The following is a 100,820-nucleotide window of genomic DNA, read 5'->3' as shown; positions in this document are numbered from 1 at the left end:
ATACTTTTGCTTTAATAGTTAATTTCAGTTTCATAATCAACCCTCTAATATTTTTATTTAAATAAAATATATGGACATAAATTAATTATAAAATAAATAATAAAATGCATCAATATTTTTCTACTTTTTTAATTATGAGAGAAGTAATTTTAAAGCGAAAATTATTATACATACTAATACAACTTTTTGAATAAAGTTATGCCCTTTTTCAACAGTAACTTTTGTACCAAGAAGAGCACCTATAATATTACCAATACCAAGAATTATTCCTAAGATGAAGTCAACTTTGTTGTTTAGTATAAATATTACCAGTGCAAAAACTGTGAATACCATAATAACAAAGGTTTTTATTGCGTTTCCTTCTACAAGATTAAAACCAGTAAGTGATATGCCAGCAAGAATAAGAAAACCAACTCCTGCTTGAACAAAACCACCATAAATACCTATGAGTGTAAAAACAATGAATATAACAATTTTTCTAGAGAGAGAGTATTCAATATTTCTTGATTGTAAATTTCTTACAGGGCTTAGTATAGAGATGAATGTTATAACTATCATAATTATGGCGAGGTATTTTTTAAAAGCAGTATCACTAATAATTGTGGCAAGATAAGCTCCAAAAATAGCTCCAATAGTGGCAGGAATAGATACTGCAAGGGCAAAATTTAGATTAAAAACCTTGTATTGATTAAACTTTTTGACAGCAAATAAGGATTGTAGAAAAACGCCGAGCCTGTTAGTACCGTTTGCCACAGTAGGTGGTAAACCCATAAATATAAGCAAAGGAATAGTAAGAAATGAACCTCCTCCAGCCATAACGTTGATAAATCCAGAAACTATGCCAACTATAAATAGTAAAATTTCTAACATAGATTAAAAATACAAAAAAATAGAAATTATTGCAAATGAATTAATGATATGATAACAATTAAATATGCATGAGGCAAGTATTGCTCAGAATATTTTAGATATTGTGATAGATGTGGCTCTTAAAAATAGAGCTAAAAAAGTTAATAAGGTATTTGTAAAAATAGGGAAACTTGCAGCTGTTGATTATAATTCGCTTTTGTTTGCCTACAATGCTCTAAAAGAGGATACCATTGCTGTTGATAGTGAACTGCTAATTGAGGAGGTTGAAATTAGGGGAGAGTGTCAAGAATGTGGTTGGTTGGATGCGTATGAAAATTATTTTTTTAGTTGTAAAAAATGTGGGTCTATGAATGTGAAAATTATTTCTGGTGAAGAGTTAAATATTACAGAAATAGAGGTTGATTAATGAACAAAATTAAAGTTGAGACAAAAATTCTTACAAAAAATGAGCAAAAGGCTAAATTTTTAAGAGGAGTTTTTAAACAAAAAGGCGTTCTAGTGTTAAATTTTTTATCATCTCCAGGTAGTGGTAAAACAAGCTTGTTAGAACAAATATTACCAAAATTGGTTAAATGTTATAGAGTTGCAGTCATTGAAGGTGACTTAGCTACAGAAAATGATGCTGAGAGGATTAGAAAATTAGGAGTATTGGCTTATCAGATTAACACGCATGGTGCCTGTCATTTGGAATCAAGCGGTATTGAAAAAGCTCTTGGTGAATTCGATTTGGATAAAATCGATATATTAATAATTGAAAATGTTGGCAACCTTGTTTGTCCAGCGTCGTTTGATTTGGGAGAGGATTACAAGATAGTTTTGATTAGTACAACAGAAGGAGAAGATAAGCCTGTTAAATATCCTACTGTTATAAAGGTTAGTAGTGCTATGATTATAAATAAAATAGATTTATTGCCTTTGCTTGATTTTGATGTTGAAAAGTGCGCAAATTATGCTAAGGGAATAAATCCTAGAATTGATACCTTTTTTATATCCTGCAAAACAGGTGCTGGTATTGATAAAGTTGTGAAATGGATTGAAGATAAGTTTCATGAAAAAAGAAATCTATGTGGGTGTTGATGAAGTAGGTAGAGGGGCCTTTGCTGGTCCAGTTGTGGTTTGTGCTGTTGTTTTACCTGCTGGTTTTTATGATGAAAGGATAATTGACTCAAAAAAAATTAGCGAGAGAAATAGGGAAAAACTTGCAAGATATATACAAGAAATTGCTATTGATTATTCATTTGGTGTTGTTTGTAATAATTTGATTGATAAGATAAATATTCTTCAAGCAACAAGGCAAGCTATGCACATAGCATTAAGTAAGATTAAATTAAATTATAAATTTATTGCAGTTGATTCGGTAAAGCTGAATAGTATTTATAGTTGTAAGATTATTTCTATTGAAAAAGGCGAAAGTGTTTTTCAAAATATTGCTGCAGCGTCTATTTTAGCTAAGGTATATAGAGATTCTTTAATGAAAAGATTGCATATGTATTTTCCAAATTACAACTGGTATAAAAATAAAGGTTATGGTACTAAAGAGCATATAAATGCTATTAAGAAATTTGGTATTACTTATTTGCATCGCAGATCTTTTTTAAAGAATTATGTTTAAGCTTGGTAAAGTTGGAGAGAAAAAAGCAGTAAAATATCTTATTTCTAAAGGGTATGAGATTATTGAGAAAAATTATAGATGCAAGTTTGGTGAGATTGATATTATAGCTAGGAAAGATGATGTCATCGTTTTTGTGGAAGTGAAAACTCGTAAAGATAATAAGTTTGGTTATGGTTTTGAGGCAGTCGATAGAAAAAAAATTAACAAAATTATAAAGGTTGCAAAAAGATTTTTGATTTCGAGAAATATTGAAAATCCATGTAGGTTTGATGTTATTTCAATAGATGCTGATACTATAACCCATATAGAAAATGCATTTTTGGTGTAATACATTTGAGTTATTAAATAATATAAAATGAACACTTTCTTTGTTAGTTGTCGCTTTATAGATAGTAACTAATTAGTTGCCACTGAAAAAGTGAGAACTCCTACGTTTTTATGTTGTATAAGGGAATTATGTTATGTAATGAATTAAGAATTGGGATAGAGGACTAATTAAGTAATATTAAAATTAGAAATTTTTATAATAAGGTTTTAAATACTGCTTCTTTAAGATAAGTTGGTGATGGCAAATTTAAGTTTTTTATTGTGTAGCAATATGTTAGCTTGCGGTATGGGTAAAATCTTTTTATTTGATAATTTGTAATTAAAAACATGTTGACAATTTGTGATTAATTAATATTTTACAAAGCGTCAATTACGGACATCCTCCCATAGTAATAGATAACTCCCCCACAAAAAGGAGGCCAAGCGGCCTCCTTTTTTATTATCTTTTTTTATGTTAAAAATTGTTGCCAAGTTAGCTAAATTTATTAAGATTAGGATTATTTATCTTGTGAGGTGATTCATGATTAACTATGTTTTTGATACAAATGTGTTATTGTATGATCCAATGGCTATTTTTTCTTTTGAGAATAGTGTCATTAATATACCTATCACAGTTATTGAAGAGATCGATATTTTTAAAAAACATTTGGATCAAACAGGGTATAATGCAAGGTTTGTGGCAAGAAAGCTGGATGAACTCAGGAAACTAGGAGATTTGAGTAAAGGGGTCAAAATTAAAAATGGTTCAATTGTGAGAGTTAACGTATGTAATCATGAGTTGAGCAAATATATATCGGATGAGCTTATTAGAGATAAATCTGATAATTTGATACTTTCTGTAGCAAAATATTTAAAAGATAATGAAAATAAAGAAGTGGTTTTCGTAACGAAAGATGCAAACTTGAGGATTAAAGCTGATGTTTTAGGTATAAAAGCTATCGATTTTGAAAAAGACAAAGTAGAAGTTGAAAATTTCTTTGACGGAGCAAAGGAGATTTTATTGGACGAGAGCAATGTTAATATTCTTTACAGTATTGGAGAACTTGAAATTGAACTCGATTTGAAAGAAAATGAATATGTGGTTGTAAAGTCAGAAAACAATGAGAAACATTCTGCTCTTGCAAGGTATTATAATAAAAAGAAAAAGTTAAGAAGGGTGGAAGAATTTAAGTCTGGTATATGGGGAATTTTTGCGAGAAATGCAGAACAGCGTTTTGCCTTTGATGCTTTGATGGATGATAATATAAAACTTGTATGTTTAATGGGAATTGCTGGGACTGGTAAGACTCTTTTAGCGTTGGCTGCAGGTTTAAAAAAAGTTGCAGATGACAACTGTTACAGAAAGTTGTTGGTAGCAAGACCTATTCTTCCAATGGGTAAAGATTTGGGGTATTTACCTGGAGAGTTACATGAAAAACTACATCCTTGGATGCAGCCGATTTATGACAATCTTCAGCTAATACTATCTGGAGAGAATTCTCGTGGTAATGGAGGGTATTCTTATAAGGCGTTGCTTGAACAAAATATTATTGAGGTTGAAGCTCTTACATATATTCGAGGAAGAAGTATGCCAAATCAATTTTTTATAGTAGATGAAGCTCAAAATTTGACACCGCATGAAATAAAAACAATTCTTACCCGTGCAGGGGAGAACACTAAAGTGGTATTGACTGGTGACCCTTATCAGATAGATAATCCTTATATAGATTATCATTCAAATGGGCTGACTTATGTGGTTGATAGGTTTAGTGGTGATGAAATAGCAGCAACTGTTACCCTTATTAAAGGTGAGCGTTCTGAGTTAGCTACAAAAGCTGCAAATAAGTTGTGAGGTATGGGATGGAAAGTTTTGTTGATAGTATTTTTGATGAGATGAAAGATGTGCTTAGTAAATTTGTTGCTGAGAGTAGACATTTTCTAATTGCTGCTGCCCATGAAATTGCAAACTGTTTTATGGAAGAAGGCAAAATTTTAATTTTTGGAAATGGAGGAAGTGCTGCTGATGCCCAACATATTGCTGCAGAGTTTATCAATAGATTTAAAATTGAAAGACCCTCTTTGCCTGCTATAGCTCTAACTACCGATACCTCTGTAATTACTTCTATAAGCAATGATTATGACTTCGATCAGGTATTTCTGAAGCAGGTTATGGCGTTGGCTGATGAAAAGGATGTGGTGTGGGGTATTTCTACAAGTGGGAATTCTCCTAATGTGATAAATGCTCTTAGATTTGCAGCAAATAATGGGATTAAGACTATTGGTTTTTCAGGAAAAGATGGAGGCATGATGAAAGGGTTGTGTGATTTATTCCTTGTGATAGATTCAGATAATACTCCAAGAATTCAGGAAATGCATATTGCTGCTGGACATATTATTTGTGAGCTTGTGGATGAGATTATGTTTGGTAGATTTTCTGATATGCTGGAAGTGTAGGTTTTATATATGGCTCAAAATATTTTTTACGATGTAGAAAAGTTGGTTGATGAGTTGAGGGCCCTGAATAAGAAAATTGTTTTTACAAATGGTTGTTTTGATATTCTTCATGTTGGGCATGTATCATATCTGTTTAAGGCTAAAGAGCTTGGAGATATTTTGGTTGTGGCTTTAAATAGTGATGCGTCTGTTAAAAGATTGAAAGGAGATAAAAGACCTATTAATTCGTTAAAAGATAGAATGATTATGATGGCTTCTTTAAAACCGGTAGACTATGTAACTTATTTCGATGAAGATACACCATATGAAATTATTAAAAAAATTCAACCTGATATCCTTGTAAAAGGAGGTGACTGGAAAGAGGATGAGATTGTGGGAGCAGATATTGTGAAGAAGAAAGGCGGAAAAGTTTTTTCCTTAAATTATGAGAAAGGGTTTGCAACAACAAACATTATTGATAAAATTTTGAATATTTATTGTGAAAAATGAATAAGAATTTATTTACAGGTCTTTGGGGTTCATCAAAAACATACTTTCTGAGAAAGTATTTAGGAGCAGATGATTCTGCAGTTGTTATCTGTGAAAATAGATTTGACATGGAAAAAATTGTAAATGAATTAAGCTTTTTTTTTCCTGAGAAAAGAGTCTTAACGTTTCCTGAGCTTACTCATGACCCGTTTGATGAAGTTAAGATTGAAAAAGAAATCTACTCTAAAAGGGTTAAAACACTATATTCTATGTTAATGGATAAGAGCCCATTTATACTCATTGGGACAATTTATTCAGCATGTAAGAAGATATTATCAAGAAATGAGTTTTTAGATTCGATAATAACTTTTTCTGTGGGTGATACTGTATCTTTGGATGAGATAAGATATTTTTTTGATTGTCTTGGGTATGTAGAGGTAGAGGTGGTATCTGCGGAAGGTGAATTTCTTATTAGAGGAGATTTAGTAGAAATTTATCCTTTTGGTGAAGAATATCCTGTAAGAATAGAATTATTCGGTGATGAGATAGAAAAAATATATTTATTTAATTATGAAGAACTTAGGAAAGTAGCTGAAATGACTACCGTTACAATTTTGCCTGCAGATGAAATAGTTTCAGATAATGATAAGTTGATTGAAAAAATTGATGATGAGAGAAAAAGACAAAAAATTATAGAGTTTGGTAAGTTTGCTGGGGTACATTGGTATGCTCCATATGTGAATGAGATGTCTTCAATTTTTGATTATATCGACAATAAATATAAAGTGATTATTTTTGGCGACAATTTTGATGATAAATTGGATAGTTTTGAAAAGTTTATTTATCATAACTATTTAGAATCTAAACACAAATATTCTATTGAATCGGTTTTTTTGACTAAATCTGATTTTTTAAAAAAAATAGCAAATAACGAAATATTTTATTTAAACGAAATCGTTGAAAGTGGTAAGATTAATGTGGAGTTTACTGCTGCTAGTTCTTTTTATTTAGCAAGAAATTCAAATATTTATGAAAATGCTGAAAATTTTATTGTAAAGTTAGAGGATCTTATAAAGAATGAATATTCGTTGGTAGTTACTTTTAATAATAGCAAGATAAAAGAAATTTTCATTAACTTTGCCACTGAACATGAGCTGACTGTAAAAGAAGTAAAAACATTTTTTGATTTAAAACCTAAGATTGTTGGTATAGTGGATGGGGGGTTTTCTGGTGGTTTTATTGATGAAACAAGTAAGTTTGCACTTTTTGTAGATAGCGAAATATTCGGTTTTATTAAAAAAATGCGGCAAAATAAGAAAAAGCAGCTTTTTAAAACCAATATAGCTGATTTAGAAGTGGGTGACTTTGTTGTACATATTGATTATGGTATTGGTAAATATTATGGTATTGAAACCAAAGAGATAGGTGGAATAAAAGGGGATTATATAAAAGTTCAGTTTGAACATGATGAAGTTTTGTATATTCCTATTTCAAATATTGGCTTGATTCAAAAGTACGTAGGAACAAAAGGGTATCAACCCAGGCTTAGCAGTTTGAAATCTAATAGATGGAAAAAACTAAAAGATCAAGCTTATAAAAGTGCTAAGAAGTTAGCTGTAGACATACTTAAGATTTATGCAGAAAGGAAAAAAAGAAAAGGGTTTGCTTTTGTAAATGAAGGAGAAATTTTAAGAACCGTCGAAGCTGGGTTCCCTTATGAGGAAACAGAAGACCAACTTTTAGTTTTAAATGAAGTGTTTAGGGATATGGAAAGTGAAAAACCCATGGAGAGGCTTGTTTGTGGAGATGTGGGATTTGGAAAAACTGAGGTCGCAATTAGGGCTGCAGCAAAAGCTGTGGAGAGTGGAAAACAGGTGGCTTTTCTTGCCCCAACTACTGTTCTTGTAAGGCAGCATTTTAAAAACTTTACAGAAAGGTTTATGGGTTTGCCGGTAAATATTGATTATGTTTCTAGGTTAAAGAGTAATAATGAAATTAAGAAAACCTTAAAGAAGGTAAAAAATGGGGAAATTGATATTATTGTTGGGACGCATAGGTTGTTGTCAAATGATGTAGAATTTAAGGATTTGGGTCTTTTAATCGTGGATGAAGAGCAGCGTTTTGGGGTAAATCATAAAGAAAAGATAAAGGCAATTAAAAGTGATGTGGATGTTTTAATTTTGACTGCTACACCTATTCCTAGAACGTTGCAATTATCTTTAAGCGGTTTAAGGGATATGAGTATCATAGAAACACCTCCAAATGACAGGGAACCTGTTGCTATTAAAGTAATAAAGAATGATGAAGAGGTTCAAGAAGCTATTTTAAAAGAGCTAAAGAGAGGTGGGCAGGTTTATTTCTTGCATAATAGCGTGGAAAATATTGAAAAAGTGGCTGCTTATGTAAAAGAGATGGCCCCTATGTCTAAGGTGAGGATAGCTCACGGAAAGATGAGTTCTAATACTTTAGATAAGGTATTTGATGAATTTTATCAAGGAGACATTGATATCCTCGTTTGTACTACTATTGTGGAAAATGGACTTGATATCCCTAATGCTAATACCATTATAGTAAACAATGCTCATAAGTTTGGTTTAGCTCAGCTTTATCAACTGAAGGGACGAGTAGGAAGAGGTAGAAGAAGAGGGTATTGTTATTTGAGAATTCCTGTCGGGGTAAGCCTTAGTGAAATAGCAAGAAAAAGGCTGAAAATAATACAGCAATTATCTGATTTGGGTAGTGGTTTTAAAATTTCTACATATGATTTACAGTTACGGGGGGCAGGAGATATTTTGGGGGCAGAACAATCTGGTTTTGTAGTTAATGTGGGTTATGAATTGTATATTCAGATGGTTAATGACGCTATTCAAGAGTTACGAGGGGTAGAAAAAGCTGTTTTTGAAACTGAAATAATCTCTAGCGTACCACATTATATCCCAGCTTCGTTTATACCATCTCATAGGGAAAGAATTAATTATTATAGAACAATTTCAGATTTGCAAGATTTTGAAACCATTAAAGATATGATGGATGAACTTAATATTCTTTATGGAGATCTACCTAAAGAGGTTTATAATTTAATTTACATTATGTATTTGAAAAATGTTTTTTCTTTTCTTAAAGTTAAGAAAATGTTTGTTTTGAAAGGTAGTATTAACTTAGTTATGAATAAAGATACAAATTTTGATATTAATAGTTTTCTTGTTTTGGTGAAAGATAGTGATAAAATAGTTGCAAATTTTAAAGATGAAAATACACTGTGCATGATTTGTAAAGAAAACAATGATTATTTGAAGGAATTTGCTTTGTTTTTTAAACAATATTTGGATGTATTGAATCAAGAAAAAGAGTTGGTATGATAAGAACAATTATTATTTTTATAATAATTACAATGTTTGTTATATCTTGTCAAAAACAGGAGTCAAAAGAGTTTGTAGGTAAGCAGGATAACAAGACATCAGAGGAAAGAATTAATCTTTTTAAAGATGCTGCTATTATGATTAATGGTATTCCATATTATAAAGAGGATATTTTAAATTTTGTGTATTTTAATTTTCCTGAAACTTCTGATATGGATTTAAGCAACGATAATTTAACTAGTTTATATTTAGATGAATTTATTAATTTTAAGGTGCTTTTGGAAGAGGCTGTGAAAAATAATATAAAGATAGATGACGTGAGATTTGAGGAAATAGTAAAAAATATTAAAAATCTTAGTGATGAGTCCTATGTGATTAGTTTACCGATTAGTTTTGAAAAGTACAAGAAGTTATTTAAGGAAAATTTAATAGTAAAAGAATGGGTAAATAGACTGATTGAAAAAAATATAGTTGTGACAGAAGATGAAGTAAAAAGTAAATACAATGAATTTATCACAAGATATAAATCATCTGTAAGATATCATGTGCTTCATATTGTGACCTTAAATTATAAAGATGCTAAGAAAGCAAGGCTAGAACTTTTGAGAGGTAAGAAATTTTCTGAAGTGGCAAAAAAATATTCTGTGGGTCCAGAGAAGGATGATGGAGGAGATCTTGGAAACATAGTGCTTGATGATATGCCAAAAGTGTTTCAATTCATAAAGAAACTAAAAGTAAACAGGATTAGTCCCATTTACAAATCAGATTATGGTTATCATATTTTTAAAGTAGTCGGCAAAGTAAGAAAGGAAAATAAAAGTTATGATGTACTTAAACCTAGAATTTATCAAGAATTGTTTACAAGTAAAGTGGATAAATTTTTAAATAATCATCTGAAGGAGTTGAGGAAAAATGCAGATATTAAAATTTACGATTTTAACCTTAATATTACTAACAGCGACAATTCAAGCGAAAATAATTGATAAAGTTGTTGCCATAGTTGGTGATAAAATTATTACGCAGTATGATATAGAGTCATTTAACCCTAAAAAAGTTAAACAGATTTATTCTGTAAAAGATGAGACAAGGAGAGAAGTTTTGCTAAAAAAATATTATAAGGAAGTGTTAGATTTTTTGGTGAATCAATATACTTATGAAATTGCTGCCGAAAGAGAAGGAATAAAAGTGACCGATGATGAAGTGGAGAGAGCTCTTAATGATGTTCTAAAACAAAATAATATTACTTTGGAACAGCTTGGACATGTTTTGGAGCAAAATAATCTAACTTTGGAAAAATATAAGTATCAGCTTAAAAATGAAATACTAAATGCAAGGATAAGATCTGCAATAATTATGCCAAAACTTGTTGTTACAGATGTAGATATTAAACACTATATAGATGAACATCAAGAAGAACTGAATCTTGCAGATAAGTATGAATTAAGAATTATACGAGTTGGTAGTGAGGATGAAGTGAAGAAAGTTAAAGAATATATCAAAAAGAGATCTTTTGCGGATGCAGCTATAAAATTTTCAAAGGACAAGAGTTCTAAAAAAGGTGGGTATGTAGGATGGTTAAAGATTTCTGATTTACCTGAGAGATATAAAAAAATTGTAGTAGAACATAAAAAAGGTGATGTCTTTGAAATGAAAGATGGAGAGAATTTTGTGATTTTTTACATTGAGGATTTTAAAAGTAAATACGATGTGGATGATAACTTACGAGAGGAAATAACCAGAAAAATAAAAGAGAAGATGTATCCAGAAGTGGTGAAATCATGGTTAGAAAAACATAAAGCAACTATTTTTATTAAGTACATGTAATAAAGAGGCAACTGATTTGTGGAGATTTTTATGAGACTCGATAAATTCCTAAAAGTGACTATGCTTATTAGACGTAGAAGTGTGGCAAATGAAGCTGCTGATGAAGGTTTTGTTTATGTTAATGGACGAAAGGCGAAACCTTCTACGAAGATTAAAGAAGGGGATTTGGTTACTCTCGATATGTGGAATTATAAGAAAGAAATAAAGGTATTGAAGGTACCTGTGACTAAAGGGAGTATTCCTAAAAAAGATATTGATGAATATATAGAAGTTTTATCCTATGAAGTAAAAAATGTGGATGATTTTTAAATAGTTGATTTAGTGAGCCATCGTTTTTCTATATAAGGTTTTATCCCTTTCATGCCGGCGCCTTTTGATATGGCATCGAGGATGTTATCATCTTTCACGAAACTTCCTGCAATATTTGAAAACTTACCCAATTCATTGGAAAGGGGTGTGGATGGTCCCATTATTATTTTTACACTGTTATCAGAGCAGTAACAAAGGAAATCTTCCGTTGTTTTATTAATCAATGTTGTGCCTGAGATTATTACAATATCACAATTTGGAAGATAAAATTTTGCAAGATTGGGTGGTAAAATATTAGGAAAAGTTTTTAGTTCAAAAATATATAGATTTTTGACAATATCTTTAATTTTTTCAATGACTGGTTTGAAATATCCTACAATAGCTACATTTTTATTTTTAAAATCAAACCGTTCAGTAATTTCACAGATATCTTTTTGCCCATTGTTCAAAACCGAGTTTATTGTCGCAAGACCTATTGAGGATTCAAGGAGATTATCACTAAAAAAAAGCTTGGCAAGGTCAAGGGCTTTTAGCCCTTTAAGATTTTTATTGAGTATATTACAACCAGATGAAATATTTGTTCTGAAGGTGTAGGCTATCCCTATTCCAGCTTCCGTTTTTACAGCTATGTAACTTAATCCTAAGACGTAATCAATTACAGATAGATTTGATAATTTTTCTTCCGCTTCTTCGAAAATTATATGTGAGAGCAATTTCATTTGTGTCTGCTCTCCAATTCTTTTAAAACATTTGCAAAGTCTATATCTTTATATTCGAAAGCAACAAGGAAATGGTAAAATAAATCAGCAAATTCAGAAACAACTCTTTTTTCAGGTTCTGTTAAATAGGCTTTTAAAAATTCGGCAAATTCTTCACCTAATTTTTTTATAATTTTGTTTTCTCCTGCGGATAATAATGTGTTGGTATACGAGCTTTCTTTTGGGTTAGTTTTTCTATCTTTAATAATGTTTATTAATTTTTCGATAATTTCAAAGTTCATTTTTTGCAATCCTCCTTTTACAATCTAACAGTTATACCATTGTCTTTTAAAAACTGCTTTACCTCTTTTATGCTGTATTCTTTATAATGAAATATTGATGCAGCAAGAGCTGCATCAGCTTTACCCTTTGTCACCCCTTCAAGAATATGTTCTGGGCATCCAACACCACCTGAAGCTATAACAGGTATTTCTACAGCTTCTGCAATTGCCTTTGTTAGCTCAATGTCATAACCGTCTTTTGTACCATCTTTATCCATACTTGTTAAAAGTATTTCACCCGCACCATAAAGTTCCATTCTTTTTGCCCATTCAATGGCATCCTTGCCTGTAGGATTTCTCCCACCATGGGTATAGACTTCCCACCCGAAGCTGTCCGTTTTCCTTTTGGCATCTATAGCCACAACAATGCATTGAGAACCAAATTTGGCAGAAGCTTCTTTTACGAATTCTGGATTTTTAACTGCTGCAGTATTAATTGATACTTTATCAGCACCTGCATTTAATAAGTTTCTAATATCTTCAACTGTTCTGATCCCTCCACCAACTGTAAGTGGAATAAAAACCTGTTCAGCTGTTTTGGCTACAACGTCAAGAATGATACTACGGTTTTCTGCGCTAGCTGTTATATCAAGAAAAGTTATTTCATCAGCACCCTCGTCATTGTAAAGTTTTGCAACCTCAACAGGATCTCCTGCATCTTTGAGATTTAAAAATTTTGTTCCTTTTACAACTCTGCCGTCTTTTACATCAAGGCAAGGGATGATTCTTTTTGCAAGCATAACTCACCTTCTACATTATTTATCTTAATCTATTAATAACAAGTGATGATTTAAATATCAACGTAAATGTAGATTCTTTTCATTTTTTGGGTGGCATATATTTTTTTTTAATGCTAATTTTATCTTATGAAAATGAAAGCTTGTTTTTTATTTATGTTTGCTAGCTTATTTATTTCCTGTGTGCATGAGAAAAGTACAATACATTTACTTAATGATAAGTCTATAAATACTTTTTTTATTGGAGACATTAAAGAGGACTCACCTACCTTGTTTGAGAAAACATTTCCAAAGTCATCTCTTTTAAAGAAATCAGTTGTTGTGTTTAAAAAAACTTATCCTGAAAAACTGCTTGCTGTTGGTGTAATAGATTTTGATAGGGGGATTATTTTAACAGATAAATTTTTGATTAATTTAGATAACATTAATAGTTGCGGAATCTTCAGTTTACCTAATGATCAGATAGACCAAATCTATTCGGGAAATCGAATTATCATGTTAAAGGGTAAAAAGAATTTTTATTTTTTAGATTTATATAAATGTGGGCAGATTTTAGAAATGAGGGCTCAGCAAGTTGTGGGTTTTGATGGAAACAATATTTTTTTTCAGAAAGGTTCTACTCTTTTAGAAAAAAATATTTTTACAAAGATAGTCGTGAAACTATTTGATTTTAATGAAGCAGTTTCAAGAGTTGAATTGATTGATAATTATTTTTTTATATTAACAAAAAATGATAATTTAATTGTAAAAAAGAAAATCGAAAAGGACTATGTAGATGTTGCCAATTTTGTTGGCGTTAAGGATTTTGGCTTTCAAAAAAGAAAGAATGTAACGCAACTTTATTTCAAAAAAAATAATAAATTTTTTACGTTTAATATAGATAGTAATGGGCTAACTAAGAAAGCTGAAAAAGTTGTGGATGAAATTTTTTATTTGGTAGAAGGTAAAGTAGGTTATTTTAGTACTGAGTTTCTTTATGTAAATAGTGAGAAACTATTATTAAATAATAATTATGAAAGATTAATTTTTTATGGTAATAAACTTTATGGTATTGTAAATGGTGCGATTTATCAAATCGATATCTCAAAAAAAATTTATAGAAAATCTTTAATATTGAAACCAATAAAAATAAAAGGATGTATAGAAAACAATAGAATTTATGTGAAAGACTTAGATGATAAAATTAGAGAACTAGATTTGGTAACAGAATCTTTTAGGGTAGTTAAAAAAATTCCTGCAGATTGTAGAAGCTTACCTTATTTGCATGGAAAGTTTATTTTAGATGCTAAAGAGATAGTTTATGCTAAAGTGGTAAATAATGACAAAAATTATCTCATGTTTAAGCGGAAAATAAATAATAATATTTACTATTTTTTTGAGAAATACTAAAAGAGCACCATTTTAGTTAAAGCTTGTTTTATATATAATAATTTAATACGTTTTTATGGTGGGTTGAAGCAGCTAGATTGTTACTTTACTATCAACGCATTAATAGTAAGCTATGTCAATGTTTTCTATGGGATGACGCCAGTGTTTTCTAAATGTTGACAGGGTATTTAGTTTTAATTACTATCTAAAACTTATAGATGGTCGTATATGGCGCTTTGGGAGGTATATATGGATATTAAAGTAGTTATTCTTGCAGCGGGAAAAGGGACTAGAATGAAGAGTGAGAAATCTAAGGTGATGTTTAATGTGGCTGGAAAACCAATGATTGATTATGTGCTGGTTGCCGCAAAAAGGATAAGTAATGATGTTGTGGTTGTAGTTAATAAAACACAAAATGATTTGTTAATTTACCTTAATGAGAAGAAAATAGATTATGTTTTTCAAGAAGAGCAGCTTGGTACTGGTGATGCGGTTAAATCTGCCATTAAAAATATTGAGGATTTTGACGGCAAGGTTTTAATTTTATGCGGGGATATGCCCCTTGTAAAAGCTCAAACACTAAAACAATTTGTTGAGGAAGCAAAAAACAGTGATGTAGCGTTAATCACTACGTTGATGGATGATCCTACAGGTTATGGAAGAATTATAAGAGATGGGAAAAAACAGGTTTTAAAAATTGTGGAAGAAAAGGATGCAAACGATTATGAAAAGAGGGTAAACGAAGTTAATACTGGTATTTATTTGGTTGATTTTGCCTATTTGAAACCTGCCCTTGAGAACCTAAAGAATGATAATGCTCAGGGAGAATATTATCTAACTGATATCGTAAAAAGTGGCAGTTTTGCATATTTGGTTGAAGATTCTGATCAGTTTTTAGGTGTTAATGATAGGGTCGCCCTTTACAGTGCTTCAAAGAGTATCTGGAGACAGAGAGCTTACAACTTTATGAGAGAAGGTGTTACCATAATGGATTTGGAAACCTTTTATTGTGATGAGAGTGTTAAAATAGAAAACGATGTAATAATATATCCTAATGTGTATTTGGGGGGAGAGACAGTTATTAAAAAAGGGTGTATAATCTATCCTGGGGTTAGAATTGTAAACAGTGTTATTGAAGAAGATTGTGAAATCAAAGATAATACTCTCATTGAAGATTCAAAGGTTGGCAAAAAATGCAGTGTGGGGCCAATGGCTCATTTGAGACCTGATACAATATTAGAAGGGGAAAATAAAATAGGTAATTTTGTGGAAACTAAGAAAATGTTTTTTGGTAAAGGTTCTAAAGCTAGTCATTTGACTTATCTTGGAGATGCAGAAATAGGAAAGAATGTAAATGTGGGATGTGGGACTATTACCTGTAACTATGATGGCTTTTCAAAGCATAAGACTGTAATTGGTGATGATGTATTTGTGGGGAGTGATGTGCAATTTGTTGCACCTGTTAAAATTGGAAAAGGTGCCCTGATAGCAGCTGGTTCTACAATTACAAAGGATGTGCCGGATGATGCTCTTGCCATTACAAGAGCTGAGCAGAGAAACATTGAAGGGTGGGTTCCACGCTGGAGAGCAAAAAAGATGAGTAAGGAGAAGTAATATGTGTGGCATTGTAGCATTTATAGGGGATAGAAGTGCAAAGGATGTTCTTATTGAGGGGCTTACAAGGTTGGAATATAGGGGTTATGATTCTGCTGGTATTGCAATCATAGAGAAAGATAAAATAGAGGTTTTTAGAGCTAAAGGTAAGCTTTCTATATTGAAAGAGCTAGTAGCAGATAAGGAATTGACAGCATCTATTGGCATAGGGCACACAAGGTGGGCCACGCATGGTAAGCCTTCTTATGAAAATGCACATCCACATTTTTCAAATCACATTGCAGTTGTGCACAATGGTATTATAGAAAATTATCTTCAGTTAAAAGAAGAATTAATACAAAAGGGTTATGATTTTAAGTCTGAAACAGATACAGAGGTGATAGCTCATCTTATTGATAGCTTGTATGAAGGAGACCTTTTTGATGCAGTGAGAAAAGGGATTAAGAGATTAAAAGGTTCTTATGCCATAGCAGCTATTAGTGAAAAAGAGCCTGACAGGATAGTTGTGGCCAGATATGATAGCCCTTTGGTGATAGGGATTTCAGAGGACGATGTTTTTGCAGCCAGCGATATTCCAGCGGTATTAAATTATACTAGAGAGTTTATTTTTCTGGAAGAAGGTGATGTGGCGTTACTTAGAAAGGGAAGTATCAAGATATTCAATGGCGAAGAAGAGGTGACAAGGGAGTCCAAGCACATTGATTGGAATCCAGTTATGGCTGAGAAATCAGGGTACAAGCATTTTATGCTCAAGGAGATTTATGAGCAGCCTAGGGGGATAATAGATACAATACGTGGGAAATATTCTTTGGAAGATGGAAAGATATATTTTGGGGAGATAGATTTTGAGAGAATTAATAATATAAAGAAGATTGTTATTGTGGCCTGTGGTACAAGTTGGCATGCAGGATTAATTGGTAAGTTTTATATAGAAAATTTGGCTAGAATATCAGTAGAGGTGGATATAGCATCAGAGTTTAGATATAGAAATCCAATAATTGATGAAGAAACCTTACTTTTACCTATTTCGCAATCAGGAGAGACGGCGGATACAATAGCAGCGTTGAGGCTTTCAAAAAAGAGTGGAGCAAAGGTTGTATCCATATGTAATGTAGTAGGTTCTACCATAGCGAGAGAATCTGATGGTGTGATTTATACCCATGCTGGGCCAGAGATTGGTGTGGCTTCTACAAAAGCGTTTACCACACAGCTTGTGTCTCTCTTTCTTTTTGCACTTTTTTTAGCTCAAAAGAGAGAAAAATTATCAAGAGATGAGATAAAGTGGTATTTGGGTGAACTGATTAAACTACCAGAGAAGATAGAGTTGGTATTGAAGCATGACAAATATATTGAGAGAATAGCGAGAGATTTTATAAATTTCAAGAATTTTTTATATTTAGGAAGACATTATAATTATCCAATTGCTCTTGAGGGGGCATTGAAATTAAAAGAGATATCATATATTCATGCAGAGGGGTATCCAGCAGGAGAGATGAAACATGGTCCAATAGCTTTGATTGATAAAGATATGCCTGTTTTTGTGCTTGGTACAAAATCTGAAATATATGATAAGATACTTTCCAATGTTGAGGAGGTAAAGGCTAGGAGTGGTATAGTGATATCAACAGTTACTGAAGGGGATGAAGATATTAGAGGTAAATCAGATTATGTAATAGAGGTGCCTAGCTGTATCGATGAGTTGACACCATTTTTAAATTCTGTTGTTATTCAGCTTTTTGCTTATCACTGTGCAAATTTGTTAGGGCTTGATGTCGACCAACCAAGAAATTTAGCTAAAAGTGTGACGGTTGAGTGAAAATGCGTGAAAGAATTTCTAAATTTTTAAGCGAACATGAAGACTTATACCTAATCCTGATTTCTACATTAATTGGTGTTTTAGCTGGTTATGGTAACTACATATTCAGGTATTTAATTGGTTTTATTCAGAGGATTTTTTATGGCTCTGATTCTGAGTATTTTTTAGAAGTGCTTCAGAAGGTATCTTTGTTAAAGATTGTTTTTGTCCCTGCCATTGGTGGTTTAATTGTAGGAATAATTGCACTTATTTTTAAATCTGCTAAAGGGCATGGTGTTCCAGATGTAATGAAGGTAATTGCTTTAAATCGTTCTATTTCACCGTTTGTTGCGGTGGTAAAAACAGTGTCATCTGCCATTACTTTAGGGACAGGAGGTTCAGCTGGTAGAGAAGGACCTATTGTTCAAATAGGTGCAGCTCTTGGGTCTGGAATAGGTAAAATTTTTAAGTTTTCATCAGCTCGTATGAAGAGTGCTATTGCTGCAGGAGCAGCTGGAGGGCTTGCAGCAACGTTCAATGCTCCCATAGGTGGCGCAATGTTTGCAGCAGAGGTGTTGTTGGGTGAGTTTGGTATTAAAACTTTTTCGCCAATAATTATTTCATCTGTCATTGCCACTGTGATTTCAAGGGCGCTATTGGGGAATGATGTTACATTTTTTGCTCCTCCATATGAACTTAAAAATCCTGTAGAATTGCTATTTTATATAATTCTTGGTGTGTGGTGTGCATTTGTGGGAGTTATTTTTATTAAAACTTTTTATTATTTTGAAGAAAAGTTTGAGAATATCAGTATCCCAAAGTTTTTAAAACCAGCATTAGGTGGGTTACTTTTGGGAATAATAGGACTTTTTGTTAAAGAAGTTATGGGTGTGGGTTATGACACCATTGATGATATACTTTATGGTAAAGCACCATTTTTACTTGTTTTTTTGCTGATTTTTTTGAAAATGATAGCAACATCTTTTACTCTTGCCTCAGGAGGTTCAGGAGGTCTTTTTGTCCCATCCCTTTTTATAGGAGCTGCAAGTGGTGGTTTTATAGGTACAGTATTTAATTACTTGTTTCCTTCAGTGACTGCAGGAAGTGGGGCTTATGGTCTTGTGGCTATGAGTGCAATGCTTGCTGCAACCATGAGAGCTCCGCTTACAGCTATTTTAATTATTTTTGAAATTACAGGTAATTATCAGATAATTTTACCGTTGATGCTTTCAACTATTATTGCAAATATTGCTGCAAATGCTTTGGAAAAAGAGTCCATATTTACATGGATACTTACTAAGCAAGGGATTAAGATAAATAAAGGTGCTGAAGAACAAATTATGAGCTCAATCAAAGTGAAAGATGTTATGCTTACAGATATTACCTTTTTTAATGAGGATACACATTTTAAAGAGATTCTTGAAGGGATCAAGAATGCAAAGCATATTTATTATCCTGTTTTAAATAGAGAAGGATATCTTGTTGGTATGCTTTCATTGGACGATATTAAAGGGGTGTTATTTGAAGAAGGGCTTGAGGATATTGTGGTGGCTGGTGAAATATGTACTAAAAAGGGGTTGATTTATGTTAGTCCAGAGGATACCCTTTCTACTGCTTTGAAAAAGTTAGGAATAAAAGATCTTGGAGCTGTTCCTGTAGTAGAAGAAGAAAATGGGAATCTCAAACTTAAGGGGTTGTTGAGAAGAAGTGATATCATTTTGGCATACAATAAAGCTGTTATGCAGTTCATGGAGAATAAATGATCGATTTTGAAAAAGAGCTAAATAACGAACAGTTAGAAGCTGTAACTTATGTAGATTCTCCTTTACTCGTTTTATCAGGGGCTGGGACAGGGAAAACACGTGTAATTACTTATAAAATAGCATATCTTATTGAAAAACAAAAAATGGAATCACATAGAATAATGGCAGTTACTTTTACAAATAAAGCAGCTGATGAAATGAAAAAAAGAGTATACTCTATTGTGGGGGATGAAGCATTCAATCTTTGGATAGGAACATTCCATTCTAATACGTTGAGAATTTTAAGGAGAGAAGGGTATCTTGTTGGTTTACCAAACAATTTTACCATAATTGATCAGGATGACCGTTTAAGTCTTATAAAAAACATTATAAAAAGGCTTAATATAGACCATAAAAAGTTTTCGCCAAAGATGTATTTGCATTTTATTAGTAATTATAAAAATAGCTTAGATTTTGTTTATGGGAAAGAGCCTGAAGAATTGGTTCATCGTTTTGATGATGTGTTTAGATATTATCAATTAGAATTAAAGCAATCTGCACAGATAGATTTTGATGATATGTTGGCTTTGACGTTGAAAATATTTCTTGAAAATAGAGAAATTCTGCATTTTTACATTAATCTTTTTGATTATATACTAGTAGATGAGTTTCAAGATACAAATTCAATTCAGTTTGATTTTTTAAAAATTTTGGCAGAACAAAAAGGAAATATTTGCGTTGTTGGAGATGATGATCAATCAATTTATGGATGGCGTGGAGCTGAAATAGGAAATATTGTTAATTTTGACAAATACTTTAGCGATGTCAAAATTGTGAAGCTTGAGAGGAATTATAGAAGTGCACCAGCCATTTTATATGTAGCAAATAATTTAATCAGGAATAATTGTTTTAGGAAGGATAAAAGTCTTAAACCTTATCATAATTTTGATGCAAAAATTGATCTAAGGCGTTGTTATGATGAGTGTGATGAAGCTGAGTTTGTGGTAAAACAGCTTGATAAAATTGTAGAAGAAGGTGTACCCCTTTCAGATATTGCAATACTTTATAGGACAAATGCTCAATCAAGGAATTTTGAGGTAGCTCTTAATAGTAGGGGAATACCTTATCAAGTTATTGGAGGGATAAGCTTTTATCAAAGAAAAGAAATAAAAGATATTTTAAGTTATTTAAGGTTTTTCAATAATTATTATGATGTACCATCTTTTATTAGATGTGTGAAAACTCCTCCGAGAGGAATTGGTGATAAAACTATTGAAAAAATAATAAGTGTGGTGAATGGAGAAAGAGTTTCAGTATTTGATGCTGTAAAAATTGTTGCTGAAGAATCATCTGGAAAGCTTGCAAAAAAGCTTTTAGATTTTATCAATCTTATTGATGGGTTAAATCAATTTGATAAGGTATCGGAAATGATTTCTTATATTGTAAATAAGACAAAATATGAAGAGTATATAAAACAATTTGAAGAAATATACGTGGCGGATAAACGAATAAATAATATAAATGAGCTTATTAATTCGGCTGTGGCCTATGAAGAGACGGTTAAAGAGGTTAATTTAGGTGATTTCCTTTCTACAACTACTTTGCAAACTTCAGTAGATGAAATAGATGGTGGCTCTGTAAAGTTGATGACTATTCACTCTGCAAAAGGGTTAGAGTTTGATACAGTTTTTCTTGTGGGGCTAGAAAATGGATTATTTCCTCTTTTTAGCAGTATGGATGAACAACGTGAACTTGAGGAAGAGAGAAGGCTCTGTTATGTGGGGATTACAAGAGCAAAAAAGAGGTTGATTGTAACATATGCGGATACTAGGATTGTATATGGTAGAAGACAAGAAATGGAACCCTCCATTTTTATAGATGAAATGAGAATTGTTAAAGGATTAGAGGAAGAATTTAAGGATGGAAAGAAAGTGTTTCATTCAAAATTTGGCAAAGGTATGATAATTTCAATTAAAGGTAGTGGTGAGGATGCAAAAGCTGATGTATTTTTTGAAAAATTTGGTATAAAGAAAATGTCACTAAGGTTTTTAAAATTAATTTAGTTTGTGTTAACTAAATGTTTGGACGGAAGTTTTAATAAAGAAAACTTATATAAATCTACTAAAGAGGTGGAAAATGTCACAGATTATTTCGACTAAGGATGTGAAGCACATTGCAAAGCTAGCAAGGTTGAAGTTTGAAGAAAATGAATTGGAAAGATTTACTACAGAGTTGAATAAAATACTTGATTATATTCACAAATTAAATGAGCTTAATACTGAAGGGGTAGAGCCTACTTCTCATGTTTTGGATATAATAAATGTGTTTAGAGAAGATGATGTTAGAGATTCTCTTAGCAATGAAGAGGCTCTACAAAATGCTCCAGATAAGGATTATGGACATTTTAAAGTACCAAGGGTAATTGAAGGGTAAGGAGGAAGAAAGGATGGATTTACTTAATAAGTCTATTTTAGAGTTAAAAACTCTTCTAGATAATGAAGAAATTACTGCTTATGAGCTGAACAAATTTTATCTTGAGAGGATAAAATTACTAGATGAAAAAATAGAGTCATTTTTATATATAAATGAAAATGTGCTTGAAGAGGCAAAGCTGATTGATGAGAAAAGAAAAAATGGAGAGGAGCTGCCTGAATTTGCTGGCATACCATTAGCTATAAAGGATAATTTAGTTACAAAAGAGATGCCTACTACTTGTGCATCAAAAATTCTTGAAAATTTTAATTCTCCATATAATGCTACAGTTGTAAGTTTGCTAAAGGAAAAAGGTTTTTTGATAATTGGTAAGTTAAATATGGATGAGTTTGCCATGGGATCATCCTGTGAAAACTCTTTTTATAAAAAAACTAAAAATCCTTGGGATTTGGGAAGGGTTCCTGGTGGATCATCTGGCGGTTCTGCTGCTTCTGTAGCTGCAAGGCTAGTTCCTGCTTCATTAGGGAGTGATACAGGTGGATCAATTAGACAACCTGCATCTCTTTGTGGTGTTTGTGGCTTAAAACCCACCTATGGTAGGGTGTCAAGGTATGGTTTAGTGGCTTTTGCTTCAAGTTTGGATCAAATTGGACCTATTACCACCTCAGCTGAAGATGCTGCACTACTTTTAAGTATAATTGGAAAACATGATATTCATGATTCAACCTCTGCGGATTATCCAGAAAAGGATTATATGAGCGCATTAACCGTGGATGTAAAAGGTATGAAAGTAGGGATTCCGAAAGAGTTTTTTGGTGAAGGATTGCAGGAAGATGTTAAAAAAAGAGTTGAGGATGCTATAGATGTTATTAAAGGGTTAGGGTGTGAGATTATTGAGATTAGTTTACCTCATACAGAATATGGTATTGCAGTTTATTATATTATTGCGACAGCAGAGGCATCAAGTAATCTAGCAAGGTATGATGGAGTGAGATATGGATTTAGGGCTGAAGCAGATGGGCTTATTGGAATGTATGAGAAAACAAGGTCAATTGGTTTTGGTGATGAAGTAAAGAGAAGAATTATGCTAGGGACATATGTGTTGAGTGCTGGTTATTATGATGCATATTATCTTAAGGCGCAAAAGGTAAGAACTCTCATTAAAAATGATTTTTTAAATGCTTTTAAACAGGTGGATGTTATTTTAACGCCTACTTCACCTACCACAGCTTTTAGATTAGGGGAGAAGAGTGGTGATCCTCTTCAAATGTATTTGAGTGATATATTTACTATTTCACTGAATCTCTATGGTGGTTGTGGGATATCAATCCCATGTGGTTTTGATAGTAATCATCTTCCTATTGGTTTGCAGCTTATGGGAAACTATTTTGAAGAAGAAAAGATATTAAAGCTTGCATATAAGTATCAGGAGGTTACAGATTACCATAAAAAGATTCCTCAGTTATAATTAAAAAAAGTTAAAGTTTTTTTTTGTGATAGTCGATTAATTAAAAGAAGACTATTAAGGTGAAAATTGATGACTGTTGAGTCAGGTAACATTTATAATATACTAAGGACTTATAACAAACAAGTTAAATTTGGTAAAGCAAGTGATGCACTGAGCTCGAAGAAGACTTCTTCGGGCTCAGTGGATAAGGTATCTTTGTCTCCTGAGGCTAAAAAACTGATATTTATTACTGATATTCTTGGTGAGTTAAGTAGAGATGATGTAAGAAAAGAGGATATTGAACAGTTTCTTCAAGATGTTGATTTTGATAATATAAATAGTGATGATCTGGAAAAATTAAAAAAAGATATTCTTGAAGATTTTGCTTGATTTTTTTATTAATAGATAATTTTATAGTAAAAACATGTTGATTATTATCTCCAAATAACATATTTTCCAGATACAATGGAAGTTATTAGAGATCTATCTAAATGGATTAATAGAGCTCCTACGGTTGTTACTATTGGTAATTTTGATGGAGTTCATTTAGGACATCAAACTATCGTTAACAAAGTTAAAGAGTTATCAAGAGAATATAATCTAAAAAGTGGGGTTATAACCTTTAATCCTCACCCAATAAAATTTTTTAATAATGATATAAAATTAATTATGACCGAAAGAAAGAAGAAAAAAATATTTGAGGAGCTTGAGATAGATTATTTTTTTAATTTGGAGTTTAACGAAAGTATAGCGAATATGAATCCTGAAATTTTTGTAAGAGAATTGTTGGTAAAAACGCTGAAAGCAAAATTTATAGTAATTGGCTATGATTACAGATTTGGCAAGAAAAAGAAAGGTGATTTTGAACTTTTGAAATTGTTAGAACCTAGATATGGGTACACAGCTTTTAAAATACCGCCTGTAAAAGTGGGTGACTTGATTGTATCAAGTACGAATATAAGAAAACTTTTAACTGAAGGGAATGTAGATTTTGCTAACAGAATGCTTGGGAGAGCCTTTTCTTTAGAAGGGGAAGTGGTAAAAGGGGATGGCTATGGCAAGCTTTTGGGGTATCCCACTGCAAATCTTAAGGTACACAATGAGCTTATTCCTGCTTATGGTATATATGCTACCAAGACGTTAATAGATGGAAAATATTATAAAAGTGTAACAAATATAGGAATCAGGCCTACTATAGTAAATAGAGAAGAAATAAGGGTAGAAACTCACATTTTTGATTTTGATAAAGAGATATATGGCAAATTTATAGAAGTTGAGTTTTATAGATATTTAAGGAAAGAGAAAAAGTTTAATAAAATAACAGATTTAATCTCTCAGATTGAAAAAGATTGTAAATTGGCTAAAGAGGTTTTGAAATAATATGAAGATTGCTGCGGTTAGTCTTGGTTGCCCAAAAAATCAGGTAGATTTAGAAGTACTATTAGGTAAGATGGTGGAAGAAAACTTTGAAATATCTAATAACCCTGAAGATGCAGATGTGATAATAATAAATACCTGCGGTTTTATTGAGCCAGCTGTTATGGAAGCTGTGGAAACAATTCTAGAGTTTGAACCTTATAAAGAAAAAGGGAAAAAGCTTGTTGTTACAGGGTGTATGGTTGAGCGATATAAAGATGAATTTGAAAAGGAATTTCCTTTTGTAGATTACTATGCTGGAGTAGGTGAATTAAAATCTGTACTTCTGTTTCTAAAAAATGGAATAGATACCGAGAAGGAAAAGAACCTATATTTTGCCAAGAATAGATTGATACTAAATCCGAAAAGCTATGCATATTTAAAAGTAGCAGATGGGTGTATTAATAAATGTTCATACTGTACAATACCAAGTATAAGGGGACCACAGAGAAGTAGGAAAATAGAAGATATAGTAGATGAGGCTGAGAAGCTTATAAGGTCAGGGATAAAAGAGTTAATTTTAATCTCACAGGATACCACTAAATATGGATTAGATATTTATAAAGAAGGTAAACTAAAAGAGCTTATTACTAAACTCCATGATATAAAAGGTGATTTTTATATTAGGTTACTTTATCTAAATCCTGATGGTATAGATGAAGAACTTATAGACATAGTTTTAGGATTAGATAAAGTAATAAAGTATTTTGAGGTTCCTGTACAACATATTAATGATAGAATATTAAAACTTATGAATAGAAAGTCAGATTCAAAAAAGATTAGATCTATTTTTTCAAATATCAGGAAGAAATCATCTGATGCTTTTATAAGAACAACATTTATTGTAGGTTTTCCATCAGAAACTGAAGAAGAATGGAGTGAAATAAAGGATTTTTTGAAGGAATATAAACCTGATTTTGCTGGTTTTTTCCCTTTTTATAGAGAGAATGGAGTAAAAGCTTCTTTGCTTGAGCCTCAAATAGGTAAACGGGAGAAGAATAGAAGGGTGAGAGAACTTCAAAAAATACAAAAGAAAATTACAATGGAAAAGTTAAAGTCTCTTAAAAAAAAGGAAATTGTTTGCTTTGCTGAAAAAGTAAATGAAGATTTTGATTTTATTCTTGAAGGAAGAGCACTATTTCAAACACCAGATATTGATGGTAAAGTATATTTTATAGATGGTGAAGCAAGAGATGGCGTAGGACCTTATCTTTGTAAAATAAAAAGGGTTGTGTATCCTGACCTATATTGTAAAATAGAATCTAAATTATAGCTTTTACGAGGTACCATTATGAGAAAACTTTTAATATTATTGATAGCAGTATTTCTTGTAATTTCATGTGCAGGTAAACAAGAGCAAGAAAAGAATGCAGCAACACTTTTTAAGGAAGGTTTACATTTTTTTCAAAAACAAAAATATGAAGATTCGGCTGTTTTGTTTGAAGAAGCATTGAAAAAAGCAAATAATCCTGAGCTTGCTGCAAAGTCACAACTTTTTTTAGCAGATTCTTATTATCTAGATGAAAAATTTGATGAGGCTATTGCTGCGTATAAAGCATTTTTGGAACTGTATGAAAATAATGAAGATGCGAAACGTGCATTGTTAAGGCTTGGACTGTCATACTATGCGATGTTACAACCTATTGACAGAGACCAATCATATACGAGGGATGCTTATAATACTTTTTTGAAATTGAGGGAAAAATATCCTGAATATGCAAAACGGTATGATATTGATAAAAAAATAAGACATTTAAGAAATCTTTTGGCAGAGAAAAATTTCTATGTGGCAAAGTTTTATGTCAGAATTGGGGAGAAAAAAGCATCACTATTAAGACTGGAAAAAATTATTAAAGAGTATAAAGATACAAAAATATATCCAGAAGCAGCGCTGCTTTATGCGAAAGTTTTGGTGGAGTTAAATAAACCTTCTGAAGCTGTATCTGTTTTGACAGATTTACTGAAAACGAGAAAAGATCCACGTCTTTTGCAAGGGGTTGATGAATTGTTGAGATTTATTAAAAAGAAAATTGGATAAACACAATGGATGATAGAAAAATTTTTTATTATTATGAACAAGGGAAAGAAAAATATAATTCAAAAGATTATGTTGGAGCGAGACAGTTTTTTGAAGAATTTTTAAAGTTTAAAGATAATTTTGCAGATGTACATAATTATCTTGGATATATTTATTATATCTCAAACGATTTAAATAGGGCAATTGAACATTATAAAAAGGCTGTGGAGCTAAATCCTTATTACACTGAGGCATTAATAAATTTGGTGGTGATATTACATAGCATAGGGGAATTTGATCAGGCAGAAATGTATTTGTCTAACCTAAAGAAATCAGAAAAGGTAAAAGGGTTAGCAGATAAATATTGTATTGGTAAATTAGCAAACATGCATGCAGAGGTTGCAAATCTTTATAAATCTCTTTTCCTTTATGAAGAAGCTGTTAATGAATATGAAAAAGCTTTGAATCTTGCCCCGGATTTTCCAGATATAAGACTTGAGTATGCTAATTTATTAAGAGATATAGGTAAGCTAGAAGAAGCGATCATTCATTATAATGAAATATTAATTAAAAAACCTAACTATGTAGAAGCACTGATTAATATGGCTGTAGCTTACTATAAGCTTGGATACTTAGGATTTTGTATTAATACGTTAAGTAAAGCTAAAGCTTTGGATCCAAATAATAGGATGTTGGGGATATTTCTTTATCTTTTAGAAAATGCAAAGGAGGTATATTAAGTGTTGGATTTGAGATTTATTGTAGCAAATATAGAGTTGGTTAAAGAGAAAACTCATGCACGAGGGTATAACGATGTCGATTTTGATTTGATTTTAGAGCTTGACAAGAAAAGAAGAAAGATAATTCAAACAGTGGAGAAGTATAAAAATGAACGTAATGAAATTTCGAAACAAATAGGGGTGTTGAAGAAAAAAGGGGAAAATACAAAGGATATTGAGGAAAAAGTAAAGAGCATTAAGGTTGAGATTGAGAAACTTGATGAAGATTTAAAAAATGTAGAAGCTGAAATCAAAGGTATTTTATTAAGAATTCCAAATCTTATTGATGATACAATTCCAATTGGCGATGATGAAAATGATAATGTATTATACAAAGAATGGGGCAAGAAGAGAGATTTTGATTTTGAACCAAAGCCTCATTGGGATATTGCAGAAGCTCTTGATATTGTTGATTTTGAAAGAGGTGTGAAGTTATCTAAGTCTAGGTTTTCTCTTTATAAAGGGCTTGGAGCAAAACTAGAAAGGGCTTTAATAAATTTTATGTTGGATATTCAGACGAAAAAAGGTTATCTCGAATTGATGCCACCCTACCTTGTAAATGAGCAGACAATGATAGGAACGGGACAGTTACCAAAGTTTGAAGAGGAACTTTTTAAATGTGAGAGAGATAATCTTTATCTCATACCTACTGCAGAGGTGCCTGTGACAAATATTTATGCCAATGAAATTCTTTCTGAAGAGGAGATGCCTATTTATATGACAGCTTATACTCCTTGTTTTAGAAGAGAAGCTGGTAGTCATGGTAAAGATGTAAGAGGGTTAATCAGGCAACATCAATTTAATAAGGTAGAATTAGTAAAAATTGTAAAACCTGAAGATTCTGCTGATGAGCTTGAAAAACTTTTACAAGATGCGGAAGAGATATTACAACTTTTAAATATTCCATACAGAGTAGTAACTCTTTGCAGTGGTGATATTGGTTTTTCTGCGGCTAAAACTTATGACATTGAAGTATGGTTACCAGGATTAGGAACATATAAAGAAATTTCTTCATGTAGTAATTTTAAAGATTTTCAGTCTAGAAGGGCAAATATTAAGTTTAGAAGAAAAGGAACTAAAAAAGTGGAGTATCCACATACTTTGAATGGTTCGGGGCTTGCTGTTGGTAGAACTTTTCTTGCTATTTTAGAAAATTATCAGCAAAAAGATGGGTCAGTTATAATACCTGAAGTTCTTAGAAAATATATGGATGGTATAGAGGTGATAGAGCTTTCTTAAGAGTTAGTGTTTGATCTTAAAAATTTTTAAAAGGTGTTTTTGTGTGTAAATTATATGTCTTAGCGACACCATTATCTCAGAATTATTCTGAAATTCCAGAACATTACGTTGCCATTTTAAAAAAAGTGGATTTATTTATTGGAGAAGAGAAAAAATTTACTTTGAGGCTTCTTGCCTATTTGAAAATGAGAAATAAACCATATTTATTAATAAATGAGCACTCTGTTGAAGATGATTATATATTAGCCTTGAAAAAGATAAAAGAGGTAAAAAGTTCGGTTTTATTTTCTGATTGCGGGACACCTACAGTAGCTGATCCGGGGTATAGACTTATAGATATGGCATATAAGTGCGATGTTCAGGTTGTATCATTGCCAGGGCCGTCTTCAATTATGGCTGCTTTATCTGTTTCTGGTTTTTATGCTGAAAAGTTTTATTTTGCTGGTTTTCCTCCTAAAAAAGGGGATAACAGAAAAAATTTTTTCAAAAGACTTGAAAATGTTAGAGAAACAGTGGTTTTGATGGAACGACCTTATGCATGTAAAAATATTTTAGATGATTTGAAATATTTGAAAAGAAGGATATCAATATCTTTTAATCTTGGTATGCCAAATGAGAAGACGTTTAGAGGGTTTCCTAGAGATGTAAGTAAGATGCTAGCTGATGTTAAGAAAGCTCCCTTTGTTATTGTTGTGGAAGGAGTAAAAAGATGAGAGAATTTTTGCTGAATGCTGTTAATGAGACGATAAATTTTGTAAAACCTGATAATTTGCTTATCAATTATGTAGACTTACAAGGAGATGTTCTTCGAATTGGTGAGGAAGAGTTTGATATCTATGGAAGAAAGATTCATGTTGTGGGGAGTGGAAAGGGTTCTGTGTTGATGGCAAGAGCATTGGAAAAAATTTTAAAGGATAGAATTACTGGTGGTATAATAATTTCTAACTTTTATGATAAACTTGATACATTAACTGTTGTTGTAGGATCACATCCTTATCCTGATTTTAATAGTGTAAATGCCACTAAAATGATGTTGGATTATTTGAGCAAAACGTCTGACAAAGATTTAATAATTTATTTGTTAAGTGGCGGTACATCAGCTCTTCTGGAGTTGCCGGAAGATACTATAGATATTGATGATATTCGCTTAATAACGAAAAAATTAATGGATTTGGGTTTGGATATAAAGGAGTTGAACAGTATTAGAAAAAAACTATCTAAAGTAAAAGGTGGTAAATTACTAAAATATATTAAAGGGGATGTTGTTACTCTTGTTCTTTCCGATGTGGTCGGAGATGATTTAGCTTTTATAGGTTCGGCGCCATTATATCCGATGAAGGATGATGTAAGTAAAATTATAAAAAAGTATGATCTTTATAAATTGTTCGATAATCAGATACTGAACTTGATTTTAAAAGAAGATTATATTGTTAGTAAAAATGTTAAACATATTATTATTGGTAGCAACAAGGTTGCCTTAAGTGCTTTATCAGACATGTTGGCAAATTGTGGTTTTGCTGTTATAAAGCTTACATCAAATTATCAGGGGAATGCTGAAACCATTGGTCAGATGTTTGCAGGAATATATAAAAATATTGTTGAAGATGGCTTCCCAATGAAACGTCCTGTTGCTATAATTGCTGGTGGAGAATCTACTGTGGAGGTTACAGGGAGTGGGATTGGTGGTAGGAATCAGCATATGGTTTTAGCATTTTTGCATGCGGTTAATTTTTTTGATGAACATTCTATTTTTGCAAGTGTAGGGACAGATGGTATAGATGGTCCTACTGATGCTGCGGGAGCTTTAATTGACTTTCATGTTTGGCAGAAAGTTATAGATAGTGGGATGGATGTAGAAGGTTTTTTGAATAGGTGTGATTCGTATCATTTTTTTGACAAAATGGGTGGGCTAATCAAAACAGGGCCTACAGGAACAAATGTATGTGATTTGACAGTTTTGATTGTAAAGTAAGATAGTTACAGAGAGGAATACTTGTAAGATGAATAAGTATCTTGTGATGTTTTTGTTGTTTATTGCGGGGACATTCGTTTCGTTGCAGGCTTCGGTAAATGCAAGACTTGCCAAGTATACAGGATTTCTAGAAAGTACTTTTATCTCATTTTTTGTGGGGACGATAACCTTATTTTTAATTCTTATTTTTAGAGGATTTGGTAATCTGAAAAATATTTTTGAAGTTCCAATATTGTACTTGAGTGGTGGAATAATGGGAGCCTTTTTTGTTTTTATTATTACATATTCTGTACCAAAAATAGGTGTAAGTGCGGCACTTAGTATCACAATTGGTGTTCAATTAATAATTGGCTTACTTATTGATAAATACAATCCATTTAATATTTCAGTTTTTCATGTATCATATTTAAATGTTCTTGGGGTTATATTTATTTTACTTGGTGTAATTTTTTTAACGTATAACAGGTGAGATATGATAGGTATAGGATATTTGATTTTATTTGTGATTGTAGTACTAGAAGGTTTTGAAATATTTCTTGAGATAATAAATATTAAATATGCAATAAGGATAATTTATAATAGTAAGGGAGATATTCCTGATTTTTTGAATTTTGAAGAATTAAAGAGAAGTATTGATTATCAATGGGATAAAGTTAAAGTAGGTGTTGGAGAGTCTATAACTAATCTTTTCTTTTTTTTAATGATATTTATTACAGGTTTTATACAATGGTATGCGAATCAAATTATAAATTTGACTGAAAATGGATTTTTAAGAGCATTTTTATTTTTAGGAAGTTTGCAACTTATAACTGGATTAATAAACGTACCTTTTTCATTATATAGGCAATTTGTCGTGGAGGAAAAATATGGTTTTAATAGAATGTCGTATGTGCTTTTCTTTAAAGACTTGCTAATAGAAACAATATTAGGAGGAATTATTTTTTCAGTTTTACTTTTTATAATAATAAACACTATTGAAACTTTTCAGCAAAACTGGTGGTTGGTGGCATCCCTGTTTGTTTTTATTTTCATGCTATTTTTAAATTATATATATCCTGTATTAATTGCTCCTTTATTTAACAAATTTGAACCAATAGATGATGAAAAGCTAGTGAGTGAAATAAAAAGCTTATCTGAAAAAGTTGGATTTAATATACGTGAAGTTGTTAAAATGGATGCTTCTAAAAGGAGCACTCACAGCAATGCTTATTTTACGGGTTTTGGAAAAAGGAAAAGAGTAGTTATATTTGATACTTTGATTAATAAATTATCTGTAGATGAGTTGTTGGCAGTTATTGCTCATGAGCTGGGTCATTTTAAAATGAAGCATATTATAAAAAATTTATTAATTTTATTGGTTTTAATCTTATTATCGTTTTTAATTACTTATTTTGCGGTAGATAAGGATTATATATATTTGTGGTTTGGTTTTAAGAAGTCGATTTTTGTTGGATTATTTCTTGTGACGCTACTTTTTGCACCATTCAAATTTATTGTTTCGCCTATATTTATGAGTATTTCAAGAAAGCATGAATTTGAAGCTGATAATTTTGCTGCTAGACTATTGAAAAGTGGGGCTCCATTAAAAAATGCTTTGATAAAATTGTATAAAGAAAATCTTTCAAATCCGTTTTCACATCCGTTGTATGTTTTCTTTAATTATTCACATCCGCCTTTATTGGATAGAATAGAAAGGTTAGAATTATATGGGGATTAAAAAGCATTTTGGTAAGGTTGTAAAAATAGAAAATCAAAAGATGATTATAAAGTTTGAAAAACTGCTTGGTTGCCATGCTTGTGAATATAAAGAAGGGTGTGGGATTACAGAAGAATCTAATGTGTTTGATTTCGACTTAATTGATGGGATAAAGGTTGGAGATAAAGTAAAGGTTTATATAGAAGATAGAGTAGTGTTGAAGTCAGCTTTGTTGGTATACGTTTTTCCTATAATAGTTTTGATTTTTTTTGCAATAATAGGTCATTTTATTATGAGAATTTTTGATTTTTCTGAGATTTTTATCCCTTTTTTTTCACTTTTTGGAGTAATAGGCTATTTTATAGTATTGAATAAAATTTATGGAAAAAACAAAATAGATATAAAAGTTGAGAAGGTATAATGAAAGAAGTATTTATTTTATATTTTAAATCAATAACAACTCTTTTTTTAGTGATAGATCCTATTGGGCTTGTTCCAGTTTATATGGCTCTTACAAGTGGTATGACGATTTCTGACAGGAAAAGTCTTTTAAATAAATCAATATTAGTTGGATTTATATTGCTAGGTATTTTTACTATTGCAGGAAGCAGTATTTTATGGCTTTTTGGTATAGATGTTCATGATTTTCGAGTGGCTGGAGGTTTACTTTTTTTGTTGATTTCTATTCAGATTATTTTTGGTAATGATGATAAACAATATAATAATGCTGGAACTGGGGTTGTGCCATTTGCTACTCCGCTAATGGTTGGACCTGGAGTAGTTACTGCTACAATTGTTTTAACAGGGACTGTAGGCGTGGTTACTACGTTAATTTCAGGTATTGTTTCTTTTGTATTTACTTATTTTATATTGTATTTTGGAAGAGAAATTCTTGATCTTTTAGGGAAAAATGTAACAGATGTAATTACAAAAGTTATTGGTTTGATTCTTGCTGCAATTTCAGTTCATTATATAAGAGAAGGGATTATTGGAGTAATAAAGTCATATTAAAGTATTATCTTGCAAAAAAATAAAGTTTTTATTGATTTGTTTTTTTTTATTTATATACTTGTATATTCATATATTGGGGGTTTCGATGGATAAGAAATGGTTGGAAACTTACGCTGAAAAATTCAAAATACTTGGTCATCCAGTGAGGCTACAAATTGTAATTGGATTGTTGAACAATGAATGTAATGTTTCTAAGATTTGTGAAGGTCTGAATATTCCTCAAGCTACCACAAGTCAACATCTAATAGCTTTGAAGAATAAAGGTATACTTGATTGCAAAAGAGAAGGGACAACCGTTTGTTATTATGTTGTAGATGAAGATGTTAAGGCTATCGTTGAGAAATTGATTGAAACGACAGGAATTGATCCTACTTGTAAATAAAAAATTCTGGAGACACCCGATTTTTTTATTGTTAGTTTGATCTATGTATATATAATAAATAGTTGCATGTTATTGTTTGTGGAAAAACATTTTCTTCATTTTTGCGAAATATCCGGTTTTGCTCCGAGGCAAGTTCCTCTAAAACCGCCATTTATGGAGGTATTATGGGAACTTGAACCCAGAAAATATTTTTCCATAAGCAAGTTCAAGCAAGGTTTTACAAAAAATGGGGTGACTCCATTAAAAAAATTTGGTTGACAACGTTACCATGTTTTGCTATTGATATCAGTCCAAAAAGTAATGCGCCCATAGCTCAACAGGATAGAGCAACGGACTTCTAATCCGTAGGTTGGAGGTTCGAGTCCTCCTGGGCGCGCTTTTTATGGTGGGTGTAGCTCAGTTGGTAGAGCACTGGGTTGTGGCCCCAGCGGTCGCGGGTTCAAGTCCCGTCACTCACCCTTAATTCTTTTGCGAGTGTGGCGGAACTGGTAGACGCGCTAGACTTAGGATCTAGTGCCATCCGGCGTGGGGGTTCGAGTCCCTCCACTCGCATAAGTGGACGAATAAAGCGGGTGTAGCTCAGCTGGTAGAGCGTGACCTTGCCAAGGTTGAGGTCGCGGGTTCGAGTCCCGTCACCCGCTTTTTTTTATATAAAAATCCTGTTTAAAAGGGGAGATTATGAAAGTTGAAGTAAAAAACGCTGAAAAATCACAAAAAGAATTATCAATTGAAATTCCCGTGGAAAAATATAACGAGGCTTTTGAAGCTGAATATAGAAAAATTGCTCCTACGGTGAATATCCCTGGGTTTAGAAAAGGTAAGGCGCCAAAAAGTGTAGTGTTGAAACAGTTTAAACATCGTATTAGTGTAAATGCTCTTGAAAAAGTTATAAATGAATCGATAATCCAGGCTTTAAGTGAGCATAAAATAAACCCGCTTAATACACCTGATGTAAGAGATGTAAACTTTGAAGAAGGTGAGCCTATAACTTTTAAGGTTTATGTGGATGTTTTTCCTGAGTATGATGTAATAAAATATGAAGGGTATGAATTTGTTAAGGAAAAAGATGAAGTTATAGAAGAAGACGTAGATAAGGTTTTAGAGAAGTTAAGAATGCAGAATATATCTTATGAGCCTGCGGATGATGCCGAAGTGCAAGATGGTGATATGGTTGTTATAGATTTTGAGGGTTTTATTGATGAAGAGCCTTTTGAGGGAGGAAACGCTAAAGATTATAGTTTTATTATAGGCTCAAAGACATTGTTGGAAGAATTTGAGAAGGGGATTATTGGTCATAAAAAAGGTGACGAATTTGAGATAGAGGTTACATTCCCTGAAAATTACTTTGAAAAAAGCCTAGCTGGGAAAAAAGCAGTGTTTAAAATTAATATTAAAGAAGTAAAAAAGAAAATTGAGCCTGAGCTTAACGATGATTTTGCTAAAGATGTTGATGAAGAATGTAATACTATTGAAGATTTAAGAGTAAAAGTGCGGAGGGATCTTGAAGAAGAAGTTGAACAAATTGCAAAGGAAAATCTTTATGATAAAGTAATTGAAAAGCTTATTGAAGAAAACCCTTTTGATGTCCCTGATACATTAATTAAAGAGCAAGCGGAGAGGCTTGCTACGCAAACAATGCAGCAATATCAGTATATGTATGGGGTAAATCCTGATCAGTTGGGCTTGAATAAAGAAAAGCTTGTTGAGGAATACTGGAATCTTGCTGAAAAGCAGATCAAAAGTGCGCTTATTTTAAATAAAATTGCTGAGAAAGAAAAAATAGAAGTAACAGATGAAGAAGTAGATAAGAAAATTGAAGAATTAGCTAGTAAACTGAAAAAGAATGTTGATGAGTACAAAAAAGAGCTTGAAAGGTTTGGGGGTATAAACAATTTAAAAAACAATATTTTAACGGATAAAATATTCGATTTTATTTTTAGTAAAAATAAAATCGAAGAAAAGATCGTTACTAAGGAAGAAAGAGATAAAATAAATAAAGAAAAAAATGAAAATACTTTAGCAGAAAGTAAGGGTGAGTAATTATGAGTTTTTTTATCCCTTATGTTATTGAGCAAACAGGTAGAGGCGAAAGAGCCTATGATATTTACTCACGATTATTAAAAGATAGAATTATATTTTTAGGAACTTCTATTGATGATAATGTTGCTAATGTTATTATAGCTCAAATGCTGTTTTTAGAGGCTGATGACCCTGATAAAGATATTTATCTTTATATAAATAGTCCTGGTGGAGTTATTACTAGTGGTTTGGCAATTTATGATACGATGAATTATATTAAGCCTGATGTCACTACAATTTGCATTGGACAAGCGGCGAGTATGGCTGCTGTACTTCTATCAAGTGGAGCAAAAGGTAAAAGATTTGCGCTACCACATGCTAGAATAATGATACATCAGCCACTTGGCGGGTTTCAAGGGCAAGCAAAAGATATTGAAATTCATGCTCAGGAGATTTTGAGGATGAAGAAAATTATAAACAAGATTTTGGCTGAGAATACAGGTAGAAGTGAAAAACAGATAGACAAAGATTCTGACAGAGATTTTTTTATGAGTGCAATTGAAGCTAAAGAATATGGTCTCATTGACGAATGTATAGAAAAAAGGGGTTGATATTATAACTTTTTTCTCTATTTTCTATTTAGAGTGTTTCGAATCAGTTCAGACTTATGGGGTGTAATCAATGAAAAACAAGGAAAATTTGTATTGTTCATTCTGTGGTAAACATCAGGATGAAGTTAAAAAGTTAATTGCTGGTCCAAATGTATATATATGTGATGAGTGTGTAGAGTTATGTTCTGAGATTTTACAGGAAGATATATCAAAAGAAGATAAAGATAAAGAAATAAAACTTTTAAGACCAGAAGAGATTAAGGCTAAACTTGATAAATATGTGATTGGACAAGAAGATGCTAAAAAGATTTTAAGTGTTGCTGTGTATAATCATTACAAAAGAGTGCTTTTTGGTGTAAAATCAGATGTTGAGATTGAGAAATCAAATATTTTATTAATGGGACCTACAGGAACAGGTAAAACTCTACTTGCCAGGACGCTTGCTAAGATCTTAAATGTCCCTTTTGCTATTGCTGACGCAACTACACTTACTGAAGCAGGGTATGTGGGTGAAGATGTCGAAAATGTGGTTTTAAAATTAATTCAGGCTGCAGACTATGATGTGGAAAGAGCATCAAAGGGGATAATCTTTATTGATGAGATTGATAAAATATCCAGGAAAACCGATAGTCCTTCAATTACCAGAGATGTGAGCGGCGAAGGGGTTCAACAAGCGTTGTTGAAAATTATAGAGGGAACAGTAGCAAATATTCCACCTCAGGGAGGAAGAAAGCATCCTCATCAAGAGTATATTCAGATAGATACCACTAATATACTTTTTATATGTGGAGGAGCATTTGCTGGACTTGAAGATGTGATTAAGAGAAGAATTGGTAAAAAAACACTTGGTTTTGGTACAGATATTAAAAGTACAAACGATATGACAAGAGATGAAATTTTAAAAGAGGTACAGCCTGAAGATTTGATTAAATATGGTTTGATACCAGAATTTGTGGGTAGATTGCCAGTAATTGCTACGTTACAAGATCTTGATGAAGATGCTTTGATTAAGATACTTGTGGAGCCTAAAAATTCGCTTGTAAAGCAGTTTCAGGAAATATTTAAGTTTGACAATGTAAAACTAACATTTACTCAAGGAGCATTAAGAGCTATTGCTAAAAAAGCTATTTCAAGAAAGACAGGTGCTCGCGGTTTGAGGTCTATTATAGAAGAAGCTATGCTTGATTTGATGTATAGAATTCCGTCTATTAAAGGGTTGCAAGAATGTATTATAACAGAAGATGTTATTAATAAGCAGGCAGAACCGGTTTTAATGTTTGAAAATAAACAGGAAACAGCTTAAAACTGGTTTGTGCCAGTTTTAAGCTGTTTTAATTTTGTTAATCAAATAAAAATCAAACAAAATCAGTTATTGTATCAATTCGAAAAAATCTAAAGAGGTAAAATATGGCACAGATTGAACAGTATCCGTTGATTCCTTTGAGAGATTTGGTTGTTTTTCCATATATGATTGTTCCTGTGTTTGTGGGGAGACCAAAATCAGTGTCTGCTGTAAAAGTAGCAGATGAAACAGATAAAAGAATATTTTTGACATTACAAAAAGACTCTCAGATAGACAAACCTAAAAAAGAGGATATTTATGAAGTAGGAGTAGTTGCGGAAATATTGCAGATTCTAAAACTTCCTGATAATACAATAAAAATATTGGTCGAAGGGGTTAAAAGAGCAAAAATTATAAATTTTGTGGATGACGATGAAACAACTTTTGTGGAAGTTGAAGAGTTGCCAGATGAAGTTTTGAATGAATCAGTTATAAGTCCATTAAAAGAAACGCTTCTAAAATCGTTTGAAGAATATATGAAAATTTCAAAAAAAATACCTGCTGATATTTATGATACTTTAAAAGATATTAGTGACTTAAATAAACTTGTATATCTTATTGCTTCAAACTTGCAGTTTAGACTTGATGAACTACAAACTATTTTGAGTAGAGATGTAGTGGAAGAGAGAGCTGAAAAATTAATTGAATTATTACAGACGGAATTGGAAATTGCAAAAATTGATGAGAGAATAAAGCATAGAGTAAAAGCTCAAATGTCAAAAGCTCAAAGAGAATATTATCTCAATGAACAGATAAAAGCTATACAAAAGGAACTTGGTAAAGATGACGATTTAAAGGCAGATTTAGAAGAGATTGAATCTAAAATTAAAAGTTTAAACATGCCTGAAGAAGTTCGTGAAAAGGCTGAACGTGAGTTAAAAAAATTAAAAATTATGTCCCCAATGAGTGCAGAATCAACAGTTGTCAGGAATTATCTTGATTGGCTTACAAGTTTGCCATGGGGTATTTACACTGAAGATAAAATAGATATTAAAAAAGCTGAAGAGATTTTAGATAGAGACCATTATGGATTGGAAAAGGTTAAAGAAAGGATACTGGAGTTTCTTGCTGTTAGAAAAGTATCACCAGATATTAAAGGGCCTATTCTGTGCTTTGTTGGACCTCCGGGAGTAGGGAAGACATCTCTTGCTAAATCTATAGCAGAATCTTTGGGTCGTAAATTTATTCGCATAAGCTTAGGTGGTGTAAGAGATGAAGCAGAGATAAGGGGGCATAGAAGGACGTATATAGGTGCTCTTCCTGGTAAGCTAATACAGTCAATGAGGAAAGCAAAGAGTATGAATCCTGTTTTTTTATTAGATGAAATAGATAAACTTGGTTCAGATTTTAGAGGAGATCCAGCTTCCGCTTTACTAGAAGCTCTTGATCCTGAACAGAATAATGCATTTATGGATCATTATCTTGAAGTTGAATTTGATTTATCAAAGGTATTTTTTATTACTACAGCAAATACCACAGAAACGATACCATCTGCGCTTCTTGATAGAATGGAAATTATAGAAATTTCAGGATACACAGAGAGTGAAAAATTTAATATAGCAAAAAAGTTCTTGATTCCTAAACAACTTAAAGAGCATTCTATTGAAGGGGATAAAATAAAAATAACTGATTCTGCTATTTACAATGTAATATGGTATTATACCAGAGAAGCTGGTGTTAGAAACTTGGAGAGAGAGATTGCTGCTCTTGTTAGAAAAGGTGTTAAGAAGCTAGTTAGTAATGAAAAATTAAAGCAAGTTGTTATAAGTGCAAAGAATATTGAGAAATATTTGGGAGTGAAGAAATTTAGAGTTGAAGAAGTGGAAGAAGATTTTGAAGTGGGAGTGGCTACAGGACTTGCGTGGACACCTTACGGTGGAGAAATTTTGCAGACAGAAGTAGCCATTTTTGATGGGAATGGTAAAATGACTATTACGGGTCAAATTGGAGAAGTTATGCAAGAATCAGCTCAGGCTGCTCTTACTGTTGTAAAAAGTAGGGCCGGTGTTTATAAAATTCCTGATTTTAAGTTTAAAGAATTTGATTTACATATACATGTGCCAGAGGGCGCAGTTCCAAAAGATGGCCCTTCAGCAGGTATTACAATTGCTACTGCTATTATGTCTGCATTAACAGACAGACCTGTAAATTGTAGAATTGCTATGACAGGAGAAATTACATTAAGAGGTAAAGTGCTACCCGTGGGTGGGATTAAAGAAAAAGTATTAGCGGCACACAGAGCTAAATTAAAAGATGTAATTTTACCAGAAGAAAACAAGAAAGACTTGACAGATATACCATCCGATGTTAAAAAAAGTGTCCACTTCCACTTTGTTAAAAGTATTGATGAAGTGTTTGAATTAGTTTTGAAAAAATAAAAAGAAAAGGGGTGATTTAGTTGGCTGTTAACGCAATTGTTAAAGTTGATGGTGATAATATCGATTCAGCATTGAAGCTTCTTAAAAAGAAGGTTGAGAGAGAAGGGCTTATTCGTGAGATTAAGCGTCATACTTATTATGAAAAACCAACTGAAGTAAGAAGAAAGAAGCTTCTTAAAGCAAGAAGAAAGCAACAAAAGTTAATCAGAAAGCTCAAAGAAAAATATAAGTATTATTAGAAAAAGCCCTTTTTAAGGGCTTTTTTTTGTGTCTTGGTTTCGATAAAGATGATAAGCAGTATCAACACCAACGAGTTTTTTTGCATTTTCTATTGAAATATTTTTTATTTTCCTTTTCAGTATAAGTTCCTTATATAGATATTTTTTTCTTAATATTTCTGCTTTAGTTTTTTTATACATTAGTAACAGTCCCTTGGAATAGCTGTACAATTTTCTAGTATCATTTGCAGTTTTGTTTCTGCAACGCATATATACGTGTCGGCTGCACCATAATAAATCAATACCTTATTGTTTTTTACTATCCAACCACATGGAAAAACAACGTTTGGTACATCTCCAATTCTTTCATATAGTTCTCTCGGAGCAAAAATAAAATGGGGAGTATACCTAATAACCTTCCAAGGTTTTTCTAAATCTAAAAGGATTGCTCCAACCCTATAAAGATTTCCTCCTGCGGTTTTTCTTACACCATGGTAAAGTAAGAGCCATCCTTCATCGGTTTTAATTGGAGGAGTTGAAGCACCTAGTTTATAGTTTCCCCAACCTGGTTCAGGTGAAAGTAAAACTTTGGCATTTCCCCAGTGGATTAAGTCGAAAGATTCTGTAATCCATAAAGATCCTCCAGTGCCAGCCATTCCACCAGGTCTATCTATAAGATAATATTTCCCATTTATTTTCTCAGGAAATAGTACTCCATCTTTGTTATCTGTTTCAGAACTAAATCCAATTCTTGTAAAAGTTGTAAAATCCTTGGTAAAACCTAGGCCGATGCGAGGGCCATAAGGACCAAAGGCAACATAAGTAATATAATAAGTATCTCCAATTTTTGTTATTCTAGGGTCTTCAACTCCATATTTTTCATATATAGCGTAAGGTTCTTCATTGCTTGGCATTATCCATGGTTTTTTTTCTATTTTAAAATTGTATCCATCATCGGAGTAGGCTAAAGTAAGATGGCTATGACCGCTCACATCTTCTACTCTGAGCAATAAAACAATTTTGCCGTTAAATTCACATGCTGCAGCATTAAACACAGTATTACATCTGTAAGGAATGTGATCCCTTGTGATTATGGGGTTATTTTCATATCTTTTGAAAATGTCAAATTTACCCATGATATACCTCCTAATCAAGTGTAATGATATGAGGATGGTGAGTAGGTATGCTGGTAAGCGATTCATAAAGTTCTAAATGGAGTTTTGCTATAATATCCCATGAGATATAATTTTTTACATACTGTTTTGCGTTTTTTGCCATATCTCTTCTTATTTGTTCATTACTTATTAATATAGAAGTTTTTTCAAGGTATTCTTCAATACTATTACAAGTAAAACCTGATTTTGACTTTTCTATTGTTTGAACCATTGAAGGTGTTTTACTTGTGATAACAGGCTTTCCAAAGGCTAAACAGTGTGCAAGTATTCCACTTTGAGAGTTTATTTTGTAAGGCAGTATTACTATATCAGATGCTGATAATACAGTATCAAAAGCTTTTTGAGAGAGCTGACCTCTAATGAGATAAATTCTATCCTTAAAAGGTGATTGTTCTATGAGATTAAAAAGTCTATCTCTATAGTTTTTATGTTCTATACCACGAATTTTCCCAGCAATTATCAAGATAATATTTTTGTTTTTGGAAGCTAGATTATTGAATATCTCAATTGTTGTTTCGAAATTTTTTGATGGTCGAAAATATCCTATTTGTAATAGTGCTATTTTATTTTCTGGAAGCTGCAATTCTTTTTTAGCATTAGCAACAGTATTAATATCTCTTGCTCCATGAGGTATGACAACAACCTTTTTGGTTAGATCTATATTAAAAAGCTGTTCTAAGGTTTTTTGTTGATATTTTTCATGGACAATAACTTTGTCAGAACTATATAATATAGCTTCTGTAATTATTTTGTGTTCTTTTGGCATATCTGAATAAACTGTATGCATTGTTGTAATAATTGGGATTTCTGATAATCTAAAATTTAAAATTAGCGGAATTACATTTATACCAAATTGACCACTATATAAAGCAAATTCGTGTTGAATATGTACGATGTCAGGAGTGAATCTTACCATCATGGAGTAGGTTTTGGTTGCAAAATCTGGATCATTGTAGTCAAAGGTTGGAAACACATTTTTACCGCTTGCTCCATAATGGGATATGATATAAATATCGGTATGTAACTTTTTTAAAGAGTCGGTTAGGTACTTTGTGTAGGTAGCTATTCCACATTCTATAGGAGGGTAGGAAGATATAAATCCTATTCTCATTTATCATCCTCCCAACATGGTGCTTTAAGTAAAATATTAAAAAATCAGTAAAATTCAACAAAATTTTTAGTTGCCACTTTTTTAGTGATAACTACCATATTTTATAATTCACAAATTTCAATTTTAGTATATAATTATTTGAAAAGGAGTAGGGATATGTTTGATATACCAACAGTGGATGATATTTTAAAAGGGCTTACCACCGATGTATATTTTTTGAGAACAGAAGAGATTTTAAAAAAATGTAACATTAATAAGAAAATTACAATGGAAGTGGCACAAAAAGGGATGCCAAAAGGGTATCCTTTTGGCTTGTTTACAGGACTTTATAATGTGTTAAAATTGTTAGAAGATAAACCAGTGGACGTATATGCTATTCCTGAAGGGAATGTTTTTTTTGAAAATATTCCTGTTATGACAATTGTGGGGAATTATCTTAATTTTGGAATTTATGAGACTGCTATATTAGGATTTATCTGTCATTCATCAGGTATTACAACAAAAGCAGCAATGTGTAAGATTGCTGCAGAGGATAAGATTGTTTTGAGTTTTGGTGCTAGAAGGGTTCATCCAGCTATTTCTGGTATGGTAGATAAATATGCATATATTGGTGGCTGTGATGGGTTTTCAGTTGTATTTGCAGAAAAACTTATAGGTAAAGAGGCGTCAGGGACAGTTCCTCATGCTTTGATTATACAGGTGGGAGATGGTTTAGAAACCATGAAGCTTTTTGATGCTTATATTGATCAGAATGTTAAAAGAATAGCTCTTGTAGATACATTTGGCGATGAGAGATTTGAGGCAATAAGGGTGGCTGAATATTTGAGAGACAGGCTATATGGGATACGTTTGGATACACCAAGTTCAAGAAGAGGTAATTTAAAGAAAATTGCAGAAGAAATAAGGTGGGAGTTGGATATTAGAGGATTTAATCATGTGAAAATATTTGCAAGTGGTGGATTGGATGAAGAAAGTATTAAAGATTTGAAATCTGTGATAGATGGTTTTGGAGTTGGAACGAGCATTTCGAATGCTAAAGTTATGGATTATTCTATGGATATTGTTGAAATCGATGGTAAACCATTAAGTAAGAAAGGTAAAATGTCCGGTTTTAAGTACGTATATCAATGTGACAAGTGTTTATGTCAAACCTACTCAATAGAAAAAGAGGCTGTACTGTTTTGTAATTGCGGAGAAAAAATGAAAATGATAACAAGAAAAGTGATGGAAAATGGTAAAATTTTAATTAATGAAGATATTGATAAAATTAGAGAAAGAGTAATATCACAATTTGAGGGGCTGAAAAGGTTTTTAACGTGACAGTCGATTTTATAAAGTTACGTCAAAAAATGGTTGAAATGCAGTTGGCTGGCAGAGATATAAGGGATGAGAATGTTATTGAAGCTTTTTTGCAGGTACCAAGAGAACTCTTTGTTATTGAAAAATATAGATATAATGCTTATGATGATTCGCCTTTACCTATAGGTTATGGACAAACTATTTCTCAACCATATATTGTAGCTAAAATGACTGAGCTACTTAATCTTTGCAAAAATGATATTTTATTAGAAATTGGAAGTGGTTCAGGTTATCAGGCTGCAATTGCTTCAAAATTATGTAAATTCATTTACTCTATTGAATTAATACCAGAACTTGCTAAGTTTGCAAAAGATAACTTAAAAAAAGCAGGGATAGATAATGTGAAAGTAGTTTGTGGAGATGGTGGCTTTGGATTGAAAGAGTTTGCTCCTTTTGATAAAATTATAATTACAGCTGCTGTGGAAAAAGTGCCTTTAGAGTTGTTTAATCAATTAAATGATGATGGATGTATTGTAGTGCCTGAAGGACCAATGCATACACAACAACTTGTAAAATATAAAAAATTAAAAAATAAAATTGACAAAGAAATATATTTTAATTGTATTTTTGTACCTTTGAGAGGGGATAAAGGATTTAAAGAATGAAGGGAGGAAACAGTGAAATTACTTAGATTTAAGACTGGAGATGTAGAGAAAAAAGGTGTTTATATTGATGGGAAAGTCAGACGCGTTTTAGGTTCTTTTTTTGATAGTTTTGCAGTTATTGATGAAGTTTATGAGTATGATGAGATACACTTTTTACCCCCAGTAATTCCATCAAAAATTGTATGTATTGGTAGGAATTATGTTGATCATGCAAAAGAATTGGGAAATGATGTGCCAGAAGAACCTCTTATATTCCTAAAGCCAAATTCTGCTCTCAATTATCATGAAGGAATTATAATATATCCTGATCAATCAAAACGAGTAGATTATGAGGCTGAATTAGCCGTTGTTATTAAAAAAAGATGTAAAGATGTGAGTGAAGAGGAAGCTCTTGATTATATTTTGGGTTATACTTGCTTTAATGATGTAACAGCAAGAGATATTCAGAAAAAAGAAAATAAGTTCACAAGAGGAAAATCGTTTGATACCTTTGCCCCTTTAGGTCCTTTTATAGAGACAGAATTTGGAAATTTCGATAGTTTATTTGTTAAAAGCTATGTAAACGGTGAGTTAAGGCAAAATGGAAATACAAAAGATATGATTTTTAAAGTTCCATACTTAATTTCTTTTATATCTAAAGTTATGACACTATATCCTGGGGATGTAATAGCTACTGGGACACCTGAAGGTGTGGGTGAGCTTAAGCCAGGAGATGTGGTTGAGGTTGAAGTAGAAGGTATTGGTAAACTAAGAAATTATGTCAGTAAAGAATAATATTGACTGTTTGCAGTGTGGGATTTGTTGTTACTTTTTTGATATTTCCACATTGAAAAAGCCGTCGCTTTCATCTTGTAAGCACCTTTCAAAAGATGGTAAGTGTAAAAATTATAAAAATCGACCTGCTGTTTGTAGAGATTTCCAGCCAGATGAAATATGTGTACTCATTTCTAGTTTGTCTTTTGAAGATAAAATAAAAGTGATGAAAAAAATTTATGGTGTGGAATGAGTTTGTACTTAGGTCTTACTGGTAATATAGCTTCAGGCAAATCAACAGTGGCAAAAATGTTTGAGTCTTTAGGGTGTTATACTATTGATGCAGATGTAATAAGTAGGATTGTAATGAAAAAAGGAGAAAGTACGTATTTTAATATTTTAAATGTTTTTAGTGAAAAAATACTTGATGAAAATGGTGAGATTGATAGAAGAAAGTTAAAAGAAATTGTTTTTAATGATGATTCAAAAAGGATTAAATTGGAGCAAATTGTACATCCTGCAATTAGGGACTACGAAAAAAAACTGATATCAGAAATAAAAGGGAGAGATTCGCAGGCTATAATTTTAACTCAAGCCGCATTGATTATTGAAAAAAATAGTTTTAATAGATTTGATGGGATTATTTTAGTTTATGTTGATAAAAGAAGTCAGTTAGAAAGGCTATTAAAAAGGGATGGTATAGATGTGAGACTAGCCGAAAAGATTATTGCATCTCAGATGCCATACGAAGAAAAAGTTGTTTATGCTAATTTTATTATTGATAATTCAAAGGATTTAAAACATCTTAAATCAGAAGTGAATAGGGTATACAATGTCTTAAAAATGCATCTGTATACAAAGAAACAGCTGAAGAAACTTGAAAGAAATATTGTTTATAAATTTGTTACTAAGTAAAAGGGTAAGAGTATTTTGATTTACAATTTTGTTTTATGCAAAACACATTTATAGTAAACAGATTATTTTACTACTTGTTGTTTGATTTTCGTATGAAGATGTGTTTTGAGTTTTGAGAAATAATTACTTGCGTATCATGAAGTATTACTTCTAAGCATTTTTATTATATAATAATTAAAATTTTACTTTTTAATAAAATAAATTTACACTTTTAAACTGTATAGCCCTTCTTTTTTTAAAACATATTGTGAATAAGTAACTTCTTTAACAAATTCTAGATTATGAGAAACGATAAGTAATGTTTTATCTAATGATTTTAATATATTACAAATTTTATTTATGGCATTCTCATCAAGTGCTGTTGTTGGTTCATCTAAAAGTAAAATTTCTGGTTCACACACAAGTATACCAGCAAGAGCAACTAATTTTTTTTCCCCACCTGATAGTTTAAAAGTGGATTTGTCAGCGAGATGACTTATTTCTAGTTTGTACATAATGTATTCGACTTTTTTTTCTACTTCCTCTTTATGAAAACCTAGGTTAAAAAGACCAAAGGCAATATCATCTTTCACTATAGGGAAAATAAATTGGTCATCAGAGTTTTGAAAAAGAAATCCTATCTTTTTGCGTACATCGTCAAAATCCTCATCATTTTTAATTTTGTTATCAAAAATATAGATTTCACCTGTTTTTGGTTTTTTAAGTCCACTAATTATTTTTAAAAGGGTTGTTTTACCTGCTCCGTTTGGTCCAACAATAGCTATTTTATCTCTATGTTTAATATGGAGGTTTACATCTTTAAAAATAAGTGTTTTATCTTCTGTCGTGTAAGATATGTTTTTTAACTGAAGAGAGCAACTCATATTTTATAACCAAATATATTATAAATGAATATTGTAAATGTTGCAATGAGTAAAAGATAATCACTTAAGTTGGTGGAAGATTTTGAAAGAGAGTAAAACTTACCGTTAAAATTTTTTATAATAAGTGCATCTTGCAATGTTTGAGCTTTAAGAAATGCTCTGTGAATCAATGCTCCTATAATTGATGCCATTGTTTTATATGTTAATAAGTTTGTTTTTGCTTTAAAATTTCTTATTTTTAACGTTTCTAATAACTTGTCTTTTTCTGAAGAAAATATGTCAATGTATTTGAAAGAAAATATCAATAATGCTTTAAGTTTCCATGGGATTTTTAAATGAACCATAGAGCAAAAAATCTCATGTTTTTGGTGAGAGAGGATTATAAATAGATTGAAGATGGTTATTAAATTCACTCTTATGAATATTAATTTAATAAAACTAGTGTCACGATGGAAAATGTATACAGTTATCATAAGAAAAAAAATGAATATGTTTAGCTTCATAAGATAAATTAAAAATTTAAAAAGTTTTATTTTCCTGATATTCAAAAAAGCTAATATAAAAATTGGTAAAATATCAATGATAAAAAAGTTAATTTTAAAAGCAATGGTAAATGTGTAAAAAATTATAGATAAAAAAAGAAAATTAAAATTCATTTTATTTCTTTTTAAATAATCTAAGAATTCCGAAAACCCCTAAAAGGGTAGCTATTCCAATATAAATTTTTATGTATTTAAGCTTTTTATCTAATTCTTCATCAATTAGTTTTTGCAACATTTCTTTATTATATGATTCTGTAGTTTTTATCGAAGTTGATTCTTTACTATCAGCGGGTGTATCCCCTTCCAATACAAATTCTCCCTTGTGACCAAGAGTTTCTTCAACTACTATTTTGATAGGTTCTTTCCATTTCATATCAGTAGAAAATTCACCATTGTTGTCTGTTTTGGCGTTTAAGATTTTATTGTTATCTTTATACAATGCTATTGTACAGTTTTTGCAAGGAGTACCGTCTACAAAATATGTGCTGATAAAAATTTTACCATTTTCAGTATAAGCAAAAATGTTTAATTTGTGTGCGAAAGAATTTGATATAAGAATTGATAAAAAGGATAAAATTATAAAAAATCTTTTCATTTAATGTGCCCCCATAACTTTTTTAAATATTCAACGATAAACATTGTAACAATACCTTCTATAATCATTAGTGGGAAATGAGCAATGAATGAGGCGTAAGCAACTTCTAAAAATTTTTTACCACTCAATGCGAGTGATAATGATAGAAAAGTAGCAGAAACAAATACAGCCAAAAAACCTGATAGAAAAGCACTCAATTTTGTCCCTCTATAAATGTAATATGCTGCTACTGCTCCAGCAAACATGTTTAAGGTATTTAATCCAAGAGTTGTTAAACCACCATAACCAAAAAGTAGAAATTGTAGTAGCAAAGCCACAAAAATTGCAGATATTGAATGAATTCCTAAAATAATACCTAAAATACCATTAAGAACTAAATGAATAGATGTAGGGCCTAATGGAACATGGATGAATGATGCTACAAAGAAAAGCGTAGACATAAGTGCAGTTTTAGGTAGTTCTTTATAAGTGATTTTATATACTGAGTAAATAAGAGGAGCCGCAGCTATTAGATCGGCTCCTATAACTACTTTTGCATTTAAAATACCATCAGCAATATGCATGGGAACGACTCTTATTTTGTATCGTAAACTTTAAGCCAGAAAACTGCACCAAGTTCAACAGGGTATTTTTTTCCATCTTTTTCAATCATTTTATCTCCTTCCATCAATGCAGCAAAACCCCACCAGCCTGCGAATGGAAAGCTGTATGTAAATATACCGTTTGCATCAGTTTTGATTACTTGAGTTATAAATGTGTCATTTGGTGCTTTTATCCCTTTATCATTAAAGATTTCTACTTCAACTTCAGCAAAAGGAACAGGTTTACCATCTTTTAATACCATTCCTCTAAAAGTATTCCCTTTCCACAAACCATATGGTCTAGTAAGAGGTACTATTTCTGCTTTTAAACCTATTTTTTTATCCCAACCATTTTCTAAATAGAAAGAATTGACTACAACTTTTGTTATGTGTTGTATAAAAATTTCTTCTGCAGGCTCAAAATAAGGTTTTGGTATAACATAAAAGATGTAATCGCCAGGTCTTTTGACTTTATAAGCTGATTTCCATGCCAACTTGTCGTTTATTTTATAAGATGTCAGTGATTTTGTAAAAATATGTTTTTTACCATTGAAATACACTCCTGCTTCAATGGGAGCCACCATATTCAAATAACTTTGTTCAAATGGATGCATGAAAATATAATTTAGTTTCAGATTTAAGTATTTGCTTGATGTGATTACATCAGTATTTGGTATAATCATTTGAAAGTGAGCAAAAGCATTTCCCACTGAAAAAAATACAATTGCTAAAGTAATAATAAAAAATTTTTTCATCTTAAACCTCCATTATAGTGTTACGAATTTTGATAGCAGTAACACTGTGATGTGTCAATAATTTATTGAGAAAATTTCTGGAATGATTTTCTAAAGTACAAATTATATAGGTAGTTCCTATAGATTATAATGTTTTTGTTTTTTTTGATAAATAAAAACAAGCTAGATAATTTATAATTAAAAAAACCGCAAGACTAGCTTGCGGTTTATGCTTTATTTATTATTTAATCTACTTAAAACTTTTAATGAAACTTCTAAAGGGCAATAATCTAGGCCCCTTTCACTTGTTTCATCACCTCTTCTACGAAATTTTCCTGCTTTTTTTCGATACCCTCACCGAGTTGATATCTTACAAATCTTCTAACTTTTATGTTTTCACCAATTTTTGCGATTTTTTCAGCAATATGTTGAGATACTGTTACATCAGGGTTTTTTACAAAAGGCTGATCAAGAAGACATATGCTTTCTAAATATTTTTTAATTTGTCCTTCTACTATTTTTTCAATTATATGGTCAGGTTTACCTTGTTCTTTTGCTTTAGCAGTATAAATTTCTTTTTCTTTTTCGATTACTTCTTGTGGTACTTCATCTTTGGAAACATAGAGAGGATTTGAAGCACAAATATGCATAGCGATATCATGACACAATTCTTTAAATTCGTCAGTTCTAGCAACAAAATCAGTCTCACAATTTACTTCAACCAGTACTCCTATTTTGCCACCACCGTGAATATATGATACTACTAGCCCTTCTGCTGCAATTCTACTTGATTTTTTAGCAGCATCAGCAAGCCCTTTCTTTCTTAAGAATTCCACAGCTTTTTCAATATCTCCGTTTGTTTCTTGTAGAGCCTTTTTGCAGTCCATCATCCCTGCGCCAGTTTTTTCTCTAAGCTCTTTTACCATTGCTGCAGTAATTTGTGCCATTATTTTTCCTCCTTAACTTCTTCTTTTTCTTCTACGTTTGTTTCTTCGCTTTCTACTATTTCATCAACAGGGATATCTTCATCGTCATCTTTTTGTTCGTTAGCAGATCTAATTTCTTCTAATAGTTCTTCTTCTCTTAGTTGTTTTCCTTCAAGAACTGCATCAGCAATTTTCCCAGAAATAAGCTGACATGCTCTAATAGCATCATCGTTACCAGGAATTGGAAAATCTACTAAATCTGGATCACAATTTGTATCAACAATTGCTACAATTGGTATTCCAAGTTTTTTAGCTTCTAATACAGCGTTCATTTCTCTTTTTATATCAATTATAAAAAGTATGTCAGGTATATCTTCCATATCTTTAATACCGTAAAGATTTTTTTTGAGTTTTTCGTATTCTTTTTTCAACCTAGCAGCTTCTTTTTTTGAATAATTTTTTATATATCCTGAATTGAACATTTCTTCTAATTCTTTGAGTCTTTGTATTCTAGTTTTAATAGTTTGAAAATTAGTTAATGTACCACCAAGCCATCTGTTATTAACATAAAAACTTTGGCACTTTTCAGCTGCTTCTTTAATTGCTTCTTGAGCCTGTTTTTTGGTCCCGACAAAAAGTATTGTAGAACCATTTTTGACCATATCTCTGATAAACTCATAAGCCTGATTGAAACATTGCACCGTCTTTTGAAGATCGATAATGTAAATACCGTTTTTCTTCCCAAAGACATACTTTTCCATCTTTGGGTTCCATCTTTTTGTTTGATGACCAAAATGCACTCCGGCTTCCAAAAGATTTTTGATTGATATGTAAGACATAGTTCCTCCTTATTTGTTATTCCTCCGCCCAAGACACAGGCATCAGTAAAAACTGACACATGCCTAATGTCTTAATTTACACGGGCGTGTGTTTTAGGGTGTTCCTAATAACACATAGTTATCGATAAATCAATAAAAAGTTTTGAAAGAATATTGTAGAAGTCATTATCTATAGTTAAGTTGATGTAATGTTTTGGAAAAACTAATAAAAGGCAATATTATTATTGACAAATATAAATATACATATATTTATAGGTATATATATTCTTGGGGGTGTTATAATGAGTAACTACGACATATATGCAGAAAAATTAAAAATTTTAGGTCATCCAATTAGGTTACAGCTTGTACATGGTTTGTCAAAAAAGGAATGTAATGTAACAAAGATTTCTGAAATGATGAGTATTCCTCAAGCAATTATAAGTAGACATTTGAGTCTTTTGAAAAATGCTGGAATTGTAGAAGGAGAAAGAGATAAAAATATTATTTGTTACAAAGTGATAGATGGAAAAATAAAAAAAATTGTTGATATACTTATGGAGGGAGAAGAATGAGAATATTAAGAGTTGTGGGACTTTTGTTCCTTTATAGTAGTGTAGCTTTTGCTAAGCCTCTTACCTTTACTGAAGCAAAAAAGATGGTTTTAAAGAACAATAGTGTAATTAAGGCTTATGAAGAGGAAGCCAAAGCAGCAAAATATCAGTTGTATCAGGCAAAAGGAGCTTACCTTCCGAAACTAACTATTTCTGAAACATATATGAGAACAGATGAGCCTGCAACGGCAGCGTTTTTTAAAATGGCTCAGGGTAAATTTGATATGCCGTATTTTTTGACACAAATGAGTAATCCTGAAAATGTATCGAATTTTGAGAGTAAAATTGAAATTATTCAGCCTGTTTTTATGAATGGTAAGATTCTTTTTGGAATAAAACAGGCTAAAGCAATGGAGCAAGCTGCAAATTTAAAATTATCAAGGATTAAAGAAACTTTAATATACAATACCTACAGGTCTTTTTTTGCAGTGGGATTATCAGAAAAAGCTTTAGATGTAACAAAGAAATCATATGAAAGAACTAAAAGATATTATGAAATGGCAAAAAATTTCTATGAGAATGGGATGATTGTTAAAAGTGACTTACTTGTTGCTGAAAATTATTTATTGATGAATGAAGTGGCTGTTAAAGATGCGGAAAAACAGGTGGAAGTTTCTAAGAGCTTTTTACAACGACTCTTAAACTCTGATGATAATATTGAAATTGTCTGGAGTGATGTGGATCTAAATGTAAATAAAAAGCTGAATGATTATTTAGCGTTAGCTATGAATAATAGGGAAGATTTAAAAGCGTATGAAAAATATTTAAAAGTTAATGATTATGAAATTAAAAAAGCAAAAAGCTTATTTTTGCCTGAAGTGGCACTTTTTGCTAATTATAAACAAAATGATAATAAGTTTTTAGGTGATGAAGGAAATGGTTTTACAATAGGTGCATATGTAAAATTAAATCTATTTAACGGCTTTTCTGATTATAACAAAGTAAGAGAGTCAAGAAGTAAATATTTTTCACTTATTAATAAGATAACTGATTTAAAGTATCAAATTAAAAGTGAAGTTAAAGAAGCATATTATTCAATTTTTGCTAGTGAGAAGAAGGTGGAGACTGCAAAGATTCAGGTAGAAAAAGCTTATGAGGCTTTAAAAATTACTGAAAACCGATTTAAAGAAGGCATTGTAAAGGTGACTGAGCTTCTTGATAGGGAAGTTGAAGTCAAAGAAGCTGAGTTAAAACTGTATATGGCAGAATATGAACTGATAGTTAATAAGGCAAGGTTAATGTTTGCTGTAGGATTGTTAAAATAAAACAAATTAGGAGGATAGATTTATGAAAAAATGGTTAGCTATTTTGTCATTATTCTTTTTTATAGCTTGTTCGTCAGGCGAAAAAAAGAAAATGACCGAACAACTTGAGTCTCCAAAGAAAGTAAAAGTAAAAACAGAAATTTTGAAAAAAGAAACAGTAAGTACAGGATTCAGTTACAGTGGTACAGTATTTAGTAATACTACCACGTATCTTATGCCTAAAGTGGTTGGGTATATTGAAAAAATTTATGTAAAAGAGGGTGAGAGATTTAAAAAAGGTGAGTTGCTTATAAAAATTAAAAGTAAGGAACTTGAAGATAAGAGAGAATTTGCAAAAGCAGCAGTTAAAGAGGCTGAAAATGGATTGAAGCAGGCAGAGCTTGGTATAGAAATGGCAAGACAACAATACCAGCAGGCTAAGGCAGCTTATGAACTTGCTGAAAAAACATATAAAAGATTTAAAAATCTCATTGCTAATGAAAGTGTTAGTAAACAGGAATTTGATGAAGTTGAAGCTAAGTATAAAATGGCAAAAGCGGCTTATGAAATTGCTGAAAGAAATGTGAAACTTGCAGAGGAAAAATTAAATCAGGTTAAAATTAAGAGAGAACAAGCATTAGCTGCGTTATCAGAAGTAAATACATATTTATCCTATACAAAAGTTCTTGCACCTTTTGATGGAATAGTTTTAGAAAAAAAGTCAGATGTGGGTAATTTAGCTGCTCCAGGTCAACCTATTTTGAAAATAGGAAGTCTTGATAATGTGGTTTATGCTTATGTTAACGAAAGTGTTACTGGTAAATTTAAGGTGGGTAAAAAAGTGGATGTGGAAATTCCATCTATTGGAGTACAGTATATTGCAAAAGTTTTAGAAATAAGTCCTGATGTAGATCCTGCCACGAGGAATTTTAAAATAAAATTGACAGGGAATAGTGATGCCACTCCAGGTATGTATGCCAAAATTAAAATAACAGGGACAAAGGAAAATATTTTACTTGTACCAAAACAGGCGGTAGTGATTAGAGGGCAGCTTGAGATAGTGTTTGTAGATAAAAATGGAAAAGCTGAATTGCGTATAGTCAAAACTGGTAGAAGATTTCAAGATAAAGTTGAAATTCTTAGTGGTTTGAGTGAAGGAGAGAAGATTGTGATTGAGAATGCTGATAAACTAAACGCTGGAGATATCCTGGAGGGGTAATATGGAAAAAAAGGATAAAGAAATAAAAAAGAACAGTGAAGTTGAAAACTGTGAAATAGAAGTAGAAGAGGAACTTGAAGAGTTAAAATATGGAATAGCAGAAAGGGTGGCAAAGGCGTTTTTACGCTCGAAAATCACTCCATTACTTGTGATTGCTTCTATTTTTATAGGAATTGTTTCTGTTATTTTTACTCCTAAAGAGGAAGAACCACAAATTGTTGTTCCAATGGTTGATATTTTTGTACCATACCCAGGAGCCAACGCAAAGGATGTGGAAAAGGTTGTGGTAGAACCTCTTGAGAAATTAATGTGGGAAATACCAGGTGTTGAATATGTTTATGGAACAGCAATGAATGATGTTGGCATGGTAGTTGTTAGGTTTAAAGTGGGTGAAGATGAAGAAAAAAGTATAACAAAATTAAAAACAAAAATAGATTATAATATGGATAGAATGCCACATGGGGTATTACCTCCTATTATTAAAAAACGTTCTATTGATGATGTGCCTCAAGTGGCACTAACTTTATGGTCTAAAAAATATGACTCATACACGTTAAGGAGAATTGCTGTAGAGGTTGAGCAGCAATTGAAAGAAATTCCTGATGTGTCTGAAACGTCTATCATAGGTGGATATAAAAGAGTTATAAAGGTTGAACCTGATATAGTTGCACTCAAATCATACAATATTGATCTTTTTAGATTGTATGGCGCAATTAATATGTCCAATCAGTCTTTAAATACAGGTGAAATAACTTACAATAACAAAACATTTTATATCAAAGCGGGTGGTTTTTTCAAAGATGTGCAAGATGTTAAGAATTTAGTTGTTGGTGTTTATCAAGGGAAACCGGTTTATCTTAAAGATGTAGCTAAGGTGATGGATGCTCCAGAAGTTCCAAAGAATTATGTATTGATAGGGTTTAATGAAAAAATATCTCCTAACCTTTATAATGCAGTAACTATTTCGATTTCAAAAAGAAAGGGGAGTGATTCGGTTGTAGTAGCTGAGCATATATTGAAAAAACTTAATAGTCTAAAAAAGACAATTATACCTGAAAGTGTAAATGTAACTATTACAAGAAATTATGGTGAGACAGCTTATGATAAGGTGAAAACTCTTATTGAGCACTTACTTGGAGCTATTTTAGCAGTTATAATTGTAATGACATTTACAATGGGATGGCGTGCAGGATTGGTAGTTTTTGTGGCATTACCAGTAACTTTTGCCTTAACATTATTCGTATATTATATGTTTGATTATACCTTAAATAGAGTAACTCTTTTTGCTCTTATATTTGTAGCCGGTTTGGTGGTGGATGATGCTATTATTGTTGTAGAGAACATGGAGCGGCATTTTAAGATTTCAAAGACCAATTTATTAAAACGAGCTATAATGGCTGTTGGTGAGGTGGGTAACCCTACAATCCTCGCGACAATCACAGTTATTGTGGCCATTTATCCAATGGCTTTTGTTAGAGGGCTGATGGGGCCTTATATGAAACCAATGCCAATTGGTGCATCACTTGCGATGATTTTTTCGCTACTTGTGGCCCTTATTATTACTCCGTGGTTATCATACAAACTTCTTGCAGGTCATACCAAAGTAGAAAAGGATGTGGATGAAGAAGACTACATTAAAACTACAAAACTTTATAAAATGTATAGTAGTATTCTTGTACCTTTAATGGACAAACTTTCTTTAAGAATTTTGTTGGGTGTTGTGATGATTGGGCTATTCATAGGTGCATTTATGTTTATTCCGACAAAGCTTGTAGTAATGAAAATGCTCCCATTTGATAATAAAAATGAATTACAAGTAATTATCGATATGCCTGAAGGAACATCACTTGAGGAAACGACAAGGGTAGCGTCGGAAATTGGTAGTTATTTGGCCACCGTAAAAGAAGTGAAAAATTATCAGATTTATGCTGGTATTGCTGCACCTTATAATTTTAATGGCCTTGTAAGGCATTATTTTTTAAGAAAGGGTAGCAATGTAGCTGATATTCAGGTAAATTTTGTGGATAAAACTGCAAGGAAATTAAAAAGCCATGCTTTAGCAAAGTTGATAAGAGAGCCGATTCAAAGGATTGCTAAAAAATACAATGCAAATGTGAAAATTGCTGAAGTTCCACCTGGTCCACCAGTGTTGTCTACTTTAGTAGCAGAAGTTTATGGACCAAATGAAAAGGCAAGACTTGAGGTAGCTAAAAAAGTAAAGGAGATTTTCGAGAATACTGAAGGGGTGGTAGATGTGGACTGGTATGTGGAAGATGATATGAAGGAGTATGTCTTTGAAGTGGATAAAGAAAAGGCTGCTTTAACAGGTATATCTACTGAAATGATTGCGAAGACAATGTATATGGCTTTAAATGGTATGAAAGTTGGAAGAGTACATACCGGATTTGATAGAGAGGGAGTGGATATTATATTGAAATTACCTGAGAACGAGAAAAATATCTTAGACAGTATTAAAAATATTAATTTGATATCAATGGCAGGTAAACCTGTGCCTTTGATTGAACTTGTTCATTTGAAAGAAAGAGTTAAAGATAAGGCCATATATCATAAGAATCTTCAGCCTGTGGTTTATGTCACAGGGGATGTGGCAGGAAAAGAAGAAAGTCCTGTTTATGCAATTTTAAAAATGAATAAGAATATTAAAAACATCACTTACAATGGCAAGCCTGTTGAATTACTTTGGACACATCAGCCTGAAACTACAGACCATGTAAGTATCAAGTGGGATGGAGAATGGCAAATTACTTATGAAGTGTTTAGAGATCTTGGACTTGCCTTTGCTGCTGTATTGATAATTATGTATTTTGTTCTTGTGGCTTGGTTTAAATCGTTTGCTACTCCAATTATTATGATGATACCTATTCCTTTGAGTTTACTTGGTATAATTCCAGGACATTATCTTTTTGGAAAATTTTTTACAGCCACAAGTATGATAGGGTTTATTGCTCTTGCAGGTATTATGGTGAGAAATGCAGTTTTGCTTATTGACTTTACCGAAGCTGCATTGGAAAAAGGGAAAAGTATAAAAGAGGCGGTGGTGCAGGCTGGAGCCATTAGGACGAGACCGGTGGTTCTTACTACGGTGGCAGTTATTACTGGGGCATTGTTTATGTTGCCTGATCCTATTTTTGCTGGACTTGGAGTTTCTCTGATTACAGGAGCTGTGGTATCTACTATATTAACACTTGTGATTATACCACTGACCTATTACATTTACTATAGAATGTTTGGAAAATTTATAAAGAAAGTGGAGGTATAAAACATGACAGTTAAGAGACTTATGAGAATTATTCCAGGATTATTTGTGACTATTAGTGTGATTTTGGGTTTAACAGTAAATAAGTGGTGGTTTGCCTTTACTTTATTTGTTGGTTTGAATCTGTTTCAATCTGGATTTACAAATTTCTGTCCATTGGAAAAAATTCTTATTAAACTTGGTATTCCGGAGGAATAAAAGGAGCCCTTTAGAGGGCTCGCTTTTTGATTTCTATGTTAACTTTTCCACCACACATATTATGCTTTTTACAAGTAATTGTTTTTAATGTATTTTATTGCTTCTTTTTTACTTTTTAAAACACCTATGACTAATTTTTCATGAACATCATTTAGTATAGTTGAAAACATTTTTTTATCTTTTATAGGTAGTTGTATCAAATCGTGTCCTGTAATTAGGTTTTTCTTTTCCCAGTGCATCAGTTTTGCAAGTTCTCTAATTCTGATAATTGTTTGATAAATATGCTCCATTGATTTTCCTTTGGTAAGGTTATCAGCCAAGGTAAAAAGAATTAGTTCTTCAAGATATGGATTATGTTTATAAATGAACTTTTTTAAAGTGTTATTTTTTGCAGTTTCAGTGGCATAAACTCTTATTTTTGTATGATATTTAATCAGAAGTAGGATTTTGTTAATATGATTTTTGTGTATAGGGTATTTGGTTAAATACTTTTTTGCTATTTTAACACTTTCCTTTTCATGTCCAATAAAGTTTTTATAATTGTTTTTTTCTCCGGTATACCCTTTTCCTACGTCATGAAACAAGGCAGTAAGTAGGAGAATATTCTTTGTTTGGTCAGAAAGATTCAATTTTTCAGCCATATATTGCATTAATTCTACTACTTTAAATGTATGTGTAAGAGCACAATCTTTATGGTATTTCCCCTGTGGTAAACCTTCTATTTTCTTAAATTCCGGGTAAAGGACAAACAGAACTTCGCTCTGTTGTAGCATTTTCAAGGCGTTGAAATTATGATTTCTTTTTAATAGTTTAATTATTTCGTCATAAATTCGTTCATTCGGTGCATTTTTAAGAAGCTCTTTTTCATGATATATTTTGTTCAAAGTTTCTGTATCAATTTGAAAACCGAGCTGTGAGGCAAACCTGTAAGCCCTTAGAATTCTTATGGGATCATCTTGAAAAACTTCTTCATACACATGTTTAATTAATTTTTTATTAATATCTGTTATATCTCCGATGATTTTGCCATTTTTATCCATTGCCAGGTTGTTAATGGTGAAATCTCTTTTTTGCAAATCATCTGATATTGTTTTACCTCTTGGCTTTGATACATCAATAACAATATTATTAACATAAAGTCTAACATTATCTTTGAAAGGGATAGCGGTAGCATTTAGTTTTTTCTTCAAAATTTTTGAAAATTCTCTGTAATCGATACCAAAAGGGACGATATCGATATCATGCGATTTGATGCCTAAAATCGCATCTCTGACACACCCTCCCACAAAATAAAAATCTATATCAAAATTTTTTGACAGTGAAATTATTTTTAAGGTTAAATTATTATTGAGGAAGTCCTTTAATCTCATTTTAGTTTTTTAAACTAAAAAGCGATTGATTTCAATGGTTGAGTATATATAATGATTTTTATGAAAATTGTGGTGATTTCGGATACGCACACAGATGATATTGATAAACTGCCATCGGCGTTGATTACGGAGTTTAACGATGCTGATGCCATTTTGCATGCTGGAGATATTGTGGGCTATAAGCTTATACATCAGATTGAGCATATAAATCCAAATGTATACGCGGTAAAAGGAAATATGGACCCGTTTTTTGATGAAAAATTATTGCCTAAAAAAAGAATATTAAAGTTTGATGAAGTTAGGGTGGGACTTATACATGGGTATGGAGCTTCTTTTGGGCTAGAAAATAGACTTTTATATGAATATGATGATGTAGATATTATAGTATATGGTCATGCACATAAACCTTTTTGGGGAGTTTTAGGGGATGTACATTTTTTAAATCCAGGTAGTCCAACAAATAATCGTTATACACCGTTTAATTCTTATGCTCTTCTTTTTATAAAAGGCAGGAATTTTAATGCAAAAATTATTCAGATTTAGGGGGTAATTAATGAGAGTAGCTGTCATTGGTGCTGGAAGTGCTGGAATGTTTGCGGCCTACAAATTGATGCAAAATAAACATATAACAATAGATATTTATGAAAAGGGTAAAAGTATAAAAGAAAGAACAAGAAAAGATGTGATGAGTGGTTTTGGTGGTGCTGGAGCTTTTTCTGATGGTAAATTAACACTTACTACAGAATTTGGTGGTTGGCTTACGGATTACATAAGTGAAACTGAGCTTGAAAAACTTATTGATGAGGCAGATGATATTTGGGTTAAGTTTAGTGGTGTTACTGAGCTTGATACAAAAAAAGATTATGAGAAGATAAAAGATCTTGAATATCAATGTAATAGAAATAAACTCAGACTTTATGCTGCTAAAATAAGACATCTTGGTACAGATAATTGTCTTTTGGCAATTAACAAAATTTTTGAACTTTTTAAAAAGTCCGAAAACGTGAATTTGTATTGTGAATCTCCTGTGATAGATCTGATTGTAGAAAAAGATGAAGCAGTAGGACTTGTTACTAAAAATGGTGAAAAAAAGTTTTACGATAAGATTATTATTGCAGTAGGTAGAAGTGGTAATGCATGGATGCAGCAAATTGCAGAAAAATACGGTATTGACTCTGATATTAATCCTGTAGATATAGGTGTAAGAGTTGAAGTGCCAAAGGCAATAACTGATCATTTTACTAACTATCTGTATGAGTTTAAAATTAAATATTACACTTCTGAATTTGAGGATGAAGTAAGGACATTTTGTGTAAATCCTGGAGGATTTGTTGCTGTAGAGCATAATGATGGAAATATTTTGACAGTGAATGGACATTCTTACAAGAACAAGAAGAGCAATAATACAAATTTTGCTCTTCTTGTTTCTACAAAGTTTACAGAACCTTTCAGAGAGCCTGTAAAGTATGGACGTTATATTGCAAATTTGGCTAATATGCTAAGTGGTGGGAGTGTTATTGTGCAGCGCTTTGGTGATCTTATAAGAGGGAGAAGGTCAACATATAAACGGATTGAGAAAAATTTTGTAATACCTACATTAAAAAATGCCATGCCTGGAGATTTGTCTTTTGTTTTACCATATAGGTATATTACTGATTTGAAAGAAACTATCTTACAGCTCGATAAAGTTATGCCAGGAATGGCTGATCCAAATACGCTGATGTATGGTGTAGAAGTAAAATTTTATTCTTTGAGAATTAAAGTTGATAATAATATGAGATCACTTAATATTAAAAACTTATATTGTGTGGGGGATGGGGCAGGCATTACAAGAGGTATTATTCAAGCTAATGCATCAGGTATCATTGCAGCTAATGATATTTTGAAAAACTAGTTTGTTTGCCACAGAAAAGTGGCAATTAAATATATTTGCTGTAAATCCTATAGGTTTTATAAACTGATGCTCCCATTTTTTGTAGAGCCAGATTCATAGGTTTGTTATCTTCTAATATCCATGATAACTCACCTTTATAAAAACCGTGTTTAAAACCGTTCTCGAATGTTTTGTAATAAAGTAGGTAATCAAGTCCTCGGTTTCTAAATTCTTTTACGATTCCAAGAGTTATCACCCTTGCGAAATCGATCTTTTTAAAGCCTGTAATAAATTTAAATATACCGAAAGGGAATAGTTTACCGTTAAGTTTTATAAGTATTTGATTGATATCTGGAAGAGCAAGAGAGAATCCTACTGGTTTATTATTATATTCAGCAATGATACATAAATCTGGTATAATGATATTTTTTAGATTTTTAGCCATAAAATCAAACTCTTCATCAGTCATTGGTACAAAACCCCAATTTTTTTCCCATGCATTATTGTATATTTCTTTTATCAGTTCTAATTCTTCGTAAAATTTTTTAATGTTTACTGAACGGAGTGTTATATTCAATCTGTTTTTTAATAAGTTGTAAGCTTTTTTTGCTCTTTCTGGGAAATCTTCCACTTCCATTTTATAAGCAAGAACATCTTTTTCTTTTTTAAAACCGCATGATTCTATTAGGTGAGGGTAATATTCATAATTATATGTCATCATTATTACAGGTGGTAAATTAAAGGAGTCTAAAAGAATACCAATTTCATGATTTGTAGAGAAATTGAAGGGACCAATAACTTTTTTTATATTTTTACTTTTTAAATAATTAAGTGTATTTTCAAAAAGCTTTCTTATTACTTCTATGTCATTGACAAAATCGATAAAACCGAAATATCCGGTTTGTTCTCCATGAAATTGTATAAAATTATGGTCAATTATAGCTGCAATACGCCCAACAATTTTTTTATTTTTGTAAGCTAAAAAAAAAGCGGTTTCTGCATGGTTAAAGAAAGGATTTTTTCTGGGATTGAAAAATTCTTTTCTTTCGATAGTCAAATGGGGCACATAATAAGGACAGCTTTTGTAAAGCTCTATTGGAAACTTAATAAATTTTAATAAATCACTTTTGTTTTTAACTTCTTTAATAATTATATCTGGCAATTTTTAAACCAGTACTCCAAGTTGTTTTGTAACTTTTTCAATCTTTTCAAGGGCAAAATCAATTTGTTCAAAGGTATGTGTAGCCATAACACTTAATCTTATAATTGCTTTACCAGGTTCAACAGCAGGGGTGACTACAGGATTTACGAACACTCCTTCGTTTAGAAGCATCATACAAACCTTAAAAACATCTAGGTCTGTGCCTATTTGTACTGGTATTATTGGGCTAACACTTTTTCCCGTATCAAGTCCCAACTCTTGTAACCCTTTGCGTAATCTATGTGTATTTGCCCAAAGTCTTTCGATTCTTTCAGGTTCGCTTTTCAATATTTCAAGAGAAGCTTTTACAGCTGCTGCATTTGCTGGGGTCATAGAAGCTGAAAAAATTAGAGCTCTCGAGCTGTGCTTTAAATAATCAATTATTTCTTTTGTTGAAGCAATGAATCCTCCTAACGATGCGAATGATTTAGAAAAGGTGCCCATAATGAGTGCTACTTCATCTGTCAATCCAAAATGATCACATGTGCCTCTTCCGTTTGTACCAAAAACTCCAATGCCATGTGCGTCATCAACCATTACTTCAGCATTATATTTTTTTGCAATTTTTATAATATTTGGCAGATCAGCAAGGTCACCTTCCATACTATATACACCATCTACAACTATGAGTTTACCTCGTTCAAATTCAACAGATGATAATTTGTTTTCAAGGGACATTATGTCATTGTGATTAAACCTTAGCATTTTCCCAAGCGTTAAACGGCACCCTTCAATTATAGAAGCATGAACTAGTTTATCAATAATTACGTATTCATTTCTTCCTACAAGAGGAGCTATTGCCCCTTGATTTGCTTGAAAACCTGTAGAATAAAGTATTGCTGCTTCTTTTCCAACAAAATTGGCTAATTCTTCTTCTAGTTCTATATGTATATCTAATGTCCCATTTAAAAATCTTGAACCAGCACATCCTGTACCATATTTTTTTATTGCATTTATAGCAGCTTCTTTAACTTTAGGATGATTTGTAAGCCCAAGATAGGAATTGGAACCTAGCATTAGAACTTTTTTACCATTGATAATTACTTCTGTATTTTGCTCTGACTCTATTACCCTAAAATAAGGGTATAACCCTAACTGTCTAACTTGCTCAGCATCCTTGAAATTGTAAACTTTATTGAATAAACTCAAAAATTCCTCCTAAATATTGGGATATATAACAAAATTATTTTTTATTGTAAAGGGGAGACATCTTTCTTAATTTATTTACACTATCTTTTATGATTTCTACTGCTTTGTCAACTTCTTCTAGAGTATTAAATCTTCCAAAGCTGAACCTCAACGCTCCATGAGCATCAACTGGATCAACATTTATGGCATAAAGTACATGAGATGCATCGACACTATCTGATGTACATGCACTTCCTGTAGAGCAACATACCTCGTTTGCATAAACTATTAAAGCTTCCCCTTCAATATATTTAAAACTTATATTTGATATGCTACATACTCTTTTTTCTCTGTCTCCATTCAAGATTGTATCAGGAATTTCACTTAAGATTCTTCTTTCAAATGTATCGCGTAATGTTTTGATGTGTTTTATATCTTTTTCTAATTCTTTTTCTATTATTTCACATGCTTTTGCTATTCCAATAATGTATGGCACATTTTCTGTGCCAGCTCTTAATCCGAATTCATGATGTCCACCATGGATAATTGGTATTAAAAATTCTTTTATTCTTTCTTCAGCATATAATACCCCAATACCTTTTGGTGCGTATATTTTGTGACCAGAGAAAGTTAATAGGTGAACGCCTAACTTAGATACATCAACAGGCATTTTACCCATTGCTTGCACAGCATCGGTATGAACAATAATTTCTTTTTCTCTGGCAATTTTTGTGATTTCTTCTAAAGGTTGAATAGTTCCGATTTCATTGTTTGCTAACATAATAGAAATTAAAATAGTATCATTCCGAATTGCCTTTTTGAGCTCATCTATATTGATAATTCCATTCTTTTCTACTGGAAGATAGGTGACTTCAAATCCTTCTTGCTCTAAATATTTGCATGTTTCTAAGACTGCTTTATGCTCAATATTGGAAGTAATGATATGCTTCCCTTTTTCACAAAGCCCATATGCTACTCCTTTTATTGCCATATTGTCTGATTCTGAACCACTTGCTGTAAATATTATTTCTTGTGGTTCAGCTTTTATACTTTTAGCAACAGTTTCTCTTGCTTTTTCAATGTCTTCTCTAATTTCTCTGCCAAGAGTATGAATACTAGATGGGTTTGCAAACTTTTCTTTAAAATATGGTTGCATAACTTCAATGACACGGGGATCCATTGGGGTTGTTGCGCTGTTATCAAAATATATGATAGACATTTACAATTCCTCCTTTTTTAAGGTGAAATTCTTGTATACTAAATCATCAAATGTAATCTTTTCTAAAAAATTATCAATTAAATTTTTTAACTCAAACCAAATCCAATTAATACCACAATTCTTGGCGTGTTCACATCCGTTTTCATCTATACAGTCTACAGGTTTAATTGGACCATCCATAATATTAACAACGTCTTTTAATGTAATTTCTGTAAGAGGTTTACTGAAAATATATCCACCGTAAATACCTCTAACTGAATCAACAATTCCTGCTTTTAAAAGTTGAGAAAAAATTCGCTCTAAATATTTTATTGAAATAGATTCCATTTCTGATATTTTTTTTAGTGAAACAGGAGTTTTGTCTCCTCCAGCTATTGCAAGAGCATAAAGAGCTCTTATGGCATATCTACTTCTTGTTGTTACTTTCATAGTATTCCACCTTTTTTTGTAATTCCTTAATTTCTTTTTCAAGCTCTATAACTCTATCGACAATGCAAGAAATAGCATTAGCAACTGGATCAGGTAATTTGTTATGATCAAAATCCAGTAGTTTTTTTTCTTTTTTTGTTACAATTCTGCCTGGTATACCGACGACAGTAGAATTTGGAGGCACTTCTTTTACAACAACTGAATTTGAACCGATTTTTGAATTTTCTCCTACTTCAAAAGGACCAAGGACTTTGGCTCCAGAGCCTATGACCACGTTATCTTTAATTGTGGGATGTCTTTTTCCTTTATTTAGACTAACTCCTCCAAGAGTAACTTGGTGGTATATTGTAACATTGTCTCCAATTTCTGCTGTTTCACCTATTACCACACCCATCCCGTGATCAATAAAAAACCTTTTGCCTATTTTTGCTCCTGGATGGATTTCTATCCCTGTTAAGAAGCGAGACAAATGCGATATAAGTCTACCCAAAAAATACATTTTGTGTGTCCAAAACCAGTGAGCAATCCTGTGCATTATAATTGCATGAAATCCTGGATAACAGAAAATAACTTCAAGGACACTTTTTGCTGCAGGATCTTTTTCAAAAATATTATTTATTTCATCTTTAAACCATTTGATTATACCCATAATGCCTACCCTGGTAGTAGTGTTTTATGCTAAAAAATAAGGGGTCTTACTGACCCCTCTTTACTTGTTTTTTAAGGACCTTCAATTGCATCAACTGGACAAACTTCTACACAAGCACCACAATCTGTGCAAGTATCTGGGTCGATTACCCTTTTACCGTCACCTTCGCTAATAGCACCTACTGGGCATTCGTCTTCGCAAGCACCACAGTTTGTGCATTCGTCAGTAATTACATGTGCCATAATGCACCTCCCTTAATTGTTATTATTTTAATAGTCATCTATTGAAATAAAGTCAATAATTTTTCATTTTAATATTGAATGACGGTTGATTTTTTAATCAAAATGTATATTCTTAACCCACAAAAAATATGGAGGAAACAATGGGGTACGAAATAAAAATGGTTAAACTTGTTAGTGGTGACACAGTCATTGGCAATTATGATGAAGAAACAAATACTTTGAAAGATATTGCTGTTGTCCAAACAATCCCTGTGGGTGGGTCTGGTATGCAAATTGCGATTTTACCATTTGGTTTTCCATTTGAAGATGAGATAGGTGGTGAAATATCATGTGATAAAATTTTGTATGAATATACTAAAATACCAGAAGAACTAAAAAATAAATATCTTGAAGCAAAAAGTAATATAAAAATTACATCAAATTTGGATGGATTGACACCGCCTTCTTCTGATAATAGTCAGAGCGGAGGTGGTTTGATTCTTTAATGGAAAGATATTGGAAGTTAATTAAAGTTGAAAGAAAATTTAAAGACCATGTTCTTAATATCGATCATAAATACTATAAATTTTTAAAAAATGGTGAGATACAACCGTTTTGTTCAATTAATACGAAAAACTGGGTTGTGGTAATTCCTGTTACAGATACTGATAAGTTTGTTTTAGTAAGGCAATTCAGGTTCGCAGTGGAAGCCACAACCTTGGAATTTCCAGGTGGTGCAATAGATTTCGATGAGCCTCATAGTTTAGCTGCAGTTAGAGAGCTTGAAGAGGAAACAGGCTACAAATCTGATGATGTAAGATATCTTGGGTTTGTTCATCCAAACCCTGCAATTCTTAGTAATAAATGCCATATTTATGTGGCTTATAATTGTAGAAATATAGGGAAAACAAGTTTTGATAAGTTTGAGGACATTGAGATTATACTGATGGATGAAACAGAGTTTAAAGAAAATTTGATAAATAATAAAATTACACATTCTATTGTGGTGGCTGCTTATACAAAGTATCTTTTAAGTAAAGATCAGTAATTGTTTTTTTTGGCGTTATTTTAGTTTTTGCAAATAATGAGTATTGAGTAGTAGGGGTGATAAGGGTTGTAAGAGTGACACTTGAAGTTTATCTCCTTAGCTTCAACCCTAACCTCGAATATTGAACCTAGAACTTTGTACCTTTAACACCCAATTATTGTTTTGTGTGACATTTTATGCATTTATCAAGATCTGCATGATAGCCATCTTTTGGCCACTTGTCATGACAGTCAAAACATCTATCACCACAACCATTGTTTGTTGTAGAAAAAATAGATAGATTGTTTGATGATGTTTTATGGCAGTTGACGCACATAGTCATTGATATGTGAACTTTATCCCCTATTAACTTTGGATGGCAAGTCATACAATCGCCAGCACAACCTGCATTGGCTTTTGAAGTATTTAAACAGAGAATGATGTATATAAATATTCCTGTACATAATCCAAAAAAAGTAACCCTTTTTCTGTTAAGCATACATTATCACCTTTTATATTTAATAATCCATTATATATAAGATCATCTATAGCACTCATTATATTTAATTCTTTAGGGATTGCAATATCTACTCCATCTATCATTCGTAATCCAAATATTAAATTTTCTATCAATTTGTTTTTGTTATGAATAAGTTCATAGTTTTCATATTGGCAAGGGTTTTGAATATACATGGAGATATTTGTGTTGTGAGACCACCTGATTCGTTTGTTTATTTTATTAACCATAGAATGTGCTGCAACTCCAATTCCTATATAATCGTGCATTTTCCAGTAGATTATATTGTGTTTGCACTGGAAACCAGGTTTTGCAAAATTTGAAATTTCATATTGTATGTAGCCTTTTTCCTGCAGTAGATTTCTTATTTTATACATTGATGTTTTTTCAACTGGGGGTGATTCTGATAGAAATAATGTATCAAAGGAGTAACTATAAGATGAAATATGATTAGGAGCTAGATTACATATCTTTTTTAATGATTTTATTATGATTTGTTCATCTAAAGTTGGAATATCATAAATAATGTCTATATTGAAGTTAAATCCCAATTTTTTTATAAAATATGTTGCTTTGTAAACATCATGTTGTGTATGAATTCTTCCTAAAAATTTCAATACGTTATTATCCATAGATTGAACACCAAGGCTAATTCTATTGATTCCACCTTCTTTTAATATTTTTAATTTTTCTAAACTGAGACTTTCAGGATTTGCTTCTAATGTAAATTCAGTGGGCATTTTTTTTAACATTAATAAGAGGTTATGTAGAAAATCGGATAATATATTAGTAGGTAAAATGGAAGGTGTACCTCCACCAATATAAATGGTGTCGAATTCATAATTTTTATATAGTTCGAACTCTTTTAAAAGTGTTTTTATATATTTTGAAATAATATCTTTATCAAAATGAGTAATGGAATAAAAACTGCAATATTTGCACTTGCTTTTACAAAATGGTATATGTATATATAGGCCTCGCATAAGCTTATTTTAACTTTTAAAATGTAAAAAGCAAATATAAAAGGGATAACTCATTGAAACTTTTAAAAAGAATCTGGCGTTATTTTGAAAAGTACACAATTTACATTATTTTATCTTTTTTATTTTCACTAATTGTAGCTGCAAGTAATGGAGCTACGGCTTATATAATTAAGCCGGCACTTGATGGTATATTTATAAATAAGGACAGAGAAAAGCTAATTTACATGCCTATTATAATCATTGCCATATATTTAATAAAAGGAACTTTCAGATTCTTACAAAACTATCTAATGCGAAAAACTGGTCAAAAAGTTGTTGAAGCTATTAGAAATGATTTATATGACAAAATCGTAATGTTGCCTCTAAAGTTTTTTTCTCAAAGTTCTACTGGTGTACTTATGTCAAGAATTACGAATGATGTAAACTTAATGCAGTCATCCATACCATCTTTTGTGACAGGGATAAGAGAGTGTTTTTCAATACTTGGGTTAGCTGCAGTTGTATTATATCAAGATCCTTACCTGGGTACATTTGCCCTTTTTGTTTTACCTATTATTGTATTGCCAATTGTGAAAATTGGAAAAAAAATAAAGAAGTACAGCAAAAAAGGGCAACATAAGATGGGGGATTTATCGTCTGTTTTACAGGAAACATTTAGTGGTATAAAGGTAGTGAAAGCTTTTGTTATGGAGGAAAGAGAAAAAGAAAAGTTTAAAAAACATAATGCTACTTTTGTTAAATATGAGATTAAGAGAATGATTTATAATGAGATTAGTTCTCCTTTGATGGAGATAATTGGAGCAATTGGTATAGCTTTAGTGGTTTATTATGGTGGATTAAAAGTTATAAACGGAGAATCTACGCCAGGTACATTTTTCTCATTTATGGCTGCAATAGCTATGATGTATGATCCATTCAAAAGAATAAACTCTGCAAACAATGCAGTTCAGGCCGCAATTGGGGCGGCTGAACGAGTTTTTGAAGTAATGGATACTCACAATGAAATATTGGAGAAAGATGGTACATTAGAGTGTGATGCAAGAAATAAAATTATCGAATTTAAAAATGTTTGTTTTAAATATGAAAACAACGAACGTTATGTGCTTGAAAATATCAATCTCAAGGTGGAGCCTGGTACAACTGTAGCTCTTGTCGGCTCAAGTGGTGCCGGCAAAAGTACATTTGTTAACCTGATTCCCAGGTTTTATGATGTAACAGATGGTGCAATATACATAGGAGGAACAGATATCAGAGAATTTAAAGTTTATTCATTAAGGAAAAATATTGGAATTGTATCCCAAGAACCATTCTTATTTAATGATACTATAAAAAACAACATAGCATATGGTGCAGGAAATATAATGGAAGAAGATATCATTAATGCTGCAAAAGCAGCTTATGCTCATGATTTTATAACAGAACTACCAAATGGTTATGATACAGTTATAGGTGAAAGAGGAGTAAGACTATCAGGGGGGCAACGTCAACGAATAACTATTGCAAGAGCGTTGATAAAAAATCCACCTATTTTGATACTGGACGAAGCCACTAGCGCTTTGGATACAGAAGCAGAGAAGATTGTGCAGAAAGCCCTTGAAAACCTTATGAAAGGAAGAACAAGCTTTGTAATTGCCCACAGACTGTCAACGATATTGAATGCGGATATAATAGTTGTTTTAAAAGATGGTAAAATCGAAGCCACAGGAACGCATACAGAATTATTGGAAAAATCCCCTACATATAAAAAACTTTATCGGATGCAATTTCAAGATGGTGAATAATATATGAGGATTCTTCATATAGATACAGGTAAAGAATGGCGCGGCGGACAGAGACAAACGCTTTTGCTTCATGAAGGGCTTATTAAAAAGGGGATTGAAAGCTATTTAGCTGCTAACACTGAAGGGATATTGATAAAAAGATGTAGTAAAAATTGTATCGAATATGAATTTAAAGGTGAAATAAACCCGAAGAGTATAGTAAATCTGCTTAAAATAGTTGATAAGGTAAAGCCCGATATCATTCACTCTCACGATGCTCATTCATTGACTCCTGCGATATTTGCTAAGATGTTAAAAAAAAATTTTAGACTTATTCATACAAGAAGGGTTGATTTTACCATAAAGAAAAATTTATTAAGCGTATTTAAATATAAAAACAGATATGTGGATAAGATTGTTGCTATTTCATATGCAATAAAAGATATTCTAGTAAAAGATGGGATTTCTGATGATAAAATTAATGTTATTTATAGCGGTGTTGATTTTAAAAATCCAGATGATTATGAATGTCCAGATGATGTGAGGGAACTTTTATCTGAGGATCATATTGTTCTTGGATGTGTTGCAAATTTTGCTGGTCATAAGGATCATAAAACTCTTTTAAAAGCATTTGATATAGTTTTTCAACATCATAAAAACGTAAAACTGTTGCTTGTGGGTGATGGCCCTTTATTTGATGAAACGATCAACTTTGCTAAAACACTTAAATCATATCCAAACATGATTTTCTCAGGGTTCCAAGATGATATATACTCATATTTAAAATGCATGGATGTATTTCTTATGACATCCAAAGAAGAAGGATTATGCACATCAATCATTGATGCTCTGAACTTCGAAATTCCGGTTGTTGCTACTAAAGCAGGCGGAATAACTGAAATTATAAAGAATGAATATAACGGCTTGCTCTGTGAAATTCAAAATCCTAAAGATATAGCTTCAAAAATTCTCTCTCTTATTGAAAATAAACACCTATATAGAACAATCAAAAGTAATACAAAAAAATCAGCGCTAAAATTTAGCAGTAAAAATATGGTAAGCAAGTACATTACCCTTTACAATAAACTAATGTTTGAGACATAATAAGTTTGTATGAAACTGAAAATTTCGGCAACGATTATAACATTGAATGAAGAAAAAAACATAGAAAGGTGCCTCAAATCCCTTGATTTTGTTGATGAGATTATAGTTGTAGATTCAGGGAGTAATGACAAAACTGTTGAAATTGCTAGAAAATATACAGATAAAGTTTTTTATAGAAAATTTGAAGGTTATGGCAATCAAAAAAATTATGCTCAGTCTCTTGCCAAGCATGATATAATTTTCTCTATTGACGCAGATGAAGAAGTATCAGAAGAACTAAGAAGTTATTTAATAAGCAATTATCATTTGATATTCGAAAGGAAATATCAAGCTTTTGCTATTCCAAGAAGAACATTTTATTTAGGAAAATTTATCAAAAATAGTGGGTGGTATCCTGATTATAAAACTAGACTATATAGAAAAGATCAATGCAGTTGGGACGAAAAAGCTGTGCATGAACAGCTTATAGTTGATGGTACTATATTGAAAGTACCTCTAAATAAGGATTTATATCATTATCCGTATAAATCGATGTATGACCATATAAACAAACTAAATAAATATACTGAATTATCAATTATAGATAAGAAAGATCTTAAAATCGTTAAAATATTTCTGTACATTCTTTTTAAACCTTTATTTAAATTCCTAAAAATGTTTGTCTTAAAAAAGGGTTTTCTTGAGGGGTATAGAGGTTTCATCATTGCAATAATAGGGAGCTTTTATGAGTTTTTAAAATATGCAAAACTTATTGAAAGGAGATTACATGATAGAATTTTTCATTAAATCATTTGCACTTTCACATTTTATATCAATTAGTTTAACTCAAGTAATTTTTGCTTTTTTAACAATTCTATTAATTTATAATATTATTAAAAAGAGAATTTATCTGGAATGGAATATTATAATTTTATTGTTTATCCTTTATTTTATATGGATTGACATTTCTCATGTAGTAAACATTGACAGATTTAACAACTTGACTAAATTTTTTAGACATCTTTTTGGATGGTGGCATTATTTAATTTTTTATGTCACTTATCTTGTAGTAAAAAATACGGAAAGTAAATTTAGATCTATTTTAAGTTATGTTCTCATTGGTTCTACATTTGCATCGTTATACGGTGTCTATCAATTCATTGTTTTGAATCAGCGAGCCGAAGGTTTTTATTCACATTCACTAACATTTGGAAATAATTTATCTCTTATATTGATAATTCTATATGTTTTGTTAATTACCAAAACTATCACAAACAAGAGAGAATTTTTTATCTATATGCTGGCAATTATAATCAATTTAACAGGGCTCTTTGTTTCCTTATCAAGAGGACCTTTTCTTGCATTGTTAATTTCTATTTTTATATTAAACATAATAGCTTTTAAATATAAAGGATCTGTTTTTAACATTATAATAGTTGTCATTTTTTCAATTATAATTTTTTCGTCACAACCATTAAAACAAAGAGCGTATGATTTCTTTAATGATTCATGGAAAATATCAACTTCATCTTTTGGAACAAGAGTTGTTCTTTGGAAAACATCCATTGATATTATAAAAGACAATCCAATATTTGGAATAGGTTATGACATTAAGAATGAGTTCAAAAAAAGGATAAAAGTTCCAGTTTCATCTATGGCTCATTCACATAATTCTTATTTAACTGTTGCCGTTTACCACGGAGTTCCTGCATTAATAATATTGTTATTAATATTTTGTTATTTGTTCAAGTTTTTCTGGCTAAATGATAATTTGCTCGTAAAAATGAGTGGTATAGGTATTTTACTGGTATATTTATTAGAAGGGTTAACTGAAAACAATTTTGGAGATGCTGAAGTAACTATGTTATTTTGGTTCTTAACAGGTATTTTATACGCTTTACATACAAAATCAACTAACAAGGTTTGTTTATGAATGTTGTTATAATTGTTGGTGGATTACCTTTTGGAGGTATTGAAAATCTACTTTTTGAAATCGCAAAGGAATGTCAGCATAGAAAGAACATTGATTTAACTATAATAAATATTTCAGGAACAGGAGAGAAGATTCAAGAGTTTTTAGACAATGATTTAAAGGTGATTAATTTATATAATGATAAAAGATGCTTAAAAGTTTTCAAATTATCTACTATGTTAAAATTGAGAAGTTTATTGAAAAAATTGAAGCCTGATATTGTTCATACTATGCAATTTTCAGGTGATTATTTTGGACGTTTAGCTTCAATAGGCTTGAAACACAATATAGTTACACATATACAAAGTGTTAGAATAGAGAAAAAATTTCATCGAAGAATTTTAAATAAGATTTTATCATTTAAGACAACTTGTTTTATTTCAGTATCAAAATCTGTTTATGATGTGGTTGAACAATATCACAATTTTTTTTCCAAAAAACATATAGTTCTATATAATGCTATAAATCTAGAAAAATTCCAATATAGAGAAAGAAAAATTGCAAATGAAAATAACATTAATTTATTAGCTGTTGGTAGATTAGTTTCTTTAAAAAATTTTCATCTTCTAATAAAAAGTGTGGCTAAATTGTCTAATAAATTCAAAAAAATATCATTAACTATTGTTGGCGATGGTAAAGAAAAAGTTAATTTAATGAAATTAATAAATGAACTAAAAATAGAAGATAAAGTGAAAATTACTGGATATAAAAAAAATGTTATCCCGTATTATAATGATGCTCATATATTTATTATGCCATCTGAATACGAAGGATTTGGCATAGCACATATAGAAGCCATAGCAACAGGATTACCAAGCATTATTTCAAAAAATGTGCCTTCTAAAGAGATAGCAGAAAGCTGTTCACTAATCTGCGATACTACTGTTGACAGTATTTATGAATGCATAGAAAAACTGCTCACCGACAAAAATTTGTACGAAACTCTTTCAAAAAATACAGAAAAAATCCGACATCTTTTTGACATAAAACTTTATGTAGATAAACTATTGGAAATATACAATGAATTACTCATCAAAAAATAAAATAATTATTTTTATTCGTACATTTTCAAGGTATGGTGGAGTTGAAAATTTTTGTTTCAGGTTTTACAATTACTTAAAGGGTAAAAATATAAATGTAAATATCATCTGTGGTGAAAATAAGACTGATATTAAAAATGAAGATATTATTGAAGTAAAATTATGGAAACTTGGTAGATTTCTAAAAACTTTAAGTTTCTATTTAAAATCACAAAAATATATAAAGTTTATCGATAAAAATTCTGTAACTTTAGCTTGTGGAAAAATAGCACACTGTGATTTCTACCGAACTGGGAGCAGCTCTCACATAGATTTTTTAGTAAAATCATCAGCAGGGTATCCACCATTAAAATTTATTATAAAAGCTATTAAAAGAGCACTAAATCCAGTAAATTATCTTAATCCCATTCTTGAATCAAAAATTTATAACAGTAAATACACTAAAAAAATCATTGCAATATCTACTCTTGTAGAAAATGAACTTAATAATAGATTTAAACTTCCCGAAAATAAGATTGTTGTTATCCCAAATGGTATAGACAAAACCAAATTCTCTTTAAAAAATAAAGAAAAACTTAAAAACACATTAAAAAATAAATTAGCTCTTGATGAAAGTAAAATTATCATCGGTTTCTGTTCTACCAATTTTGAGTTAAAAGGTTTGCGTTTTTTGATTTCTTCACTCCAGTTTTTGCCGAAAAATTTTGTATTACTTGTTGCAGGCGGCAGGAATCCATCCAAATACATAAAGCTTGCAAAAAAACTTGACGTTAACAAAAGAGTTTTTTTCTTAGGTAAAGTAGATAATATGCCGGAGTTTTATGCTTCATTGGATGTTTTTTGCCATCCTTCTTTTTACGATACTTTCGGAAGTGTTGTAGCAGAAGCTATTGCTATGCACATTCCAACAATTACTACCAAAAACGTTGGTGCCAAGGATTTGATAATAGAAGGAGTTAATGGGTACATTTTAGAAAAAATTAATGAAAAACTTATTGCAGAAATGATTCAGAAATGTATAAATTTAAAGCCTGAAAATTTCATTGATACGACATTGAGTGATGATGAAGTTTTTCAAAAATATTTGGATGTTTTGTTAGATGAAAATTTTAATAATTCAACTGTATCAAATAGGTGATGTAATTTTAACGACCCCAATACCACGAGAGATTAAAAAAGTTTATCCTAATGCCACTATTCATTTTCTAACAACTGATATGTGTTATGATATTATAAAAAATAATATTTATATTGATAATATTTTAACTATTACAAGAACTAAGAATCTTCTTTATATGATAAACACTATTAAAGAAATACGATGGCAAAAATATGATTACATATTAGACTTTCAAAACAATCCAAGAACAATGTGGATTAATCTTTTTTCAAACTCTCCAAACAGAATCACATATCACTATACAAAACGTAAACTTGCGTATAACAAATTTGCTTATCCAAATAAGACATATGCTGTTGATATAAAATTTTCTTTGTTAAAATATTTAGATATTAATAATTATAATAATAAACCAGAAATTTTTATTACTGACAAAGAAATTAAGACTGTGACAGATTACCTAAAACAAAATAATATTGAAAATTACATAACAATATCGCCCACCCACAAAAAAGAAACACGTCGCTGGCCTTTAAAATATTTTATTCAGCTTGCTCAATATGTGTATGAGCACCTAAACTTAAAAGTTATTTTTACTTACGCTCCTAATGAATATGACTATGTAAAAGAAATTCAAAAGCATTCATATTTTAATAAAGCCTTTTTCTTTACTCCAAAAATTAATTTACTTGAATTGGCTGCATTTATAAAATTAGCAAAATTTCACGTTGGAAATGATTCTGCCCCAAATCACATGGCTGTTGCTATGAATACCCCTTCATTTATTGTATTAGGGTCAACCAGTGAGGGATGGACTTATCCATCAAAAACGCATGCTTGGGTAAGAAAAAACCTTGAATGTCAGCCGTGTAAAAAAAGTAAATGTAAATTTGGAAATTCAATTCCTTGCTTGAATAACTTAACAGTTGATGAAATAAAACCAAAATTTGAAAGTTTCATAGAGGAAGTAATAAATGTTTAAAAGTGTCCCTGTGTTGTGTTACCATAAAGTTTCTTACGTTGGAGGGATAACTCCAGAACAATTTAACGAACACTTAGAGTTTTTATATCACAATAAATATACCACCATATCCGTTAATGATTTATACAATTTTATGGTATATAATAAAAGGATTCCAAAAAAATCAATTCTTATAACCTTTGATGATTGTACCCTTGATAACTGGGTTTATGCCATTCCTCTCCTAAATAAATACGGATTTAAAGGTATCTTTTTTGCAATAACGTCATTTATTGGATCAGGAGACAAAAGAAACCAATATCCATCAGACAATCTCCCGAAAATTCTAGATGCTAAAACTTCTTTTGTAAATGTTTTGAAAAAAAACGATAAATCACAATTTATGAATGAAAATGAAATTTATTCAGCCGTTTATGATTATGGGCATGAAATACATAGCCATAGTGTAAAACATCAAATGTGTTTTAAATCGCTAAAATTAATAGGCACATTTCCAGATAATTGGCACTGGGGTATATATGGAATTTATAAAGAAGTTAAATATGGAACAAAATATTTTGAAAAAGGCTCTGCCTATGCATATGATGGGTTTTGGCCTTATGAAAAAAATGGACAAATAATATACAAAAAACGAAATGCAGAGGAAAGATATAAATTCTGTCTTGATGATTTTACTAGAAGTAGACAGCATCTTGAAGAAATAATCAATAAACCTGTTGAATTTTTTTGTTGGCCATGGGGTCAATTTGATGAGGTTTCAATGAATGCATTAAAAGAATCTGGATATAAAGGAAGTTTCACACTTGAACGTTTTCCTAATTCTTACGGAACGGATCCTTTTTATATAAACAGAATAGCAATTGGAGACAAAAAGCACATAACATGGTTAAAACAAAAACTAAAGATTTATTCCAATAAAATTACCGCAACAATCTTTTTTAAAAAATTTAAAAAAGAAAAAGAGATAAACAGTATTTTATTTATTACAGACTCAAATAAATATTCTTCTGGTGGTATCAGACAACTTAGTTACAACATAGAATCATTATTTAGTAGCAATCTGAATGTTTATTTAATTTGCAAAAAAGATGCAGAAATAAGTAATCTTGTTTCCAAATATTGTAAAAAAATATATTTTACTGATTTCAGATATAAGATACTTGCAGCTTTTAAATTATTACAAGTTTGCAAAAATGAAAAAGTAGATGTTATTCATACATATCATAATAAAGGTCACAAATTAGGCTTTTGGCTAACCCTATTACATTTTCACAAAAACCGCTTGTTTGTGAATAGAGGAGTACTTAACAAACCAAATAATCTTTTTTATTATGTAAGTCCGTTAATTGATGGTTTTACTTGTAATTCAAATGCATGCAGAAATGTTCTGGCAAGCAGATTTATCAGTAAATCAAAGATTAACCTAATTTATAATCACATTAAATTAATTTCATTACCTAAAAAACAATCAGATAATGAAATCCCTCTTTTATGCTATATAGGTAATAATAATCCAGTTAAAGGCTTTGACATTTTCAATGAAATATTTTCAGAATTACGTAAACACATAAATATTAAAGCATATGCTGTTGGAATAAACAAAGACCGGTTAAAGACTTGTACACATCCTGATATAAAAATTATTCCTGAAACAAAGTACGTTTTCTCATATCTAGTTAACAGTGATATTTTCGTCCTCACATCTAGATCTGAAAGTTTCCCCAATGTTGTTTTGGAAGCAATGTTAGCAAAACTACCAATTATTGCCTCAAATGTTGGAGCTGTTCCTGAAATCATAGAGGATGGGAAAATGGGTTTTGTATGTAAAAACAATAAAGATTTTGTAAATAATATACTGCACCTTATTAGAAACAAAGAGTTAAGGATGAAAATTGGAGAGTACAATTTTAGAATTGTCAAAACAAATTTTGATATTAATTTGAAATCAGAAAAATTATTACGGGTCTATAGTGGTGAGCATTATATTGATAAAATCATAAAAGTTGAGGAGTAAAAAATGCAAATAGCAGTTATTGGGCTTGGATATGTAGGGTTACCTCTTGCCGTATCCTTTGCAAAAGAATTTGATGTAATAGGATTTGACATAAAAAAAGAAAGAATTGAAGAATTAAAAAATGGTAAAGATTCTACAGAAGAAGTCAGTAGTGAAGAATTAAAAAATATCTCAATAAGATATACAGCTAACCCTGAAGATTTAAAAAATGCAAGTTTTTATATTGTGACTGTGCCAACCCCTATAGATGAGCATAAAAACCCTGATCTAACCCCTCTTATAAAAGCATCTGAAACTATTGGCAAGTATCTTAAAAAGGGAGATTATGTGGTTTATGAATCTACCGTTTATCCTGGAGTTACAGAGGATATTTGTGTACCCATTCTTGAAAAAGAATCCGGTCTTACTTTCAAAAAAGATTTTAAGGTGGGTTACTCTCCAGAGCGGATAAATCCAGGGGACAAAATTCATACCTTTGAAAACATTGTTAAGGTTGTGTCAGGCTGTGATAAGGAAAGTTTAGATTTTATAGCTGAGATTTATGGAAAAGTTGTCAAAGCAGGTATTTTCAAAGCTGAGAGTATAAAAGTAGCTGAAGCTGCAAAAGTTATAGAAAATACACAGAGAGATTTAAACATTGCACTGATGAACGAACTCGCACTCATCTTTGATAAAATGAATATAGACACTAAAAGCGTACTTGAAGCAGCTGGAACAAAATGGAATTTTTTAAAGTTTGAACCTGGCTTAGTTGGTGGTCACTGTATTGGTGTAGATCCATATTATTTAACATTTAAAGCCCAAGAAATAGGTTATCATCCACAGATAATTTTATCAGGAAGAAAGATCAATGATTACATGGGAAAATTTATTGCAGAAAAAACTGTCAAATTATTGATTAAAGCTAATAAATTAGTAAAAAATGCAAAGGTTCTTATTTTAGGGTTTACTTTTAAAGAAAATGTACCAGATATTAGAAATACCAAAGTTATTGATATTTATTCCGAATTAATAGAATATGGCGTTAATCCTTACATATTTGATCCTATCGCTTCAACTGATGAAATCAAAGATGAATACAACATTGAAACAATTTCGAGTTTAGATGAGAAATCTCCTTATGATGGAATTATACTTGCAGTAAAACACGACTACTTTATCCAAAATCTTGATAATAACCTCATAAAGAAGCTAATCTCAAAAAACGGTGTATTTATAGATGTAAAAGGTATTATGAAAAATAAATTGGAAAAAATTGATATAACATATTGGAGACTATAATTTGTCAAAGATAATTTCTATAGGCAATATTTCTTTAGGCGGTACGGGTAAAACCCCTATGGCAATTTTTTTAGCAAATCAATTAACAAGTTTCGGTTATAAAGTCTGTGTATTGTCCAGAGGTTATAGAGGAAAAATAGGTTATGATGTTAATTTAATATCTGATGGTAAAGAAATATTTTTAACACCACCTTTGGCTGCTGATGAATCGTATATGATAGCAATAAATTGTCCAGGATGTATTGTAATCACAGGAAAAGAAAGGGTAAAGAGTTATGAGTATGCTGAAAAGAATTTTGACATTGATTTTTATCTTTTAGATGATGGGTTTCAGCATAGAAAGATGCCTAGAGATTTGGATATTGTATTACTCGATCACAAAAATCCTATTTCTACAGGATTACCTTTTCCTTTTGGTTACTTAAGAGAATTTCCCTCTGCCTTGAAAAGAGCAGATATTATTGTTTTTACCAAGGCTAATAGTTTCACAATACCTGATAAAGTCAAAAAATATATCAAAGAAAAAGATATATTTTACTCTAAGACTAAGACTAAAGAAGTCGTGTTTAGAAATGAACAGTATCCGATATCCTTTTTAAAAGGGAAAAAAGTTGTTGCCTTTTCTGGGATTGCAAAGAATAGTTCTTTTTTTAAACAACTAAGCAAATTAGGCGTAGAAATAGTATACAAAAAGGGGTATATGGATCATCATTTATATAGAGAAAAAGACATGGATTTTCTTTGTAAGTTAGGGAATAGATATAATGTGGATTTTTTAATAACTACCGAAAAAGATTATGTAAAGATTCCTGAAAAATATAAAAATAATATTGTCTATTTAAAAATAGAAATAACAATTAATGATGTGGAAAAATTTATAAATTTGATTTTTGCGAAAAACAAATATAAAAGTTAGCCCTTAGAATGGGCTAACTTTATATTATAGTTCTACAGAAAACTCAATCGTATCAAACCAAAAACCGTCATTTCTAATAGAATCAAGTTCAGCTTGAATGATATTATAATGTTTTTGTTCTACTTCAGCTAAATTTTCAAAAAATTCTCTTAATTCAGAATTTTGTGTTTTTGATGCTTTTTCTTTATAAAATTCATAAGCTTTTTTTTCATGTTCCAGTGCAATTTTTAAAGCTTCTTCATCACCGAGATCTGCTTTATCAATTTTTTGCAAGCTTGCATCACTTGTTTCAGGCATAAATTTTGAAAGTCTTCCTTTAGGTACTTCAACTTTTTCGTAAGGTTTACCTTCAAAAGTTTGTTCAATAAATTTTTCAATAAGTTCCATATGATCAATCTCATCTAGTGCTAATTGGATAAACATATTTTTGCCTGTTACAACTTTTGTTTGTTTTGCAAATTTGAGATAAGTTCTTAACCCCTCTTTTTCAGCTTCATATGCTGTTTTTAGTGCTTTTAGAATTTCTGTTGACATATTAAACCTCCTTTTTAAAATATGTTATTATAATAAACTTAATTGAATAAATAACAATAGGATCTTTCTTTTACTGTTTTGTAGTTATTGCATACTATAATATATATATTGAATTTAAGGCTAATTTAGATTATTACTAAGGTACTCGAGTTTATTAAAAAATTGGAGGTAATCATGAACCCTTTAGCGCAAGAGCTAAACGAAATTATAGCAAAAGATAATCCAGCTGTTTTAGAGATGTTGTCAAAACTAGGGAAAAACTTATTTATGCCAAAGGGGATTCTTACACAGTCGGCTGAAGCAAAAGAGAAAGCTCATAAATTCAATGCAACAATCGGTATTGCTACTGAGAATAATGGCCCTATGTATCTTGATTGCATTTATGAGCCTTTAAATACATTTGAACCTAAAGATCTCTTCCCTTATGCACCTGCTACGGGAAAACCTGAGCTTAGAAAAGCCTGGAAAGAAAAAATGGTAAAAGAAAATCCTTCTTTGCAGGGCAAATACATCGGACTACCAGTTGTTACAAATGCATTAACTCATGGGCTTAGTATTGTTGCGGATTTATTTGTAGATGAAGGTGATTATATAGTGACTCCTGATAAGTTTTGGGGAAACTATAGACTTACTTTTTCTGTTAGAAGAGGTGGTGAGATTGCTACTTTTGATACTTTTACAAAAGAGGGTAAGTTTAATGTAAATGGCTTGATAGAAAAAGTAAAAGAATGTGGTGAGGCTAGAGGTAAGGTTATTATTTTGTTGAATTTTCCTAATAACCCTTCAGGGTATATGCCTACAGTGGAAGAAGCAGAAGCTATAGCCAATGGGCTTGTTAAGCTTGCTGATAAAGGGATAAAAATTGTTGCTGTGACTGATGATGCATATTTTGGACTATTTTATGAGGATTCAATAAAAGAATCAATTTTTGGTTTACTTGCCAATAAATCTGAAAATCTTTTGGCTATTAAATTAGATGGGGCTACAAAAGAGGAGTATGTTTGGGGTTTTCGTGTGGGATTTATCACATTTGCAGCTACAACTAATGAGCCTCAAGAAGGGATGTTAACGGCATTGGAGAAAAAGGTTGCAGGTCTTATCAGAGGTACAATTTCAAACTGCCCTCATCCATCTCAAACTTTTGTATTAAGAGCAATAAGTCATCCTGATTTTGCTAAACAGAAAGCAGAGAAATATGAAATTATGAAAGCCAGGGCTTTAAAAGTTAAAGAAGTTCTGGATAGTGGAAAATATGTGGATGAATTTGAATATTATCCATTTAATTCTGGTTATTTTATGTGTTTAAAGTTGAAAAACGTGGAAGCTGAAGCATTGAGAGTACATCTTCTTGATAAATACGGTGTTGGCACAATTTCCGTAAACAAAACCGATTTAAGAATTGCGTTCAGTTGTATAGAAGTTGAGCAAGTAGAAGAATTATTTGATATTATTTATCAAGGGTGTAAGGATTTGAATAAATAAGGGGGCTTTAAGCTTCCCTTTTTTTTGTATGGGGGATAGTATGGTTGTTGATGCAAGAGGCAAAGCATGTCCAACACCTGTAATTATGACAAAGAAAGCCCTTGAAGGGATTGAAGAGGGTGTAATAACTGTTTTGGTAGATAATGTTGCGTCAAAGGAGAATGTCTCAAAGTTTGCTGCAAGCCAAGGATTTACTTACGAGGTTGATGATAAAGGAGATTATTTTGAAATTGTTATCGCAAAGGGGTATAAGTGTTCTCTTCCTCAAGACAGTGACAAAGATAAAGAAGATGTTACAACTAATCTTGTGATTCATGTAGGAAGCGACGCTATTGGTAATGGTAGTGATGAGCTTGGAAAATTATTAATGACAGGTTTTATTGAAAATATTATTAATATGGATTTTTTGCCTAAAACGGTGATTTTTGTAAATAGTGGAGTGTTTTTGACAACAAAAAATGAAAAGACAATTAATGCTTTGAAGGAATTGGAAAACAAAGGTGTAGAAATTCTAAGTTGTGGTACATGTTTGACCCATTTTAATTTGATGGATAATTTGAAGGTGGGTGAAGTTACTGACGCGTACAAAGTGATGCAGCGTTTGTTTTATGCAGATAAAATAATAAGGTTGTAGGGGTTATGATTAAGCTTACACATCTTGTAAAAGCTGCCGGGTGAGCAGCTAAAATAGGTCCGGAGGACCTAAACAAAACACTTAATGGATTAAAGTATTACCGGTCTGACAATCTTGTTGTGGGCTTTGAAACTAATGATGATGCTGGTGTGTATAAAATCAGTGATGACAAATATTTAGTTCAAACAGTGGATTTCATTACCCCGGTGGTTGATGACCCTTACATTTTCGGCAGAATTTCGGCAATTAATTCTTTAAGCGATGTTTATGCTATGGGTGGTACTCCACTTACTGCTCTTTCAATACTTATGTATAACTGTGATATTGATGCCGGTATTATCAAAGCTATGATGCAAGGTGCATGTGATGAATTATCAAAAGTTGGATGCACATTGTTGGGAGGGCATACAGTTAATGATAATGAGGTAAAACTTGGGTTTGCCGTTACTGGAATGATAAATGATGGCAAAGTATTTAAGAACTGTACGGCAAAAGTTGATAACGATATTATTTATACAAAAGCATTGGGCATAGGTGTTGTATCTACTGCCTTAAAGGGTGAAATGGCAACCATGGATGAAATTGATGAAGTTACAAAGCTTATGCTTTTATCAAATTACAAAGCTAGTATTTTGATGAAAAACTATAAAGTATCTGCCTGTACTGATGTGACAGGTTTTGGTCTTGCTGGGCATCTTTTTGAAGCAGCAAAGGGCTCGAATGTAACATTGGTGATAAACAGTAATCAAATAAATTACCTTGAATCAGCATTGCAGTATGCAAATATGGGCATAGTACCTGCAGGTGCATACTATAATAAACAGTATTTAGAGCATAGTGTGGATTATTCTGCAGTAAAAGAGGAACATAAGTTGTTACTTTTTGATCCTCAAACATCTGGTGGTTTATTAATATTCGTTGATGAAAATGAATCCGACAAGCTTTTAAACGATTTAATAAAATCAGGTTATAAAGATGCAGCAGTTATTGGTAAAGTTATAGATTTCTCCGAAAAATATGTAATTTTTAAATGAAACATGAAAGAGGAGAGATGGGGAAGTAGAGAGGTAAGAACGTTCCAACGTTAGAACGTTGAAACGTTCTAATGTTGTTTATTTTTATTTATTGGTGGCTTTTTTCCAATCAGCCAAGAATTTTTCCAAACCAATATCTGTTAAAGGATGTTTAAATAACTGTTTCAACACTTTAAAAGGGATTGTAACAATATCTACACCGTTTAAGGCGGCTTCTTGTACATGCATTGGATGACGGATACTTGCAGCAATAACTTCTGTGTCAAAATCGTAATTGATCACGATTTCTTGACATTCCAGAACAATATCAAGACCATTGTGCCCTATATCATCAAGCCTTCCTGCAAATGGACTGATATATCTTGCTCCCGCTTTGCATGCTAAAAGAGCTTGGTTTGAAGAAAAAATTAATGTCATATTGACATCTATTCCTTCTTGAGTAAGTTTATAAGTAGCTTTTAAGCCTTCTTCAGTAAATGGTATTTTTATCACTACGTTTTCATCAATTTTTGCGAGCTCTTTAGCCTCTTTTAGCATTCCATCAAAATCAGTAGCTATTACTTCAGCACTCACTGGCCCTTGGACAATGTCACAAATCTCTTTGATGGTTGATTTCAAATCTCTGTTTTCTTTTGCAATTAAGCTTGGATTCGTAGTAACTCCATCTACTATTCCATAGCTTATTGCTTCTTTTATTTCTTCAATGTTTGCTGTATCTAAAAATATTTTCATGGTTCACCTCTCTTTTCTTTTACTTTAATTATAAATTTATCCATACATTCTTTAGAACAAAAATAGAAAATTCTATTGTAATATTTTACTTTGTATGGAGTTGTTTTTTCAATATAAATACCACAAATTTCATCTTTTTCTAGGTCAACTGATTCTTCTATTTTCCCCTTTTTATTTTCGACCTGTTTTTTTCTGAACAATGTAAATGCTAGATAAACTAAAATAGCCGTAAGGAGAAATTTCAACATTATTTAATATCCTCAGGTATTATGTAAATTGTTTTTATATTGCCATCACCGTAACTCTCAGTCCTTACACCGGAAATAGATTTCAGAGCAGTATGTATTTCTTTTCTTACCATTGGTATCATTGGAGGTAGCTTTTCTACTCGTCTTGTTTTTTTTACTTTTTTAGCAAGTTCAATAGCTCTGTTTTTCAAATCTTCAATAACTCTTTTTCTGTAATTTTCTACATCAACAAATATTTTAATGTCACTTTTTTCGTCTATGTTTAAAAGGCGCTCTAGTAAAAATTGAAGAGCTTCTAATGTTTGTCCCATTTTACCAATCAATAAACTAGAATCAGGGGAATGGATGTTTAGTGTATAATTTGGATAATCTTCAATAAGCTCTATGCGAAAATCTTCAAAGCCTGCTTTTTCAAGGATTTCAGCTAAGATAACTTTTGATCTTCTCTTTAAATACTCATTATCATCAAATTTTATTTTAATTTTTGCATTTTTTTTGCCAAAACCTAAAAGCCCCTTAGAACCTTTTTCTATGATTTCAATTTCTATATATTCTCGTGGTATTTTGTGTTGTAATAAAAAATTATTTATAGCTTCATCAACTGTACTTCCTTCCACTTCATAATATCTCATGACGCTCCTCACGCAGTTTTCTTGTTAATAAAATACTGCTGAATAATAGAAAGAACATTGTTTGTAAGCCAATAAATCACAAGACCTGATGGAAAATTTAAAAATAGGAAAGTGAAAATAATTGGCATGAAAAGAAATATTTTTTGTTGGGTAGGATCTCCCGCTTGTGGTGTCATTTTTTGCTGGATAAACATTGTTATCCCCATTAAGACAGGAGTAATATAATATGGATCTTTCATTGAAAGGTCTGTAATCCATCCGAAAAAAGGAGAACCTTTTAACTCAATAGAAACAAGAAGTGCTTTATAAAGAGCAAAAAATATTGGAATTTGTATTAGCATAGGGAGACATCCACCCATTGGGTTGACTCCATATTTTTTATAAAGTTCCATCATTGCAGCATTCATTTTTTGAGGATCACCCTTAAATTTTTCTCTAATTTTCTGAATTTCTGGTTGAATTTTTTGCATTTTTTTCATCGATGTCATACTTTTTATTGTTAAAGGGTATGTGAGAAGTTTTATAAGGATAGTAAGAATGATTATGGCTATACCGTAATTGTGAACATATTTATTGAAGAAATTCATTAGATTTAACATAGGGATAGCGAGAAAAGAGAAAACTCCAAAATCTATGCTTTTTTCAAACTTATACCCTAAGCTTTTTAATAATTTATATTCTTTAGGGCCGGTGAAAAGAGCTAGCTTGAATTCTTTCTGTGCATTGGGATTTAAAGTGATATCTATTGCACCTTTAATTATGGCAGAATCTTTATATTTCGAGATAATTCCTTGCTCAAAGAAATTGGCGGCTGAAGCAAAAAGGAAGTATTTAGATGTAAAACCAATCCATAAAGGATTTTTTACAATTATATCTTCTTTAATTTTTTTAGGTTTTTGTTTATAAACCTTTTTCCCATCAAATATCAAAGGTCCTTTAAAAGTATAACGACTTTCTTCAAAACCTTCTCCTAAATCTGGACCTATTTCAATAGTCAAAGGTAATCTGATGCTTGTATTGCCAGTATTTGTTATTTTTAAAGAATAAGTTATTAAATAGTTTTTGTTATCTATTTCATAAGTTTTTGATATTACGATATCGTTCAGAAAGCTGTTAAAATTAACAGTAGTTTTATCTTTAGATTTTTTTATTGAGAAGTCAGTTTTATCAAAAGTTAAATCTTTTAACCTAAAATAATTTTCATCTCCATCTTTAAAAACAACTTTGCCAATATTTTTATCTTTATAATTTAAAATAGCTACAGAATAAATATCACCTGTATTTTTATCAAAATTAATTTCAAGATAATCTGTTTTGATAGAGACAGTCTCGATTGATTTTGTTGAAACTTGTTTAGCTCCCTTAAATGACTTGTTTTTTACAGTTTCGACAACTTTTTTTTCGTTTGATTTAACGGTTTGATTATCAGGGACAGTTTGTTGTGGAGTCGGTGCAAACATAAATTGAAAAATCATTAAAACTAGCAAGCTTAATAAAACAGCCAGTAATGTCCTTTTATCCATAAACTACAGCCTCCTCAAATTCACTTAACAGGGTCATACCCACCCTTACTAAGGGGATTGCATCTTATTATTCTCCAACAAGAAAGAATTATACCTAAAACTAAACCTTTTTTAATGATTGCTTCTTTTGTGTATTGAGAACATGTTGGGTAAAACCTACAATTTTGCCCTAAAAAAGGTGATAATAATATTTGATAAATATCAATCAGTCTGATTATGGATTTTTTGAAAAATTTGCTTAACATCATATTCTAATTCACTAAAATTTACCTTTTCTACCCCTTGTTTAGCAATTACAACTAAATGTACCTTATTTGGCAAAATATATTTGTTTAACCTGAATATTTCTCTTAAACGTCTTTTAACCTTGTTTCTGATTACTGCTTTTTTACTAATTTTTTTGCTAACGATAAAACCTACTTTTCTATTTGTTGATAATGCATAACATACATTTATCAAGTTACCTTTGATCCATTGACCATTTACAAAAACATTATCAAATTCTTTCTTTTTTCTAAGCCGCTCATATCTTTTAAAGGTAAATTTCATTCATTAAACAGTCAATCTTTTACGCCCTTTTGCTCTCCTTCTCTTTAAAACTAGTCTACCACCACGTGTTTTCATTCTTGCCCTGAATCCGTGTTTACGTTTTCTTTTAAGGTTACTTGGTTTTTTTAATGTCAACATTTGAGCCATTTATACACACCTCCATTTTTTAGAGCGCACGATTATATATATCAATATTTTATTTGTCAACACGATTGTAATCCTAACGTCACCCTGTTTTTTTGTTGCTAGCCTAATTTATATATATATCAAGCAGTTATGTACTGTTGTTTATGGAGAAACATTTTCTTCATTCTCGCAAAACATCCGGTTTTGCTCCGAGGCAAGTTCCTCTAAAACCGCCATCCATGGCGGTTTTATGGGAACTTAAACCTAGAAAATATTTTTCCATAAACAACTTCAAACAAGGTTTTACAAAAAATGGGGTGACTCCATGATTGTAATCCTGACATTACTTTTTTCTTAAAGTGTCCAACTACTTATTATGAAAAGAGTTTTGTGAGGAAAATAGTATTTATGAATTGTTGTTGATTAATATTTTAAGAAATATATAATCTGTGATTATGGAAAAGATAAAAGTTGCAGTTACAATCGGTGATCCAGCAGGTATAGGGCCTGAAATTTGTTGTAAATTAATAAACGAAGAAATACAGCTAGATGGGTGTAAAATTTTATTCGTGGGGAGTAAAAAGGTTCTTGATGAAACATTTAAAAAAGTCATACAAAGCGATCCATTAAACAATTATGAGATTGTTGAGCCTGACGATACTGTAGAATTTGAATCCATAGAGTTTGGCAAGATAAAAAAAGAGTATGGAAGATTATCCATGCTCTTTGTGGAAAAAGCCGTAAAAATGGCAATGACAGGCAGAGTGGACGCAATAGTAACATGTCCAATAAATAAAAAAGCAATACAGCTAGCAGGTTATAAATTTCCCGGTCATACTGAGTTTTTAGGTTTTCTTACAGGCTCAAAAGATTACAGTATGATGCTTGTGGGCGACAAAGTAAAAGTTGTGCTTGTAACAACCCATTTACCTATAAAACAGGTTGCAAAAAATATTGATACTGAGAAAATAAAAAAGGCAATTATAAACGCACATAATGCTGGAAAGTTTTTTGGAAAAAAAACTCCAAAAATTGCTGTATGTGGTTTGAATCCTCATGCAGGAGATGAGGGGGCCCTTGGAAATGAAGAAATAAAAATTATAAAACCTGCAATTCATGAAATGAAAAAACAAAAAATAGATGTAAACGGTCCTTATCCTGCAGACTCTTTATTTTCAAAGGTAATAAAAGGTGAGTACGACTTTGTTGTATGTATGTACCATGACCAAGGATTGATTCCTGTTAAGATGGAAAGTTTTGGTGCTGCAGTGAATGTAACACTGAATTTGCCTATTATTAGAACATCGGTGGATCATGGGACAGCTTTCGATATTGCAGGTAAGAACCTTGCTAACAATTTTAGCTTGAAAAAAGCAATAAAAGTTGCAGTGGAAATGGTGAAAAATGTTAAATCTTCTTAAAGCATACAAACTCGAATTTCAAAAAACCAAAAAATCATTAGGTCAACATTTTCTTACAAACAAGCATATTATTTCTGAGATTGTAGATAATCTAGAACTGAAACATAATGAAAATGTTGTGGAAATTGGACCAGGGTGTGGGGTTGTAACCTATGAGTTGCTGCAGAAAAATGCTAATGTCACAGTAATTGAAATAGATGAACAAGTATGTGATTTTCTTGATAGATACCTATATTTTTATCCAAATCTTAAGATTATAAACAAAGATTTCCTCGAAATAGGTAGGGTTGAGTTGCCGTATGGAAATTTAAAATTTGTGGGTAATTTACCTTATAACGTATCAGTAAAAATTTTAGAAAAATGTATAGAGTTTATCGATGATATGTGTCTTATGGTTTTTATGTTTCAAAAAGAAGTGGCCGATAGAATAATAAGTAAACCAAACTCTAAAACATACTCTTCCTTATCTATATTCTGTCAATATTACTTTGACATTAAAAAAATTAGAAATGTTTCTGGAGTAAATTTTTGGCCAAACACTAAAGTTACTTCTACCATTTTAAAATTTAGACCTATAAAAAGATATTTTGATAATGTCTCAGTAGAAAAAGATTTTTTCAAATTTGTTATGGCTGCTTTTAAAAGCAAAAGAAAAACTTTGAAAAACAATTTAAACTTTCTAAATAAAGAACAAAAAAATATTATTGATGAAATGTTAGGAGAAAAGATAAGGGGAGAACAACTTAGTCTAAATGATTTTATAAAGTTATACGAGAAGTTATATGCTTGATAATAAGTTAACCAACTATACTTTTACAGTAGTAGATACCGAAACTACAGGATTAAGCCCATACAAAGGGGCAAGACTTGTGGAAATAGGAGCAATTAAAATTTATCCTGGATTATCTATTAGATTTGATAAAGGTTTTTCTACCTTGATAAATCCAGAAAAACCAATCCCTCATGCAGCATATCAAGTTCATAAAATCAGTGATGACATTGTAGCTGATGCTCCTAAAATCCATGAAGTTTTACCTCATTTTAGTAAATATATTGAAAATACCGTTTTAGTTGCTCATAATGCATCGTTTGATTTTAAGTTTATTGATTACTTTTATAAAACTTGCAATATTTCTTGCTCTCTAATTGCTGTAGTTGATACCTTGAAGATTGCAAGAAAAGTTGTGAAAGGTTTAAAAAGTTATAGTTTAGATTCTTTGATAAACTATTTTCAAATAAATATGAGTTTTTTTGGTAGTTACAGACATAGAGCAGTTTTTGACGCCGCACATACAGCAGTAATCTTTGTAAAACTTATTGATTGCTTATTAAAAGAAAATGAAAATATTACTCTGCATGAGCTTATTTATTATTTTCATTGAGTAGAAAGCCAATCTTTTGCTTCTTGAATAGTATCGAACAGCTTTAAATTTTTTCTACCAGATAATTTTAATATCAAGCTGTAAACAGCTTTTCTCCAGCCGGTAACTCCCACCACTGCTCCGCATTTAACATAGGGTTTATTGTGTTCTGCAAAATCCTTTAATGCCATTTGTAAATCTTTACCGCCATTCAGATTTTTCACGTTTACAAGAGTATAAACACTATTCTTTTGCATCGTTCTTATTGCTTTTTTACCATCTTCAATCAGCTTATAAGCTTCCATTGGTGTTGCTTCACTAAAGTTTAAGTATATAATGATCTTACCTTTATGGGATAAAATTTCCAATCTTTCCATTTTGCGCAATCCTTCATTTAGTAACAAACAACGTTATAATATAGTGTTATAAAAATGTCAACTTTTTTAGCTGAACTAACATGTTTAAAAAATATAAATACCAACAGGTTGTTACGTTCTAAAAACAATAGACTAATCGTTTTAATATATTTTTCCTTATTACACTGATTGTTATCCTTCAATTACTAAAATTTCTTATCTCATATAGTTTATGATAAACCCTAAACCTTTTGAGATGTTCCAAAGGGGGCAAGCCTTTCTTTAAGCACCATCTTTGCAAATAAAATATTTTACATTATTATAAATAAATAGTATTTAAAAAAGCAGGAGGTGCTGCATGAAATCATATAGAAAAGAACTCTGGTTCAACACAAAAAGTAAAGTTGAGTTTATAAATATAACTAATGAAGTGCAAAAGGCAGTTGATGAAAGTGGTATTAAAGAAGGGTTATGTTTGGTCAATGCAATGCATATTACTGCAAGTGTATTTATCAATGATGATGAAAGTGGGCTTCATGAAGATTATAAAAGATGGCTTGAGGAGCTTGCTCCTCACGAACCTTTATCCCTTTATAGACACAATCTTACTGGAGAAGATAATGGAGATGCACATTTAAAAAGACAAATCATGGGAAGAGAGGTAGTAGTGGCAGTAACAAATGGTAAGCTGGATTTTGGCCCGTGGGAACAGATTTTTTATGGTGAATTTGATGGTCAAAGAAAAAAAAGAGTGCTAATAAAAATAATCGGAGAGTGAAATGATTTTACATATCACACATAATGACTTAGATGGAGCAGGATGCGGCATAATTGTAAAAAAAGCTTTACACAAAACAGATACTTACTATCTCAACTATGATGAAGTTGATGAATTTTTGATTAAAAGTTATGTGAATTATGATAAAATCATCATTACAGACGTTGTCCCCTCTAAAGATGTCTTCGATTTAATTCGTAGGGAAAGAGACGTTTTGCTGATAGATCACCACAAAACTACACTGCATTTCAGAAAATATAAAGGTGTAATTCACTCTATGGAAAAATGTGCCACACTTCTCACCTATGAATGGCTTATTAATGAAGGGTATGAGATAAGTAACTATGAGGACTTTGTAAAACTCGTTAATGACTATGATATCTGGATTCTTGATGATAGGAGAAGTTTAGATTTAAATATGCTTTTTTATCTTTATGGATTAGAGAGATTTGTTGATAGATTTTTAAAAAAACCTTCAGTGGATTTTGAAGATAAAGAGAATTTTCTTTTGGAAATTGAAAAGTGTAGACAAAAAGATTACCTGATTAGGGCTAAAGATTACATCACTATAAATAAAGATAAAGAAGGGAAGAAATTTGGTTATCTTTTTGCTGAAATGTACAATTCTGAACTTGGTCATTTTTTGATCAATGAGTTTAGTTTGGATTACGTAATAATTATCAATGCACAAAAAAAGAAAATTTCTTTGCGCTCAAGAAAAGATATAGACGTTTCTAATATAGCTAAAAAAAATGGTGGCGGAGGGCACAAAAATGCTGCAGGGTTTTCCACTGACTTTGATTTTGGCATAAACCAGTTTTTAAAAGATATAGGTGTAACATGAAAGCTGAATTTATTAAATCTGCGTTTTTTGAGAAAGATTATCCCAATACCGAATTGCCTGAAATTGCCTTTGTGGGAAGGAGTAATGTAGGTAAATCTTCTATGATTAATGCTCTCACAAACAGAAAAAAGCTAGTAAAAGTGAGCAAAAAACCAGGAAAAACGAGAGCAATAAATTTTTTTAATATTAATAATAAAATAATTTTTGTGGATTTACCAGGTTATGGTTATGCAAAGGTATCTAAAAAAGAACAAGAAAAGTGGAAGTTTATAATTGAAACTTATCTCTTAAAAAGAACACAACTTAAGTGTGTTGTGTTGATTATTGACATAAGAATTGGTCCTACAAAAGATGATATGATGATGCTGGAATGGTTGGAAGCTTATTCTGTTGATGCCATTATTGTACTAACCAAATCAGATAAATTATCAAATAATAAAATAGCAAAACAAAAGAGGGATATATCGATTAAATTAGGGGTTGACGAAAAAAAACTTGTCACTTTTTCAAGTGTTACTAAAAGGGGTCGTGATGAACTTTTACAGATTATCGAAGAAAAAGCTTTTTCTTAATGTTTCATTAGTTGTGTTTGTTGCATTTTTTTTTGTAATTACAAATATTTCTGCAAAACTGATTAAACATGAAGGTAAAGTAACCTTTTTACCCAATAGAAAAATTTTAAAATCTCTAATTAAAGACATAGAAGATGCAAAAAATAGCATTTACATTGCCATGTATATGTTTAAAACGGATGATTATAAGTTCAATTATTCTACTCTTATAGAAGAAGCTATATTTGATGCATTAAAGAAAGGTGTAAAGGTATATGCAGTCTTTGATATAGGAAAAAATGATGATATTACAACCAGATTTAATAAAGATACTGGAGAGGAATTGAGAAAAAAAGGAGCCATAGTCTGGTACGACTCTCCCGAAAGAAAGCTTCATGCAAAAGTCGTAGTAATAGACAATAAAATAGTTTACCTTGGAAGTCATAATTATACCCATAGTGCCATGAAATATAATTATGAAACAAGTGTAAGAATTGAATCATCTGAAATGGCTCAAGAAGTGATAAAATATATAAGAGGTATTAGATGATTATAGGGACTGTTGTCAATGTTATGGCTGTTGGTGTTGGTAGTATTCTAGGTGTTACAATTGGAAAGCGAATTAGGTCAGAGATTAAAGATTCTGTCATGAAAGCACTGGGGCTTGCAGTTGTTGTGTTAGGTATCAAAATGTCTTTTGAAAAACATGATTTTTTGTTGGCTCTAATTGCTATGGTTATAGGAACAGTAGTGGGAGAACTGATAAACATTGAATTGTTTTTAGAAAATATAGGAGGCTATTTTCAACAAAAATTTAGAAGTGAATCAGGAAGTTTTGTACTTGCTTTTGTTACTGCTTCAGTTCTCTTTTGTGTAGGTTCTATGACAATCATTGGAGCTATAAACGACGGTCTGAATAATGATCCCTCTGTTCTTTACATAAAAAGTTTGCTGGATGGAGTATCGTCTATTATTTTAGCTTCAACCCTAGGTATAGGTGTCCTTTTTTCTGTTGTAGTAATTTTAGTATACCAAGGTTTTTTGAGTTTATTAGCATTTAAATTCACATTTTTATTAAATGATCCAATCTATGTAAATGGTATTTCAGTGGTTGGAGGTATTATAATTTTAGGTATAGGTTTAAATATGCTAGGACTAACAAAAATTAAAACGGGAAATATGCTGCCATCCCTTTTCATTATACCGGTAATCGATTTTTTAGCAAAAATAATTGCGTAAGTTACACATTCTGACGCATAACAACTAAAAACCTTTTCTGAGTAGATATTGAAAGATTGGCCTAAAAAGGTGAAACTAAACAACTACCTAAATAGCTGGTAATAAAAAGATTGCTCCGCTACCGCTTGCAATGACAAGGACTATTTGTCATTGAAGAAGTAATAGCAACGAAGCAATCATTAAAAATTAGGCAGTACAACAACCTTCTGTTAATAATTTTAAAAATGATTCAGGTATTCTCACCGGTTTATTTTTATTTGCGTCAAAAGTTACCATCACAGTTTTTGCTACAGCAAAAACCTTGTATTCTCCATTATGTATTTTATAGTTAAAAGTAAAACTGGTATTACCAATACTTTCTACACCAATGCTAACAACAACTTTGTCAGAATAATTTATAGGGATTTTATACTCACACTCTGCTTTAACAACGAGAAAAAATAACCTTTCAGCAGTTGCTTTTGAAAAATAGTCTTTAAACAGTTTTGTTCTTGCCGTTTCTAGATAAGTAAAAAATACTGCATTGTTTACATGTCCATACGCATCCAAATCACTAAACCTTACTTCTATTTCAGTACTGAACTCCATCAGATTAAACTCCTAACAATCCTTTTTTTAAATTTTTATCAGCAGGTCTTTCACCTATGTATATTTTAAGGATTGCTTCTGCAAGCTCCTTTGATTTGATTTCAGCTATTTTTTTATTGTTATGAGTCACTATTACATTGTCATTATCTAGTATTAAATCAATTTCATCACCTCTTACAACATCAAAATTAAATACGTTTAGAAACTTAGCAACTGAATCTGAATTTACTAAATTAGGTGAAGCTTTTTCGAACCCTTCTTTAAATGCTTTTTGCATTTGTCCAGCTTTAACCTTTTTATATAGGAAATGCATTTTTATTACTTTTGGATTTTGATTTAACACTTCTTCAAAGTTTGATGTTTTCTTTTCAACATAAAGAGCACCTATATATATTTTGATAAAAAACTTTTTTCTATAGCCGGTACCATTTAAAACGAGAGTTTTGTTACCAAAATCATAAGTGTCTTGAATTGAAATACCCGAGACATTTTTTGCCTGCAACGATGTAGTAACGATTAGAAAAGAAAACAAAACTATTAATATTTTTTTCATAACATCCTCCTATCTTGATTTGTTTAACTTTCAATTTTCACATATTAGTGAAAAATAATTAATCATTTATTTTAATACTTCATAAAAAATCATTACAAGTACTTACTTCTAATTTTTCTGAGAAAACTTAGTGTTATTTTGCTTTAGAATCTTTAAAATTTTTGCCTTATAGTCAACAATATCATTTCTAAGTGAAGCAAGTTTTGCTATTTTTTCGTCAATTTTCGCAATATGTGAGTCTAAAATTTCAATTAATTTTGGCATTATTTTTTCTGGTGTTTGATGTATTTTATATATTTGAGCAAGTTCCTGCATTTCTTTTAAAGATATCCCAAGTTCTTTCAGTTTTAAAATAAACTTCAGCCTTTTAATATCATCTTTTCTATAGATTCTGATCCCGCCTTCGAGTCTCTGTGGAGGGTCCATAAGACCAATTTCTTCGTAATACCTTATGGTTCTTGTAGTGATGCCAAGCATTTCTGCAACTTCACCAATCTGAAACAATTCATCATTACTTATTTTCATCTCTTTCACCTTTACGTTAATTACCTATTATTAGTATAATTAAAACTCTGTTTTGTCAAGTAATAAAAGATGTTATTAGTTTTTATTAAAAAGTATGAGTTAATATGAAAAAACCAAATAAATAGTATGATTGAATTTTTGTTCAAGATATTTAATATATCGTTATAGGTTGCTTGACATTTACGTTAAATATAGTTATAAGATTATAAAATTACAATGGGGTGAGTTATGAAAGATGTATATGTGATTGAAGGGTTAAGAACTCCCTTTGGCTCTTTCGGTGGGGCACTTTCTGATGTTCATCCTGCGAGGCTTGCTGCTACTGTTATCGAAAAACTGTTTGATGTAACTGAACTTCCTAAAGATGCCGTAGATGAGGTCATTTTAGGCCAGGTTTTGATGGGAGGATTTGGCCAAGCTCCTGCGAGACAAGCAATGAGATACGCTGGTATTCCGGACAAAGCGCATGCCCTGACAATAAACAAGGTATGTGGGAGTGGTTTGAAGTCTCTTATGCTCGGTGCACAATCCATTATGCTTGGAGACTCTGATGTGGTGATTGCTGGTGGTATGGAAAGTATGTCCATGTGCCCTTATGCCCTTAATAAGGCAAGATACGGCTATAGAATGGGAAATGGAGAGATTGTAGACTTGATGATTTATGATGCACTATTGGACCCATATTCAAGCAGACACATGGGAATGCTAACCGAAGAGATCATCAAAAAAGAAGGGCTTACTAGAGAGGAACAGGATGATTATGCGGAAAGATCTTATAAGTTATCCCAGAAAGCTATAAGTGAGGGAATATTTAAGGATGAAATTGTCCCTGTCATAAAAAACACTAAAAAAGGTGATGTGATAATAGATACGGATGAAGAGCCTTATCGTGTAAAGTTTGAAAAATTACGTCAACTTAAACCAGTTTTTACAAAGGATGGGACAATTACAGCAGCCAATGCTTCTACAATCAATGATGGAGCAGCATGTTTAATACTTGCAGGTGATGATGCTATAAAAAAATATAATTTAAAACCAATAGGTAAAATAATTGCTTATGCTACAAACAGTATCCATCCTGATGAATTTTCTCTTGCCCCGGTAGGTGCAATTGAAAAGGTTTGCAAAAAAGCTGGATTGAAAATCGAAGATATTGATCTTTTTGAGATAAATGAAGCCTTTTCTGCTGTAGTTCTTTTTGCGGTAAAAAAATTAGGTTTACCACTTGATAAGGTGAATGTTAACGGTGGTGCAGTTTCCATTGGGCACCCTGTAGGTGCAAGTGGAGGACGACTAGCTGTTACGCTTTTGAAAGAAATGCAGAGAAAAAAGTTAAAATACGGACTTGCCACACTTTGTATAGGCGGTGGTGAAGCTGTAAGCGTAATTTTTGAGAGGGTGTAAAATGAAAGTGGCAGTTATTGGTGCAGGACAAATGGGATCAGGTATAGCTCATGTTTTGGCTCAGCATGAGTTTAAGGTAAAGCTGTACGATATAAGTCAGTCTCAGCTTGAAAGAGCTTTTCAGATTATTTGGAAAAATATGGGGAGACAGGCTAAAAAAGGGATGTTTGAAGAATCAAAAATTGAGCAGTTTTTATCCAATATAGAAACAATCAATCAATTAGAGTTGTTGAAAGATGCTGATTTTTTTATAGAAGCTGCTACTGAAAATGAGAAAATAAAATTTGAGCTTTTTAAGAAACTGGATAATCTGGCAAAGCCAGAAGCTATACTTGCAACTAATACATCATCAATATCAATTACAAAAATTGCATCTGTAACTAAGAGACCTGATAAAGTTATAGGGATGCATTTTATGAATCCTGTGCCTGTGATGAAGTTGGTTGAAATTATCAGAGGACTTGCCACAAGTGAAGACACTTACAATAAAACAATGGAGCTTGCTAAAACCTTGGGAAAAGAAATAGCTGTAGCTTCTGATTATGCTGGTTTTATCGTTAATAGGATTTTGATCCCAATGATAAATGAGGCAATTTTTGCATATTTTGAAGGTGTGGCGTCAATTCAAGATATTGATAAAGCAATGAAACTTGGGACAAACCAGCCAATGGGACCTTTTGAGTTAGCAGATTTTATAGGTCTTGATACAGTCTTAGCAATTATGGAAGTACTCTACAATGAATTTAAATATGACAAATACAGACCTTGTCCATTGTTAGTAAATATGGTTAGAGCTGGATACTTAGGAAGAAAAGTAGGTAAAGGGTTTTATGATTACCAATAAACTTGGGAGGTAACAATGGAATATAAAAACATAATTATAAAAATTGAAGATAGCATAGCTTTTTTAATAATAAGCCGACCTAAAGCACTTAATGCATTAAATAGTGATGTGTTGAGTGAGCTAGAATGTGCTCTTTATGATCTTGAAAATAATAATGATGTAAAATGTATAATTATCACAGGTGATGGAGACAAAGCTTTTGTGGCAGGTGCTGATATAAAAGAGATGCTGGGTATGGATGCCATTGCAGCTGCAGCATTTGCTAAAAAAGGTCACAGAATTATTAGATTTATAAGAAAAATGCAAAAACCTGTTATAGCTGCGGTAAACGGATATGCTCTTGGTGGAGGTTTTGAATTAGCATTAGCCTGTGACATAATATACGCTTCAGAAAATGCAAAACTGGGGTTTCCTGAAGTAACACTTGGTATTATGCCAGGTTTTGGTGGTACTCAAAACCTTGTAAGAGTTTGCGGTGAGAAAGTTGCAAATGAACTTATTTTCACAGGTAAGATGATTTCTGCAGTAAGAGCAAAAGAATTAAATGTTGTTTGTGAAGTGTTAAAAGATAAAGATTCTTTAATGGAAAAGGCTTTGGAAACAGCTAAAAAAATTGCTTTTAATTCACCGAAAGGGGTTGCTTTTGCAAAAAACGCTATTTTAACCGGTGTAAATATGAACTTATCCGAAGCTTTAGATTATGAAAGTACTCTTTTTGGATTGCTATTTAATACCGAAGATCAAAAAGAAGGGATGAGCGCATTTGTGGAAAAAAGAAAAGCAGAATTTAAAGGAAAATAAAAATTAGGGAGGAAACTTATGAATTTTGAATTAACACAAGACCATAAGGTATTACAGGACACTTTAAGAGATTTTGTAAACAATGAAATAAAGCCAATTGCTGCAGACATTGATAAAAATCATGAAATACCATCTGATCTTGTTAAAAAAATCGCTGAAATGGGTTTTCTTGGCACATATATCCCTGAAGAATATGGAGGAGCCGGTCTAGATTATTTTTCATATATAATGACAGTGGAAGAAGTATCTAAAGCATGTGCTTCAACAGGTGTTATGATATCTGCTCATACTTCTTTGGCATGTGATCCTATTTTACAGTTTGGCACAGAAGAGCAAAAGAGAAAATATCTACCACCTCTAGCTACAGGTGAAAAAATTGGATGTATATTGCTTACAGAGCCAGAAGCTGGTAGTGATGTTGCAAATATTTCCACAACTTACAGAGAAGAAAACGGCTATTACGTAATAAATGGCTCAAAGATTTTTATCACCAATGGTGCTTTTAGAGGAATTGGTGTTCTTTTTGCAACTGAGAATAAAGAATTGAAGCATAAAGGTTTGTCCGCATTCATTATCGATTTGACTAGTGAGGGGGTTGAAATATTAAAAAATGAAGAAAAACTTGGAATAAGAGGAAGTTATACTACTGCATTTGCCCTAGATAATGTAAAAATACCTAAAGAGAATCTTCTCGGCAAAGAAGGTGATGGCTTCAAAATCGCAATGGAGACATTAAATGGTGGTAGAATCGGTATAGCAGCACAGGCATTAGGTATAGCTGAAGGCGCTTTTGAAAGATGTATTTCTTACGTACAGGAAAGAAAACAGTTTGGCAAACCTCTTGCAGCTTTTCAGGCAATACAATTTAAACTTGCAGATATGGCAACAAGAATAGAGGCAAGTAAATTAATAACCTACAAAGCAGCATGGCTCAAAGATATGAAAAAGACCAATGCCATTGAGTCAGCAATGGCAAAAATGTACGCTTCTGAGACAGCAACTTATGTGACAAAAGAAGCAATTCAGATTCATGGAGGATACGGATATATTTGTGAATATGAAGTTGAAAGAATGTTTAGAGATGCAAAAATCACTGAAATTTATGAAGGAACAAACGAAGTTCAAAGGATTGTAATTTCAAAGATGTTGTTGAAATAGCATTATGATTTATCACATAGGATGCTTATGCATCCATTTTTGCTTAACAACAGGTTTAAACGGATAAAAAATTATGTTTTTTGAAGTGAAAATATTTGAATAATCAATATAAAGAGGTGTTACAGTGATGGA

Annotated in this window: 110 protein-coding genes and 4 tRNA genes (1 of these 114 only partly in view); 80 read left to right on the top strand and 34 right to left on the bottom strand. The window is 31.5% G+C overall.

The window, feature by feature from the left end; translation table 11 throughout:
- Nucleotides 1-132 precede the first annotated feature (132 nt).
- On the bottom strand, nt 133-870 hold the full coding sequence (locus OWK30_RS03835; RefSeq protein ID WP_423323739.1) for a sulfite exporter TauE/SafE family protein: 738 nt from the start codon (nt 868-870) through the stop codon (nt 133-135).
- Nucleotides 871-934: 64 nt separating this feature from the next.
- Here OWK30_RS03835 and hypA point away from each other — a divergent pair, with 64 nt between their 5' ends.
- The 11 genes from hypA (at nt 935) to OWK30_RS03780 (ending at nt 11,202) form a co-directional block, all read left to right on the top strand.
- Nucleotides 935-1,276 carry a hydrogenase maturation nickel metallochaperone HypA gene (gene hypA, locus OWK30_RS03830; protein WP_423323738.1) on the top strand — a complete coding sequence of 114 codons (342 nt, stop codon included), beginning with the start codon at nt 935-937 and terminating at the stop codon, nt 1,274-1,276.
- Complete coding sequence (gene hypB / locus OWK30_RS03825; protein ID WP_423323737.1) at nt 1,276-1,947, top strand: hydrogenase nickel incorporation protein HypB; 672 nt, start codon at nt 1,276-1,278, stop codon at nt 1,945-1,947. The genes hypA and hypB overlap by 1 nt, the downstream gene beginning before the upstream one ends.
- Nucleotides 1,919-2,482, top strand: coding sequence for a ribonuclease HII (locus tag OWK30_RS03820; RefSeq protein WP_423323736.1), 564 nt, complete (start codon nt 1,919-1,921; stop codon nt 2,480-2,482). Before hypB ends, OWK30_RS03820 begins: the two co-directional genes overlap by 29 nt.
- A complete protein-coding gene (locus OWK30_RS03815; RefSeq protein ID WP_423323734.1) occupies nt 2,475-2,810 on the top strand; it encodes a YraN family protein in 336 nt (111 codons plus the stop codon). Before OWK30_RS03820 ends, OWK30_RS03815 begins: the two co-directional genes overlap by 8 nt.
- 519 nt (nt 2,811-3,329) lie before the next feature.
- Nucleotides 3,330-4,640, top strand: coding sequence for a PhoH family protein (locus OWK30_RS03810; protein WP_423323732.1), 1,311 nt, complete (start codon nt 3,330-3,332; stop codon nt 4,638-4,640).
- 8 nt (nt 4,641-4,648) lie between these two features.
- Nucleotides 4,649-5,242 carry a D-sedoheptulose-7-phosphate isomerase gene (locus OWK30_RS03805; RefSeq protein WP_423323731.1) on the top strand — a complete coding sequence of 198 codons (594 nt, stop codon included), beginning with the start codon at nt 4,649-4,651 and terminating at the stop codon, nt 5,240-5,242.
- 9 nt (nt 5,243-5,251) lie between these two features.
- Nucleotides 5,252-5,731, top strand: a complete 480-nt coding sequence (gene rfaE2 / locus OWK30_RS03800; protein WP_423323729.1) for a D-glycero-beta-D-manno-heptose 1-phosphate adenylyltransferase — start codon at nt 5,252-5,254, stop codon at nt 5,729-5,731.
- Nucleotides 5,728-9,069 carry a transcription-repair coupling factor gene (gene mfd, locus OWK30_RS03795; protein WP_423323727.1) on the top strand — a complete coding sequence of 1,114 codons (3,342 nt, stop codon included), beginning with the start codon at nt 5,728-5,730 and terminating at the stop codon, nt 9,067-9,069. The genes rfaE2 and mfd overlap by 4 nt, the downstream gene beginning before the upstream one ends.
- Nucleotides 9,066-10,052: a peptidylprolyl isomerase gene (locus OWK30_RS03790; protein ID WP_423323725.1), complete on the top strand. Its 987-nt coding sequence runs from the start codon at nt 9,066-9,068 to the stop codon at nt 10,050-10,052. Before mfd ends, OWK30_RS03790 begins: the two co-directional genes overlap by 4 nt.
- A complete protein-coding gene (locus OWK30_RS03785; RefSeq protein WP_423323723.1) occupies nt 9,982-10,893 on the top strand; it encodes a SurA N-terminal domain-containing protein in 912 nt (303 codons plus the stop codon). Before OWK30_RS03790 ends, OWK30_RS03785 begins: the two co-directional genes overlap by 71 nt.
- A 30-nt stretch (nt 10,894-10,923) precedes the next feature.
- Nucleotides 10,924-11,202: an RNA-binding S4 domain-containing protein gene (locus OWK30_RS03780; RefSeq protein WP_423323721.1), complete on the top strand. Its 279-nt coding sequence runs from the start codon at nt 10,924-10,926 to the stop codon at nt 11,200-11,202.
- Here the strand turns inward: OWK30_RS03780 and OWK30_RS03775 are convergent.
- From OWK30_RS03775 to hisF, 3 genes are read right to left on the bottom strand one after another with little or no spacing between them, the layout of a single operon-like run.
- Entirely contained in the window at nt 11,199-11,921 is a 723-nt protein-coding gene (locus OWK30_RS03775; RefSeq protein WP_423323719.1) for a Rossmann-like domain-containing protein, read from the bottom strand. The genes OWK30_RS03780 and OWK30_RS03775 overlap by 4 nt on opposite strands.
- On the bottom strand, nt 11,918-12,202 hold the full coding sequence (gene hisE, locus OWK30_RS03770; RefSeq protein WP_423323717.1) for a phosphoribosyl-ATP diphosphatase: 285 nt from the start codon (nt 12,200-12,202) through the stop codon (nt 11,918-11,920). Before hisE ends, OWK30_RS03775 begins: the two co-directional genes overlap by 4 nt.
- 17 nt (nt 12,203-12,219) lie before the next feature.
- The gene (gene hisF, locus OWK30_RS03765; RefSeq protein ID WP_423323715.1) at nt 12,220-12,981 is read right to left on the bottom strand and encodes an imidazole glycerol phosphate synthase subunit HisF; all 762 of its coding nucleotides are present in this window, start codon (nt 12,979-12,981) and stop codon (nt 12,220-12,222) included.
- Nucleotides 12,982-13,107: 126 nt separating this feature from the next.
- On the opposite strand from hisF, the gene OWK30_RS03760 reads away from it, so the two are divergent.
- From OWK30_RS03760 to rpsU, 29 genes are all read left to right on the top strand, one after another.
- Nucleotides 13,108-14,367, top strand: coding sequence for a hypothetical protein (locus tag OWK30_RS03760; RefSeq protein ID WP_423323713.1), 1,260 nt, complete (start codon nt 13,108-13,110; stop codon nt 14,365-14,367).
- A gap of 228 nt (nt 14,368-14,595) precedes the next feature.
- Nucleotides 14,596-15,960 (top strand): bifunctional UDP-N-acetylglucosamine diphosphorylase/glucosamine-1-phosphate N-acetyltransferase GlmU, encoded by a 1,365-nt coding sequence (gene glmU, locus OWK30_RS03755; RefSeq protein WP_423323711.1) that lies wholly within the window; start codon nt 14,596-14,598, stop codon nt 15,958-15,960.
- 1 nt (nt 15,961) lies between these two features.
- Nucleotides 15,962-17,776: a glutamine--fructose-6-phosphate transaminase (isomerizing) gene (glmS, locus tag OWK30_RS03750; RefSeq protein ID WP_423323710.1), complete on the top strand. Its 1,815-nt coding sequence runs from the start codon at nt 15,962-15,964 to the stop codon at nt 17,774-17,776.
- Between the two features lie 2 nt (nt 17,777-17,778).
- Entirely contained in the window at nt 17,779-19,518 is a 1,740-nt protein-coding gene (locus OWK30_RS03745) for a chloride channel protein (RefSeq protein ID WP_423323708.1), read from the top strand.
- Complete coding sequence (locus tag OWK30_RS03740) at nt 19,515-21,560, top strand: ATP-dependent helicase (RefSeq protein ID WP_423323706.1); 2,046 nt, start codon at nt 19,515-19,517, stop codon at nt 21,558-21,560. Before OWK30_RS03745 ends, OWK30_RS03740 begins: the two co-directional genes overlap by 4 nt.
- Before the next feature lie 73 nt (nt 21,561-21,633).
- Nucleotides 21,634-21,930 (top strand): Asp-tRNA(Asn)/Glu-tRNA(Gln) amidotransferase subunit GatC, encoded by a 297-nt coding sequence (gatC, locus tag OWK30_RS03735; protein WP_423323704.1) that lies wholly within the window; start codon nt 21,634-21,636, stop codon nt 21,928-21,930.
- Nucleotides 21,931-21,943: 13 nt separating this feature from the next.
- Complete coding sequence (gene gatA / locus OWK30_RS03730) at nt 21,944-23,398, top strand: Asp-tRNA(Asn)/Glu-tRNA(Gln) amidotransferase subunit GatA (protein ID WP_423323703.1); 1,455 nt, start codon at nt 21,944-21,946, stop codon at nt 23,396-23,398.
- 69 nt (nt 23,399-23,467) lie between these two features.
- Complete coding sequence (locus tag OWK30_RS03725) at nt 23,468-23,767, top strand: hypothetical protein (protein ID WP_423323701.1); 300 nt, start codon at nt 23,468-23,470, stop codon at nt 23,765-23,767.
- Nucleotides 23,768-23,842: 75 nt separating this feature from the next.
- Complete coding sequence (locus tag OWK30_RS03720; RefSeq protein ID WP_423323699.1) at nt 23,843-24,757, top strand: bifunctional riboflavin kinase/FAD synthetase; 915 nt, start codon at nt 23,843-23,845, stop codon at nt 24,755-24,757.
- A 1-nt stretch (nt 24,758) separates the two neighbouring features.
- Entirely contained in the window at nt 24,759-26,066 is a 1,308-nt protein-coding gene (gene rimO, locus OWK30_RS03715) for a 30S ribosomal protein S12 methylthiotransferase RimO (RefSeq protein WP_423323697.1), read from the top strand.
- Between the two features lie 18 nt (nt 26,067-26,084).
- Complete coding sequence (locus OWK30_RS03710) at nt 26,085-26,831, top strand: outer membrane protein assembly factor BamD (protein ID WP_423323695.1); 747 nt, start codon at nt 26,085-26,087, stop codon at nt 26,829-26,831.
- Between the two features lie 5 nt (nt 26,832-26,836).
- Nucleotides 26,837-27,550, top strand: a complete 714-nt coding sequence (locus tag OWK30_RS03705; protein WP_423323693.1) for a tetratricopeptide repeat protein — start codon at nt 26,837-26,839, stop codon at nt 27,548-27,550.
- Nucleotides 27,551-28,828: a serine--tRNA ligase gene (gene serS / locus OWK30_RS03700; protein ID WP_423323692.1), complete on the top strand. Its 1,278-nt coding sequence runs from the start codon at nt 27,551-27,553 to the stop codon at nt 28,826-28,828. It abuts the gene before it with no gap.
- 41 nt (nt 28,829-28,869) lie between these two features.
- Nucleotides 28,870-29,541, top strand: coding sequence for an SAM-dependent methyltransferase (locus OWK30_RS03695; RefSeq protein ID WP_423323690.1), 672 nt, complete (start codon nt 28,870-28,872; stop codon nt 29,539-29,541).
- Complete coding sequence (locus OWK30_RS03690) at nt 29,538-30,800, top strand: glycerate kinase type-2 family protein (RefSeq protein WP_423323688.1); 1,263 nt, start codon at nt 29,538-29,540, stop codon at nt 30,798-30,800. Before OWK30_RS03695 ends, OWK30_RS03690 begins: the two co-directional genes overlap by 4 nt.
- A 28-nt stretch (nt 30,801-30,828) precedes the next feature.
- On the top strand, nt 30,829-31,269 hold the full coding sequence (locus OWK30_RS03685; protein ID WP_423323686.1) for a DMT family transporter: 441 nt from the start codon (nt 30,829-30,831) through the stop codon (nt 31,267-31,269).
- Between the two features lie 3 nt (nt 31,270-31,272).
- Nucleotides 31,273-32,517, top strand: a complete 1,245-nt coding sequence (locus OWK30_RS03680; protein ID WP_423323684.1) for a M48 family metallopeptidase — start codon at nt 31,273-31,275, stop codon at nt 32,515-32,517.
- A complete protein-coding gene (locus OWK30_RS03675) occupies nt 32,507-32,917 on the top strand; it encodes a SoxR reducing system RseC family protein (RefSeq protein ID WP_423323682.1) in 411 nt (136 codons plus the stop codon). The genes OWK30_RS03680 and OWK30_RS03675 overlap by 11 nt, the downstream gene beginning before the upstream one ends.
- Nucleotides 32,917-33,507 (top strand): MarC family protein, encoded by a 591-nt coding sequence (locus tag OWK30_RS03670; RefSeq protein ID WP_423323681.1) that lies wholly within the window; start codon nt 32,917-32,919, stop codon nt 33,505-33,507. Before OWK30_RS03675 ends, OWK30_RS03670 begins: the two co-directional genes overlap by 1 nt.
- An 85-nt stretch (nt 33,508-33,592) precedes the next feature.
- Complete coding sequence (locus OWK30_RS03665) at nt 33,593-33,889, top strand: ArsR/SmtB family transcription factor (RefSeq protein ID WP_423323679.1); 297 nt, start codon at nt 33,593-33,595, stop codon at nt 33,887-33,889.
- Between the two features lie 302 nt (nt 33,890-34,191).
- A tRNA-Arg gene (locus tag OWK30_RS03660) sits at nt 34,192-34,265 on the top strand.
- Nucleotides 34,266-34,274: 9 nt separating this feature from the next.
- Nucleotides 34,275-34,347 (top strand) — tRNA-His (locus OWK30_RS03655).
- Between the two features lie 12 nt (nt 34,348-34,359).
- Nucleotides 34,360-34,441, top strand: a tRNA-Leu gene (locus OWK30_RS03650).
- A 16-nt stretch (nt 34,442-34,457) separates the two neighbouring features.
- Nucleotides 34,458-34,530 (top strand) — tRNA-Gly (locus tag OWK30_RS03645).
- Nucleotides 34,531-34,567: 37 nt separating this feature from the next.
- Nucleotides 34,568-35,929 carry a trigger factor gene (tig, locus tag OWK30_RS03640; protein WP_423323677.1) on the top strand — a complete coding sequence of 454 codons (1,362 nt, stop codon included), beginning with the start codon at nt 34,568-34,570 and terminating at the stop codon, nt 35,927-35,929.
- Nucleotides 35,930-35,931: 2 nt separating this feature from the next.
- Nucleotides 35,932-36,519 (top strand): ATP-dependent Clp endopeptidase proteolytic subunit ClpP, encoded by a 588-nt coding sequence (gene clpP, locus OWK30_RS03635; RefSeq protein WP_423323675.1) that lies wholly within the window; start codon nt 35,932-35,934, stop codon nt 36,517-36,519.
- Between the two features lie 70 nt (nt 36,520-36,589).
- Entirely contained in the window at nt 36,590-37,822 is a 1,233-nt protein-coding gene (gene clpX, locus OWK30_RS03630; protein WP_423323674.1) for an ATP-dependent Clp protease ATP-binding subunit ClpX, read from the top strand.
- A 104-nt stretch (nt 37,823-37,926) separates the two neighbouring features.
- On the top strand, nt 37,927-40,239 hold the full coding sequence (gene lon / locus OWK30_RS03625) for an endopeptidase La (RefSeq protein WP_423323672.1): 2,313 nt from the start codon (nt 37,927-37,929) through the stop codon (nt 40,237-40,239).
- A 20-nt stretch (nt 40,240-40,259) separates the two neighbouring features.
- Nucleotides 40,260-40,478 (top strand): 30S ribosomal protein S21, encoded by a 219-nt coding sequence (gene rpsU / locus OWK30_RS03620; RefSeq protein WP_149266183.1) that lies wholly within the window; start codon nt 40,260-40,262, stop codon nt 40,476-40,478.
- 179 nt (nt 40,479-40,657) lie between these two features.
- Here the strand turns inward: rpsU and OWK30_RS03615 are convergent, their stop codons facing one another.
- Together OWK30_RS03615 and OWK30_RS03610 are read right to left on the bottom strand one after the other, a co-directional pair.
- Nucleotides 40,658-41,593 carry a glycoside hydrolase family 130 protein gene (locus tag OWK30_RS03615; protein ID WP_423323671.1) on the bottom strand — a complete coding sequence of 312 codons (936 nt, stop codon included), beginning with the start codon at nt 41,591-41,593 and terminating at the stop codon, nt 40,658-40,660.
- Between the two features lie 10 nt (nt 41,594-41,603).
- Nucleotides 41,604-42,743, bottom strand: a complete 1,140-nt coding sequence (locus tag OWK30_RS03610) for a glycosyltransferase (RefSeq protein WP_423323669.1) — start codon at nt 42,741-42,743, stop codon at nt 41,604-41,606.
- A 156-nt stretch (nt 42,744-42,899) separates the two neighbouring features.
- On the opposite strand from OWK30_RS03610, the gene OWK30_RS03605 reads away from it, so the two are divergent.
- The 5 genes from OWK30_RS03605 to coaE are packed head-to-tail and all read left to right on the top strand — an operon-like array spanning nt 42,900 to nt 46,375.
- Complete coding sequence (locus OWK30_RS03605; protein ID WP_423323668.1) at nt 42,900-44,063, top strand: nicotinate phosphoribosyltransferase; 1,164 nt, start codon at nt 42,900-42,902, stop codon at nt 44,061-44,063.
- Entirely contained in the window at nt 44,060-44,707 is a 648-nt protein-coding gene (locus OWK30_RS03600) for a protein-L-isoaspartate(D-aspartate) O-methyltransferase (RefSeq protein WP_423323667.1), read from the top strand. The genes OWK30_RS03605 and OWK30_RS03600 overlap by 4 nt, the downstream gene beginning before the upstream one ends.
- Before the next feature lie 12 nt (nt 44,708-44,719).
- Complete coding sequence (locus tag OWK30_RS03595; protein ID WP_423323666.1) at nt 44,720-45,481, top strand: fumarylacetoacetate hydrolase family protein; 762 nt, start codon at nt 44,720-44,722, stop codon at nt 45,479-45,481.
- Nucleotides 45,465-45,713, top strand: coding sequence for a YkgJ family cysteine cluster protein (locus OWK30_RS03590; RefSeq protein ID WP_423323664.1), 249 nt, complete (start codon nt 45,465-45,467; stop codon nt 45,711-45,713). Before OWK30_RS03595 ends, OWK30_RS03590 begins: the two co-directional genes overlap by 17 nt.
- Complete coding sequence (gene coaE / locus OWK30_RS03585) at nt 45,710-46,375, top strand: dephospho-CoA kinase (protein ID WP_423323663.1); 666 nt, start codon at nt 45,710-45,712, stop codon at nt 46,373-46,375. Before OWK30_RS03590 ends, coaE begins: the two co-directional genes overlap by 4 nt.
- 203 nt (nt 46,376-46,578) lie before the next feature.
- Here coaE and OWK30_RS03580 read toward each other — a convergent pair whose 3' ends face one another.
- From OWK30_RS03580 to rpsB, 7 genes are all read right to left on the bottom strand, one after another.
- Complete coding sequence (locus OWK30_RS03580; RefSeq protein WP_423323661.1) at nt 46,579-47,238, bottom strand: energy-coupling factor ABC transporter ATP-binding protein; 660 nt, start codon at nt 47,236-47,238, stop codon at nt 46,579-46,581.
- Nucleotides 47,235-47,894, bottom strand: a complete 660-nt coding sequence (locus tag OWK30_RS03575) for a CbiQ family ECF transporter T component (protein ID WP_423323660.1) — start codon at nt 47,892-47,894, stop codon at nt 47,235-47,237. The genes OWK30_RS03580 and OWK30_RS03575 overlap by 4 nt, the downstream gene beginning before the upstream one ends.
- 1 nt (nt 47,895) lies before the next feature.
- Complete coding sequence (locus tag OWK30_RS03570) at nt 47,896-48,375, bottom strand: hypothetical protein (protein ID WP_423323658.1); 480 nt, start codon at nt 48,373-48,375, stop codon at nt 47,896-47,898.
- Nucleotides 48,372-48,938, bottom strand: a complete 567-nt coding sequence (gene cbiM, locus OWK30_RS03565; RefSeq protein ID WP_423323657.1) for a cobalt transporter CbiM — start codon at nt 48,936-48,938, stop codon at nt 48,372-48,374. Before cbiM ends, OWK30_RS03570 begins: the two co-directional genes overlap by 4 nt.
- An 11-nt stretch (nt 48,939-48,949) precedes the next feature.
- Nucleotides 48,950-49,711 carry a DUF4198 domain-containing protein gene (locus tag OWK30_RS03560; RefSeq protein ID WP_423323655.1) on the bottom strand — a complete coding sequence of 254 codons (762 nt, stop codon included), beginning with the start codon at nt 49,709-49,711 and terminating at the stop codon, nt 48,950-48,952.
- 269 nt (nt 49,712-49,980) lie between these two features.
- Complete coding sequence (tsf, locus tag OWK30_RS03555; protein WP_423323654.1) at nt 49,981-50,637, bottom strand: translation elongation factor Ts; 657 nt, start codon at nt 50,635-50,637, stop codon at nt 49,981-49,983.
- The gene (gene rpsB / locus OWK30_RS03550; protein ID WP_423323652.1) at nt 50,637-51,455 is read right to left on the bottom strand and encodes a 30S ribosomal protein S2; all 819 of its coding nucleotides are present in this window, start codon (nt 51,453-51,455) and stop codon (nt 50,637-50,639) included. The genes tsf and rpsB overlap by 1 nt, the downstream gene beginning before the upstream one ends.
- 281 nt (nt 51,456-51,736) lie before the next feature.
- Between rpsB and OWK30_RS03545 the strand changes: the two genes are divergently transcribed.
- The 5 genes from OWK30_RS03545 to OWK30_RS03525 are packed head-to-tail and all read left to right on the top strand — an operon-like array spanning nt 51,737 to nt 57,986.
- Entirely contained in the window at nt 51,737-52,009 is a 273-nt protein-coding gene (locus OWK30_RS03545; RefSeq protein ID WP_423323650.1) for an ArsR/SmtB family transcription factor, read from the top strand.
- Nucleotides 52,006-53,313, top strand: a complete 1,308-nt coding sequence (locus OWK30_RS03540; protein WP_423323648.1) for a TolC family protein — start codon at nt 52,006-52,008, stop codon at nt 53,311-53,313. The genes OWK30_RS03545 and OWK30_RS03540 overlap by 4 nt, the downstream gene beginning before the upstream one ends.
- A 22-nt stretch (nt 53,314-53,335) precedes the next feature.
- Nucleotides 53,336-54,511, top strand: a complete 1,176-nt coding sequence (locus tag OWK30_RS03535; RefSeq protein ID WP_423323646.1) for an efflux RND transporter periplasmic adaptor subunit — start codon at nt 53,336-53,338, stop codon at nt 54,509-54,511.
- A 1-nt stretch (nt 54,512) separates the two neighbouring features.
- The gene (locus OWK30_RS03530) at nt 54,513-57,791 is read left to right on the top strand and encodes an efflux RND transporter permease subunit (protein WP_423323644.1); all 3,279 of its coding nucleotides are present in this window, start codon (nt 54,513-54,515) and stop codon (nt 57,789-57,791) included.
- Between the two features lie 3 nt (nt 57,792-57,794).
- Nucleotides 57,795-57,986, top strand: a complete 192-nt coding sequence (locus tag OWK30_RS03525; RefSeq protein ID WP_149266163.1) for a YgaP family membrane protein — start codon at nt 57,795-57,797, stop codon at nt 57,984-57,986.
- Between the two features lie 68 nt (nt 57,987-58,054).
- Here OWK30_RS03525 and OWK30_RS03520 read toward each other — a convergent pair whose 3' ends face one another.
- Nucleotides 58,055-59,356 carry a CCA tRNA nucleotidyltransferase gene (locus OWK30_RS03520; RefSeq protein WP_423323642.1) on the bottom strand — a complete coding sequence of 434 codons (1,302 nt, stop codon included), beginning with the start codon at nt 59,354-59,356 and terminating at the stop codon, nt 58,055-58,057.
- Nucleotides 59,357-59,416: 60 nt separating this feature from the next.
- On the opposite strand from OWK30_RS03520, the gene OWK30_RS03515 reads away from it, so the two are divergent.
- Both OWK30_RS03515 and OWK30_RS03510 read left to right on the top strand, forming a co-directional pair.
- Nucleotides 59,417-59,899 carry a metallophosphoesterase family protein gene (locus tag OWK30_RS03515; protein ID WP_423323640.1) on the top strand — a complete coding sequence of 161 codons (483 nt, stop codon included), beginning with the start codon at nt 59,417-59,419 and terminating at the stop codon, nt 59,897-59,899.
- Nucleotides 59,900-59,909: 10 nt separating this feature from the next.
- The gene (locus tag OWK30_RS03510) at nt 59,910-61,250 is read left to right on the top strand and encodes an NAD(P)/FAD-dependent oxidoreductase (protein WP_423323638.1); all 1,341 of its coding nucleotides are present in this window, start codon (nt 59,910-59,912) and stop codon (nt 61,248-61,250) included.
- 25 nt (nt 61,251-61,275) lie between these two features.
- Here the strand turns inward: OWK30_RS03510 and OWK30_RS03505 are convergent, their stop codons facing one another.
- From OWK30_RS03505 to OWK30_RS03480, 6 genes are all read right to left on the bottom strand, one after another.
- On the bottom strand, nt 61,276-62,391 hold the full coding sequence (locus OWK30_RS03505; RefSeq protein ID WP_423323636.1) for an N-acetyltransferase: 1,116 nt from the start codon (nt 62,389-62,391) through the stop codon (nt 61,276-61,278).
- 3 nt (nt 62,392-62,394) lie between these two features.
- A complete protein-coding gene (locus tag OWK30_RS03500) occupies nt 62,395-63,579 on the bottom strand; it encodes an aminotransferase class I/II-fold pyridoxal phosphate-dependent enzyme (protein WP_423323634.1) in 1,185 nt (394 codons plus the stop codon).
- 34 nt (nt 63,580-63,613) lie between these two features.
- The gene (locus OWK30_RS03495) at nt 63,614-64,777 is read right to left on the bottom strand and encodes a cysteine desulfurase family protein (protein ID WP_423323632.1); all 1,164 of its coding nucleotides are present in this window, start codon (nt 64,775-64,777) and stop codon (nt 63,614-63,616) included.
- Nucleotides 64,778-65,206, bottom strand: coding sequence for an RrF2 family transcriptional regulator (locus OWK30_RS03490; RefSeq protein ID WP_423323630.1), 429 nt, complete (start codon nt 65,204-65,206; stop codon nt 64,778-64,780).
- The gene (cysE, locus tag OWK30_RS03485; RefSeq protein WP_423323629.1) at nt 65,184-65,855 is read right to left on the bottom strand and encodes a serine O-acetyltransferase; all 672 of its coding nucleotides are present in this window, start codon (nt 65,853-65,855) and stop codon (nt 65,184-65,186) included. Before cysE ends, OWK30_RS03490 begins: the two co-directional genes overlap by 23 nt.
- A gap of 71 nt (nt 65,856-65,926) precedes the next feature.
- A complete protein-coding gene (locus OWK30_RS03480; protein ID WP_149265745.1) occupies nt 65,927-66,097 on the bottom strand; it encodes a DUF362 domain-containing protein in 171 nt (56 codons plus the stop codon).
- 140 nt (nt 66,098-66,237) lie between these two features.
- Here OWK30_RS03480 and OWK30_RS03475 point away from each other — a divergent pair, with 140 nt between their 5' ends.
- Both OWK30_RS03475 and OWK30_RS03470 read left to right on the top strand, forming a co-directional pair.
- Entirely contained in the window at nt 66,238-66,582 is a 345-nt protein-coding gene (locus tag OWK30_RS03475) for a hypothetical protein (protein WP_423323627.1), read from the top strand.
- The gene (locus tag OWK30_RS03470; protein ID WP_423323625.1) at nt 66,582-67,124 is read left to right on the top strand and encodes an NUDIX hydrolase; all 543 of its coding nucleotides are present in this window, start codon (nt 66,582-66,584) and stop codon (nt 67,122-67,124) included. Before OWK30_RS03475 ends, OWK30_RS03470 begins: the two co-directional genes overlap by 1 nt.
- 154 nt (nt 67,125-67,278) lie before the next feature.
- Here the strand turns inward: OWK30_RS03470 and OWK30_RS03465 are convergent, their stop codons facing one another.
- Complete coding sequence (locus tag OWK30_RS03465; protein WP_423323623.1) at nt 67,279-67,446, bottom strand: hypothetical protein; 168 nt, start codon at nt 67,444-67,446, stop codon at nt 67,279-67,281.
- Nucleotides 67,447-67,529: 83 nt separating this feature from the next.
- Nucleotides 67,530-68,603 carry a radical SAM family heme chaperone HemW gene (gene hemW / locus OWK30_RS03460; RefSeq protein ID WP_423323622.1) on the bottom strand — a complete coding sequence of 358 codons (1,074 nt, stop codon included), beginning with the start codon at nt 68,601-68,603 and terminating at the stop codon, nt 67,530-67,532.
- Between the two features lie 53 nt (nt 68,604-68,656).
- On the opposite strand from hemW, the gene OWK30_RS03455 reads away from it, so the two are divergent.
- Genes OWK30_RS03455 through lpxK form a run of 10 tightly spaced genes read left to right on the top strand, consistent with a single transcriptional unit; the run spans nt 68,657 to nt 80,771 of the window.
- Entirely contained in the window at nt 68,657-70,384 is a 1,728-nt protein-coding gene (locus OWK30_RS03455) for an ABC transporter ATP-binding protein (protein ID WP_423323620.1), read from the top strand.
- A 3-nt stretch (nt 70,385-70,387) separates the two neighbouring features.
- Nucleotides 70,388-71,467: a glycosyltransferase family 4 protein gene (locus OWK30_RS03450; RefSeq protein WP_423323618.1), complete on the top strand. Its 1,080-nt coding sequence runs from the start codon at nt 70,388-70,390 to the stop codon at nt 71,465-71,467.
- A 9-nt stretch (nt 71,468-71,476) separates the two neighbouring features.
- Entirely contained in the window at nt 71,477-72,253 is a 777-nt protein-coding gene (locus OWK30_RS03445; RefSeq protein WP_423323616.1) for a glycosyltransferase family 2 protein, read from the top strand.
- The gene (locus tag OWK30_RS03440) at nt 72,207-73,379 is read left to right on the top strand and encodes an O-antigen ligase family protein (RefSeq protein WP_423323614.1); all 1,173 of its coding nucleotides are present in this window, start codon (nt 72,207-72,209) and stop codon (nt 73,377-73,379) included. The genes OWK30_RS03445 and OWK30_RS03440 overlap by 47 nt, the downstream gene beginning before the upstream one ends.
- Entirely contained in the window at nt 73,376-74,461 is a 1,086-nt protein-coding gene (locus OWK30_RS03435; RefSeq protein WP_423323612.1) for a glycosyltransferase, read from the top strand. The genes OWK30_RS03440 and OWK30_RS03435 overlap by 4 nt, the downstream gene beginning before the upstream one ends.
- Nucleotides 74,439-75,596 carry a glycosyltransferase family 4 protein gene (locus OWK30_RS03430; protein WP_423323610.1) on the top strand — a complete coding sequence of 386 codons (1,158 nt, stop codon included), beginning with the start codon at nt 74,439-74,441 and terminating at the stop codon, nt 75,594-75,596. The genes OWK30_RS03435 and OWK30_RS03430 overlap by 23 nt, the downstream gene beginning before the upstream one ends.
- Nucleotides 75,559-76,560: a glycosyltransferase family 9 protein gene (locus OWK30_RS03425; RefSeq protein ID WP_423323608.1), complete on the top strand. Its 1,002-nt coding sequence runs from the start codon at nt 75,559-75,561 to the stop codon at nt 76,558-76,560. The genes OWK30_RS03430 and OWK30_RS03425 overlap by 38 nt, the downstream gene beginning before the upstream one ends.
- Complete coding sequence (locus OWK30_RS03420) at nt 76,553-78,574, top strand: glycosyltransferase (protein WP_423323606.1); 2,022 nt, start codon at nt 76,553-76,555, stop codon at nt 78,572-78,574. Before OWK30_RS03425 ends, OWK30_RS03420 begins: the two co-directional genes overlap by 8 nt.
- Nucleotides 78,575-78,577: 3 nt before the next feature.
- Entirely contained in the window at nt 78,578-79,855 is a 1,278-nt protein-coding gene (locus OWK30_RS03415) for a nucleotide sugar dehydrogenase (RefSeq protein WP_423323604.1), read from the top strand.
- Nucleotide 79,856: 1 nt separating this feature from the next.
- The gene (gene lpxK / locus OWK30_RS03410) at nt 79,857-80,771 is read left to right on the top strand and encodes a tetraacyldisaccharide 4'-kinase (protein ID WP_423323602.1); all 915 of its coding nucleotides are present in this window, start codon (nt 79,857-79,859) and stop codon (nt 80,769-80,771) included.
- Nucleotides 80,772-80,795: 24 nt separating this feature from the next.
- Here the strand turns inward: lpxK and OWK30_RS03405 are convergent, their stop codons facing one another.
- Nucleotides 80,796-81,305 (bottom strand): ferritin family protein, encoded by a 510-nt coding sequence (locus OWK30_RS03405; RefSeq protein WP_423323600.1) that lies wholly within the window; start codon nt 81,303-81,305, stop codon nt 80,796-80,798.
- 174 nt (nt 81,306-81,479) lie between these two features.
- On the opposite strand from OWK30_RS03405, the gene OWK30_RS03400 reads away from it, so the two are divergent.
- The 3 genes from OWK30_RS03400 to selD are packed head-to-tail and all read left to right on the top strand — an operon-like array spanning nt 81,480 to nt 84,455.
- Nucleotides 81,480-82,787, top strand: coding sequence for an aminotransferase class I/II-fold pyridoxal phosphate-dependent enzyme (locus OWK30_RS03400; protein ID WP_423323598.1), 1,308 nt, complete (start codon nt 81,480-81,482; stop codon nt 82,785-82,787).
- Between the two features lie 40 nt (nt 82,788-82,827).
- Nucleotides 82,828-83,421: a sulfurtransferase-like selenium metabolism protein YedF gene (yedF, locus tag OWK30_RS03395; RefSeq protein ID WP_423323597.1), complete on the top strand. Its 594-nt coding sequence runs from the start codon at nt 82,828-82,830 to the stop codon at nt 83,419-83,421.
- Nucleotides 83,422-83,426: 5 nt separating this feature from the next.
- Nucleotides 83,427-84,455, top strand: coding sequence for a selenide, water dikinase SelD (gene selD / locus OWK30_RS03390; protein ID WP_423323595.1), 1,029 nt, complete (start codon nt 83,427-83,429; stop codon nt 84,453-84,455).
- Nucleotides 84,456-84,539: 84 nt separating this feature from the next.
- Here selD and fsa read toward each other — a convergent pair whose 3' ends face one another.
- From fsa to rpmH, 7 genes are read right to left on the bottom strand one after another with little or no spacing between them, the layout of a single operon-like run.
- Nucleotides 84,540-85,187 carry a fructose-6-phosphate aldolase gene (gene fsa / locus OWK30_RS03385; protein WP_423323594.1) on the bottom strand — a complete coding sequence of 216 codons (648 nt, stop codon included), beginning with the start codon at nt 85,185-85,187 and terminating at the stop codon, nt 84,540-84,542.
- Nucleotides 85,184-85,435, bottom strand: coding sequence for a YHS domain-containing protein (locus OWK30_RS03380; RefSeq protein WP_423323592.1), 252 nt, complete (start codon nt 85,433-85,435; stop codon nt 85,184-85,186). The genes fsa and OWK30_RS03380 overlap by 4 nt, the downstream gene beginning before the upstream one ends.
- Entirely contained in the window at nt 85,435-86,067 is a 633-nt protein-coding gene (gene jag, locus OWK30_RS03375) for an RNA-binding cell elongation regulator Jag/EloR (RefSeq protein WP_423323590.1), read from the bottom strand. The genes OWK30_RS03380 and jag overlap by 1 nt, the downstream gene beginning before the upstream one ends.
- Before the next feature lie 8 nt (nt 86,068-86,075).
- Nucleotides 86,076-87,590, bottom strand: coding sequence for a membrane protein insertase YidC (gene yidC / locus OWK30_RS03370; protein ID WP_423323588.1), 1,515 nt, complete (start codon nt 87,588-87,590; stop codon nt 86,076-86,078).
- Nucleotides 87,591-87,610: 20 nt separating this feature from the next.
- On the bottom strand, nt 87,611-87,835 hold the full coding sequence (yidD, locus tag OWK30_RS03365; RefSeq protein WP_423323742.1) for a membrane protein insertion efficiency factor YidD: 225 nt from the start codon (nt 87,833-87,835) through the stop codon (nt 87,611-87,613).
- Entirely contained in the window at nt 87,792-88,139 is a 348-nt protein-coding gene (rnpA, locus tag OWK30_RS03360) for a ribonuclease P protein component (RefSeq protein WP_423323586.1), read from the bottom strand. The genes yidD and rnpA overlap by 44 nt, the downstream gene beginning before the upstream one ends.
- Nucleotides 88,140-88,142: 3 nt before the next feature.
- Nucleotides 88,143-88,277, bottom strand: coding sequence for a 50S ribosomal protein L34 (rpmH, locus tag OWK30_RS03355; protein WP_149265878.1), 135 nt, complete (start codon nt 88,275-88,277; stop codon nt 88,143-88,145).
- Nucleotides 88,278-88,720: 443 nt separating this feature from the next.
- Between rpmH and pdxA the strand changes: the two genes are divergently transcribed.
- From pdxA to OWK30_RS03340, 3 genes are read left to right on the top strand one after another with little or no spacing between them, the layout of a single operon-like run.
- Nucleotides 88,721-89,686: a 4-hydroxythreonine-4-phosphate dehydrogenase PdxA gene (gene pdxA, locus OWK30_RS03350; protein ID WP_423323584.1), complete on the top strand. Its 966-nt coding sequence runs from the start codon at nt 88,721-88,723 to the stop codon at nt 89,684-89,686.
- The gene (rsmA, locus tag OWK30_RS03345) at nt 89,670-90,476 is read left to right on the top strand and encodes a 16S rRNA (adenine(1518)-N(6)/adenine(1519)-N(6))-dimethyltransferase RsmA (protein WP_423323583.1); all 807 of its coding nucleotides are present in this window, start codon (nt 89,670-89,672) and stop codon (nt 90,474-90,476) included. Before pdxA ends, rsmA begins: the two co-directional genes overlap by 17 nt.
- Nucleotides 90,469-91,068: a 3'-5' exonuclease gene (locus tag OWK30_RS03340; RefSeq protein WP_423323581.1), complete on the top strand. Its 600-nt coding sequence runs from the start codon at nt 90,469-90,471 to the stop codon at nt 91,066-91,068. Before rsmA ends, OWK30_RS03340 begins: the two co-directional genes overlap by 8 nt.
- Here OWK30_RS03340 and OWK30_RS03335 read toward each other — a convergent pair.
- Nucleotides 91,062-91,424 (bottom strand): STAS/SEC14 domain-containing protein, encoded by a 363-nt coding sequence (locus OWK30_RS03335; protein ID WP_423323580.1) that lies wholly within the window; start codon nt 91,422-91,424, stop codon nt 91,062-91,064. The genes OWK30_RS03340 and OWK30_RS03335 overlap by 7 nt on opposite strands.
- A gap of 337 nt (nt 91,425-91,761) precedes the next feature.
- Here OWK30_RS03335 and OWK30_RS03330 point away from each other — a divergent pair, with 337 nt between their 5' ends.
- The 5 genes from OWK30_RS03330 to OWK30_RS03310 are packed head-to-tail and all read left to right on the top strand — an operon-like array spanning nt 91,762 to nt 94,815.
- Nucleotides 91,762-92,181 (top strand): secondary thiamine-phosphate synthase enzyme YjbQ, encoded by a 420-nt coding sequence (locus OWK30_RS03330; RefSeq protein ID WP_423323578.1) that lies wholly within the window; start codon nt 91,762-91,764, stop codon nt 92,179-92,181.
- 1 nt (nt 92,182) lies between these two features.
- Nucleotides 92,183-93,025 (top strand): DHH family phosphoesterase, encoded by an 843-nt coding sequence (locus OWK30_RS03325; RefSeq protein WP_423323576.1) that lies wholly within the window; start codon nt 92,183-92,185, stop codon nt 93,023-93,025.
- Nucleotides 93,022-93,597: a ribosome biogenesis GTP-binding protein YihA/YsxC gene (gene yihA / locus OWK30_RS03320; RefSeq protein ID WP_423323574.1), complete on the top strand. Its 576-nt coding sequence runs from the start codon at nt 93,022-93,024 to the stop codon at nt 93,595-93,597. The genes OWK30_RS03325 and yihA overlap by 4 nt, the downstream gene beginning before the upstream one ends.
- Nucleotides 93,557-94,126 carry a phospholipase D-like domain-containing protein gene (locus tag OWK30_RS03315; RefSeq protein ID WP_423323572.1) on the top strand — a complete coding sequence of 190 codons (570 nt, stop codon included), beginning with the start codon at nt 93,557-93,559 and terminating at the stop codon, nt 94,124-94,126. The genes yihA and OWK30_RS03315 overlap by 41 nt, the downstream gene beginning before the upstream one ends.
- Complete coding sequence (locus OWK30_RS03310) at nt 94,123-94,815, top strand: DUF554 domain-containing protein (RefSeq protein ID WP_423323571.1); 693 nt, start codon at nt 94,123-94,125, stop codon at nt 94,813-94,815. Before OWK30_RS03315 ends, OWK30_RS03310 begins: the two co-directional genes overlap by 4 nt.
- A 186-nt stretch (nt 94,816-95,001) precedes the next feature.
- On the opposite strand, the gene OWK30_RS03305 is transcribed toward OWK30_RS03310, so the two are convergent.
- From OWK30_RS03305 to OWK30_RS03295, 3 genes are all read right to left on the bottom strand, one after another.
- Nucleotides 95,002-95,403, bottom strand: coding sequence for an acyl-CoA thioesterase (locus OWK30_RS03305; protein ID WP_423323569.1), 402 nt, complete (start codon nt 95,401-95,403; stop codon nt 95,002-95,004).
- 4 nt (nt 95,404-95,407) lie between these two features.
- Entirely contained in the window at nt 95,408-95,956 is a 549-nt protein-coding gene (locus OWK30_RS03300; RefSeq protein WP_423323567.1) for a chalcone isomerase family protein, read from the bottom strand.
- Nucleotides 95,957-96,064: 108 nt separating this feature from the next.
- Nucleotides 96,065-96,481, bottom strand: coding sequence for a helix-turn-helix domain-containing protein (locus OWK30_RS03295; RefSeq protein ID WP_423323741.1), 417 nt, complete (start codon nt 96,479-96,481; stop codon nt 96,065-96,067).
- A 228-nt stretch (nt 96,482-96,709) separates the two neighbouring features.
- Between OWK30_RS03295 and OWK30_RS03290 the strand changes: the two genes are divergently transcribed.
- The 5 genes from OWK30_RS03290 to OWK30_RS03270 form a co-directional block, all read left to right on the top strand.
- A complete protein-coding gene (locus tag OWK30_RS03290; RefSeq protein ID WP_423323565.1) occupies nt 96,710-97,885 on the top strand; it encodes a thiolase family protein in 1,176 nt (391 codons plus the stop codon).
- A 1-nt stretch (nt 97,886) separates the two neighbouring features.
- A complete protein-coding gene (locus OWK30_RS03285) occupies nt 97,887-98,729 on the top strand; it encodes a 3-hydroxybutyryl-CoA dehydrogenase (RefSeq protein ID WP_423323564.1) in 843 nt (280 codons plus the stop codon).
- Nucleotides 98,730-98,744: 15 nt separating this feature from the next.
- Nucleotides 98,745-99,530 carry an enoyl-CoA hydratase/isomerase family protein gene (locus OWK30_RS03280; RefSeq protein WP_423323562.1) on the top strand — a complete coding sequence of 262 codons (786 nt, stop codon included), beginning with the start codon at nt 98,745-98,747 and terminating at the stop codon, nt 99,528-99,530.
- 18 nt (nt 99,531-99,548) lie between these two features.
- Nucleotides 99,549-100,688 carry an acyl-CoA dehydrogenase gene (locus OWK30_RS03275; protein ID WP_423323560.1) on the top strand — a complete coding sequence of 380 codons (1,140 nt, stop codon included), beginning with the start codon at nt 99,549-99,551 and terminating at the stop codon, nt 100,686-100,688.
- A gap of 127 nt (nt 100,689-100,815) precedes the next feature.
- On the top strand, nt 100,816-100,820 hold the start of the coding sequence (locus tag OWK30_RS03270) for a heterodisulfide reductase-related iron-sulfur binding cluster (RefSeq protein WP_423323558.1). Its footprint extends 1,987 nt past the window's final position; only the first 5 of its 1,992 coding nucleotides appear in the window; its start codon is at nt 100,816-100,818; the stop codon falls past the right edge of the window.

Source organism: Deferribacter abyssi, from assembly GCF_049472655.1.
Classification (GTDB): Bacteria; Chrysiogenota; Deferribacteres; order Deferribacterales; family Deferribacteraceae; genus Deferribacter; species Deferribacter abyssi.
This window is presented reverse-complemented; position numbering and strand designations above follow the sequence as displayed.

Coding starts and splice junctions, on each gene's coding strand:
- OWK30_RS03535 (WP_423323646.1), top strand. CDS start 53,336: ATGAAAAAATGGTTAGCTATTTTGTCATTATTCTTTTTTATAGCTTGT.
- OWK30_RS03305 (WP_423323569.1), bottom strand. CDS start 95,403: ATGGAGTTCAGTACTGAAATAGAAGTAAGGTTTAGTGATTTGGATGCG.
- glmS (WP_423323710.1), top strand. CDS start 15,962: ATGTGTGGCATTGTAGCATTTATAGGGGATAGAAGTGCAAAGGATGTT.
- tig (WP_423323677.1), top strand. CDS start 34,568: ATGAAAGTTGAAGTAAAAAACGCTGAAAAATCACAAAAAGAATTATCA.
- OWK30_RS03675 (WP_423323682.1), top strand. CDS start 32,507: ATGGGGATTAAAAAGCATTTTGGTAAGGTTGTAAAAATAGAAAATCAA.
- OWK30_RS03415 (WP_423323604.1), top strand. CDS start 78,578: ATGCAAATAGCAGTTATTGGGCTTGGATATGTAGGGTTACCTCTTGCC.
- hemW (WP_423323622.1), bottom strand. CDS start 68,603: ATGCGAGGCCTATATATACATATACCATTTTGTAAAAGCAAGTGCAAA.
- rimO (WP_423323697.1), top strand. CDS start 24,759: ATGAAGATTGCTGCGGTTAGTCTTGGTTGCCCAAAAAATCAGGTAGAT.
- OWK30_RS03815 (WP_423323734.1), top strand. CDS start 2,475: ATGTTTAAGCTTGGTAAAGTTGGAGAGAAAAAAGCAGTAAAATATCTT.
- OWK30_RS03570 (WP_423323658.1), bottom strand. CDS start 48,375: ATGAAAAGATTTTTTATAATTTTATCCTTTTTATCAATTCTTATATCA.
- hypB (WP_423323737.1), top strand. CDS start 1,276: ATGAACAAAATTAAAGTTGAGACAAAAATTCTTACAAAAAATGAGCAA.
- hisE (WP_423323717.1), bottom strand. CDS start 12,202: ATGAACTTTGAAATTATCGAAAAATTAATAAACATTATTAAAGATAGA.
- OWK30_RS03380 (WP_423323592.1), bottom strand. CDS start 85,435: ATGTTGAAATTTCTCCTTACGGCTATTTTAGTTTATCTAGCATTTACA.
- yidC (WP_423323588.1), bottom strand. CDS start 87,590: ATGGATAAAAGGACATTACTGGCTGTTTTATTAAGCTTGCTAGTTTTA.
- OWK30_RS03745 (WP_423323708.1), top strand. CDS start 17,779: ATGCGTGAAAGAATTTCTAAATTTTTAAGCGAACATGAAGACTTATAC.
- OWK30_RS03520 (WP_423323642.1), bottom strand. CDS start 59,356: ATGAGATTAAAGGACTTCCTCAATAATAATTTAACCTTAAAAATAATT.
- OWK30_RS03705 (WP_423323693.1), top strand. CDS start 26,837: ATGGATGATAGAAAAATTTTTTATTATTATGAACAAGGGAAAGAAAAA.
- OWK30_RS03310 (WP_423323571.1), top strand. CDS start 94,123: ATGATTATAGGGACTGTTGTCAATGTTATGGCTGTTGGTGTTGGTAGT.
- OWK30_RS03680 (WP_423323684.1), top strand. CDS start 31,273: ATGATAGGTATAGGATATTTGATTTTATTTGTGATTGTAGTACTAGAA.
- OWK30_RS03740 (WP_423323706.1), top strand. CDS start 19,515: ATGATCGATTTTGAAAAAGAGCTAAATAACGAACAGTTAGAAGCTGTA.
- OWK30_RS03475 (WP_423323627.1), top strand. CDS start 66,238: ATGGGGTACGAAATAAAAATGGTTAAACTTGTTAGTGGTGACACAGTC.
- OWK30_RS03405 (WP_423323600.1), bottom strand. CDS start 81,305: ATGTCAACAGAAATTCTAAAAGCACTAAAAACAGCATATGAAGCTGAA.
- jag (WP_423323590.1), bottom strand. CDS start 86,067: ATGAGATATTATGAAGTGGAAGGAAGTACAGTTGATGAAGCTATAAAT.
- OWK30_RS03605 (WP_423323668.1), top strand. CDS start 42,900: ATGTTTGATATACCAACAGTGGATGATATTTTAAAAGGGCTTACCACC.
- OWK30_RS03775 (WP_423323719.1), bottom strand. CDS start 11,921: ATGAAATTGCTCTCACATATAATTTTCGAAGAAGCGGAAGAAAAATTA.
- OWK30_RS03720 (WP_423323699.1), top strand. CDS start 23,843: ATGGAAGTTATTAGAGATCTATCTAAATGGATTAATAGAGCTCCTACG.
- OWK30_RS03690 (WP_423323688.1), top strand. CDS start 29,538: ATGAGAGAATTTTTGCTGAATGCTGTTAATGAGACGATAAATTTTGTA.
- yedF (WP_423323597.1), top strand. CDS start 82,828: ATGGTTGTTGATGCAAGAGGCAAAGCATGTCCAACACCTGTAATTATG.
- OWK30_RS03580 (WP_423323661.1), bottom strand. CDS start 47,238: ATGAGTTGCTCTCTTCAGTTAAAAAACATATCTTACACGACAGAAGAT.
- OWK30_RS03340 (WP_423323581.1), top strand. CDS start 90,469: ATGCTTGATAATAAGTTAACCAACTATACTTTTACAGTAGTAGATACC.
- OWK30_RS03525 (WP_149266163.1), top strand. CDS start 57,795: ATGACAGTTAAGAGACTTATGAGAATTATTCCAGGATTATTTGTGACT.
- OWK30_RS03575 (WP_423323660.1), bottom strand. CDS start 47,894: ATGAATTTTAATTTTCTTTTTTTATCTATAATTTTTTACACATTTACC.
- rfaE2 (WP_423323729.1), top strand. CDS start 5,252: ATGGCTCAAAATATTTTTTACGATGTAGAAAAGTTGGTTGATGAGTTG.
- OWK30_RS03785 (WP_423323723.1), top strand. CDS start 9,982: ATGCAGATATTAAAATTTACGATTTTAACCTTAATATTACTAACAGCG.
- rpsB (WP_423323652.1), bottom strand. CDS start 51,455: ATGTCTTACATATCAATCAAAAATCTTTTGGAAGCCGGAGTGCATTTT.
- OWK30_RS03490 (WP_423323630.1), bottom strand. CDS start 65,206: ATGAAAGTAACAACAAGAAGTAGATATGCCATAAGAGCTCTTTATGCT.
- OWK30_RS03780 (WP_423323721.1), top strand. CDS start 10,924: ATGAGACTCGATAAATTCCTAAAAGTGACTATGCTTATTAGACGTAGA.
- hypA (WP_423323738.1), top strand. CDS start 935: ATGCATGAGGCAAGTATTGCTCAGAATATTTTAGATATTGTGATAGAT.
- OWK30_RS03545 (WP_423323650.1), top strand. CDS start 51,737: ATGAGTAACTACGACATATATGCAGAAAAATTAAAAATTTTAGGTCAT.
- rnpA (WP_423323586.1), bottom strand. CDS start 88,139: ATGAAATTTACCTTTAAAAGATATGAGCGGCTTAGAAAAAAGAAAGAA.
- OWK30_RS03590 (WP_423323664.1), top strand. CDS start 45,465: ATGTCAGTAAAGAATAATATTGACTGTTTGCAGTGTGGGATTTGTTGT.
- OWK30_RS03295 (WP_423323741.1), bottom strand. CDS start 96,481: ATGAAAATAAGTAATGATGAATTGTTTCAGATTGGTGAAGTTGCAGAA.
- OWK30_RS03400 (WP_423323598.1), top strand. CDS start 81,480: ATGAACCCTTTAGCGCAAGAGCTAAACGAAATTATAGCAAAAGATAAT.
- OWK30_RS03515 (WP_423323640.1), top strand. CDS start 59,417: ATGAAAATTGTGGTGATTTCGGATACGCACACAGATGATATTGATAAA.
- OWK30_RS03285 (WP_423323564.1), top strand. CDS start 97,887: ATGAAAGTGGCAGTTATTGGTGCAGGACAAATGGGATCAGGTATAGCT.
- OWK30_RS03615 (WP_423323671.1), bottom strand. CDS start 41,593: ATGGGTAAATTTGACATTTTCAAAAGATATGAAAATAACCCCATAATC.
- rpmH (WP_149265878.1), bottom strand. CDS start 88,277: ATGTTGACATTAAAAAAACCAAGTAACCTTAAAAGAAAACGTAAACAC.
- OWK30_RS03280 (WP_423323562.1), top strand. CDS start 98,745: ATGGAATATAAAAACATAATTATAAAAATTGAAGATAGCATAGCTTTT.
- OWK30_RS03760 (WP_423323713.1), top strand. CDS start 13,108: ATGAAAATGAAAGCTTGTTTTTTATTTATGTTTGCTAGCTTATTTATT.
- glmU (WP_423323711.1), top strand. CDS start 14,596: ATGGATATTAAAGTAGTTATTCTTGCAGCGGGAAAAGGGACTAGAATG.
- OWK30_RS03725 (WP_423323701.1), top strand. CDS start 23,468: ATGACTGTTGAGTCAGGTAACATTTATAATATACTAAGGACTTATAAC.
- mfd (WP_423323727.1), top strand. CDS start 5,728: ATGAATAAGAATTTATTTACAGGTCTTTGGGGTTCATCAAAAACATAC.
- OWK30_RS03300 (WP_423323567.1), bottom strand. CDS start 95,956: ATGAAAAAAATATTAATAGTTTTGTTTTCTTTTCTAATCGTTACTACA.
- clpX (WP_423323674.1), top strand. CDS start 36,590: ATGAAAAACAAGGAAAATTTGTATTGTTCATTCTGTGGTAAACATCAG.
- tsf (WP_423323654.1), bottom strand. CDS start 50,637: ATGGCACAAATTACTGCAGCAATGGTAAAAGAGCTTAGAGAAAAAACT.
- OWK30_RS03805 (WP_423323731.1), top strand. CDS start 4,649: ATGGAAAGTTTTGTTGATAGTATTTTTGATGAGATGAAAGATGTGCTT.
- OWK30_RS03335 (WP_423323580.1), bottom strand. CDS start 91,424: ATGGAAAGATTGGAAATTTTATCCCATAAAGGTAAGATCATTATATAC.
- OWK30_RS03435 (WP_423323612.1), top strand. CDS start 73,376: ATGAATGTTGTTATAATTGTTGGTGGATTACCTTTTGGAGGTATTGAA.
- OWK30_RS03810 (WP_423323732.1), top strand. CDS start 3,330: ATGATTAACTATGTTTTTGATACAAATGTGTTATTGTATGATCCAATG.
- OWK30_RS03450 (WP_423323618.1), top strand. CDS start 70,388: ATGAGGATTCTTCATATAGATACAGGTAAAGAATGGCGCGGCGGACAG.
- OWK30_RS03420 (WP_423323606.1), top strand. CDS start 76,553: ATGTTTAAAAGTGTCCCTGTGTTGTGTTACCATAAAGTTTCTTACGTT.
- OWK30_RS03510 (WP_423323638.1), top strand. CDS start 59,910: ATGAGAGTAGCTGTCATTGGTGCTGGAAGTGCTGGAATGTTTGCGGCC.
- OWK30_RS03330 (WP_423323578.1), top strand. CDS start 91,762: ATGAAATCATATAGAAAAGAACTCTGGTTCAACACAAAAAGTAAAGTT.
- OWK30_RS03445 (WP_423323616.1), top strand. CDS start 71,477: ATGAAACTGAAAATTTCGGCAACGATTATAACATTGAATGAAGAAAAA.
- pdxA (WP_423323584.1), top strand. CDS start 88,721: ATGGAAAAGATAAAAGTTGCAGTTACAATCGGTGATCCAGCAGGTATA.
- OWK30_RS03670 (WP_423323681.1), top strand. CDS start 32,917: ATGAAAGAAGTATTTATTTTATATTTTAAATCAATAACAACTCTTTTT.
- OWK30_RS03275 (WP_423323560.1), top strand. CDS start 99,549: ATGAATTTTGAATTAACACAAGACCATAAGGTATTACAGGACACTTTA.
- OWK30_RS03315 (WP_423323572.1), top strand. CDS start 93,557: ATGAACTTTTACAGATTATCGAAGAAAAAGCTTTTTCTTAATGTTTCA.
- OWK30_RS03835 (WP_423323739.1), bottom strand. CDS start 870: ATGTTAGAAATTTTACTATTTATAGTTGGCATAGTTTCTGGATTTATC.
- gatC (WP_423323704.1), top strand. CDS start 21,634: ATGTCACAGATTATTTCGACTAAGGATGTGAAGCACATTGCAAAGCTA.
- OWK30_RS03480 (WP_149265745.1), bottom strand. CDS start 66,097: ATGGCACATGTAATTACTGACGAATGCACAAACTGTGGTGCTTGCGAA.
- fsa (WP_423323594.1), bottom strand. CDS start 85,187: ATGAAAATATTTTTAGATACAGCAAACATTGAAGAAATAAAAGAAGCA.
- coaE (WP_423323663.1), top strand. CDS start 45,710: ATGAGTTTGTACTTAGGTCTTACTGGTAATATAGCTTCAGGCAAATCA.
- yihA (WP_423323574.1), top strand. CDS start 93,022: ATGAAAGCTGAATTTATTAAATCTGCGTTTTTTGAGAAAGATTATCCC.
- OWK30_RS03560 (WP_423323655.1), bottom strand. CDS start 49,711: ATGAAAAAATTTTTTATTATTACTTTAGCAATTGTATTTTTTTCAGTG.
- lon (WP_423323672.1), top strand. CDS start 37,927: ATGGCACAGATTGAACAGTATCCGTTGATTCCTTTGAGAGATTTGGTT.
- OWK30_RS03710 (WP_423323695.1), top strand. CDS start 26,085: ATGAGAAAACTTTTAATATTATTGATAGCAGTATTTCTTGTAATTTCA.
- OWK30_RS03325 (WP_423323576.1), top strand. CDS start 92,183: ATGATTTTACATATCACACATAATGACTTAGATGGAGCAGGATGCGGC.
- gatA (WP_423323703.1), top strand. CDS start 21,944: ATGGATTTACTTAATAAGTCTATTTTAGAGTTAAAAACTCTTCTAGAT.
- OWK30_RS03820 (WP_423323736.1), top strand. CDS start 1,919: ATGAAAAAAGAAATCTATGTGGGTGTTGATGAAGTAGGTAGAGGGGCC.
- OWK30_RS03540 (WP_423323648.1), top strand. CDS start 52,006: ATGAGAATATTAAGAGTTGTGGGACTTTTGTTCCTTTATAGTAGTGTA.
- OWK30_RS03665 (WP_423323679.1), top strand. CDS start 33,593: ATGGATAAGAAATGGTTGGAAACTTACGCTGAAAAATTCAAAATACTT.
- OWK30_RS03790 (WP_423323725.1), top strand. CDS start 9,066: ATGATAAGAACAATTATTATTTTTATAATAATTACAATGTTTGTTATA.
- OWK30_RS03470 (WP_423323625.1), top strand. CDS start 66,582: ATGGAAAGATATTGGAAGTTAATTAAAGTTGAAAGAAAATTTAAAGAC.
- yidD (WP_423323742.1), bottom strand. CDS start 87,835: ATGTTAAGCAAATTTTTCAAAAAATCCATAATCAGACTGATTGATATT.
- clpP (WP_423323675.1), top strand. CDS start 35,932: ATGAGTTTTTTTATCCCTTATGTTATTGAGCAAACAGGTAGAGGCGAA.
- OWK30_RS03495 (WP_423323632.1), bottom strand. CDS start 64,777: ATGTCTATCATATATTTTGATAACAGCGCAACAACCCCAATGGATCCC.
- OWK30_RS03430 (WP_423323610.1), top strand. CDS start 74,439: ATGAATTACTCATCAAAAAATAAAATAATTATTTTTATTCGTACATTT.
- OWK30_RS03685 (WP_423323686.1), top strand. CDS start 30,829: ATGAATAAGTATCTTGTGATGTTTTTGTTGTTTATTGCGGGGACATTC.
- cbiM (WP_423323657.1), bottom strand. CDS start 48,938: ATGCATATTGCTGATGGTATTTTAAATGCAAAAGTAGTTATAGGAGCC.
- OWK30_RS03465 (WP_423323623.1), bottom strand. CDS start 67,446: ATGACTATGTGCGTCAACTGCCATAAAACATCATCAAACAATCTATCT.
- OWK30_RS03290 (WP_423323565.1), top strand. CDS start 96,710: ATGAAAGATGTATATGTGATTGAAGGGTTAAGAACTCCCTTTGGCTCT.
- cysE (WP_423323629.1), bottom strand. CDS start 65,855: ATGGGTATAATCAAATGGTTTAAAGATGAAATAAATAATATTTTTGAA.
- OWK30_RS03610 (WP_423323669.1), bottom strand. CDS start 42,743: ATGAGAATAGGATTTATATCTTCCTACCCTCCTATAGAATGTGGAATA.
- OWK30_RS03530 (WP_423323644.1), top strand. CDS start 54,513: ATGGAAAAAAAGGATAAAGAAATAAAAAAGAACAGTGAAGTTGAAAAC.
- hisF (WP_423323715.1), bottom strand. CDS start 12,981: ATGCTTGCAAAAAGAATCATCCCTTGCCTTGATGTAAAAGACGGCAGA.
- OWK30_RS03440 (WP_423323614.1), top strand. CDS start 72,207: ATGCAAAACTTATTGAAAGGAGATTACATGATAGAATTTTTCATTAAA.
- OWK30_RS03425 (WP_423323608.1), top strand. CDS start 75,559: ATGAAAATTTTAATAATTCAACTGTATCAAATAGGTGATGTAATTTTA.
- rsmA (WP_423323583.1), top strand. CDS start 89,670: ATGTTAAATCTTCTTAAAGCATACAAACTCGAATTTCAAAAAACCAAA.